The organism is Micromonospora echinaurantiaca, assembly GCF_900090235.1.
In the GTDB taxonomy this organism is placed as follows: Bacteria; Actinomycetota; Actinomycetes; order Mycobacteriales; family Micromonosporaceae; genus Micromonospora; species Micromonospora echinaurantiaca.
In genome coordinates, this window is record NZ_LT607750.1 from 2,502,200 (window position 1) to 2,612,643 (window position 110,444).

117 protein-coding genes, 1 tRNA gene and 1 riboswitch (2 of these 119 running past the window's edge) are annotated in these 110,444 nt (G+C 74.3%); of the genes, 49 read left to right on the forward strand and 69 right to left on the reverse strand.

Annotated features, from left to right (window positions below):
• From GA0070609_RS11460 to GA0070609_RS11475, 4 genes are all read right to left on the reverse strand, one after another.
• Nucleotides 1–4,087 carry the 5' portion of a non-ribosomal peptide synthetase/MFS transporter gene (locus tag GA0070609_RS11460; protein ID WP_088993798.1) on the reverse strand. 1,544 nt of this gene lie to the left of the window's left edge, so the window shows 4,087 of its 5,631 coding nt (coding positions 1–4,087); the start codon lies at nt 4,085–4,087; its stop codon lies beyond the left edge, outside the window.
• 6 nt (nt 4,088–4,093) lie between these two features.
• Entirely contained in the window at nt 4,094–7,246 is a 3,153-nt protein-coding gene (locus tag GA0070609_RS11465) for a non-ribosomal peptide synthetase (RefSeq protein WP_172899322.1), read from the reverse strand.
• Between the two features lie 191 nt (nt 7,247–7,437).
• Nucleotides 7,438–8,613: a coiled-coil domain-containing protein gene (locus tag GA0070609_RS11470; RefSeq protein WP_088993800.1), complete on the reverse strand. Its 1,176-nt coding sequence runs from the start codon at nt 8,611–8,613 to the stop codon at nt 7,438–7,440.
• Nucleotides 8,614–8,715: 102 nt separating this feature from the next.
• On the reverse strand, nt 8,716–10,065 hold the full coding sequence (locus GA0070609_RS11475; RefSeq protein WP_088993801.1) for an MFS transporter: 1,350 nt from the start codon (nt 10,063–10,065) through the stop codon (nt 8,716–8,718).
• Nucleotides 10,066–10,143: 78 nt separating this feature from the next.
• Between GA0070609_RS11475 and GA0070609_RS11480 the strand changes: the two genes are divergently transcribed.
• From GA0070609_RS11480 to GA0070609_RS11490, 3 genes are read left to right on the forward strand one after another with little or no spacing between them, the layout of a single operon-like run.
• Nucleotides 10,144–10,785 carry a TetR/AcrR family transcriptional regulator gene (locus GA0070609_RS11480; RefSeq protein ID WP_088997662.1) on the forward strand — a complete coding sequence of 214 codons (642 nt, stop codon included), beginning with the start codon at nt 10,144–10,146 and terminating at the stop codon, nt 10,783–10,785.
• Between the two features lie 60 nt (nt 10,786–10,845).
• Complete coding sequence (locus tag GA0070609_RS11485) at nt 10,846–12,189, forward strand: flavin-containing monooxygenase (protein WP_088993802.1); 1,344 nt, start codon at nt 10,846–10,848, stop codon at nt 12,187–12,189.
• Nucleotides 12,186–13,010: an SDR family NAD(P)-dependent oxidoreductase gene (locus tag GA0070609_RS11490; RefSeq protein WP_088993803.1), complete on the forward strand. Its 825-nt coding sequence runs from the start codon at nt 12,186–12,188 to the stop codon at nt 13,008–13,010. Before GA0070609_RS11485 ends, GA0070609_RS11490 begins: the two co-directional genes overlap by 4 nt.
• A 65-nt stretch (nt 13,011–13,075) precedes the next feature.
• Here GA0070609_RS11490 and GA0070609_RS11495 read toward each other — a convergent pair whose 3' ends face one another.
• A complete protein-coding gene (locus tag GA0070609_RS11495; RefSeq protein ID WP_088997663.1) occupies nt 13,076–13,726 on the reverse strand; it encodes a LysE family translocator in 651 nt (216 codons plus the stop codon).
• Nucleotides 13,727–13,890: 164 nt separating this feature from the next.
• Here GA0070609_RS11495 and GA0070609_RS11500 point away from each other — a divergent pair, with 164 nt between their 5' ends.
• Together GA0070609_RS11500 and GA0070609_RS11505 are read left to right on the forward strand one after the other, a co-directional pair.
• Nucleotides 13,891–14,448, forward strand: a complete 558-nt coding sequence (locus GA0070609_RS11500; protein ID WP_088997664.1) for a GNAT family N-acetyltransferase — start codon at nt 13,891–13,893, stop codon at nt 14,446–14,448.
• A gap of 79 nt (nt 14,449–14,527) precedes the next feature.
• Nucleotides 14,528–15,007, forward strand: a complete 480-nt coding sequence (locus GA0070609_RS11505) for a DnaJ family domain-containing protein (protein WP_088993804.1) — start codon at nt 14,528–14,530, stop codon at nt 15,005–15,007.
• 21 nt (nt 15,008–15,028) lie between these two features.
• On the opposite strand, the gene GA0070609_RS11510 is transcribed toward GA0070609_RS11505, so the two are convergent.
• The 3 genes from GA0070609_RS11510 to GA0070609_RS11520 form a co-directional block, all read right to left on the reverse strand.
• Complete coding sequence (locus GA0070609_RS11510; RefSeq protein ID WP_088993805.1) at nt 15,029–15,595, reverse strand: maleylpyruvate isomerase N-terminal domain-containing protein; 567 nt, start codon at nt 15,593–15,595, stop codon at nt 15,029–15,031.
• Between the two features lie 76 nt (nt 15,596–15,671).
• Entirely contained in the window at nt 15,672–16,343 is a 672-nt protein-coding gene (locus GA0070609_RS11515; protein ID WP_231928625.1) for a response regulator, read from the reverse strand.
• Nucleotides 16,340–17,605 carry a sensor histidine kinase gene (locus tag GA0070609_RS11520; protein ID WP_088993806.1) on the reverse strand — a complete coding sequence of 422 codons (1,266 nt, stop codon included), beginning with the start codon at nt 17,603–17,605 and terminating at the stop codon, nt 16,340–16,342. Before GA0070609_RS11520 ends, GA0070609_RS11515 begins: the two co-directional genes overlap by 4 nt.
• Nucleotides 17,606–17,730: 125 nt before the next feature.
• Here GA0070609_RS11520 and GA0070609_RS11525 point away from each other — a divergent pair, with 125 nt between their 5' ends.
• The 6 genes from GA0070609_RS11525 (at nt 17,731) to GA0070609_RS11550 (ending at nt 23,958) form a co-directional block, all read left to right on the forward strand.
• Nucleotides 17,731–18,228, forward strand: coding sequence for a PH domain-containing protein (locus GA0070609_RS11525; RefSeq protein WP_088993807.1), 498 nt, complete (start codon nt 17,731–17,733; stop codon nt 18,226–18,228).
• Nucleotides 18,225–19,808, forward strand: a complete 1,584-nt coding sequence (locus GA0070609_RS34850) for a PH domain-containing protein (protein WP_088993808.1) — start codon at nt 18,225–18,227, stop codon at nt 19,806–19,808. Before GA0070609_RS11525 ends, GA0070609_RS34850 begins: the two co-directional genes overlap by 4 nt.
• Before the next feature lie 90 nt (nt 19,809–19,898).
• A complete protein-coding gene (locus GA0070609_RS11535; RefSeq protein ID WP_088993809.1) occupies nt 19,899–21,107 on the forward strand; it encodes an erythromycin esterase family protein in 1,209 nt (402 codons plus the stop codon).
• A gap of 77 nt (nt 21,108–21,184) precedes the next feature.
• Nucleotides 21,185–21,550 (forward strand): nuclear transport factor 2 family protein, encoded by a 366-nt coding sequence (locus GA0070609_RS11540; RefSeq protein ID WP_088993810.1) that lies wholly within the window; start codon nt 21,185–21,187, stop codon nt 21,548–21,550.
• Nucleotides 21,551–21,734: 184 nt separating this feature from the next.
• Entirely contained in the window at nt 21,735–22,991 is a 1,257-nt protein-coding gene (locus GA0070609_RS11545; protein WP_088993811.1) for an NAD(P)/FAD-dependent oxidoreductase, read from the forward strand.
• 10 nt (nt 22,992–23,001) lie between these two features.
• Complete coding sequence (locus tag GA0070609_RS11550) at nt 23,002–23,958, forward strand: sigma-70 family RNA polymerase sigma factor (protein WP_172899325.1); 957 nt, start codon at nt 23,002–23,004, stop codon at nt 23,956–23,958.
• Nucleotides 23,959–24,314: 356 nt separating this feature from the next.
• Here the strand turns inward: GA0070609_RS11550 and GA0070609_RS33130 are convergent, their stop codons facing one another.
• Nucleotides 24,315–24,476, reverse strand: coding sequence for a hypothetical protein (locus GA0070609_RS33130; RefSeq protein WP_157748117.1), 162 nt, complete (start codon nt 24,474–24,476; stop codon nt 24,315–24,317).
• Nucleotides 24,477–24,714: 238 nt separating this feature from the next.
• Here GA0070609_RS33130 and GA0070609_RS11555 point away from each other — a divergent pair, with 238 nt between their 5' ends.
• Nucleotides 24,715–24,834 (forward strand): cellulose binding domain-containing protein, encoded by a 120-nt coding sequence (locus GA0070609_RS11555; RefSeq protein WP_231928626.1) that lies wholly within the window; start codon nt 24,715–24,717, stop codon nt 24,832–24,834.
• A gap of 57 nt (nt 24,835–24,891) precedes the next feature.
• On the opposite strand, the gene GA0070609_RS11560 is transcribed toward GA0070609_RS11555, so the two are convergent.
• From GA0070609_RS11560 to GA0070609_RS11590, 7 genes are all read right to left on the reverse strand, one after another.
• Nucleotides 24,892–25,515 (reverse strand): hypothetical protein, encoded by a 624-nt coding sequence (locus GA0070609_RS11560; RefSeq protein WP_231928627.1) that lies wholly within the window; start codon nt 25,513–25,515, stop codon nt 24,892–24,894.
• A 628-nt stretch (nt 25,516–26,143) separates the two neighbouring features.
• Nucleotides 26,144–26,824: a 2-phosphosulfolactate phosphatase gene (locus tag GA0070609_RS11565; RefSeq protein ID WP_157748118.1), complete on the reverse strand. Its 681-nt coding sequence runs from the start codon at nt 26,822–26,824 to the stop codon at nt 26,144–26,146.
• Between the two features lie 13 nt (nt 26,825–26,837).
• Complete coding sequence (locus GA0070609_RS11570; RefSeq protein ID WP_331716936.1) at nt 26,838–27,227, reverse strand: tyrosine-type recombinase/integrase; 390 nt, start codon at nt 27,225–27,227, stop codon at nt 26,838–26,840.
• A 72-nt stretch (nt 27,228–27,299) separates the two neighbouring features.
• Nucleotides 27,300–28,679 (reverse strand): hypothetical protein, encoded by a 1,380-nt coding sequence (locus GA0070609_RS11575; protein WP_157748119.1) that lies wholly within the window; start codon nt 28,677–28,679, stop codon nt 27,300–27,302.
• Between the two features lie 118 nt (nt 28,680–28,797).
• Nucleotides 28,798–29,379 carry a dihydrofolate reductase family protein gene (locus tag GA0070609_RS11580; RefSeq protein WP_088993817.1) on the reverse strand — a complete coding sequence of 194 codons (582 nt, stop codon included), beginning with the start codon at nt 29,377–29,379 and terminating at the stop codon, nt 28,798–28,800.
• Nucleotides 29,380–29,445: 66 nt separating this feature from the next.
• Nucleotides 29,446–30,276 (reverse strand): helix-turn-helix domain-containing protein, encoded by an 831-nt coding sequence (locus GA0070609_RS11585; protein ID WP_231928628.1) that lies wholly within the window; start codon nt 30,274–30,276, stop codon nt 29,446–29,448.
• A 194-nt stretch (nt 30,277–30,470) separates the two neighbouring features.
• Nucleotides 30,471–31,079: a class I SAM-dependent methyltransferase gene (locus tag GA0070609_RS11590; RefSeq protein ID WP_088997666.1), complete on the reverse strand. Its 609-nt coding sequence runs from the start codon at nt 31,077–31,079 to the stop codon at nt 30,471–30,473.
• 384 nt (nt 31,080–31,463) lie between these two features.
• On the opposite strand from GA0070609_RS11590, the gene GA0070609_RS11595 reads away from it, so the two are divergent.
• On the forward strand, nt 31,464–31,949 hold the full coding sequence (locus GA0070609_RS11595) for a DUF1062 domain-containing protein (RefSeq protein ID WP_231928629.1): 486 nt from the start codon (nt 31,464–31,466) through the stop codon (nt 31,947–31,949).
• 147 nt (nt 31,950–32,096) lie between these two features.
• Here GA0070609_RS11595 and GA0070609_RS11600 read toward each other — a convergent pair whose 3' ends face one another.
• A complete protein-coding gene (locus GA0070609_RS11600) occupies nt 32,097–32,573 on the reverse strand; it encodes an HNH endonuclease (RefSeq protein ID WP_088993820.1) in 477 nt (158 codons plus the stop codon).
• An 82-nt stretch (nt 32,574–32,655) separates the two neighbouring features.
• Nucleotides 32,656–34,110 carry a hypothetical protein gene (locus GA0070609_RS11605; protein ID WP_088997667.1) on the reverse strand — a complete coding sequence of 485 codons (1,455 nt, stop codon included), beginning with the start codon at nt 34,108–34,110 and terminating at the stop codon, nt 32,656–32,658.
• 197 nt (nt 34,111–34,307) lie between these two features.
• On the opposite strand from GA0070609_RS11605, the gene GA0070609_RS11610 reads away from it, so the two are divergent.
• Both GA0070609_RS11610 and GA0070609_RS11615 read left to right on the forward strand, forming a co-directional pair.
• Nucleotides 34,308–34,811: a DinB family protein gene (locus tag GA0070609_RS11610; RefSeq protein ID WP_231928867.1), complete on the forward strand. Its 504-nt coding sequence runs from the start codon at nt 34,308–34,310 to the stop codon at nt 34,809–34,811.
• A gap of 61 nt (nt 34,812–34,872) precedes the next feature.
• Nucleotides 34,873–35,268: a cupin domain-containing protein gene (locus tag GA0070609_RS11615; protein ID WP_088993822.1), complete on the forward strand. Its 396-nt coding sequence runs from the start codon at nt 34,873–34,875 to the stop codon at nt 35,266–35,268.
• A gap of 10 nt (nt 35,269–35,278) precedes the next feature.
• On the opposite strand, the gene GA0070609_RS11620 is transcribed toward GA0070609_RS11615, so the two are convergent.
• Nucleotides 35,279–36,496 (reverse strand): MFS transporter, encoded by a 1,218-nt coding sequence (locus tag GA0070609_RS11620; RefSeq protein ID WP_088993823.1) that lies wholly within the window; start codon nt 36,494–36,496, stop codon nt 35,279–35,281.
• A gap of 69 nt (nt 36,497–36,565) precedes the next feature.
• On the opposite strand from GA0070609_RS11620, the gene GA0070609_RS11625 reads away from it, so the two are divergent.
• From GA0070609_RS11625 to GA0070609_RS11640, 4 genes are all read left to right on the forward strand, one after another.
• Nucleotides 36,566–37,063 (forward strand): MarR family winged helix-turn-helix transcriptional regulator, encoded by a 498-nt coding sequence (locus GA0070609_RS11625; RefSeq protein WP_088993824.1) that lies wholly within the window; start codon nt 36,566–36,568, stop codon nt 37,061–37,063.
• A gap of 53 nt (nt 37,064–37,116) precedes the next feature.
• Complete coding sequence (locus GA0070609_RS11630; protein WP_088993825.1) at nt 37,117–37,635, forward strand: DUF2087 domain-containing protein; 519 nt, start codon at nt 37,117–37,119, stop codon at nt 37,633–37,635.
• Between the two features lie 62 nt (nt 37,636–37,697).
• Complete coding sequence (locus tag GA0070609_RS11635) at nt 37,698–38,297, forward strand: GNAT family N-acetyltransferase (RefSeq protein ID WP_231928630.1); 600 nt, start codon at nt 37,698–37,700, stop codon at nt 38,295–38,297.
• Nucleotides 38,291–38,716: an Hsp20/alpha crystallin family protein gene (locus GA0070609_RS11640; RefSeq protein ID WP_088993826.1), complete on the forward strand. Its 426-nt coding sequence runs from the start codon at nt 38,291–38,293 to the stop codon at nt 38,714–38,716. Before GA0070609_RS11635 ends, GA0070609_RS11640 begins: the two co-directional genes overlap by 7 nt.
• Here GA0070609_RS11640 and GA0070609_RS11645 read toward each other — a convergent pair.
• The gene (locus GA0070609_RS11645) at nt 38,706–39,764 is read right to left on the reverse strand and encodes a helix-turn-helix transcriptional regulator (RefSeq protein ID WP_088993827.1); all 1,059 of its coding nucleotides are present in this window, start codon (nt 39,762–39,764) and stop codon (nt 38,706–38,708) included. The two genes, GA0070609_RS11640 and GA0070609_RS11645, sit on opposite strands and share 11 nt — an antisense overlap.
• A gap of 116 nt (nt 39,765–39,880) precedes the next feature.
• Between GA0070609_RS11645 and GA0070609_RS11650 the strand changes: the two genes are divergently transcribed.
• Nucleotides 39,881–40,879, forward strand: a complete 999-nt coding sequence (locus tag GA0070609_RS11650; RefSeq protein WP_088993828.1) for a tyrosine-type recombinase/integrase — start codon at nt 39,881–39,883, stop codon at nt 40,877–40,879.
• A 78-nt stretch (nt 40,880–40,957) separates the two neighbouring features.
• Here GA0070609_RS11650 and GA0070609_RS11655 read toward each other — a convergent pair whose 3' ends face one another.
• The 4 genes from GA0070609_RS11655 to GA0070609_RS11670 are packed head-to-tail and all read right to left on the reverse strand — an operon-like array spanning nt 40,958 to nt 44,717.
• On the reverse strand, nt 40,958–41,329 hold the full coding sequence (locus GA0070609_RS11655) for a VOC family protein (protein ID WP_088993829.1): 372 nt from the start codon (nt 41,327–41,329) through the stop codon (nt 40,958–40,960).
• A gap of 55 nt (nt 41,330–41,384) precedes the next feature.
• Nucleotides 41,385–41,870, reverse strand: coding sequence for a cation:proton antiporter regulatory subunit (locus tag GA0070609_RS11660; RefSeq protein ID WP_088993830.1), 486 nt, complete (start codon nt 41,868–41,870; stop codon nt 41,385–41,387).
• A 2-nt stretch (nt 41,871–41,872) separates the two neighbouring features.
• Nucleotides 41,873–43,396 carry a potassium/proton antiporter gene (locus GA0070609_RS11665; RefSeq protein WP_088993831.1) on the reverse strand — a complete coding sequence of 508 codons (1,524 nt, stop codon included), beginning with the start codon at nt 43,394–43,396 and terminating at the stop codon, nt 41,873–41,875.
• A gap of 28 nt (nt 43,397–43,424) precedes the next feature.
• Nucleotides 43,425–44,717: an ArsB/NhaD family transporter gene (locus GA0070609_RS11670; protein ID WP_231928631.1), complete on the reverse strand. Its 1,293-nt coding sequence runs from the start codon at nt 44,715–44,717 to the stop codon at nt 43,425–43,427.
• Nucleotides 44,718–45,326: 609 nt separating this feature from the next.
• On the opposite strand from GA0070609_RS11670, the gene GA0070609_RS11675 reads away from it, so the two are divergent.
• The 3 genes from GA0070609_RS11675 to GA0070609_RS11685 all read left to right on the forward strand — a co-directional run bounded on the left by GA0070609_RS11675 (nt 45,327) and on the right by GA0070609_RS11685 (nt 47,477).
• Nucleotides 45,327–46,283 (forward strand): HAMP domain-containing sensor histidine kinase, encoded by a 957-nt coding sequence (locus GA0070609_RS11675; protein ID WP_088993832.1) that lies wholly within the window; start codon nt 45,327–45,329, stop codon nt 46,281–46,283.
• Nucleotides 46,280–46,927, forward strand: a complete 648-nt coding sequence (locus tag GA0070609_RS11680) for a response regulator (protein WP_088993833.1) — start codon at nt 46,280–46,282, stop codon at nt 46,925–46,927. The genes GA0070609_RS11675 and GA0070609_RS11680 overlap by 4 nt, the downstream gene beginning before the upstream one ends.
• A gap of 91 nt (nt 46,928–47,018) precedes the next feature.
• Nucleotides 47,019–47,477 carry an Rv0361 family membrane protein gene (locus tag GA0070609_RS11685; protein WP_088993834.1) on the forward strand — a complete coding sequence of 153 codons (459 nt, stop codon included), beginning with the start codon at nt 47,019–47,021 and terminating at the stop codon, nt 47,475–47,477.
• 58 nt (nt 47,478–47,535) lie between these two features.
• On the opposite strand, the gene GA0070609_RS11690 is transcribed toward GA0070609_RS11685, so the two are convergent.
• The 4 genes from GA0070609_RS11690 to GA0070609_RS11705 form a co-directional block, all read right to left on the reverse strand.
• The gene (locus tag GA0070609_RS11690) at nt 47,536–48,249 is read right to left on the reverse strand and encodes a thymidine kinase (RefSeq protein WP_088993835.1); all 714 of its coding nucleotides are present in this window, start codon (nt 48,247–48,249) and stop codon (nt 47,536–47,538) included.
• A gap of 48 nt (nt 48,250–48,297) precedes the next feature.
• Nucleotides 48,298–49,692, reverse strand: a complete 1,395-nt coding sequence (locus GA0070609_RS11695) for an MFS transporter (protein ID WP_088993836.1) — start codon at nt 49,690–49,692, stop codon at nt 48,298–48,300.
• Between the two features lie 18 nt (nt 49,693–49,710).
• Nucleotides 49,711–50,478, reverse strand: coding sequence for a glycerophosphodiester phosphodiesterase (locus GA0070609_RS11700; protein ID WP_088993837.1), 768 nt, complete (start codon nt 50,476–50,478; stop codon nt 49,711–49,713).
• Nucleotides 50,479–50,580: 102 nt separating this feature from the next.
• Nucleotides 50,581–51,357: a lysophospholipid acyltransferase family protein gene (locus tag GA0070609_RS11705; protein ID WP_088993838.1), complete on the reverse strand. Its 777-nt coding sequence runs from the start codon at nt 51,355–51,357 to the stop codon at nt 50,581–50,583.
• Nucleotides 51,358–51,557: 200 nt separating this feature from the next.
• Between GA0070609_RS11705 and GA0070609_RS11710 the strand changes: the two genes are divergently transcribed.
• From GA0070609_RS11710 to GA0070609_RS11720, 3 genes are all read left to right on the forward strand, one after another.
• Nucleotides 51,558–52,973, forward strand: a complete 1,416-nt coding sequence (locus GA0070609_RS11710; RefSeq protein ID WP_197700344.1) for a cytochrome ubiquinol oxidase subunit I — start codon at nt 51,558–51,560, stop codon at nt 52,971–52,973.
• 15 nt (nt 52,974–52,988) lie between these two features.
• Nucleotides 52,989–53,987: a cytochrome d ubiquinol oxidase subunit II gene (gene cydB, locus GA0070609_RS11715; protein WP_088993840.1), complete on the forward strand. Its 999-nt coding sequence runs from the start codon at nt 52,989–52,991 to the stop codon at nt 53,985–53,987.
• Between the two features lie 69 nt (nt 53,988–54,056).
• Entirely contained in the window at nt 54,057–55,094 is a 1,038-nt protein-coding gene (locus GA0070609_RS11720; protein WP_231928632.1) for an NAD(P)H-dependent flavin oxidoreductase, read from the forward strand.
• A gap of 97 nt (nt 55,095–55,191) precedes the next feature.
• On the opposite strand, the gene GA0070609_RS11725 is transcribed toward GA0070609_RS11720, so the two are convergent.
• On the reverse strand, nt 55,192–55,650 hold the full coding sequence (locus tag GA0070609_RS11725) for a MarR family winged helix-turn-helix transcriptional regulator (RefSeq protein ID WP_088993841.1): 459 nt from the start codon (nt 55,648–55,650) through the stop codon (nt 55,192–55,194).
• A gap of 93 nt (nt 55,651–55,743) precedes the next feature.
• On the opposite strand from GA0070609_RS11725, the gene GA0070609_RS11730 reads away from it, so the two are divergent.
• The gene (locus GA0070609_RS11730) at nt 55,744–56,202 is read left to right on the forward strand and encodes a MarR family winged helix-turn-helix transcriptional regulator (protein ID WP_088993842.1); all 459 of its coding nucleotides are present in this window, start codon (nt 55,744–55,746) and stop codon (nt 56,200–56,202) included.
• 60 nt (nt 56,203–56,262) lie between these two features.
• Here the strand turns inward: GA0070609_RS11730 and GA0070609_RS11735 are convergent, their stop codons facing one another.
• The 3 genes from GA0070609_RS11735 to GA0070609_RS11745 form a co-directional block, all read right to left on the reverse strand.
• Nucleotides 56,263–56,955 (reverse strand): hypothetical protein, encoded by a 693-nt coding sequence (locus tag GA0070609_RS11735; RefSeq protein WP_088993843.1) that lies wholly within the window; start codon nt 56,953–56,955, stop codon nt 56,263–56,265.
• A gap of 74 nt (nt 56,956–57,029) precedes the next feature.
• Entirely contained in the window at nt 57,030–57,485 is a 456-nt protein-coding gene (locus GA0070609_RS11740; protein ID WP_088993844.1) for a peroxiredoxin, read from the reverse strand.
• A 42-nt stretch (nt 57,486–57,527) separates the two neighbouring features.
• Entirely contained in the window at nt 57,528–58,361 is an 834-nt protein-coding gene (locus GA0070609_RS11745) for a patatin-like phospholipase family protein (protein ID WP_088993845.1), read from the reverse strand.
• Nucleotides 58,362–58,437: 76 nt separating this feature from the next.
• On the opposite strand from GA0070609_RS11745, the gene GA0070609_RS11750 reads away from it, so the two are divergent.
• The 5 genes from GA0070609_RS11750 (at nt 58,438) to GA0070609_RS34860 (ending at nt 62,270) form a co-directional block, all read left to right on the forward strand.
• On the forward strand, nt 58,438–59,166 hold the full coding sequence (locus tag GA0070609_RS11750) for an SDR family oxidoreductase (RefSeq protein ID WP_088993846.1): 729 nt from the start codon (nt 58,438–58,440) through the stop codon (nt 59,164–59,166).
• Nucleotides 59,167–59,179: 13 nt separating this feature from the next.
• Nucleotides 59,180–59,914 carry a class I SAM-dependent methyltransferase gene (locus tag GA0070609_RS11755; protein WP_157748120.1) on the forward strand — a complete coding sequence of 245 codons (735 nt, stop codon included), beginning with the start codon at nt 59,180–59,182 and terminating at the stop codon, nt 59,912–59,914.
• Nucleotides 59,915–60,012: 98 nt separating this feature from the next.
• Nucleotides 60,013–60,591, forward strand: a complete 579-nt coding sequence (locus GA0070609_RS11760; protein WP_088997671.1) for a GNAT family N-acetyltransferase — start codon at nt 60,013–60,015, stop codon at nt 60,589–60,591.
• 84 nt (nt 60,592–60,675) lie between these two features.
• Nucleotides 60,676–61,623 (forward strand): family 20 glycosylhydrolase, encoded by a 948-nt coding sequence (locus GA0070609_RS34855; RefSeq protein ID WP_269459278.1) that lies wholly within the window; start codon nt 60,676–60,678, stop codon nt 61,621–61,623.
• Nucleotides 61,581–62,270 (forward strand): family 20 glycosylhydrolase, encoded by a 690-nt coding sequence (locus GA0070609_RS34860; protein ID WP_269459279.1) that lies wholly within the window; start codon nt 61,581–61,583, stop codon nt 62,268–62,270. Before GA0070609_RS34855 ends, GA0070609_RS34860 begins: the two co-directional genes overlap by 43 nt.
• A 40-nt stretch (nt 62,271–62,310) precedes the next feature.
• Here the strand turns inward: GA0070609_RS34860 and GA0070609_RS11770 are convergent, their stop codons facing one another.
• Nucleotides 62,311–62,772 (reverse strand): Lrp/AsnC family transcriptional regulator, encoded by a 462-nt coding sequence (locus tag GA0070609_RS11770; protein WP_088993848.1) that lies wholly within the window; start codon nt 62,770–62,772, stop codon nt 62,311–62,313.
• 93 nt (nt 62,773–62,865) lie between these two features.
• Here GA0070609_RS11770 and GA0070609_RS11775 point away from each other — a divergent pair, with 93 nt between their 5' ends.
• Both GA0070609_RS11775 and GA0070609_RS11780 read left to right on the forward strand, forming a co-directional pair.
• Nucleotides 62,866–63,720: an LLM class flavin-dependent oxidoreductase gene (locus tag GA0070609_RS11775; protein WP_088993849.1), complete on the forward strand. Its 855-nt coding sequence runs from the start codon at nt 62,866–62,868 to the stop codon at nt 63,718–63,720.
• Nucleotides 63,717–64,166: a nucleoside deaminase gene (locus GA0070609_RS11780; RefSeq protein ID WP_231928633.1), complete on the forward strand. Its 450-nt coding sequence runs from the start codon at nt 63,717–63,719 to the stop codon at nt 64,164–64,166. The genes GA0070609_RS11775 and GA0070609_RS11780 overlap by 4 nt, the downstream gene beginning before the upstream one ends.
• Before the next feature lie 175 nt (nt 64,167–64,341).
• On the opposite strand, the gene GA0070609_RS11785 is transcribed toward GA0070609_RS11780, so the two are convergent.
• Together GA0070609_RS11785 and GA0070609_RS11790 are read right to left on the reverse strand one after the other, a co-directional pair.
• Nucleotides 64,342–64,758 (reverse strand): DUF6223 family protein, encoded by a 417-nt coding sequence (locus GA0070609_RS11785; protein ID WP_088993850.1) that lies wholly within the window; start codon nt 64,756–64,758, stop codon nt 64,342–64,344.
• Between the two features lie 457 nt (nt 64,759–65,215).
• Nucleotides 65,216–65,785: an AAA family ATPase gene (locus GA0070609_RS11790; protein WP_088993851.1), complete on the reverse strand. Its 570-nt coding sequence runs from the start codon at nt 65,783–65,785 to the stop codon at nt 65,216–65,218.
• A gap of 54 nt (nt 65,786–65,839) precedes the next feature.
• On the opposite strand from GA0070609_RS11790, the gene GA0070609_RS11795 reads away from it, so the two are divergent.
• Both GA0070609_RS11795 and GA0070609_RS11800 read left to right on the forward strand, forming a co-directional pair.
• Nucleotides 65,840–66,844, forward strand: a complete 1,005-nt coding sequence (locus GA0070609_RS11795; RefSeq protein WP_088993852.1) for a tyrosine-type recombinase/integrase — start codon at nt 65,840–65,842, stop codon at nt 66,842–66,844.
• Nucleotides 66,841–67,857, forward strand: a complete 1,017-nt coding sequence (locus GA0070609_RS11800; protein ID WP_088993853.1) for a hypothetical protein — start codon at nt 66,841–66,843, stop codon at nt 67,855–67,857. The genes GA0070609_RS11795 and GA0070609_RS11800 overlap by 4 nt, the downstream gene beginning before the upstream one ends.
• Nucleotide 67,858: 1 nt before the next feature.
• Here the strand turns inward: GA0070609_RS11800 and GA0070609_RS11805 are convergent, their stop codons facing one another.
• The 3 genes from GA0070609_RS11805 to GA0070609_RS11815 form a co-directional block, all read right to left on the reverse strand.
• The gene (locus GA0070609_RS11805) at nt 67,859–68,494 is read right to left on the reverse strand and encodes a fasciclin domain-containing protein (protein ID WP_088993854.1); all 636 of its coding nucleotides are present in this window, start codon (nt 68,492–68,494) and stop codon (nt 67,859–67,861) included.
• Between the two features lie 74 nt (nt 68,495–68,568).
• Nucleotides 68,569–70,674 carry a M14 family zinc carboxypeptidase gene (locus tag GA0070609_RS34865; RefSeq protein WP_269459280.1) on the reverse strand — a complete coding sequence of 702 codons (2,106 nt, stop codon included), beginning with the start codon at nt 70,672–70,674 and terminating at the stop codon, nt 68,569–68,571.
• A 130-nt stretch (nt 70,675–70,804) separates the two neighbouring features.
• Nucleotides 70,805–71,584, reverse strand: coding sequence for an endonuclease/exonuclease/phosphatase family protein (locus GA0070609_RS11815; protein WP_088993855.1), 780 nt, complete (start codon nt 71,582–71,584; stop codon nt 70,805–70,807).
• Nucleotides 71,585–72,014: 430 nt separating this feature from the next.
• Here GA0070609_RS11815 and GA0070609_RS11820 point away from each other — a divergent pair, with 430 nt between their 5' ends.
• Both GA0070609_RS11820 and GA0070609_RS11825 read left to right on the forward strand, forming a co-directional pair.
• Nucleotides 72,015–72,788 (forward strand): sulfite exporter TauE/SafE family protein, encoded by a 774-nt coding sequence (locus GA0070609_RS11820; RefSeq protein WP_269459281.1) that lies wholly within the window; start codon nt 72,015–72,017, stop codon nt 72,786–72,788.
• Nucleotides 72,789–72,829: 41 nt separating this feature from the next.
• A complete protein-coding gene (locus GA0070609_RS11825) occupies nt 72,830–73,606 on the forward strand; it encodes a GNAT family N-acetyltransferase (RefSeq protein WP_231928634.1) in 777 nt (258 codons plus the stop codon).
• 36 nt (nt 73,607–73,642) lie between these two features.
• Here GA0070609_RS11825 and def read toward each other — a convergent pair whose 3' ends face one another.
• Together def and GA0070609_RS11835 are read right to left on the reverse strand one after the other, a co-directional pair.
• The gene (def, locus tag GA0070609_RS11830) at nt 73,643–74,152 is read right to left on the reverse strand and encodes a peptide deformylase (RefSeq protein WP_088993856.1); all 510 of its coding nucleotides are present in this window, start codon (nt 74,150–74,152) and stop codon (nt 73,643–73,645) included.
• A 10-nt stretch (nt 74,153–74,162) separates the two neighbouring features.
• Nucleotides 74,163–74,951, reverse strand: a complete 789-nt coding sequence (locus GA0070609_RS11835; RefSeq protein ID WP_088997676.1) for a TetR/AcrR family transcriptional regulator — start codon at nt 74,949–74,951, stop codon at nt 74,163–74,165.
• A 78-nt stretch (nt 74,952–75,029) separates the two neighbouring features.
• Between GA0070609_RS11835 and GA0070609_RS11840 the strand changes: the two genes are divergently transcribed.
• Both GA0070609_RS11840 and GA0070609_RS11845 read left to right on the forward strand, forming a co-directional pair.
• Entirely contained in the window at nt 75,030–75,995 is a 966-nt protein-coding gene (locus GA0070609_RS11840) for an ATP-binding cassette domain-containing protein (RefSeq protein WP_088993857.1), read from the forward strand.
• Nucleotides 75,992–76,804 (forward strand): ABC transporter permease, encoded by an 813-nt coding sequence (locus GA0070609_RS11845; protein ID WP_088993858.1) that lies wholly within the window; start codon nt 75,992–75,994, stop codon nt 76,802–76,804. Before GA0070609_RS11840 ends, GA0070609_RS11845 begins: the two co-directional genes overlap by 4 nt.
• 126 nt (nt 76,805–76,930) lie before the next feature.
• On the opposite strand, the gene GA0070609_RS11850 is transcribed toward GA0070609_RS11845, so the two are convergent.
• Nucleotides 76,931–77,416: a MarR family winged helix-turn-helix transcriptional regulator gene (locus tag GA0070609_RS11850; RefSeq protein WP_088993859.1), complete on the reverse strand. Its 486-nt coding sequence runs from the start codon at nt 77,414–77,416 to the stop codon at nt 76,931–76,933.
• Between the two features lie 42 nt (nt 77,417–77,458).
• Between GA0070609_RS11850 and pip the strand changes: the two genes are divergently transcribed.
• Entirely contained in the window at nt 77,459–78,409 is a 951-nt protein-coding gene (gene pip / locus GA0070609_RS11855; protein WP_088993860.1) for a prolyl aminopeptidase, read from the forward strand.
• 204 nt (nt 78,410–78,613) lie between these two features.
• On the opposite strand, the gene GA0070609_RS11860 is transcribed toward pip, so the two are convergent.
• On the reverse strand, nt 78,614–79,219 hold the full coding sequence (locus GA0070609_RS11860) for a YdeI/OmpD-associated family protein (protein ID WP_197700258.1): 606 nt from the start codon (nt 79,217–79,219) through the stop codon (nt 78,614–78,616).
• Between the two features lie 178 nt (nt 79,220–79,397).
• Complete coding sequence (locus GA0070609_RS11865) at nt 79,398–80,591, reverse strand: chorismate-binding protein (protein ID WP_088993862.1); 1,194 nt, start codon at nt 80,589–80,591, stop codon at nt 79,398–79,400.
• Between the two features lie 123 nt (nt 80,592–80,714).
• Here GA0070609_RS11865 and GA0070609_RS11870 point away from each other — a divergent pair, with 123 nt between their 5' ends.
• Nucleotides 80,715–80,915 (forward strand): DUF5999 family protein, encoded by a 201-nt coding sequence (locus GA0070609_RS11870; protein ID WP_088993863.1) that lies wholly within the window; start codon nt 80,715–80,717, stop codon nt 80,913–80,915.
• Nucleotides 80,916–81,039: 124 nt separating this feature from the next.
• On the opposite strand, the gene gcvP is transcribed toward GA0070609_RS11870, so the two are convergent.
• Nucleotides 81,040–83,859, reverse strand: a complete 2,820-nt coding sequence (gene gcvP / locus GA0070609_RS11875) for an aminomethyl-transferring glycine dehydrogenase (protein WP_088993864.1) — start codon at nt 83,857–83,859, stop codon at nt 81,040–81,042.
• A gap of 74 nt (nt 83,860–83,933) precedes the next feature.
• Nucleotides 83,934–84,031, reverse strand: a riboswitch (glycine riboswitch).
• A 99-nt stretch (nt 84,032–84,130) separates the two neighbouring features.
• On the opposite strand from gcvP, the gene GA0070609_RS11880 reads away from it, so the two are divergent.
• Nucleotides 84,131–84,487: a YybH family protein gene (locus GA0070609_RS11880; protein ID WP_088993865.1), complete on the forward strand. Its 357-nt coding sequence runs from the start codon at nt 84,131–84,133 to the stop codon at nt 84,485–84,487.
• Nucleotides 84,488–84,648: 161 nt separating this feature from the next.
• Here GA0070609_RS11880 and GA0070609_RS11885 read toward each other — a convergent pair whose 3' ends face one another.
• The gene (locus GA0070609_RS11885; RefSeq protein ID WP_088993866.1) at nt 84,649–85,560 is read right to left on the reverse strand and encodes an NAD-dependent protein deacetylase; all 912 of its coding nucleotides are present in this window, start codon (nt 85,558–85,560) and stop codon (nt 84,649–84,651) included.
• 320 nt (nt 85,561–85,880) lie between these two features.
• On the opposite strand from GA0070609_RS11885, the gene GA0070609_RS11890 reads away from it, so the two are divergent.
• Nucleotides 85,881–86,540, forward strand: coding sequence for an NAD(P)-binding oxidoreductase (locus GA0070609_RS11890; RefSeq protein ID WP_088993867.1), 660 nt, complete (start codon nt 85,881–85,883; stop codon nt 86,538–86,540).
• Between the two features lie 88 nt (nt 86,541–86,628).
• Nucleotides 86,629–87,339: an SDR family NAD(P)-dependent oxidoreductase gene (locus tag GA0070609_RS11895; RefSeq protein ID WP_088997677.1), complete on the forward strand. Its 711-nt coding sequence runs from the start codon at nt 86,629–86,631 to the stop codon at nt 87,337–87,339.
• A gap of 41 nt (nt 87,340–87,380) precedes the next feature.
• On the opposite strand, the gene GA0070609_RS11900 is transcribed toward GA0070609_RS11895, so the two are convergent.
• From GA0070609_RS11900 to GA0070609_RS11970, 15 genes are all read right to left on the reverse strand, one after another.
• Complete coding sequence (locus GA0070609_RS11900) at nt 87,381–88,067, reverse strand: cell division protein DivIVA (protein ID WP_088993868.1); 687 nt, start codon at nt 88,065–88,067, stop codon at nt 87,381–87,383.
• Nucleotides 88,064–89,242, reverse strand: a complete 1,179-nt coding sequence (locus GA0070609_RS11905; protein ID WP_088993869.1) for a globin domain-containing protein — start codon at nt 89,240–89,242, stop codon at nt 88,064–88,066. Before GA0070609_RS11905 ends, GA0070609_RS11900 begins: the two co-directional genes overlap by 4 nt.
• A 2-nt stretch (nt 89,243–89,244) precedes the next feature.
• A complete protein-coding gene (locus tag GA0070609_RS11910) occupies nt 89,245–89,643 on the reverse strand; it encodes a group I truncated hemoglobin (protein WP_088993870.1) in 399 nt (132 codons plus the stop codon).
• Between the two features lie 645 nt (nt 89,644–90,288).
• The gene (locus GA0070609_RS11915) at nt 90,289–90,885 is read right to left on the reverse strand and encodes a MerR family transcriptional regulator (protein WP_088993871.1); all 597 of its coding nucleotides are present in this window, start codon (nt 90,883–90,885) and stop codon (nt 90,289–90,291) included.
• Nucleotides 90,886–91,090: 205 nt separating this feature from the next.
• Complete coding sequence (locus GA0070609_RS11920) at nt 91,091–91,555, reverse strand: bifunctional nuclease family protein (RefSeq protein WP_088962140.1); 465 nt, start codon at nt 91,553–91,555, stop codon at nt 91,091–91,093.
• Nucleotides 91,556–91,728: 173 nt separating this feature from the next.
• On the reverse strand, nt 91,729–92,430 hold the full coding sequence (ftsR, locus tag GA0070609_RS11925) for a transcriptional regulator FtsR (protein ID WP_172899327.1): 702 nt from the start codon (nt 92,428–92,430) through the stop codon (nt 91,729–91,731).
• A gap of 50 nt (nt 92,431–92,480) precedes the next feature.
• A complete protein-coding gene (gene odhI, locus GA0070609_RS11930) occupies nt 92,481–92,933 on the reverse strand; it encodes an oxoglutarate dehydrogenase inhibitor Odhl (RefSeq protein ID WP_088993873.1) in 453 nt (150 codons plus the stop codon).
• A gap of 214 nt (nt 92,934–93,147) precedes the next feature.
• Nucleotides 93,148–93,528 carry a glycine cleavage system protein GcvH gene (gene gcvH, locus GA0070609_RS11935; RefSeq protein WP_088993874.1) on the reverse strand — a complete coding sequence of 127 codons (381 nt, stop codon included), beginning with the start codon at nt 93,526–93,528 and terminating at the stop codon, nt 93,148–93,150.
• A 56-nt stretch (nt 93,529–93,584) separates the two neighbouring features.
• A complete protein-coding gene (locus GA0070609_RS11940; protein ID WP_088993875.1) occupies nt 93,585–94,592 on the reverse strand; it encodes a DUF881 domain-containing protein in 1,008 nt (335 codons plus the stop codon).
• A gap of 11 nt (nt 94,593–94,603) precedes the next feature.
• On the reverse strand, nt 94,604–94,936 hold the full coding sequence (locus tag GA0070609_RS11945; RefSeq protein WP_007460356.1) for a small basic family protein: 333 nt from the start codon (nt 94,934–94,936) through the stop codon (nt 94,604–94,606).
• On the reverse strand, nt 94,933–95,862 hold the full coding sequence (locus GA0070609_RS11950) for a DUF881 domain-containing protein (protein ID WP_088993876.1): 930 nt from the start codon (nt 95,860–95,862) through the stop codon (nt 94,933–94,935). The genes GA0070609_RS11945 and GA0070609_RS11950 overlap by 4 nt, the downstream gene beginning before the upstream one ends.
• Nucleotides 95,859–96,497, reverse strand: a complete 639-nt coding sequence (locus tag GA0070609_RS11955; RefSeq protein WP_088993877.1) for a CDP-alcohol phosphatidyltransferase family protein — start codon at nt 96,495–96,497, stop codon at nt 95,859–95,861. The genes GA0070609_RS11950 and GA0070609_RS11955 overlap by 4 nt, the downstream gene beginning before the upstream one ends.
• 293 nt (nt 96,498–96,790) lie before the next feature.
• Entirely contained in the window at nt 96,791–97,258 is a 468-nt protein-coding gene (locus tag GA0070609_RS11960; protein ID WP_088993878.1) for a MarR family transcriptional regulator, read from the reverse strand.
• 55 nt (nt 97,259–97,313) lie between these two features.
• Nucleotides 97,314–98,492 (reverse strand): PP2C family protein-serine/threonine phosphatase, encoded by a 1,179-nt coding sequence (locus GA0070609_RS11965; RefSeq protein ID WP_088993879.1) that lies wholly within the window; start codon nt 98,490–98,492, stop codon nt 97,314–97,316.
• Nucleotides 98,493–98,612: 120 nt separating this feature from the next.
• Nucleotides 98,613–99,359 carry an SAM-dependent methyltransferase gene (locus GA0070609_RS11970; RefSeq protein WP_088993880.1) on the reverse strand — a complete coding sequence of 249 codons (747 nt, stop codon included), beginning with the start codon at nt 99,357–99,359 and terminating at the stop codon, nt 98,613–98,615.
• A 119-nt stretch (nt 99,360–99,478) separates the two neighbouring features.
• On the opposite strand from GA0070609_RS11970, the gene GA0070609_RS11975 reads away from it, so the two are divergent.
• The 3 genes from GA0070609_RS11975 to GA0070609_RS11985 all read left to right on the forward strand — a co-directional run bounded on the left by GA0070609_RS11975 (nt 99,479) and on the right by GA0070609_RS11985 (nt 101,119).
• The gene (locus GA0070609_RS11975) at nt 99,479–100,360 is read left to right on the forward strand and encodes a universal stress protein (RefSeq protein ID WP_088993881.1); all 882 of its coding nucleotides are present in this window, start codon (nt 99,479–99,481) and stop codon (nt 100,358–100,360) included.
• Between the two features lie 76 nt (nt 100,361–100,436).
• Nucleotides 100,437–100,649 carry a phosphatidylethanolamine-binding protein gene (locus GA0070609_RS11980; protein WP_088993882.1) on the forward strand — a complete coding sequence of 71 codons (213 nt, stop codon included), beginning with the start codon at nt 100,437–100,439 and terminating at the stop codon, nt 100,647–100,649.
• The gene (locus GA0070609_RS11985) at nt 100,646–101,119 is read left to right on the forward strand and encodes a hypothetical protein (RefSeq protein ID WP_088993883.1); all 474 of its coding nucleotides are present in this window, start codon (nt 100,646–100,648) and stop codon (nt 101,117–101,119) included. The genes GA0070609_RS11980 and GA0070609_RS11985 overlap by 4 nt, the downstream gene beginning before the upstream one ends.
• Nucleotide 101,120: 1 nt before the next feature.
• Here the strand turns inward: GA0070609_RS11985 and GA0070609_RS11990 are convergent, their stop codons facing one another.
• Nucleotides 101,121–101,327, reverse strand: a complete 207-nt coding sequence (locus tag GA0070609_RS11990; RefSeq protein ID WP_088993884.1) for a hypothetical protein — start codon at nt 101,325–101,327, stop codon at nt 101,121–101,123.
• Between the two features lie 133 nt (nt 101,328–101,460).
• Here GA0070609_RS11990 and GA0070609_RS11995 point away from each other — a divergent pair, with 133 nt between their 5' ends.
• Nucleotides 101,461–102,117, forward strand: a complete 657-nt coding sequence (locus tag GA0070609_RS11995) for a hypothetical protein (protein WP_088997678.1) — start codon at nt 101,461–101,463, stop codon at nt 102,115–102,117.
• A 6-nt stretch (nt 102,118–102,123) separates the two neighbouring features.
• Here the strand turns inward: GA0070609_RS11995 and GA0070609_RS33595 are convergent, their stop codons facing one another.
• The 8 genes from GA0070609_RS33595 to fdh form a co-directional block, all read right to left on the reverse strand.
• Nucleotides 102,124–102,294, reverse strand: coding sequence for a hypothetical protein (locus GA0070609_RS33595; RefSeq protein ID WP_172899328.1), 171 nt, complete (start codon nt 102,292–102,294; stop codon nt 102,124–102,126).
• An 83-nt stretch (nt 102,295–102,377) separates the two neighbouring features.
• Nucleotides 102,378–102,575, reverse strand: coding sequence for a hypothetical protein (locus tag GA0070609_RS12000; protein ID WP_088993885.1), 198 nt, complete (start codon nt 102,573–102,575; stop codon nt 102,378–102,380).
• Between the two features lie 87 nt (nt 102,576–102,662).
• Nucleotides 102,663–104,426: a selenocysteine-specific translation elongation factor gene (gene selB, locus GA0070609_RS12005; protein ID WP_088993886.1), complete on the reverse strand. Its 1,764-nt coding sequence runs from the start codon at nt 104,424–104,426 to the stop codon at nt 102,663–102,665.
• 3 nt (nt 104,427–104,429) lie between these two features.
• Complete coding sequence (selA, locus tag GA0070609_RS12010; RefSeq protein WP_088993887.1) at nt 104,430–105,737, reverse strand: L-seryl-tRNA(Sec) selenium transferase; 1,308 nt, start codon at nt 105,735–105,737, stop codon at nt 104,430–104,432.
• Between the two features lie 17 nt (nt 105,738–105,754).
• Nucleotides 105,755–105,850, reverse strand: a tRNA-Sec gene (locus tag GA0070609_RS33135).
• 45 nt (nt 105,851–105,895) lie between these two features.
• The gene (nrfD, locus tag GA0070609_RS12015) at nt 105,896–107,092 is read right to left on the reverse strand and encodes an NrfD/PsrC family molybdoenzyme membrane anchor subunit (RefSeq protein ID WP_231928635.1); all 1,197 of its coding nucleotides are present in this window, start codon (nt 107,090–107,092) and stop codon (nt 105,896–105,898) included.
• Entirely contained in the window at nt 107,089–108,168 is a 1,080-nt protein-coding gene (locus tag GA0070609_RS12020) for a 4Fe-4S dicluster domain-containing protein (protein WP_088993888.1), read from the reverse strand. The genes nrfD and GA0070609_RS12020 overlap by 4 nt, the downstream gene beginning before the upstream one ends.
• On the reverse strand, nt 108,165–110,444 hold the 3' portion of the coding sequence (fdh, locus tag GA0070609_RS12025; protein ID WP_197700345.1) for a formate dehydrogenase. Its footprint extends 1,029 nt past the window's final position; only the last 2,280 of its 3,309 coding nucleotides appear in the window; the start codon falls outside the window, past its right edge; it ends in the stop codon at nt 108,165–108,167. Before fdh ends, GA0070609_RS12020 begins: the two co-directional genes overlap by 4 nt.

Sequence of the window (110,444 nt, forward strand, 5' to 3'; positions counted from 1 at the left end):
GGGTACGGGTGACGATCTCGGCCAGTTCGGTGGCCCGGTAGCGGTTGAAGTAGTGCCCGCCCTCGTCGAGGACGACCAGCGCGCAGGTGTCGGAGAGGAAGTCCCATTCGCGGAACCGTTCGGCGTAGTAGTCGGTGGCCGGGTCCTGCTCGCCGACCACCGAGATGACCGGCGCGTCGATCCGGTCGATCCGGCTGTCCAGCAGGCCGCTGTAGTAGTCCTCGGCGCTGCGGGTGTCGTGGCGCATGTTGCGGATCACCCGGTCGGCCTCGTCCAGGCCCAGCTCCTCGATGTCCACGCCGCGGCCGACCAGCCGGTTGATGAAGGTGCGGTTGCTGCGGAAGCGTTCCAGCTCGGCCAGCCGGGACAGCCGGCTCAGCAGGCCCCGGGGGCGGGCGAACGGGAAGATGCCGCCCACGTACACCGCCTCGACCGGCCGGTCGGCGGCCTGCAGGCGGCGGGCCACCTCGACCACCAGCGCGCTGCCGATGCCGCAGTGGCCGTAGAGCACCAGCGGCCCGCCGACGTCGCGCAGGATCTCCGTGACGGCCCGGTCGACCAGCTCGCCGAAGGGCAGGGTGTCCTGCTCGCCGCCGGCTTCCTGGCCGTGGATGGCCGCCGAGTAGAGCCGGTGCCCGGGCGGCATCGCGTCGGCCAGCGCCTGGTACACCGCGGCGCTGCCACCGCCGTAGGGGACGCAGACCAGCGACCGGACGTGCGCGGCGTCCGGCACCGGCCGGGTCAGTTCGTGCAGCAGCCGGGCCGGCCGGTCCGCGGTGGCCGGTTCGTCGATCAGCCGGGCCAGTTCCCGCACGGTGCGGCAGCGGAACAGGTCCATCAGCGAGATGGTGCCGGTGGCGCCGGCGGCCTCCAGGCCGCGGCGGATCCGGGTGACCGCCTGCGCGGCCAGCAGCGAGTGCCCGCCGACGAGGAAGAAGTCGTCGTCGATGCTGACCCGGTCGACCGGCAGCAGGTCGGTCCAGACCTCGGCGATCAGCCGCTCGGTCGGGGTGCCCGGGGCGGTGAACTCCTGCTCGGCCTGCCCGGCCAGGTCGGGGTCGGGCAGCGCGCGGTGGTCCAGCTTGCCGTTCGGGGTCAGCGGCAACGCGTCGAGCACCACGAACGCCGCCGGCACCAGGTAGTCGGCGAGGCTGCGGGCCAGGTGCTCGCGCAGCTGCCCGGCGGTCGGCCGGCGGCCGGCGTCGGCCGGCACCACGTACGCGACCAGCCGCCGGTCGCCGGTGCCGTCGGGCTGCGCGAGCACCGCGCAGCCGCCCAGGTCGGGGTGGCGTTGCAGGGTGGCCTCGATCTCGCCCAGCTCGATGCGGTAGCCGCGGACCTTCACCTGCCGGTCGACCCGGCCCAGGTACTCCAGGGTGCCGTCCGGGCACCAGCGCACCCGGTCGCCGGTGCGGTACATCCGGGCGCCCGGCTCGCCACTGAACGGCTCCGGCAGGAACCGTTGCGCGGTCAGCGCGGCCCGGTTCAGGTAGCCGCGGGCCAGCCCCTCACCGGCGACGAACAGCTCGCCGGGCACCCCCACCGGCACCGGGTTGAGGTGCCGGTCCAGCACGTAGGCGCGCAGGTCGGCCAGGGGCCGGCCGATCGGCGAGGCGACCGGGCGGCGAACGTCGGCGCGGCGCAGCCGCTGCGCGGTGACGTGCACCGTGGTCTCGGTGATGCCGTACATGTTGACCAGCGCCGGGGTGTCCTCGCCGTAGCGGCTGAGCCAGTGCCGCAGCTCGCGGACGTAGAGCGCGTCGCCGCCGAAGATGATGGTGCGTACGGACAGGTCGGCGAAGGACCGGTCGGTCTCGGTGAGGGTGGCCCGCAGGCCGCGGAACGCCGCCGGGGTCTGGTTGAGCACGGTCACCCGCTGCTCGGCCAGCACGTCCAGCAGCCGTTCGGTGTCCCGGATCACCTCCGGCGGCACCACGACCAGCCGGCCGCCGTAGGCCAGCGCCCCCCACATCTCCCAGACGGAGAAGTCGAACGCGTACGAGTGCAGCAGCGCCCACACGTCGTCCGGGCCGAAGTCGAAGTGCGCCTCGGTGGCGGTGAGCAGCCGGACCACCTGCCGGTGCTCCACCAGCACGCCCTTGGGCTGCCCGGTCGAGCCGGAGGTGTAGATGACGTAGGCCAGGTCGCCGGGGCCGGGGGGGTTGGCGGCCACCGGGGCGGCGGGCGCGGGCGGGTCGTCGTCCGGGGCGGCCAGCCGCAGTACCCGCCCGGCGTGGGCGGGCAGGTCATCGCCGGGGGCCGCGTCGGTGACCAGCACCGGCGCGCCGGTGTCGGCGAGGATGAACTCCAGCCGCTCCCGCGGGTAGGCCAGGTTCAGCGGCACGTACGCGCCGCCGGCCTTGAGCACGCCGAGGATCGCCGTGACGGTGCCTGGGCCGGGCCGCAGGTGCAGCGCCACCAGGGTGTCCGGGCCGACCCCGAGGCGACGCAGCCGCTCGGCGAGGCGGTCCGCGCGGCGGTCCAACTCGGCGTAGCTGACCTGCTGGCCGTCGTACACCAGGGCGACGGCGTCGGGCTGGCGGGCCGCCTGCTCCTCGAACAGCGAGTGCAGGGTCCGCTGGACCGGGAAGCGGGCGGCCCGGGCGCCCCAGCCGGCCAGCACCTCGGCGCGCTCGGCGTCGGTGAGCAGGTCCACGGTGCGCAGCGGGTCGTCCGCCCGGTCGACCACGGTACGCAGCAGCCGGGTGAACCGGTCGCCGAACCGGGCCACCGTCACCGCGTCGAACAGCGCGGTGTTGTAGGTGAACTCGCACCACAGCTCGCCGGTGCGGGTCTGCACCACCAGCAGTTCCAGGTCGAACCGGGTGGTCGACAGGTCGAGCACCTCCCAGCTGACCGCCGGCCCGGCGCCGGCCGCGCCGTGGTCGCGGAACTGGTAGTTCTGCAGCGCGAAGGTGACCTGGAACAGCGGGGACCGGCTGACGTCGCGGGGCACGTCCAGTTCGGACACCAGGTGCTCGAACTGGACGTCCTGGTGGGTGAGGCCGTCGAGGACCAGCTGCCGGGTGCGGGTCAGCAGCGCGCTGAACGACTCGTCCGGGTCCAGCCGGGCCCGCAACGCCAGCATGTTGACGAACATGCCGACCAGCGGCTCCAGCTCCGGGCGGCCCCGCCCGGCGACCGGTGAGCCGACGGCGAAGTCGCGCTGGTCGCTGTGCCCGGCGAGGAGGACCTGGTAGGCGGCGAGCAGGGTCATGTAGACGGTGGCGTCGTGCCGGCGGGCCAGCGCGGTGACGGCGGCGGCGAGCGGGGCGTCCACCTCGAAGCGGTGGGTGGCGCCGTCGAAGCGCTGCGTCGGCGGGCGTGGCCGGTCGGTGGGCAGGTCCAGGGCGGGCACCCCGGCCAGCTGCCCGGTCCAGTACGCCAGGCCCCGGTCGGTGCCGGGCCGGTGCCGCTGCCAGTGGGCGTAGTCGCCGTAGCCGACCGGCAGCGCCGGCCAGTCGGGTGCCGCCCCGGCGCGCCGCGCCCGGTAGGCGGTGAGGACGTCACCGACCAGCACGTCGATGGACCAGCCGTCGCTGACGATGTGGTGCGCCTGCACCGACAGCAGCCAGCGGCGCGGACCGTACTCGACGAGCAGGGCCCGGAACAGCGGGCCGGTGCCGAGGTCGAAGGGGTCGGCGGCGTGCTCGCGGGCCAGTTGGCCGGCCTGCCGGCGGGCGTCGTCGGGGTCGTCGGCGGTGACCGTGGCCCGGGACAGCGGCACCGGGCCGGGCGGGTCGACGACCACCGTCGGCTGGCCGTCGTCGCCGGCGGGGAAGCGCATCCGCAGGCTCTCCTGCCGGGCCGCCACGTCGCCGAGGGCGTCGCCCAGCGCGGCCGGGTCCACCTCGCCGTCCAGCCAAACCGCCACCGGCACGTGGTAGGCGGTCGAGCCGGTGGCGAACTGGTCGGCGAACCAGAGCCGCTCCTGCGCGTACGACAGGCTGCGCGGCGCGTCCGCGGAAGCGCGGCCGACCCGGCCCGCGCCGGTGTCGGCGGGTTGGCGCAGGAGCCGCTCCAGCAGGGCCTGCTTGGTGGCGGACAGCGGTACCTCCCGGGCCGCCGACTCCGGGGCTGCGGACATGCGGGGCTACCTTTCGTAGGTGGCGAGGAGCGCGGCGGCCTCGTCCTCGGAGATCGCGTCGAGCCGGGCGACCAGCAGCCGTTCGACCTGGACGGCCAGTTCGGCGACGGTGGGGTGGGCGAAGAGCATGTAGACCGGGACGTCCACGTCCAGGACCGCGCCGATGCGGGCGACGGCCCGGCTGGCCAGCAGCGAGTGCCCGCCCCGGTCGAAGAAGTTGTCGTGCACGCCGAGCGAGGCGACGCCGAGCACCTCGGCCCAGGCCGCGGCGACCAGTTCCTCGGCGCCGGTGCGCGGGGCGGTGACGGCCGGCGGCGCGTCGTCGGCGTCGGCCGGGTCGGGCAGCGCGGCGACGTCGAGCTTGCCGCTGGGCATCAGCGGCAGGGCGTCGAGGGTGACGAAGGCGGTCGGCACCAGGTGACCGGGCAGGACGGCCCGCAGCCCGGCGCGCAGCCGCGCCGGGTCGGCGTCGCCGGTGAGGTAGCCGACCAGCCGGTGCCCGCCGTGGCCGTCGGGGCGTACGGCCACCGCGGCCTGGTCGACGCCGGGCTGGGCGCGCAGCGCGGTCTCGATCTCGCCGAGCTCCACCCGCGCGCCGTTGACCTTCACCTGCCGGTCGAGCCGCTCCAGGAACTCCAGCGTCCCGTCCGAGCGCCAGCGACAGCGGTCGCCGGTGCGGTACAGCCGGGCGCCGGGCGGACCGAACGGGTCGGGCACGAACGCGGCCGCGGTGTCGGCGGGGCGGCGCAGGTAGCCGCGGCCGACCGGGCCGCCGCCGATGTGCAGGTGCCCCGGCACGCCCACCGGGACCGGGTCGCCCCGCTCGTCGAGCACGTGCAGCCGCGCGCCGGGCATCGGCACGCCGATCGGCACCGCGCCGGCCGGGTCGGCGCCCGGGGGCACCGTGTGCGCGGAAACCGCGATGGTCGTCTCGGTCGGCCCGTAGAGGTTGTGCAGCGGCACGGCGCGCACCGCCCCGAGGTCGGCGGCCAGGTCGCCGTCGAGCTGCTCGCCGATGCAGACCACCTGCCGCAGGTCGGTCGCCTCGGTCAGGCCGGCGTGGCCGACCAGGTGCCGCAGCACCGTCGGTACGCAGGACAGCAGGGTGACCCGTTCGCGGCGGAGGGTGTCGAGCACCGCGTCGGGGTCGAGCGCGCCCTGCTCGGGCGCGATCACCAGGGTGGCGCCGGCCACCAGGGCCGGGTAGACCTCCTGGCCGAACAGGTCGAAGCTGGGGGAGGCGAGCACCAGCAGCCGGTCGGCGGGGGTGAGCGCGTGCTGCCGGGCGAACCAGGTGGCGTGCGCGGCGAGCGAATGGTGCTCGATCATCGCGCCCTTGGGCCGGCCGGTGGAGCCGGAGGTGTGGATCACGTAGGCGAGGCCGTGCGGGTGCACCGGCGCGGGCGCGGCGTCGTCCGGGTCCGGGCCGCCGTCGAGGTCGTCGGTCAGGATCGTGCGGTACGCCCCGGCCGGCAGCGCGTCGGCGACCGCGGCGGAGGTGACCACCACCGTGGCGGCCGTGTCGGTGACCAGGTGGGTGAGCCGCTGCGCCGGGTAGCCGGGGTCCAGGGGCACGTACGCCGCGCCGGCCCGCAGCACCGCCAGCATCGCCACCACCACGTCGGCGCCGCGGGGCAGCGCCACCCCGACCAGCCGCTCGGGGCCGACGCCGAGGGCCCGCAGCCGGGCGGCCAGCCGGCCGGCGCGGTCGTCGATCTGCCGGTAGGTCAGCGACCGGCCGGCGTCGCGGATGGCGACCGCGTCGGGGGTGCGGGTGGCGTGCGCGCGGATCAGCTCGACCACCCCGGGGCCGGCCGGTGGCGGCGGCGGGCCGGCGGCCCAGCCGGTGACGAGCAGGGCGCGTTCGGCGGCGGGCAGCAGCGGCAGGGCGGACAGCGGCCGGTCGGGCCGGGCCAGGCCGCCGCGCAGCAGGGTCAGCCAGCGCGCGACGATCCGCCGCGCGGTGTCGGCGTCGAACAGGTCGCTGCGGTACTCCAGCCGCCCGGCGGTGTCGCTGACCTCCAGCAGCAGTTCCTCGCGGGCCACCCCGTTGCTGGTGCTCAGCCCCACCTGGCCGAGATGGTTGAAGCCGAGCTGGTAAAGCGGCTGCACGCCGGGCAGTCGGGGCGGGTTGAGCGCCTCGACGAGCCGGGGCAGCGGCAGGTCCTGGTGTTCCCAGGCCGACAGCATCGTCTCCCGGACCCGGCCAATCAGCTCGCCGAAGCTCGGGTCGCCGGTCAGGTCGACGCGCAGCACCAGCGTGTTGACGAACATGCCGATCAGCGGCGCCAGCTCGGGCCGGTTCCGCCCGGCGACCGGCAGCCCGACGCACACCTGCGGGTCGCCGCTGAGCCGGTGCAGCAGCGCGGCGTAGCCGGCGAGCAGCACCATGGCGCTGCTGGCCGAGTGCCGGCGGCCGACCTCGGCGACGGTGTCGCGCAGCGGCCCGGGCAGGTCGAAGGTGACCTCCGCGCCCGGGCGTTCGGTGGCCGCCGTGCGGGGCCGGTCCGGCAGCAGCCCGTGCACCGGTGGGGCGTCGGCGAGCCGGTCGCGCCAGTACGCCAGGTCGGCCTCGGCGACGGCGCTGCTGGCCTGGTCGCGCTGCCACACCGCGTAGTCCGCGTACTGGATCTCCAGGGTGGGCAGGCGGGGCGCCCGCCGGTGCAGCGCGGCCTGGCACAGCTCCTCGACCTCCGCCTCGAGGATCGGCTGGGAGCTGCCGTCGAAGACTGTGTGGTGCGCGGTGAACAGCAGGGCGGGGCGCTGCGGCAGGTGCACCAGGCGGGCCCGCCACAGCGGCGCCTGGTGCAGCACGAACGGGGCGGCCAGGTCGGCGGCGACGAGGTCGGCGAAGCGGGCCGAGCGTTCCGGCTCGGCCAGCCCGGACAGGTCGGTCTCGGCCAGTTCGATCGGCACGTCGGCGTGCACGACCTGGGTCAGCGTGCCGTCGGCGGTGCGCAGCGCGGTGCGCAGCGGCTCGTGCCGGCGGGTCAGCTCGGTGAGCGCGGCGCGCAGCACGCCGGCGTCGGTGCCGGATGGCAGCAGGATCGGCGACCGCAGGTTGTACGCCGACGCCTCGGCGCCGAGCTGGCTGGCCAGCCAGATCCACTCCTGGGCGAAGGACGCGGCGAAGACGTACTCGTCGGACGTGGCCTGCACCTGCGTTCCCCCCGCGGAATCCCCCCGACACGCCGGATCCCGCATCGGTCAGCGCCGATGCTATGGGCGGGCCGCGCCGGGATGCCTCCAGAGAATCGCCAGGAGTGCATGGAGGATCGCTCAGGGTAAATACCTGAATGGACGGTTGATGAACGGGGAGTGTCCTGGGCCTGACAGCGGGTGCTGGCGCGTCAGCGGGTGGCGGCGTCGGCGGCCGGTTCGGCGGGGACGGCCGGGCCGGAGAGCCGGGCCAGCGCGGCCGCCAGGTCGGTGACCTGGCCGGCGAGTTGGGCGACCCGCTGCTGGCCGGCGTCGCGGTCGGCCTCGGCGGCGCGCAGCCGTACCGCCAGCTCGGCGAGCCGGTGTTCGGCAGCGGCGCTGGCCTGGCGGGCGGCGGCCAGTTCGGTGGTGAGGGCGTCCCGCTGGGCGGCGGCGGCCGCCAGCTCCGCGCGCAGCCGCCCGGCGGTGTCGACCGCCTCCTGCCGCGCGGCGTCGGCCTCGCGGGCGGCTGCCTCGGCGCGTTCCCGGGCGCGGTCGGCCCGTTCGTGGGCCCGTACCGCGTCGGCGGCGCCGGCCCGCGCCCGCGCGGTGTCGGTACGGGCCTGTTCGATCTGGCGGCGCACGTCGGTGACCTCGGCCTGCCACCGCTCGGCGCGTTCGGCGGCCTCGGTGGCGGCCCGGGTGGCCCGGTCGGCGTCGGCGCGGGCGGTGTCGCGTTCGGCGGTCAGGTCGGTGACCCGGCGCCGCTCGGCGTCCCGTTCCGCGCGCACGGTACGCAGCTCGGTGCGGGCCGCGTCGCGGTCCCGCTCGGCCTGCACCCGCAGCGCCTCGGCCGCGCTGGCCACCCGGCGGGCCTCGTCCCGGGCCGCCTCGGCCTGCTCCGCCCGGTCGGCGTCCCGGCCGGCCCGGGCGACGGCCTGCTCGGCGCGCTGGCGAGCGGCGTCCCGGTCGGCCAGGGCCGCCCGCGCCTCCTCGCGGGCCTGCCCGGCCGCGGCGGTGGACTGGTCGGCCTCGCGGCGGGCCTCGTCGCGTTCGGCGTGCGCGGCGGCGACCTGGGCGGCTGCCTCGGCGCGCGCCTCGGCCAGTTGGCGTTCCACCCCGACCGGGGACAGCTCGGCGTGCAGCGCCTCGCTGAGCGTCTGCACGATCTGGTCGAGCCGGTCCACCGCCTCCCAGGTGCGGGCCACCTGCCCGGGCAGGCCGGGGGCGTTGCGGTGCCGCATCCGGTTGTTGCGGGAGGCCCGCTGGCAGGCGCCGTCGTTGTCCCGGCAGTAGCGGAACGGCCGGCCCGCGCCGGCGCGCTGGGGCACCGGGCGTCCACAGTGCGCGCAGGGACGGGTCTCGACGGGGGTGGGCTGGGCGTCCATCGAGGGCGAAGTCTAGTGCCGCGCCGACCGGCGGCCCCGCGCCGGCCGTGCCGTCGGCCGCTCGGCTCCCGGCGTCGCCGCTTGGATCTCGCCGTGGGCGGCTCAGTTTCCGGCGCGGGCGGTGCGGTCCAGGGTGTAGCGGCGCTGCAGCAGCATGGCGGCGAGCATCGCCGCGGCGGGCAGCAGGCCGAAGCCGTAGCGGACGGCGGCCAGCGCGGAGTCCGGCTGGACGACCGTCTCGCCGGCCACGGACGCGACGAAGCCGCCGCCGGCCAGGCACAGGGCGTAGAGGTACGGGCCGAGCGCCGCGCCGGTGGCCTCGGTGGCCGTCCAGACACCCGTGTAGGTGCCCGCGCCCACCCCGGTGCCGGCCCGGATCACGTCCGGGACCATGGAGAACGGCAGCAACTGCATGCCGGCGAACGCGATCCCCAGCACCGCCACCGCGCCGACCAGCAGCGGCAGCCCGGCCGGGCGACCCACCGCGAGCACCAGCGAGCCGGCGGCGAACGCGCCCTGCGCGGCCAGCAGCGCCCGCTGCTTGCCGACCCGGCGGGCCACCGCCAGCCAGGCCGGGGTGACCAGCAGCGCCGGCGCCACGAACGCGGCCACCAGCACGGTGGTCAGCCCGGCCCGCCCCAGCTCGTACTCGGCGTAGTAGGGCACGCCGGCGAGGACCAGGTGGGTGGTGGTGGACATGGCCAGGTACGCGGCGACCAGCCAGCGGAACTGCCGGTCCCGCAGCGCCGCGCCCAGCGCCCGCCAGCCGCCCTCGTGCGCCGGTGCCGACGCCGCGGCGACCCGGCGCAGCCGGCCGATGCCGGCCACCCCGACCAGCATGGCGGCGAGCATGCCGACCGCGAGCAGCAGACCCATCCGCTGGTAGCCGTCGCGGGTGGCCGCGTCGCCGCCGGCCAGCAGGGGCGCCAGCAGCCCGGACACCAGGATGCCGAGGGTGAGCACGACCATCCGGAAGGCCATCAGCCGGGTGCGCTCGTGGTAGCCGATCCGCAGGTCGGCGGGGGTGGCCAGGTAGGGCACCTGGTACGCGGCGAAGAGCAGGTTGCCGGCGACGAAGGCGACCGCCACCCAGGCGGCGGCCGGTGCGCCGGTCAGCCCGCCGGGCACCGCGAAGAGCGCGGCGAACGCGGCCGGCAGCGCGCAGCCGATCAGCAGCAGCCGGCGCCGGTCACCGCGGCGGGCCTGTTCGACGTCGCAGCGGTGCCCGATCCACGGATGCAGCAGGACGTCGGCGACCTTCGGCAGCAGCAGCGCCAGGCCGGCCAGCCAGGGCGCCACGGCCAGCACGTCGGTCAGGAAGTAGAGCAGCAGCAGGCCGGGGACGGTCACCCAGACGCCCATGCCGAGCGAGCCGGTGGCGAAGCCGGCCAGCGGCCCGCGCGGCAGCGTGGTCCCCTCGCCGGTGGCCGGCTGGTGGTCGAGCCCGGTCATCGCCGCCTCCTGTCCGGGCCCACGCCCGCGCCAATCCAACGGATGCTGGATTGTAGGGGCAGAATGGCGGCCATGACCATGCCCCGACGCCGCCCGGGCCGGCCCCGGCGGGAGGAGACCCGACCGACCCGCGAGCTGGTGCTCACCGTGGCCACCCGGCTCTTCGCCGAGCGGGGGTTCGACGCCGTCGGGCTGCGCGACGTGGCGGCGGCCGCCGGCGTCGACGTGGCCACCGTCTCCCACCACACGGGCACCAAGGCGCAGCTCTACGACGCCTGTTTCGCCCGGGTCTTCGCCGCCGAGCGTCAGGTGCTGGAGGCGGCGGCCGAGCGGGCCCGTAGCGCGTTGCCGGCCGGCCCGGAGGCGGCCCGGCGGGCCCTGCACGACCTGGTCGACGTCTTCGTCGACTTCCTCGAGGACCGGCCGGAGACCACCGCGCTGTGGCTGCGCCGCTGGCTGGAGCCGCACCGGCACGCCGAGCTCGACGAGCGGTACGCCGCGCCGCTGTACCGGCTGGTGGCCGAGCTGCTCACCGCCGCCGCGGCGGCCGGCACGCTGGTCGAGCCGACCCCCCACATCACCGTGCGCAGCCTGGTCTGGGCGGTGCACGGGCACGTGGTGGCCCTGGCGGCGGCCTCGTCCGGGGCCCGGGAGCGGCGGGAGTTCCGGATGTTCGTGCACCGGTTCCTGGACGGCCTGTACGGCCCGGCCGGCTCTTGACGGGGGAACCCCGACCCGGCCATTATCCATCAGTCGTTGGATTAACGTCGGGAGGCGGGAATGGGCGGGCAGCCGAGGGTGGCGGTGATCGGCGCCGGGGCGGCCGGACTGGCGAGCCTCAAGGCCCTCGCCGACGTCGGCGTGCCGGCGGTCTGCTTCGAGGCCGCCGACCAGGTCGGCGGCCTCTGGGTGTACGGTGCGCCCGGGTCGCCCGCGTACCGCACCCTGCACCTGAACACCAGCCGGCGGCGCACCGAGTTCGCCGACCACCCGATGCCCGAGGACTGGCCGGACTACCCCGACCACACCCGCATCGCCGGATACCTCGCCGACTACGCGCACCGGTTCGGGCTGCTCGACTCCGTCCGGCTGCGGCACACCGTCGAGCGCGTCGTGCCGGACCCGGGCGGCACCTGGACGGTGCACGCCACCGGGCCGGACGGGCCGGTCGCCGTCACCGTCGAGGCGGTGGTGGTCGCCAACGGCCACAACCGGGTGCCCAAGCCGCCCAGCCCCGGCTACCCCGGCACCTGCACCGCCGAGCAGTGGCACAGCCACGACTACCGGGGGCCGGAGCAGCTCGCCGGCCGCCGCGTGCTGGTCGTCGGGGGCGGCAACTCGGCGATGGACATCGCCGTCGACGCCTCGTACGCGGCCGCCCGCACCCTGCTGTCGCTGCGCCGGGGCGTCTGGGTGGTGCCGAAGTACCTGCTCGGCCGCCCGTCGGACACCCTCAACGGGGCGCTGGCCCGGCGGCTGCCGTGGCGGCTGCGGCAACGGATCAGCCAGCTGACCCTCACCGCCACCGTCGGCCCGCCCACCCGGTACGGCCTGCCCGCCCCGACCCACGGCTTCCTGCAGGACCACCCCACCCTCTCCGACGGGCTGCTGTCCCGGCTGACCCACGGCGACATCGAGGCCCGCCCCGGCATCGCCCGCTTCGACGGCGACCGGGTGGAGTTCACCGACGGCCGCAGCGACGAGATCGACCTCGTCGTCTGGTGCACCGGCTACCGGGTGGAGATCCCGTTCCTCGACCCGGCGCTGCTCGGCGACGGCGCGGAGACCCTGCCGCTGTACCGGCACGTGTTCCACCCCGACGCGCCCGGTCTGCTCTTCGTCGGCCTGATGCAGTCCACCGGGGCGGCGTTCCCGCTGGTCGAGGCGCAGGCCCGACTCGTCGCCGGGCACCTCGCCGGCCGGTACGCGCTGCCCGACCCGCAGACCCAACGGGCCGCCAGCCGGGCCGAGTTGCGGGCGGCGACCGCCCGGTGGGGCCAGCGCCGGCCGGCGATGCGGGTGGACTTCGACGCGTACCTTGCCGAGCTGGGCCGGGAACTGGCCGCTGGCGCACGCCGAGCCCGCTCGACCGCCGCGGCGGCGCGCCCGGGAGCCCGGCCGTGAGCCGGCTGGCCGGCCGGCGGGTGCTGGTCACCGGGGCGGACGGCACCTTCGGGCGGCACCTCGGCGCCGCGCTGACCGCCGCCGGCGCCCGGGTCGTCGGGCTCGACCTGCACGGCTCGCCGGACGGCGACGTCCCGGTGCTGCGCTGCGACCTGACCGACCCGGCGGCCGTGCCGCCGGCGGTACGCGCCGCCGTCGACCGGCTCGGCGGGCTGGACCTGCTGGTCAACAACGCCGGCGTCGGCGGGCCGGCCCCGGCCGAGCTGCCACCCGACGCGGTGGTGCGCCAGCAGCTCGAGGTGAACCTGCTGGCCGCCTGGCGGACCACCGCGGCGGCGCTGCCCGACCTGGTCGCCGCGCGCGGCCGGGTGATCTTCGTGGCCAGCCGGATGGCCGTGCTGCCGCTGCCGCTGGCCGCCGCCTACGGGGTCAGCAAACGCGCCCTGGTCGCGTACGCCGACGCGCTGCGCCACGAGGTCGGCACCCACGTCGGGGTCAGCGTCGTCTACCCGAGCATGGTGGCCTCGCCGATCCACGACAGCACCGCCGAGGCCGGGCTGTCGCTGCGGGGCGTGTCCCGCCCGGAGCCGGTGCAGGGGGTGGTCCGGGCCATCCAGCGCGCCGCCACCGCCCGCCGGGCCCCCCGGGACGTGGCCACCACCCGCCGGGGACGGCTGGAACTGGCGCTCGCCCGGCACGCGCCCGGCCTGGCCGACCGGCTCGTACGCCGAACCGTGGCCGCCCGGATCGCGGCCGGCGACCTGGACGCCGCGCCGCTGGCCGCCGGCATGGTCCGCCGGCACCACGACACCGCCCGCTGACCCCACCGGCCGGTCGGCTCGGGACGTGGCGACCGTGGCCCGGGACCGGTCGGCGGCGACCCGGGTCAGGGCGTGGCTACGGCGGCCCGGGACCGGTCGGCGGCGATGCGTACCGCCAGGCCGCCCAGCACGGTGCCCATCACCCAGCGCTGGATTCGCAGCCACAGCGGCCGGCGGGCGAAGAACCCGGCGAGCGTGCCGGCGCCGAGCACGATCAGCGCGTTGACGGTCAGCGCGACGGTGATCTGGGTCAGGCCGAGCAGCAGGCTCTGTGCCGCGACGTGCCCCCGCTGCGGGTCGACGAACTGCGGCAGCAGCGACACGTAGAGGATCGCGATCTTCGGGTTGAGCAGGTTGGTGACCAGCCCCATGGTGAACAGCCGCCGGGGCCGGTCCGGCGGCAGCGGCGCCGGGTTGAACGGCGACCGCCCACCGGGGCGCAGCGTGCGCCAGGCCAGCCAGAACAGGTACGCCGCGCCGGCCAGCTTCACCGCCGTGTACAGCGCCGGCACCAGGACGAAGATGGTGGCCAGGCCGGCCACCGCGGCGGCGAGGTAGACCGCGAAGCCGGCGGCGACGCCGAGCAGCGAGATCAACCCGGCCCGGCGGCCCTGGGTCACCGAACGGGACACCAGGTACACCATGTTCGGCCCGGGCGTGAGGACCAGCCCCAGCGCGACCAGCCCGATACCCACCACCGCGCCCGTACCGACCATCACCACACCCCCCGTTCGCCCGGATCGACCCTATGTCCGAGGGACCGGTCGGCCGAGTGCCACCTGGGATCCGGTGGCTTGAACCGGGTCACCGGGTGCGGAACCGGGCGACCGGCGGGTGCCCCGGGCCGGCCGGCACGGGTGCCGGTGGGCAGACTGGGCCGGTGACGATCACGCTCCACGCGCCGGCGTCTCCGGCCGCACCCGAACTCGTCCTGCGCCCCTGGCGGGCCGAGGACGCCGACGCGCTGGTCGACGTCTACCGGGACCCGGTGCTGCGCCAATGGACGACGGTCCCGGTGTCCAGCCACGCCGAGGCGCGCCGGTGGCTCGCCGACGTCCGGGAGGGCTGGGACAGCGGCCACCGGTGCACCTTCGCGGTGCTGGAGCCGCTGCCCGACGGCGACCGGCTGGTGGCCAACGTGGTGGTCAAGCGGCTCGCGCCGGGGCGGGAGCACGCCGAGGTCGGCTACTGGACGGCCGCCGCGGCCCGGGGGCGGGGGATCGCCCCGCGCGCCCTGGAGGCGGTGACCCGGTGGGCGTTCGACCGGTTCGCCGCCGCCGGTCTGACCCGGCTGGACCTGCTGCACCAGGTGGACAACCCGGCGTCGTGCCGGGTGGCGGAGAAGACCGGCTACCGGTTCCAGGAGGTGCTGCCGGCCCGGCCGCCGTTCCCGCGCGACGGGCACCGGCACGCCCGGTGGGCCGGGTCACCGGCCTGACAGTGCCGGGAATGCCGGCTCCGCCCGATACGCTGCGCCCTCCGACGACCGCGATACGGTGGGCTGCGGGAGGTGGCGGGTGAACGGCTGGGAAGCGAGCGTCGAGGCACAGATCCGATCCGCCCAGGAGCGGGGCGAGTTCGACAACCTGCCCGGCATGGGCAAACCGATCCCCGGCCGCAACCTGCCCTACGACGAGTCCTGGTGGATCAAGAGCTTCCTGGAGCGGGAGGCGCTCCCCAGCGACCTGCTGCTGCCCACCCCGCTGCAACTGCGCCGCAAGGTCGAACAGGTGCCCGACGAGGTGCGGGACCTGCCGACCGAGGAGGCGGTGCGGGCGTACGTGGCCGACCTGAACGCCGAAATCATCGCCTGGCTGCGCTACCCGGAGGGGCCGCGGGTGGTGATCCGCCCGGTGAACGCCGACGACGTGGTCCGCCGCTGGCGTGCGGAGCACCGACCGGCCGCCACCACGCCCGCCGCGCCGGCCTCCGAACCGGCCACCGCCCGGCGCACCCGCCGCGGTTGGTGGCTGCCCTGGCGCCGCCGGGCCGCGTAGCCCCGCCCGGGTGGGTGGAGATCAGTCCAGCGCGGCCCGCCAGGTCCAGGACGTCCGCCGGGGCCGTCCCGGCAGTTCACCCCGGCCGGTGAGCCAGAGCAGCACCGCCGCCGGGGGCCCGTCCGGGGCGTCCGGGAACAGCCGACCGACCACCGCGGCGCTGAGGTCGTCCGGCGGCTGCCACGGCACCCCCAGCCCGCCGGTGATGTCGTAGGTGTGCAGCAGCGTCTCGGCCACGCCCATGGCCGCGAACCCCGGCGGGTCGCACGGCCCGTAGTGCCAGGCCCGGCTCTGCGGCGCGGCGGCGTCGACCGCGGCGCGCAGCAGGCCCCCGCACGCGGTGACCACCCGCAGCACCTCCCGGGGCGGGGCGGTGGGCGCCACGACGAGGTCGAACGGCAGGTAGCCGGTCTCCGGCCGGCCCGCCACCTGGCCAGCGTAGGCCAGCAGGTCGTGCGCCACGTGCGCGGCCGTGGTCCAGCAACTCCACGTCAGGTCGCCGGCCGGCACCCGCCAGTCCCGCTCGTCGTACGGAGCCAGGACGGCGGTCATCACGGCCACCGCGCGCTGCACGTCGGCCCCGGTCATCGGCATCCCCCGACGGTGCCAGCGGTGACCGCCCGGCACAACCGGGAAAGCTCCTCAGCCGTACGGCTGGAGCCCCTCAGTCGTCGCCCGCGTCGTGGGCCAGCAGCGCCAACTGGATCCGGTTGGTCATGTCCAGCCGGGTCAACGCGCTGGAGAGGTGTGCCTTCACGCTGCCCACCGACAGGAACAGCCGGCCGGCGATGTCGGCGTTGGACAGACCCTCCGCCACCGCCCGCGCCACCTGCCGCTCGCGTTCGGTGAGCAGGGCGAACCGGTCCCGGGCGCGGCGCCGCCGTTCGTCGACCGGGTCGGCACCGCCGGCGACCCGGTCGATCAGCGCGCGCGCCACCGTGGGCGAGAGCACCGGCTCCCCGGCGGCGGCCCGGTGCACGGCGTCGACGATCCGCTCCGGCGGCGTGTGCTTGACCAGGAACCCGGCCGCGCCGGCCCGCAGCGCCTCCAGCACGGTGGCGTCGGCGTCGAAGGTGGTCAGCACGATGACCGCGGGCCGGTGCCCGCCGCGGGCACCGAGGTTCCGGGTCGCCGCGATCCCGTCCAGCACCGGCATGCGGACGTCCATCAGCACCACGTCCGGCCGCAGCCGGGCCACCGCGTCGGCGACGTCCGCGCCGTCCGCGGCCTCACCGACCACGTCCAGGTCCGGTGCGCCGCCGAGCATCAGGCGCAGCCCGGTACGCACCAGCGCGTCGTCGTCGACGAGCAGGACACGGATCCGGTCCGCTGTCACGTCGGCCAGGATAGCCGGGTGGTCAGCCGGAACGACCCGTCGGCGACGCCGTGCTCGATGGTGCCCCCGTCGAGGGCCACCCGCTCGGCGAGGCCGGTCAGCCCCGCACCCGCGCCGGGCAGGTCGCCGGTGGGCGTGACCGGCAGGGGATTGCTGACCGACGCGACCACGCCGGTGACCGGGCCGGCGTCCACCCGGACCGCTACCTGGGCGCCCGGCGCGTGTTTGCGGGCGTTGGTCAGTCCCTCCTGGACGGTGCGGTAGACGGTGCGCTGGGTGGCCGGGCGCAACGCCTCGGCGGCGCCCGGGGCGCACTCCATCTCGAAGCTCACCCGCTGCCCGGCGGCCCGTGCCTCGGCCACCAGCCGGGGGATGTCGGCCAGCCGCGGCTGCGGCGCCACCCGTTCCCGGCCGTCGCCGCCGTCGGTGCGCAGCACCGCGAGCACCTCGCCCAGCTCGTCCAACGCCCGCACGGCCGCGTCCCGGATCACCTCGACCGCCTGGCCGATCTCGGCGGCGTCCAGTGGCCGCCCGACGCCGGCCTCGGCCTGCGCCGTGCGGTACGCCAGACCGCCCGCGTGCACCGACAGCAGCGAGATCCGGTGCGCCAGCACGTCGTGCATCTCCCGGGCGATGCGTTCGCGCTCGCCACGCCGGGCGTCGGCGAGCCGGCGGCGGTGCTCCTGCCGCTCCCGCTCGGCGTCGCGGCGCAGGCTGGCGATGAGCTGCCGGCGGGCCCGGGTGGCCATGCCCCAACCGAGCGGCACCAGGTACATCATGCCGACGATCGCCACGGAGGCGAACACGCCGGTGCCGGGGGCGGGGTGCGCCGCCCCGAAGATCACCGCCGGCACCAGGTAGCCGGCGGTGGCCAGGGTGGCGGGCAGCCAGTCCCGGCGCACCGCCACGGTCAGCACCGCCACCATCGTGGCGCCCACCGCGGTGCCGGCCACGTACAGCGCCGGCACCAGCGCTACGGCCAGCGCGATCGGGAAGCGGCGCCGCCACCACAGGGCCAGGCAGGCGGCCGCGCCGACCCACGGGTCGGCGGCGAGCATCCAGGCCGGGACCGCCTCGGCGTAGTAGGGCGGGTCCTCGCTCCACACCGACAGCCCGACCAGCGCCGCCGCCGCGAACAGCGACGCGTCCACCACCCAGTCCCGGACCGTACGCCGCTGCGGCGCCCCGGCGGCGTCGAGGGCGGCCAGCTCACCGGGAAGCAGCCAGCGCGGCGAGGTACGGCCGGTGCGGGGCGCGCTCATGAGGTGAGCGTAGAAAGACGGCGCCGGCCGGGCGGCTGTCCATCGGCCACCATTTCTGGCCGACCGGCCACCGATCTGGCCCGTCGGCAGGTGCTGGGGCCGGCGCCGGCCCGCACGATGGGCCGATGACGGGATCGACGGTACGGCTGCGCCCGCCCCGCCACCGGGTCGAGCGGCGGGCGGTCGGGTGGTGGACGGTGCGCGCGGTGCTCGGCGCGGCGCCGGTGCTGGCCGCGCTGACGGCGACGTACACGCTGGCCGGCTCGACCCGGCCGTGGTCGGGTGCGGCGCTGGTCGTGGCGGTGGTGGCGGCGGCCGGGTACGCGGCGGTGGTGCCCTCCTGGCGGTACGCGGTGCACCGGTGGGAGACCACCACCCAGGCGGTGTACGCGTCCTCCGGGTGGTTCGTGCGGGAGTGGCGGGTCGCCCCGATGTCCCGGATCCAGACCGTCGACCGGGTACGCGGGCCGTTGCAGCAGCTGTTCGGGCTGGCCACGGTGACCGTGACGACTGCCTCCGCGCACGGCCCGGTACGGCTGGTGGGGCTGGACGCCGAGGTGGCCGCGCGGACCGCTGAACAGCTCACCGAGTTGGTGCGGCAGACGCCGGGGGACGCGACATGAGCGGGTGGCACCGGCTGGACGTGCGGATGGTGTGGGTGGACGTGGTCCGCAGCCTGCTCTCGCTCGCACCGACCGGCCTGGCGGTGGGGGTGTTCCGGGTCGAGGCTCGGCTGTCCACGCTCTGGCCGGTGCTCGCGGTCGCCGTGGTCGGCCTCGCCCGGGCCGGGCACGACCTGCTCCGCTGGGCGAAGACCCGGTACCGGGTGACCGGGGAGCGGGTCGAGCTGCGTACCGGCCTGCTGGTGCGGGCCCACCGGTCGGTGCGTCGGGACCGGATCCGCAGCGTGACCGCGACGGCGTTGCTGCGGCACCGGCTGGCCGGGTTGCGGGTGGTGACGGTCGGCGCCGGGCTGCCCGGCAGCGAAGGGGAGGCGGCGCTGCGGCTGGACGCGGTCTCCGTCCGCACCGCCGAACGGCTGCGCCGGGACCTGCTCGGCGGCCACCCGAACACGCCGGCTGGCGACCCCGCGCCGGCGGAAGCCGTTGGCGCGAAGGGCCGCGGCGGGGCCGGGTCGGTTCGGAGCGGGGGAGCGGTCACCGGCGACGCCCGGCTCCTCGCCCGCATCCGCTGGTCCTGGCTGGTGCACAACGTGGTCAACGTCTGGGCGTTCGTGATGGCGGCCGGCCTGCTCTGGGGCGCGTACTGGACGGCCGAGTCGTTCGGGTTCGACGCTGCCGCCGCGGTCGCCGGGCTGCTGGACTGGCGCGCGCTCGGGGTCGGCCGGTCCGTCCTGGTCGCCGTCGCCGCCGCGGGTGTGCTCGGGGTGGCCGGCATGGCGGTGGCGTTCGTCGCCGAGTTCTGGGACTTCCGGCTGACCCGGGTGACCACGGCGGCCGGCAGCGTGCTGCGTACCACCCAGGGGTTGTTCAAGACCCGCGAGGTCGACCGGGACGACGACCGGCTGCGCGGCGTGGAGATCTCCGAGCCGGTGCTGTGGCGCTGGATGGGCACGGCGGACACCAACGTCATCTCCACCGGCCTGACGATGTGGAGCATGACTCCGGCCACCACCGTCCTGCCCCGCGGCCCGGTCCGGGTGGCCCGCTCGGTGGCCGCCGCGGTGCTGGCCGCGGACCCGAATCCGTTCGCGGCGCCGCTGGCCCGGCACCCGCGGGCCGCCCTGCGCCGCCGGCTGGGCTGGGCGGTGCTGGTCGGGGCGGTGCTCACCGGGGCGCTCGCCGGGCTGGGCGCCGTCCTCGATCTGCCCCGGTCGTGGCTGGCCGGGCCGGCGTCGGCGCCGTTGCTGGCGGGGGCCGCGCTGGTGGCGTACCGGGCGCTCGGGCACGCCACGGTCGGCGGCTACCTGGTGCTCCGGTCGGGGCTGGTCAGCCGGTCCACGGCGGCGGTGCGCGGCGGCGCGGTGATCGGCTGGCGGGTGCGGCAGAGCCTGCTGCAGCGCCGGCTCGGCCTGGCCACGCTGATCGCCACCACGGCCGCCGGGCATGGCCGGTACGCGGCGGTCGACCTCGCCGCCGGCGACGCGGTCGACCTGGCCGAGCGGACGCTGCCCGGCCTGCTCGCCCCGTTCGGCACCGCACCGCCGGATCACCACCCGTCGTCGCCCCGGCAGCTCGCCTGAGCTGCCCCCGGCTTTGAAGGTTTCGGGCGCTCCCCTCGGCTGACAGCGACGGAAAGTCTCTAACGAAGGTTCAACGATACGGTTCAGGATATGAGTGTTGGTATCAAGGACACCGTCCATGTCGTCGACGCCGCAACCGTCATGCGGCTTCTCCCGGCCCGGCCGCGGCTGCTCGCCCTGGGCGAGCCCACCCACGGCGAGGACGCGCTGCTCGACCTGCGCAACGATCTCTTCCGGCAACTCGTCGAGCAGGAGGGCTACCGGACCATCGCGATGGAGATCGACTGCCTGATGGCCCTGCTCGTGGACGACTACGTCACCTCGGGCAGCGGCACCCTCGACGACGTCATGGAGCGCGGCTTCAGCCACGAGTGGGGCACCTTCCCGGCCAACCGCGAGCTGGTGCGCTGGATGCGCGCGTACAACGAGGGGCGGCCCGCGTCCGAGCGGCTGCGCTTCGCCGGGTTCGACGGTCCGCTGGAGATCACCGCCGCGGCGAGCCCTCGGCAGGCCCTCACCGCGCTGCACGCCTACCTCGCCGCCCGGGTGGACGCCGACCTGCTTCCCTGCACCGACGAGACACTCGACCACCTGCTCGGCGCCGACGACCGGTGGACCGAGCCCGCCGCGATGATGGACCCGTCCCGGTCGGTGGGGCAGACGCCCGAGGCCAGGCAGTTGCGGTTGCTCGCCGACGACCTGGTGGCCCTGCTCGAGGCACAGACGCCACACCTGATCACGGCGTCCACCCCGGACGAGTGGGACCGGGCCCGCCTCTACGGCCGGACCGCCACCGGGCTGCTGCGCTACCACTTCTGGATGGCCGACCCGTCACCAAGCCGCCTGGCGCGGCTGCTGTACGTGCGGGACTCGATGATGGCCGCCAACCTGCTCGCCCTCGCCGAGCGGGGCCCGGCGCTGGTGAACGCCCACAACGGGCATCTCCAGCGGGACAAGAGCAGCATGCGGATGGGCGGCCGGCCGCAGGAATGGTGGAGCGCCGGCGCGATCGTCGACGCCCACCTGGGCGGGGAGTACGCCTTCCTGGCCACGGCCCTCGGCACGATCCGTCACCACGACGTGCAGACCCCACCGCCGGACACCGTCGAAGGGCTGCTCTACGCGCTACCGGAGGACCGGTACCTCGTCGACGCCCGCAGGCTGGCCGCCACCGTCGCCGACGCGATGCCCGCTGCCCGCGTTTCCCCCTGGTTCGGCTACGCCCCGCTGAACCCGGCCCACCTGGCGAGCATCGACGGGATCGTGTTCGTCAAGGACGCCCCACCGAGCCGGGTGTGACCTCCCCGCCTCCGTCACACCCGGCGGATAGCGTCGCTGGGTCTGCCGTCCCGGGCAGACCCAGCGAGGGGAGACACATGTCGCGCAACACCGAGACCGTCGAGACCTACCTGGACGGCTTCCGGAAGAACGACCACGCGCAGATCCTGTCCTGCCTGACCGACGACATCGAGTGGACGGTCTTCGGCGCCTTCCACCTGAAGGGCAAGGAGGCGTACGACGCCGCGATCGAGGGGCCGGGGTTCGTGCCGCCGCCCCGACTGGAGGTGGTCCGCATGGTCGAGCAGGGCGACACGGTCATGGCGGAGCTCGTCGGTTCGGTGCGGCGCGACACCGGCGAGGAGATGCGGATGTCGATGGCCGAGGTGTTCGTGATGCGCGACGGAAAGATCGCCGAGCGGCGCGCGTGGGTGATCGAACTGAAGGAGAACGATCACCGCTGACCACCCCGGGCTCCTCCCCGTGACCGGCCCTGCTCGGTAGGTCACCGGGCCCGTGCCGCGCTGTGGCCCGTGCCGCGCTGTGGCCCGTGCCGCGCTGTGGCCCGTGCCACAGATGCTTCCTGTCAGCAATCGGGGCGCTGCTCCGCTCAACTCGCGGGAGCAAGCGAACAGACAGGAGCGACATATGAAGCACCGCATCGTCGTCCTCGGCGCCGGCTACGCCGGGGCCTTCGTGGCCGGGAACCTGGCCCGCCGGCTGTCCCCGGCGGACGCCGAGGTCACCGTGGTCAACGCCGAGCCGGACTTCGTCCAGCGGCTGCGGCTGCACCAGCTCGCGGCCGGCCAGGAAGTCGAGGCTCCACAGCTCGCCGACGTCTTCGCCGGCACGGGGATCCGGCTGCGCCTGGCCCGGGTCACCGCCGTCGACCCGGAGCGCCGGGTCGTCGCCGTTGCCGACGCCGACGGTGGTGGCGAGCTGGGCTACGACACGCTTCTCTACGCGCTCGGCAGCCACGGCGACCACCGCGGCGTCCCCGGCGTGGCCGAGCACGCCTTCGACATCGCCGCCCGGCCTTCGGCGCTGCGCCTGCGCGAGCGCCTGGACAGCCTGGGCAGGCGGGGCGAAGGCGAAGGGGGGAGGGTGCTGGTCGTCGGCGACGGGTTGACCGGCATCGAGACCGCCGCGGAGATCGCCGAATCCCGGCCCGGCCTGTCGGTGGCGCTGATCGCCCACGGCGAGCTGGGCGCCCGGCTCTCCGCCGGCGCCCGCGGCCACCTGCGCCGGGCCTGCGACCGGCTGGGCATCACCGTCCTGGAGCACACCAGCGTCGAAGCGGTCGAAGCAGCGCGGGTGCGGTGCGCCGACGGCACCGCCCTGGCGTCCGACGCCACTGTGTGGGCGGCCGGGTTCGCGGTCAACCCCATCGCGGCGGCGAGCGGGCTGGAGGTCACCGGGAACGGCCGGATCGTCGTCGATCGCACCATGCGATCCGTCTCGCACCCGAACGTCTACGCCGTCGGCGACAGCGCCCACGCCATCGGCGACAACGGTCTGCCGCTGCCGATGTCCTGTGCGTCGGCCGGCTACACCGGCAAGCAGGCCATCGAGGCGATCGTGGGACGCCTGACCGGCCGTACGATCGCGACCACCAAGCTGGTCTACCCGGGTAACCACATCAGCCTCGGGCGGCGGGACGGGATCCTGCAGCTGGTCGACGACGAAGCGCGAGCGAAGCCGACGTACCTGGGCGGCCGGAGGGCGGCGCGGATCAAGGCGGGCATCCTCAGGCTCTCGCTGTGGGCCACCTCGCACCCGACCTTCGGCATGCCCAAGCGCCGGCGCCGCCTGGTCGCCGCGCCGGGTGCGTTCGCCGGGGAGGGGGCACGAGCCGCTGGGCCGGGCGCGGGAGCATCCGTTCGGGGCGGTCGCGTGGCCGCCTAGGGTGGGCCGCGTGGACAGCACCGCCGCCGATCGGTTCGACACCGATCGGTTCGAGGCCAGCCGGAACCGGCTGGCCTCGCTGGCGTACCGGCTGCTGGGCTCCGCCGCGGACGCCGAGGACGCCGTGCAGGATGCGTTCCTGCACTGGCAGGCCGCCGACCGGCGGCGGATCAGGGTGCCGGAAGCATGGCTGACCAAGGTCGTCACCAACCTGTGCCTCGACCGGCTCCGCTCGGCACAGGCCCGCCGCGAACGCAGCGTCGGCTCCTGGCTGCCCGAACCGCTCCTCGACGGCGATCCGATGCTCGGCCCGGCCGACACTGTCGAGCAGCGCGAATCGGTCTCCCTGGCCGTGCTGACTCTCCTGGAGCGTCTGGCGCCCGTCGAGCGGGCCGTCTACCTCCTGCGCGAGGCGTTCTCCTACAGCCACGCCGAGATCGCCGAGATCCTCGACATCACCGAGTCCGCAAGCCAGCAGCACCTGCACCGGGCCCGGCACCGCATCACCGCCGCGCGCCGCCGCGGCAGCGGCGACGTCGATCCGGCGTCCGCCCGCAGGATCGTCGAGGAGTTCCTCGCCGCCGCCTACTCGGGTCGCACCGAACGGCTGGTGGAGCTGCTCACCGACGACGCGACCGCGATCTCGGACGGCGCCGGCCTGACCGGGACGCTGCTGCGGTACGACACTGCCCAGCGCATCGCCGCCGTCGCCCGGGCCGGCTTCAAACCCACGCCCGCGAAACGGCGGCTCGCCGGCGGCACGCCCGCCATCCACTACGCGCTCCTCAACGGCGCTCCCGCCATCGTCTTCGTACTCGACGACCGGGTCGTCGGCGCCGTGGCGTTCGACGTCACCGACGGCAGGATCGCAACCGTGCGCGGCATCGCCGCCCCCACCCGCCTCGTCCGCCTCTCCGAAGCCTGGCGGCGGCACGAACCGGCCCCGCCGCTCATCCCTCAGTGGTGACCGGACGCCGGCCGCGGCCAAGCGCGGTACCAGCGCTGCAGTGACTAGGAGCCGTCCGCGAGGGTGACCCGGTCGCGGGCCGATCACCCGCCCTCCGGCGCATGCTCGTGACCTGTATCGGGCCATTGTCGGATTACCGGTAACAGCAATCCGACAATCCGAGCGGGCAATCAGGACAAATTGACTGCACACCATAATGACTGTTCTTGTGCGTAATGACTCGGGCTGGTGTAACGAGCCCCCGTCGGCCGCCGGCTGACGAGTACGTGTTGAGTGACCTCTCGATGCCACTGGTTCTGCTACCGAAATGCCAGCGGAAGTGACACGAAGTGTCAGCGAGCATTTGGCGTGGAGCGTCAGTCGGGCAGGTCGTCAATCAACCGGAGGCTGAGGGCCACGTCCGGTTCGAGATGGAAGGGACAATTCCGCTCCCGATCGTCGTCCTCGCTGTTGCGTGACGCGTCGAGGTCTTCCTGACCAACGGCAGCGGCGTTGCGGTCAGCGCCGTCCCGATCCATCAGGAACTGATCGAGAAGTTCACCCCCGAGCAGGCGTCACTGGCGCTGAGGTCGTTCACGAACCCCGACGTCGTCGCCAAGCTGCACCGGCCGCTGTCCCAACAGAAGTGGGCCAGCTCCTTCAGATCATCGGGCACAAGCTCACCGGCCGCAACGAGCGCGAGCTGTTCGACGCCATTCAGGCCTTCGGCAGATCACCCAGTCCTGGAACGCCACGCTGACCGTCGCTGGCTCGGCGGTGACGGCGCGCAACGTGTCGTACAACGGCAACCTGGGTGCCGGTGCGAGCACCACCTTCGGCTTCATCGGCACCGGCAGCCCCGGCGGCGCGCCGACCATGAGCTGTACGGCCGGCTGAGCGGCGGGTGAGGCGCGCGGTCGAGCATTCCGCCGGATGCCCGACCACCGGCCGGCGTCACGCGTTGCGTGCCCGTCGCCTGGCCGCCCGGAACGCCACCGCGGCGTCCTGGTGCACATCCCAGATCCAGGGGATCTCCTCCGCGTACGGTCCGATCGCCTCGAACACCGCCCGTGCCTGTGCGTGCCGGTTGGCGCGGTACAGGCCGTACGCCAGGAAATTCAGATCGTGATACCACATGGCATGCTGGCGATCGGCCGCGGCGAACCAACGCCCCAGGGCGTTGTCCAACTCGGCGTGGTAGATCGGGTTCTGCAGCCAGGTGCGGTAGACATGCTGCCCTGCACGGACGCCTTCGCGGTCGAGCACCCACAGCCCCCACTCGGCGTTCGCCTGTACGGGCAGGATGTGCAACGGCGACCCCGGGGGCGCCGCGGCCGCCACGGACCGGGCGAACGCGAACATCTCCCGGTGCGAGCCGCGCCACTTCTGGCACAGGTACATCAGGCGGAAGTTGTGCGCCTCCCGGTGGAACGGATCCCGGGCGATCACCTCCGCCCAGCACCGGTCGAAATCCGACCGGCTGCCGCCGAGGGCCGTGATCAGCAGGAGCAGCACCGCCCAGGGCGTCGGGTCCTGCGGGGCGAGCCGGGCGGCCCGGTGGCAGAGCGGCACCGCCATCAGGAGAGTCTGGTGGAACTCCTCGAATCTCCCGGCACCCACGGACTTCGCCCAGCCGCTGCCCCGCACCTCCCAGGCACGGGCGATCAGCGATCGAGCGCGCATCAGCACCGCGTCCGGGTTCTCCGGCTCATCCAGACACCATCGGTCGGGCCAGGCGTCGGACACGTCCAACCGCTGTCGCCGCGGCCGACGTCCGGCGGCGCCGGTCGCCCACCGGACGTTCGTGACGGATTCCGCCAGGACCCAGAGATGGCGTGCTCGACGGTCGAAGTCGGTGCGGTGTGCCGCCAACAGGTCGCGGGCGGCGGTCCAGTCGCCCCCGGCGACCGCGTCGCAGGTCGCCCGCAGTGCCGCATCGTCCTGCGCCGGATGGAGATCCAACTTTGAGTTCGGATCCTGGTGGAAGAGTCGCACCGCACGACCGTACTGGTCTCAGGTCGGCTGCCCGGTCCGGGGCCGGCTCGATCAGCCGCCGCCGCGTCTTTCGGATGAGCGGACGGCGTATCCGCGGTTCAAGCGGCCGTTGTCTGCGCGGGGTCACTTCCACTGACACTTCCGTGTCATTCAACAGGATGCGATGCCGGCGCCGACGAGTGGTTGACTGACTGTCCGGTGGTGCTTGACTTCAGCACGGCACCCTGGCGAGGACAACGTGATCTTTGCGGACGTCGCCGACCATGGCGAATTCGGCCCGGTCGACATCGCAGCAGAAGCGGAGGTCGTTGGAAAGATCAACACGTTCGGACGCGGGTAGCTGTGCATAGCCACGAGCATGCTCGGCGGCGCCGTCCATGATGCCAGCGACCAGATCTGCCCGTCGCGGCGCTGACCCGTTGAGAAGGCCGCTCAGGTAGGTCGCACAGGCCCAGTCCTCGGCGGTCCTCCCGGTGCAGATGAGTGTGCACGGAGTCGCGGCGTGGTTGCTCGCGATCCAGCGGGCGGTGGCACCGACATTCCTCGCTGACACCGCGAGCAGCGCCGTCGGTTTTGGACACCGGGCTAGCCCGAGCGTGCCGTTCGATGTCGTCTGAATCAGACGCTGGCCGTCAAGCCGCGCCACCGACATCTCGAACGGCGAGTTCCCGAAGTTGAAATCCACGGGCTTGAGGCCGTTGGCCTCCCCGACCAGAAGGCGGTCGGGGAGTAGCCGCCGGAGAGCTCGGCCGACCTCGAGTGACGGGGCGCAGGCTATCTCGGTCACGCCACGCTCGAAGGCAACCGCAGCCGTGGTGAAAGCCCGAATCACATCGATGACGACTACGACCCCGCCGGTCGGAATTTCGGCATCCATACCTACGATCGACACAGCACCGGATCATTCATCGTAGAAAGCCGGCCTGCAAGAAAGTTCTCGCAGCGAGATCCGGCGCACTGTCGCCGGCCGAGCCGCGAGTGCCGGCTATGGTCCGGGAGGCCATGTAGGCGGCGAGGATGTGGTTGTGGTGGCGGTCGACGTTCTTGCGGGCTCGGTCGCAGCGCATGGTGGTTGACGGATCGGCGTGGCGGGCGGCGGTCTGGACGTCACGGAGGCTGACGCCGGCGTCGAGCATGGTGGTGACGAAGGTGTGGCGCAGCATGTGGGGGTGCATCCGCGGCATTCGGATCCCTGCGGCGTGGCCGAGGTGCTTGAGCCGGCGGCTGGCGGTGTGCGGGTCCATCCGCCTGCCGTGGGTGTTGCGCAGGATCGGTCCGGCACGCCCGTCGACGATCCGGTCGTTCGGGTTCGAGGACTCTGCTGGCGGTGATGATCAGCGCTTCGGACTGCAGGTGACCCAGTCCAGTTAGGATGAGGCGCGCCCAAGGCGTCGGGCCAGCACGCGGTTACGGCGCTGTTCCGTGGTCTCGCCCGGTTGGGCTTCCTCAAACAAGAGAGCGTGCTGGGTCCGCGCCTTGAGCGCGCCGCGCTTCGCCCGCTCGGAGAAAATGGTGCTGGTGGCCTGGGCCGCGTTCGAGACGGCTGCGGCTGCCGTTCCCACCAACAATCCTCGGAGTCCGTCGAAAGCTGCTCCGGTAGCTCCGCCCATTACGCCGAATGTCATGGACCGAGCCGCGCCAGAGAACGGAGCGGAGCGAGCCTTCCTCAGTTCCGATGTAGTCTGGCTCGCTACCCCTGCCATATGATTGCGCAGCTGGCGCTGAGTGGCCGTATCGGTCATACCGCCTTCAGTCATCACCTTTAGCTCTGCCAGCGCCTCACGCAGTGACTGGCGCCATGCCTCCAGCACTTCGGAATCGCGTCGGAGACTTACCACCTCGCGTACTGGGAGATCGTTCAAGGCTGGCAGATGTACCGTTGCCAAGCTCTGCAGAAGCATGAATTCAAGATCCGCGTCGACGTGCCCCAGCCCATGCTGCGCCAACAGCAGGTAGTACCCTAGATGCTGCGCGGACGGCAGCCAGACGTCGGTTGCGGGCATCAGCTGACTGAATAGAAACCGCGGAAGGTCAAGACTCACCGCATGGAACATGTCGTGAGTGCTGAGCTCTACATAGTGGAGATGCTCCCGAAACCGCTGGGCACGTTTGCGGTTGGCGCGCTCGGGCTGATTCGGCCTGCCAACCCAATCGACCGGTCGCCCCAAGAAGCTCTCCTGGAGTTCGTCAAACAGCTCTAGGAGCGCCCTGCGCCCGTCCGGGCTCTGACAGATGATGTCGAGACACTTCTCTTCCGCGTCGTGCACGCTGGGAAACTCGCGATAGTTCGGCGGTTCCAGTCTGACCACATCTGCTTCTACCAGCGCGCCGAACTGATGCCAGAATTCGAGGGCGCCGCGCAACACAACGGAGCGCTGATTCGGCGCTCCGCCGTCTGAGATGCCGATGATCGGATCGTAAAGTGCAACGCCGTGCCCGTAGAGTAGGGCCTGTCGGAGATCTTCGCTGACAACTGCAGTCCGTGGCGGCCGACGGGGGCCAAACATTGTCAGACCGCCAAAATTGTAATACATCTCCGACTCGAAGAGAGCCGGATGAAGCTCGTTCGGCGGGGCGGTCGGACTCTCCTTGCCGGCATAGTAGACAGCCAATCTGCCATCTAGCCAGGTAAGCCGGTCCGGATTCAGTGCTTCACGCCAGAGCGCCTTGTTGCGCTCGCCATCGCCGAGTAAATCGGCGATCGTGGCACCGAGCGCCTCTTCTATAATTAGTTCGCGTTCGTCCACTGACTTGACGCCCCGGTCTCGAACAGTCGAAATGCCACCTTGGTGCAGTACAGCACACAAGAGGCCCCGAGCGTGTCACCGTTCGCGGTGGACTTCTTCGCGTACCCGCTCCGAAAGGTCAACGGCGCACCCGATAGCGCAGGTGAAGCACCCGGTTGCCCTGAATCACCACGTCAGGATCCTCCAACAGGTGCTGCGCGTGGACCGACCCGAAGTAGCGCTTGCCGGACCCGAACACGACGGGTACGACGTCCATGCGCACCTCGTCGACCAGGCCCGCGGCAAGCACCTGGCCACCGACGTCGCCAGCGGCGACCTCGACCACGCGGTCACCCGCAAGCTCCTGCGCCTTGGCCACGGCTGCCTCGACACCGTCGATGAAGTGGAACGGCGCCGCCGGGTCCCAGCCCTCGGGCTCCGGCCGGTGCGTCACGACGACCACGTGGTCGACCCCGCCTGGAGGCTTCCCGTCCCAGCCGTCCGTCAGGTCGAAGACGTGGCGGCCGACGACTGTCGCCCCGATCTGGTCCCAGTACGCCCGGGTGTAGTCGTAGGACGTCTGCGACACCGTCAGCTCGCCGCTGGAGTCCAACGGGACGTCGCCGCTGGACAACCAGTCGAACAGCGGTCCGGGCTGGTCATTCTCGTCCGCGATGAAGCCGTCCACCGACACCGAGCTGTACATGACTACCTTGCCCATGGGGCGCTCCTCTGCTGTGGGATGCCCCCATATTGGCGTGTCATGAGCCGTCGCTCTTGTAAGAAATCAATCGGCCGGCAGCGGCCAGCCGTCCAGCACATGGCCGGGATGTTCGCGCAGGAACCGCCGCCGGACCTCGATGTACCGGGTCGGCGTGAGCCCGGTGAACGCCCGGAAATCGTGGCCGAAGTGGGCCTGGTCGAAGTAGCCGGCGCCACCGGCGAGGTCGCCCCAGTCGATCGGTCCGGCGGGGTTGATCGCGAACACGGTGGCGGTGAAGCGGTAGGTGCGGGCCAGCCGCTTCGGCGTGACGCCGATGAGCTCCTTGAACCGCTGCGCCAGATGAGTGCTGCTGACACCGGCTGCCGCCCTCAGGTCGCCAATCGCCACCGCCCCGCTGGTCGCCGCGATGACGCTGCTCGTATGGCGGACCAGCCCCAGGCCGGCGGTCTCGCACAGCCGTCGAATCAGCTCCTCCTCAAGCAGCGTCAGCATCTCGTGCGGTTCGTCCGCCGTGGCCAGCCGGTCTCGCAGCTCAGCAATGGCGGGCCGGCCCCAAACCTGCTCTACCGTCACCGGCCGGTCACACAGCTCGGTCGCGGGCATCGGCAGGAACGGCGCCAGCCCCCACGGCTTGAAGTGCACGCCGACTGACCGGGTCTCCGGCGGATAGCCGAACTCGAAGGCGCGGGTGGGCATGGTGACCACGCAGCCGTCGGCGTACTCGGCCGTCTCGATGTCGGTGCCGGCGCGGATGCGGAACGGCGCCCCGAGGTTGACGATGAGCAACGCCGCCGGCATCGGCGGCAGCATCAGCCGGGCGTACGGCGGCGCACCCTCCAGGTAGTAGAGGTCGTCGATCAGCCCGTCCAGCGGCGGTCGCGGCACTCTGGACACGTACTCCACGTTCCCAGCATCGCCGACGCCCCACCGGCATCGCGCGCCGGGATGGTCCAGCCGCGCTGCCGCCAGAATCGGGCCGGCGATCTCGGACGAGCGCCCGGCGCGATAGAACCGGCCGCGAGGATGACACGCGGTGAGAAACGACTGACACGGCACTGCTCGGCCGTGGGCGGGCTCGTCGACTCAGCTCACCGCTGACCCAATGCCGCCGCGATCGCGGCGTACGGCCGGTGGGTGCCATCGCTGGGCCGATGCTGGCGCTCGACCTCCGTGAAGCCGGCGCGCGCCAACCGCTCGGAGATTTCGTCAGCGGGCCAGCGGTAGGCCGTCACGACTTTATGGTCGAAGGCGCCGACCTCGTCGCCGTCGAAGAAGCCGACCACGAGGGTGCCGGCTGGAGTCATCACCCGCCGGAACTCGGCGAGTACCCCGTCGAGGTCCTGGGGCGGTAGGTGGATCAACGAGAACCAGGCCAGGATGCCGGCGATGGAATCGTCTTCGACGTCCAGGCTCGTCATCGACCCGAGCTGGTATCTACCGTGCGGATGGGCGGCCCGCGCGTGGGCGATGAACTCGGGAACCATGTCGATCCCCGTCGCATCGGCGCCCAGCGACCGGAGGTACCCGGTGATGTGGCCCGGTCCGCAGCCCACATCGAGCACCTTCCCGGGCTGGATCGACAGATGTCGCCCGATGAAGGCGAGGTCATCGGCGTGTACCTGCTGGCTCGTGCCGAACAGCTCGATGTAGAGGTCTGCGACGGAGGCATACGCGTCCCGAACCCGCTCCACGTTCACCGCGTGACTATATGAGAGCCTTGTCGGCCCGATGAGGGCGAGCACGTTGGCACTGACGAAGCTCCGGTCGGAAACCGGTTGAGCCTTGCGTCCGGGTTCCCGTAGGTTGCCTGCGGCCCGTCGTCGTGAGGACAGAGGACGAAACCGCGTGACCCCGCCTGCTCTCTAGACCTGACACCTTCTTCCGCGCCCTGTAGCCGACGCTTCCGTCGGTGCTGCCGGGCTGCCCTTGTGCGCCCGGCAAACAGCGTCTGAGGTCGCGCGTAATCGGCCTCGTGTCAGGTCTAGCGAGTCAGGTCTAGAGAAATCGTGTCTTCACAACCTCATATCGTGCTGCCCTGGGTCGTTCGTCGCACCAGGCTGCCTCTGCTGTCGTTGCGGTGCGTGGACTGCCGATCGGAGTCGGCCACCACCGGCGAGGGCAGGTTCCGCGTCAACGCCAACGGCAAGCTGCTGGACGTGTGGCTGCTGGTCCGGTGCGTGTCCTGCGATCGGACGAGCAAGCTCACCGTGCACGAGCGAACGCCGGCCAGATCCTTCAGCCCGGCCGAGTTGCACGGCTACCACGTCAACGATCCGGAACTGGTGGCGACCAGGCTGTTGGATCCGTCGCTCGCCCGGCGCAACCGCTTCGCCCTGGACTGGACGGGGGCCTGGCGGCTGGACACCCCGTCGACCTGGCTCGACGAGGCGTGGCCGGTCCAGGTGCGGGTCGTCTTCGAAGAACCGGTACCGGTGCGCCCGGAACGGCTCATCGCGCAAGGTCTCGGGTTCAGCAGGAACGAGGTGCTGCGCCGGATCAAGTGCGACATTCCGCTGCGCCGTACGACGAGCACCGGATTCACCTTCACCGTGATGGCCGCGGACTAGTGGCCGGTGGTCGGGCGGCCACCCGGCCCGCCCGACCACCGGCTCGGCAACTGTCCGCAGACGCTGAATCACGCCGCGCTCGTCCAGCCGCACTCGACACCGTGCCGACACCGAACGTGCACACCACAGCCCGTCCCGAGACAAGCGTCAGGGATTCGTCGGCGTGGACCGGCCGTGGCCGGCACGTGCCTCGGCGACCTGCGCCGCCTGGCGTTCGCGCCACCGCTTCTGGGCGTCGCGGTTGCAGACCCGGCACACCTTCCGGTAGCGGCCGGTCGCCGGATCGACCTCCCGGTCGTGGCCGTTACGGCACCGGGGGTGCTGCCGCCGGCCGCGGCAACTCTCGGCGTGGGTGACCTGGCGCAGGTGGGTCGGCTCGATGCAGTCCGGCACCCCGCACAGGTGGTGCACGCCGAGCGCCGGGTCGTAGCCGCCGACGAGGACGGCGAAGGCGGCGACGTGCGCCCACGCCCGACCGGCGAGCTTCTGGTACCCGCCGCGCCGGCTGCCGTAGCCGCGGACGATCAGGCAGCCGTCGTCCCGGCGCACCGCGCGGCTCAGCAGGTAGGCCCGGAGGGTCTCCTCGGTGAAATGCCGGGACAGCCCGGTCACCTGCGACAGCACCCGGCCAGGATAGGGCGGCGCTCGGACGGTCCGCGCCGTGGGCGACGAACGGACCGGGACGAACTGGCCGCGGGCCGGCGGGTCAGGTCCGCGCGCCACCGAGGCCGAGCAGCACGGCCAGGCCCAGGGCGCTGCGCGGGGCGTACGGCACCCGCCACAGCCCGCCGTGCGCGGCGCCGTACGCCTCGTCCTGCCACGGGTGCGGCTGGGCCGGCGCGCCGGTGCGCAGGTCGTGCACCAGCAGCGCGGCCATCAGGGTGTTGCTGGTGGCCGGCTCGAACACCTCGATGCCGAACCGGTGCGCGCCCGCGTACGCGGCGGCGAGCGCCCGGTTGCGCAGCACCGAGCGGGTGCGGGTGGGCGGCGCCACCTTGAACGACACGGTTGCCCCGGCGTCCCGGGCCACCGTCGCCCGCCACCGCTGCAACCGCTTGGCCAGCGCGTAGTTGGGACCCTGCTGCGGGACGAGGCTGTCGTTGACGCCGGGGTCGGCGTCCGGCGGGTAGTTGCGGTGCAGCAGCCGGCCGCCGGAGGCCGCCCGCAGCGACCGGCGGAGCACGCCGCGGGCCGCGTAGCCGCGCTCGGCGTGGCGTACCGCGTCGCCGGGGACGGCGAAGACGTCGGTGGGGGTGGCCAGGAAGGCCAGCGCCACGTCGTCGCGGCGCTCCTGCAGGTGGCGGGTGAGCGCGTCGACCGCCGTGGCGACCCGGACGTTGGTGGCGCCGTCGGCGTAGACGTAGTTGCCGAGCACGAGCCGGCCGTCGACCCCGAGCAGCCAGTCGGCGACCTGCGGCAGGCGGTGCAGCAGGTCGGCGCCGGCGTGCTCGGCGAGCGCGGCGTCGTCGGTGCCGGCGGGCACCGGCACGTGCAGCCGCCCGCCGTAGCGGTGGGCGGTCTGCAGCAGCCGCCGCCAGATCTCCGGCCGGGGCAGGTCCACCGCGACCACGTCGCCGCCCCAGCGCAGCACGGACGGCAGCGGACCCATCTCGGCGCCCGCGCCGAGCACGACGACGCGCTGGTCGCGCAGGTCGAGCCAGTCCGGGTTGGCCGCGACGGCGCGTACCGCCTCGGCGCAGGACGGCTCGACGACGCCGGCGGTGACCCACGCGTCGAGCCGGCGCAGCAGCTCGTCGCCGCGCAGCCGACGGCCCCGGTAGGGCAGCGTCAGCTCGCGGTCGGGGTCGCCGGTGCCGGTGACCGTCGCGGTGTCCAGCGGCGCGTCGCCGGCCTCGGTGGTGAAGAGCTGGTCCAGGCCGATCTCGGTGCCGTCGTCGCGGACCACTGTCATCCGGCGGTGCAGCGAGGCGAGCCCGTCCCGGGCGATCGCCACCGCGGCGTCCCGGGAGAGCAGGCCGGCCTCGACGAGCCGCCGGAAGTGCCCGAGATAGCCGTGCCGCCAGTTCGTCTCGTGCTCGGCCGAGCGGGCCCCGACCGGGTCGGCGGCGCGCAGGGCGTCGGCGACGACCGCCCGGCCGAGCGCGGAGGTGCTGCGCCCGGCGTCGGTCTTCGGGAACACCACCCCGGTCGGACCCTCCACGGCCACCGCCCTCTCGCCGGCCCGGTGGGCCGCCCTCGGTTCGTCGGGTGCCACTCTGCCGCACCCGGCGGCGCCGCGCAGCTCCGGGATCCGCGCCCGGCGCGGGAACGCCGGCGGCCGGTCACCGCCCGCGCCGCCGCCGTTCGCGTACCCCGACCGACGTCGCCGTGCGCGCGACGGACAATGGCCCGGTGACGATGCCGTTTCCCGAGCCCACCGCCCCGGCGGCCAGCCGTGCCGAGGTGTTCCTGCGCTACCTCGACTACTTCCGGGAGAGCCTGCTGGCCAAGGTCTGCGCACTGCCCGAGGAGGAACTGCGGCGCAGCCGGGTGGCGTCCGGCTGGACCCCGCTGGAGCTGCTGAAGCACCTGCGGTTCGTGGAGCTGCGCTGGATCGAGTGGGGGTTCCAGGGCCGCGACGTCGCCGAGCCGTGGGGCGACCGGCGCGGCGACCGCTGGCACGTCGCCGCCGAGGAGACCCGCGACGAACTGGTGGCCGCGCTGCGCGCCCAGGGCGCGCACACCACCGCCGTGGTCAGCGGCAACGACCTGGCGGCGGTCGGCGCGCCGGGCCCGCGGTGGGCCGGCGCCGACCCGGCGACCCTGGAGCGGGTGCTGTTCCACCTGGTCCAGGAGTACGCCCGCCACCTCGGGCACCTGGACATCGTCGCCGAACTGGCCGGCGGCCCGACGGGGGAGTGAACCGCCGGCCGGACCGGGACGCGGGCTGACGGGGCCGGCCCGACGCGGGCAGGATGGACGGATGAGAGCCGAGCCGATCGACCTGGCCGCCGCGCTGGCCGGGTTCACCCAGCTGTGGAGCCCCCGGATCGTCACCCGGGTCAACGACTACGACGTGCGGATCGCCAAGGTGGCCGGTGAGCACGTCTGGCACACCCACGACGACACCGACGAGTTCTTCCTGGTGCTGGAGGGCGAGTTGCGCATCGCGTCGCGTGACGGGGAGGGCGGCGCGGAGCGGGAGGTGGTGCTGCCGCGCGGGTCCGTCCACGTGGTACCGCGCGGGGTGGCGCACCGCCCGTCGTCGCCGGGCGGCGCGTCGATCCTGATGTTCGAGCCGTCCGGCACGTCCAGCGTCGGTGACCGGCACGACCCGGTGCCCGAGCACGTGGACGCCACCACCGGGCACCCGCTCTGAGCCACCCGGGTCACCGCGCGGTGGCCGCGAGGTCGTCGCGCGGGGCCAGGGCCAGTCGGCGTACGCCGGGCACGGCCGCGGTGCCGGCGCAGGCCACCAGCACCAGCAGGCCGGCCGTGAGCAACGGCGCGGCGTCGCCGAACGCCCGCGCCGCGACCGGAGCGAGGGCATAGCCGAGCGGCGTCGCGGCCAGCGAGACCAGCCAGTCGTACGAGGTGACCCGGGCGAGCACCTGCGGCGGGAACTCGTGCTGCACGACGGTCTCCCAGACCGGGTTGAGGTAGCCGAGGGCGGTGAGCGCCAGCCCGTACGCGGCGATCACCAGCGGGGCGGGGGCGGCGACGGCCAGCAGCGCCAGCGGCGCCGCGTACCCGGCCAGGGCGAGGTTGGCCAGCAGCACCGGACGGCGCGGCCGTACCCGCGCGGCCAGCAGCGACCCGGCGAGCATGCCGACCGCCCCGGCCTGCAGCAGCAGCACCCAGACGCCCTCGCCGCCGAGGCGGTGCACGGCCACCGCGGGCCCGAGGGTCATCAGCACGGCGGCGGCGCCGTTCCACACGCCGTGGGCGACCAGGCTGGTCCAGTACCAGTCGCGGGCGCGCACCTCCCGCCAACCGTGCGCCAGGTCGGTGCGCAGGGACGGGGCGGGCAGCGGCACGTGCCGGATCCGGACGGCGGCGAGCAGAGCGGCGCTGACCGCGAACGTGGCGGCGTCGAACAGGAAGGCCCAGCCCGGCCCGGCGGCCCAGATCAGCGCGCCGGCCAGCGCCGGGCCGGCGAGCCGGCTGGCGTTGGCGGTGACGCCGACGAGCGCGTTGGCCGGTTGCCGCTGGGCCGGGGTGACCGTGGCGGCGACCAGGGGTGCGGCGGTGGGCAGGGCGAACGCGCCCGCGGCGCCGCCGATCGCGGTGGCCACCGCGATCGGGGTCAGGCCCGGATCGCCGAGGAGCTCGACGCCGACGACGAGTTGCGCGGCGCACCGGACCAGGTCGGCAGCGATCGCGACCCGGCGGGCGTCGAACCGGTCGGCGAGCACGCCGCCGAGCGGCAGCAGAAGCAGACGGGGGACGGTGGCGCAGGCCAGCACCAGGGCCAGCGCGCCGGGGGAGCCGGTCGCGCGGAGCACGGCCAGGGCGAGGGCGGCGGGCACCACGGCGTCGCCGACGGCCGAGACGGTACGGCTGAGGAAGAGCAGCCGGAAGGAACGCACGCGCAGGGGATGGGTCACGCGGGAAAGTTACTTCGACGTCGAATCTTTCGTCAACGAATATTTCGTTGTTGACGTACGCTGTCGGCCATGAGCGCCCGCGATCAGGTCGACCGGCACGTGGAACGGTGGCTGCCGGTCCTGCCCGACCTCGACCCCGACATCGAGGGCGCGGTCACCCGGATGCAGTTCCTCACCCGGCACCTGCGCACCGTCAAGCAGCGGGTGCTCGCGACGCTCGACCTGCAGGGCCACGAGTACGACACGCTGCACGCCCTGGCCGGGCGCGGCGGCCGGGCCGCCCCGTCCGACCTGGCCCGCGACCTGGCCATGGCGCCCGCCTCGGTCACCGCCCGGGTGGACACGCTGGCGCGGCGGGGGTTCGTCCGGCGCATCCCGTCGGCCGTCGACCGGCGCCGGGTCGACGTCGAGCTCACCGACGCCGGCCGGGCCGCCTGGCGGGGCGCCATGGACGTGCGGGGCGCGGAGGAGCGCCGGCTGTTGGCCGCCCTCGACCCCGAGCAGCGGCGGCTGCTGGCCGACCTGCTGCGTCGGGTGGTGCTGGTCGCCGAGCGGCCGGCCGACTGACGACCGGGAAATCGCCTCGCGCCGCCGTACCCCTCGCTGGCAGGGTGGCCGGCATGACGACGCAGGCTCTGGCGGGGGCGCTCGCCGACGACGTACGGCGGCAGGTCTTCGCGGCGATCGTGCTCGGCGCCGTGGACGCCCCGGCGGTGGCCGACCGGACCGGGCTGGCGGCGCGGCCGGTCGTCACGGCGATCCGCCGGCTGCGCGAAGCCGGCCTGGTCACCGGCGACGACAGCGACCTGCGGGTGGACGCCGACCGGCTGCGCGAGGCGGCCCGCACCGACCAGCCGGCCCGGCCGGCGCAGGAGCCGGAGCAGCGGATCCTGCGCACGTTCCTGCGCGACGGGGCGCTGGTCGCCCTGCCGGCGCAGCGCGGCCGGCGGCGGGTGCTGCTGGCGCACATCGCCGACAGCTTCGAGCCGGGCGTGCGCTACCCGGAGCGGGCGGTGGACGACGCGCTGCGCGCCTGGTGCGCCGGCGGCGGCTCCGACCACGTGACCCTGCGGCGGTACCTGGTCGACGAGTGCCTGCTCGCCCGGGAACAGGGCGTCTACTGGCGCACCGGCGCCTGATCGTTCGTCGGCGAAACGATGCCGCGGCCGAAATCCGTTGACCGCCGGGTGAGGATCGACGCGTGACGACGCCTACCCGGGTGGCCTGGACGATCGGCCCGGCCCGGCCCGACCGGTCCGACGCCGCGGTCCTGCTCGAGGAGTACTTCGAGGAGATGGTCCGCCGCTACCATCGCCGACCCGTCCGCCCGGGCGAGGTCGCCGCCGCGATGGCCGAATCGCCGAGCGGTGACCTGGTGCCACCGGCCGGGGTCTTTCTGGTCGCGACGTACCACGACCGTCCGGCCGGGTGCGCCGGGCTGCGGCTGCTGCCCGGCTGGGCGGAGCTGACCCGGCTCTACGTCCGCTCGGCGTACCGGGGGCGGGGTGGTGGGGCGGCGCTGCTCGCCGACGTCGAGCAGCGGGCCCGCGCCGCCGGGGCCGACCGGATCCGGCTGGACACCCGCAACGACCTGGTCGAGGCCCGCGCCCTGTACGCCCGGCACGGCTACGTCGAGATCCCCCCGTACTCAGCCGGCCAGTACGCCGAGCACTGGTTCGAAAAGCTCCTGCCCGAGTTGACGACGGTCGCTTCCCGCGCTATCACAGAGGAGGAAGTTGAGTCGTCCAGACTCAACCTGACACCTTCGGCCAGGAGAACCGAGGAGGCACGACCATGCTGATGCGCACCGACCCGTTCCGTGAGATCGACCGGCTCGCCGAGCAATTCTTCGGCACCACCGCCCGTCCGGCCGTGATGCACGTGGACGCCTACCGCGACGGCGACTACTTCTACGCCGCGTTCGACCTGCCCGGCGTCGACCCGGACAGCATCGACTGCACTGTGGAGCGCAACGTGCTGACCGTCCGCGCCGAGCGCCGCCGGCCCACCGGCGACAAGGTCGAACTCGTCGCCGCCGAGCGCCCGATGGGCACCTTCAGCCGGCAGCTGTTCCTCGGCGACACCCTCGACACCGACAAGCTCGAGGCCGGCTACGACAACGGGGTGCTGACGCTGCGCATCCCGATCGCCGAGCGGGCCAAGCCGCGGCGGATCAGCATCACCGCCAACGGCAACGGCCGCAGGCAGATCAACGCCTGACCGCTTCCCCGGGGGCGGGTTCCGGACCGCCGGACCCGCCCCCGCGGCCGGCCCGGGCGCCGGCGGCTCCGGGCTCCGGCGGGTAGAGCGCGGCCAGCGCGCGGGCGGTGCCGACGAACCGCTCCCGCAGCTCCGCCGGAGCCAGCACCTCCGCCTCCGCGCCGAGCTTCAGCAGCTCGATGTGGCCGTGCCGGACCGACTCGATCGGCACCGTGGTGCGCAGCCAGCCGTGCTCGTCGGGCGGGCCAGCCGCCGCCCGCGCCGCCCGGGCCATCGCCGGCGGGAAGACGTACCCGGTCAGCTCCAGCGCCGCCGCGGTCATCCGTACCGTCGCCTCGGCCCGGTAGACCCCGCGCTCGTAGCGGTCGGCGTGCTCCTGCCAGCAACGGCCCAGGTCGAAGTCCTCCGGCCGGTCGAAGTGCTCGTCGAGGACGGCCAGCTCGAGGATCGCGCCGACCCGGTAGGTGCGCACGTCGCCGCCGGCGTCGGCGACCAGGTACCAGCGGCCGGCCTTGAGCACCACGCCGAGCGGCGCGAGCAGCCGGGTCACCTCCCGGGGCGCCTTCCACCGCCGGTAGCGCACCTCGACCCGGCGGTCCTCCCACACCGCCCGGGCCAGCGCGGCCAGGTGCGGGGTCGGCTCCGGCTCCCGGAACCAGGTCGGCGCATCGAGGTGGAACCGCTGCCGGATCCGCTCGCCCCGATCGGCCAGCTCGGCCGGCAACGCGGCGCGCAGCTTCAGCTCGGCGGTGGCCAGCACCGAGCCGAGCCCCAGCTCGGCCGCTGGGCCCGGCATGCCGGTCAGGAACAGCGCCTGCGCCTCGTCGGCGGTGAGCCCGGTCAGCCGGGTCCGGTAGCCGTCCAGCAGGCGGTATCCGCCGGCCGGCCCACGGTCGGCGTAGACCGGGACGCCGGCGGCGCCGAGCGACTCGACGTCCCGGTAGACGGTGCGCACCGACACCTCCAGGGCGTCGGCCAGCTCCTGCGCGGTCATCCGGCCCCGGGTCTGCAGGAGCAGCAGTAGAGACACCAGCCGACTCGCGCGCACCGCCCGACCGTACCCCCGGCCCGGTGGCGGTGGCGGTGCCGGGCGACGGGGTGTGTCGGGAACCGGTCGGGCGCGCCTCGTCGCGAATCCCACCCAGAGCTGAGAACCTTTTTCACATGATCTCCCCGGGCGCCCCGGCGCTGCCCCGCCCGTCGGCCCCGCCCGCCCTACCGGGGGGTTCCACCGACTTCACCGAGGCGTGGCTGCGCAACCGGCGGCTCAGCGAGCACACCCGGCAGGCGTACCGGCGGGACATCGCCGGCTGGCTGGCCTGGTGCGCCGCCTGCGAGCTGGACCCGCTGCGGGCGAACTTCCTGCACGTCAACGAGTACGGCCGGACGCTGGAGTCGACGCTGGCGGTGCGCACCGGCCGCCCGCTGACCCCGGCCACCGTGGCCCGCAAGCTCTCCGCGCTGTCCAGCTGGTACGACTTCCTGGTCAAGCTCGGGGCGGTGGCGGCCAACCCGGTGGCCGGCGCGGACCGGCCGCGCATCGACCGGGACCACTCGGCCACGGTCGGGCTCACCCCGGAGGAGGTCGACGCGCTGCTCGCCGCCGCCGAGGCCGACGCCGGGCCCACCGCGCCGCGCAACCGCGCCGCGATCGCGCTCCTGGCCGACCTCGGGCTGCGGGTCGGCGAACTGGTCTCGCTGGACCTGGCCGACCTGGGCGCCGAGCGGGGACACCGCAGCGTCCGGTTCGTCGGCAAGGGCGGCAAGGCCCGCCGCCGGGCGCTCACCCCCGGCACCGCGTACGCCGTGGACGCCTACCTGGCCCAGCGGGCCGCCGCCCAGGGCGTGCCGGTGACCCAGCTGGCCGGGCCGCTGCTGGTCACCGCCAGCGGCGCCCGGCTCGACCGGCACTCGGTGTTCCGGCTGGTGCGCCGGCTGGCCCGGGCCGCCGGCATCCCGGCCTGGGCGCAGCTGTCGCCGCACTCGCTGCGGCACGCCTTCGCCACCACCGCCCGCGCCGAGGGCGTCCCGCTGGAGGACGTCCAGGACGCGATGGGGCACGCCGACCCGCGTACCACCCGCCGCTACGACCGGGACCGGCACAACCTCGACCGCGACCCGGCCTACGTGATCTGGGCGGCCCGGTCCCGCCGCCGCGGCTGACGGACCGGTCCCGCCGGCGGGGCTGGCGGACCGGTCCCGCCGGCGCGGCTGGCGGCCCGGTCCCGCCGGTGCGCCGGGTCAGCCCTGCGGGCGGGGGCAGATGCAGAACGGCTGCCCGATCGGGTCCACCAGCACCACCCACCGCCCGTCGCCGGGCTGGAACTCCGGCTTCGACGCCCCCGCGGCCAGGAACTCCTTCTCGGCCACCGCCAGGTCGTCGACGTACAGGTCGAGGTGGTAGCGCTTGCCACCGGAGGGGTCCGGCCAGGACGGCGGGCGGTAGCCCTCGACCAGCCCGAAGCCGATGGCCACACCACCGCTGCTGATCATGGCGTACTCGGGCTGGCTGTGGGTCACCTCCCAGCCGAGTACCCGGTGGTAGAACGCCGCGTGCGCGGCGGGGTCGGAGCTGTCGAGGTTGACCATGGCGAGATCGGCTGTCGCTGTCATGCCCGCCAGCCTGCCGCAGGTACCTGACATCCTCTGGCAGGTACCCGCGGCCGAGTCATGGCTCGGCGGGGGTGAGCCGGCGGCTCAGCGCGCCGACGCCCTCCGGGGTGCCGGCCACCAGCAGCGCGTCACCGTGCGCGAGTCGGTGGTCCGGTCCGGGCGCGGTGATCGTCCGCCCGTCCCGGAGCAGGGCGACCACGGTGACACCGGGAACGTCCGCGACCACGTCGCGCAGCACCCGGCCGCCGTGCGGGGAGACGGCGGTGACCGGCACGGCCGCCACGGTCAGCTTCCCGGCCCGCTGTTCCAGGTCGGGGACGTGGTCGATGGTGGCGACCGGGTGCAGCAGCTCGGCGAGCTCCCGCGCCTCGGCGGGGGTGAGGCGCACCGACCGCTCGACGGTGTCCGGGTCGCCGGGCGCGTAGAGGAGCAGATCGCGCCGTCCGCCGTGGTGGTGCAGCACGCCGAGCGAGCGTCCCTCGACGGTGTGCAGGGTGTAGCCGATCCCGATGCCGGGCAACGCGGTGCGTTCGATCTGCATGGTCATCTCCTGTTCGCTGTCGGGGCGGGATCCGGGTGCCCGGTCTCGCCGAACCAGCCGGCCAGCCGACCGGCCCGGGCGACGGCCCGCAGCCGCCGCTCGGTGGCCTCCCGCACCCGTGGGGTGGTGAGCACGACGAGTTGGTCCCCGACGCGCAGCCGGGTGTGCTGATCGGGCACGAAGGTGTCCGGCCCGCGTACCACCAGGGTGGTCGCGGCCGGCGGCGGCAGCCGCAGTTCGGGCAGGTAGACCCCCTGCAACCGGGAGCCGGGCTCGACGGTGACGTGGATCAGGTCGGCGTCCATGGCGTCCAGCGGCGCCAGTTCGACCTGCAGGTCGGGCCCGAGGCGGTGCGGCGCGAGCCGCAGCCGCCGGGCCAGCCAGGGCAGGGCCGGCGCCTGGATCACGGTGAAGACGACGACCAGCAGGAACACGACGTTGAACACCTGGTCGCTGCCGGGTGCGCCGGTGACCACCGGGATGGTGGCCAGCACGATCGGCACCGCCCCGCGCAGCCCGGCCCAGGACAGGAAGACCTGTTCGCGCAGCGGGACCCGGAAGGCGGCCAGCGCCACCAGCACCGACGCGGGCCGGGCGACCAGCAGCAGGGCGGCGCCGACCACCAGCGCGGGCACCACGCTCCCGGGCAGTTCGCTCGGCGTGACCAGCAGGCCGAGCATGACGAACAGGCCGATCTGAGCGATCCAGCCCAGCCCTTCGGCGACCGAGCGGGTGGCCCGCCGGTGCGGCAGCCCGGCGTTGCCGAGCACCAGGCCGGCCAGGTACGCGGCGAGGAAGCCGCTGGTCTGGGTCAGCCCGGCCACGGCGTAGGCGAGCACACCGCAGCCCACGATCGCGATCGGGTACAGCCCGGAGGTGGGCAGCGTGAGCCGGCGCAGCAGCCAGACCCCGACCGTGCCGATGAGCAGGCCGATCACGCCACCGGCGGCGAGCTGGAAGAGCATCGCGACCAGCAGCGGCAGCGGCTGCACCGCCTCCAGGGTGGCGGCGCTGAAGGTGAGCACCAGGATGAACGTGGGCGCGTCGTTGAGGCCGGACTCGGCCTCCACCAGGCTGGTGAGCCGCTTCGGCAGCGGCACCGCCCGCAGCACGGCGAAGACCGCCGCGGCGTCGGTGGAGGAGACGATAGCGCCGAGCAGCAGCGCCATCTGCCAGCCGACGTCCAGCAGCAGGTACGTCGCCGCCGCGGTGACCCCGACGCTGATCAGCACCCCGAGCGTGGCGAGCACGGTCGCCGGCGCCAGCACCGGCCGGACGTCCTTCACGTCGGTGGTCAGGCCGCCCTCCACCAGGATCACCGCGAGCGCGGCCATGCCCAGCGCCTGGGCCAGGGCGGCGTCGTCGAACGGCAGGCCGAGCCCGTCCTGGCCGAGCAGCAGACCCACCCCGAGGTACGCCAGCAGCACGGGCATGCCCAGCCGGGCGGCGAGCCGGGCCGCGGCGACGCTGACCAGGAGAACGCCGGTGCCGATGGCCAGCGTCACGTACAGCTGTGTCAGCGTCACCGTGGCCCCCTCTCCGCCTCCCGTTCGGTCAAGCGAAGTAGCGCAGCCACACGTACCCCCAGGCGATCAGCGTGGTGAGCACCGTGGTGGCGATGCCGTACCGGGTGAACTGCCAGAAGCTGATCGGTTCGCCGGCGCGGGCCGCGATGCCCAGCACGACGATGTTGGCGCTGGCCGCGACGGCGGTGCCGTTGCCGCCGAGATCGGCGCCGAGGGCGAACGACCACCACAGCGCCTGCCCGGTCTGCGGGTCGGCCTGGCTGGCGATGTCCGCCACGATGGGCGCCATCGTCGCCGTGTACGGGATGTTGTCGAAGAACGCCCCGAGCACCGCCGAGCCGAAGACGAGGCTGGTCGCGCCGGCGAACCAGCTGTCCCCGATGGCGCCGGTCGCCCACTGCCCGACCTGCTCGATGACCCCGGTCTCGGTCAGCCCGGCGACCATCACGAACAGGCCCAGGAAGAACGTCAGCGTCGGCCACTCGACCTCGGCCAGGTACCGCGCACTGTCGGCCCGGGTGACCAGCACCATCACCCCGGCGCCGAGCAGGGCGACGACCGCGACGTCCACCCCGGTCACGGTGTGCAGCCCGAAGCCGACCATGACCAGCACCAGCACGACCAGGCAGCGAGTCAGCATGGCCGCGTCGGTGATCGCGGCGCGGGCGTCCATGTCGCGGACCGCCGCGAACCGCTCCGGGTGGTACTCGAACGATTTGCGGAACATGAACCGCGCCAGCACCAGGAAGGCCAGGAACATCACCAGGGTGATCGGGGCCATGTGCACCAGGAAGTCGTTGAAGCTCAGCCCGGCGCGGCTGCCGATGATGATGTTCGGTGGGTCGCCGATGAGCGTCGCGGCGCCGGCGATGTTGGACGCCAGCACCTCGGCGATCAGGTATGGGACGGCGGAGATGCCCAGCCGGCGGCAGACCGAGATGGTGATCGGGGCGACCAGCATGACGGTGGTGACGTTGTCCAGGAACGGGGAGGCGAGGCCGGTGATCCCGACCAGCAGCGCCATCAGCCGGTACGGCCGCCCCTGGGAGCGTTGCGCCGCCCAGATCGCCAGGAACTCGAAGACGCCGGTCTGCTTGACCACCCCAACGATGATCATCATGCCGAAGAGCAGGAAGATGACGTCCCAGTCGATCCCCGCGTGGTGCGAGTAGAACACGTCCGAGCCTGGCACCAGGCCGAGCAGGGCCATCAGGCCGGCGGCCCCCAGCACCACCGCCACCCGGTTGATCTTCTCGGTCGCGATGAACATGAACGCCACCGCGAAGATCACGGTGGCGGCGATCGCGGGCCAGGCGCTCACGGGCGCCGGCCCGGCGGGCCGTGCCGGCCGCGGTGCGTGCCTTCGGGTGGCGCGGCGGGCGGGGTCGTCGGTGCGGGCGGCACCAGCACTGCGGTCACGAGTACCTCCGGTGGGGTCGGCGACCACGGCCCCTCCCGGCGACGGGAGGCCGCCGGAAGGGGCCGCCGGGGAGGGTGGCGGGGTCGCGGGCCGGGCGTCTGCCGGCCTCGTGCTGCAAGTTCAGCCGGCCGGGGTGCCGATCGACCATCGGGTCTGACACCCATTTGGCACCGGTACCGGCCTGTAATCCGACGTCCCGGCCGGGGCTGTCGGGCAGTGCGCGGGCCGCCGCCGTCCGGCGGCGGTCACCCGCGCGGGCGGGGCGTGGCATGCTGGCCCTGGCCTGCTTGGACGCCGCGCAGGCGACGGGGCGGGCGGGACCGCCGGGCGACGCGCCCGGGGGCGATCCGTGGGGCGCCTCGGCGGGTGTGGGTGATCCAACGCGGGCATATGGGTGTGGCCACGCATTTACACCGGCCGCCGACGCCGGACAGGCTGGCAAGACGGCCCCCGGATCGCGGACGCGGTCCGGGCGGCGACGGCGGCGGGTCGGGGAAAGGGGGCGTACGCGTGTCGTTGTTCTGGCGGATCTTCCTGCTCAACGCCGCCGTGCTGGTCACCGCCACGCTGCTGCTGCTCGGCCCGGTCACCGTCTCCACCCCGGTGCTGCTCACCGAGGCCGTGGTGCTGAGCGTGGGGCTCATCGCGATGCTGGTCGCCAACGCCGCGCTGCTGCGGGTGGGCCTGGCGCCGCTGCGGCGGCTGGCCCGGGCGATGGCCACCATCGACCTGCTGCAGCCCGAGCCGCGCCTGGCGCCCGGCGGCCCCGGTGGCACCGCCGAGCTGATCCACGCCTTCAACGCCATGATCGACCGGCTGGAGGCGGAGCGGGCGGCCAGCGCCGCCGCCGCGCTCTCCGCCCAGGAGGCCGAACGGCGCCGGGTCGCCCAGGAACTGCACGACGAGGTCGGCCAGACGCTGACCGCTGTGCTGCTCGAACTCAAGCAGGTGGCCCGGCGCGCCCCCGATCCGCTGCGCGGGCAGTTGACCCAGGTGCAGGAGACCACCCGCGACAGCCTCGACGAGATCCGCCGCATCGCCCGCCGGCTGCGCCCGGGCGTGCTGGAGGAGCTGGGGCTGGTCAGCGCGCTGAAGGCGCTGGTCACCGAGATCACCGGGCACACCGACCTGACCGTGGAGCAGCACCTCGCCGTGGACCTGCCGGCCCTCGGCAGCGAGGCGGAGCTGGTGCTCTACCGGGTCGCCCAGGAGGCGCTGACCAACACCGTCCGGCATGGCAAGGCCACCACGGTGGAGCTGTCGCTGCGGCGCCGTACTGGGGCCGTGCGGTTGCGGGTCCGCGACGACGGGCGGGGCATCGGCGCCGCCCCGGAGGGCACCGGCATCCGGGGCATGCGCGAGCGGGCCCTGCTGATCGGCGCCCAGCTGAGCGTGGGCCCGGCGGCGGGCGGCGGCACCGAGGTACGGTTGACCGTCCCGGTGGCCGAGCGGGACGGTGGCTCGTGACCACCCGGATCCTGCTCGCCGACGACCACGCGCTGGTCCGCCGGGGCGTGCGGCTGATACTCGACAGCGAGCCGGACCTGACCGTGGTGGCGGAGGCCGGTGACGGGGCGGAGGCGTTGAGCCTGGCCGCCACCGAGCGCCCCGACCTGGTCATCCTGGACATCGCCATGCCCCGGATGACCGGCCTGCAGGCCGCCCGGGAACTGGCCCGCCAGCAGCCCGACCTGCGCATCCTCATCCTGACCATGTACGACAACGAGCAGTACTTCTTCGAGGCGCTGAAGGCCGGCGCGAACGGCTACGTGCTCAAGTCCGTCGCCGACCGGGACCTGGTGGAGGCGTGCCGGGCCGCCATGCGCGATGAGCCGTTCCTCTACCCGGGCGCGGTCAACGCGCTGATCCGCAACTTCCTGGAGCGCAGCGCGCAGGGCGCCGACCCGCCGGCCCGGGCCATCACCGAGCGCGAGGAGGAGATCCTCAAACTGGTCGCCGAGGGCCACTCCTCGAAGGAGATCGCCCGGCTGCTGTTCATCAGCGTCAAGACCGTGGAACGGCACCGGGCGAACCTGTTGCAGAAGCTCGGCCTGCGCGACCGGCTGGAGCTGACCCGCTACGCCATCCGGGCCGGCCTGATCGAACCGTGAGGCGCCGGCCCGGTCGAACCGTGAGGCGCGGCGGCGCCGACGGGCGACTTTCCCGCCCGCGGCCGGCGATGATTCTCTACCGTCGACAGATGTGGGCGCTGAGCAGCGGTGGAGCCGGCCGGCGCGGCGGCGCCGCCCGCTGCGCGCCGGGCTGGTCTTCGCCGGGATGGGTGTGGCCCTGTGCTGCGTCGGGGTGGCCGGGCTGGGCGCCTGGAACGTGCAGGTGGTGACCCGGGCCAGCGGGCCGGTACGGGAGACCGCCGACGGGTTCCTGCGGCAGGTGACCGCGGGCGACACCGACGGGGCGTACGAGCGGTTGTGCGCCGATGCGCGTACCCGGTGGAGCGAGATCGGCTTCACCAGCTGGGTGCGTACGCCGCCGGTGGTCAGCGACTACGAGATCGTCGACGTGTCGGTGGCCACCCGGCGGGGTCGCCCGCACGGCACGGTGTCGGTGCGGCTGACCCGCGACAGCGGCGCCACCGAGGAGCGGACGCTGTCGGTGGTGAACGAGGACGGTGGCTGGCGGGTCTGCGGCGACCCGTACTGAGCCGCACCGCGCCCGCTCCCCACAGCACTCAGCCGCGCGGTCGGCCGCCCGACAACCGTCAGCGGCCCGGGCCCAGGTCGCCGGCGCGGTAGTGCCGCCGGCAGAGCACCTGGTAGCGCACCTCGGCGGTGTCCACGGTGTCACCGATGACGACCTGCGCGCCCTCGCGCACGACCCGACCGCCGACCACCCGGGCGTTGAGCAGCCCTTCCCGGCCGCACCAGCAGAGCACCTCGACCTGGATGCGGGCCACCTCGTCGGCCAGTTCGAACAGCCGCTGCGCGGCGGGGAACAGGCAGGAGCGGAAGTCGGTGGCGAGGCCGAAGGCGTACACGTCGACGTCGTAGCTGTCGACGAGTTCGGCCATCTGCTCGACGTGCTCGACGCTGTAGAAGCTGGCCTCGTCACAGATGAGGTAGTCGACGCGGACCCCCTCGGCCCAGGTGTCGCGCACCAATGCGCGCAGGTCGAGGTCGTCGGTGACCTCGATCGCGTCGTGGGTCAGGCCGATGCGGGTGGTGACCCGCGGGCCCAGCGAGCGGTCGATGCGGGTGGTGACCAGGCCGCGGCGGCCCTGCCGGGAGTGGTTGTAGTTCATCTGCAGGGCCATCGTGGACTTTCCGCAGTCCATCGGCCCCCAGAAGAACTTCAACGCCGCCGCGTGCAGCGGTCGTCCGTCCACCCCGCGCGCCGCCGCGCAGCCCGCGGGCGTGTCGTGCGGGCCGGGCAGCGGGCGGGCCAGGCAGGTCAGGGCGGCGGCGTCGTCGGTCACGGTCGGGCAGCCTAACCGATCGACCCGACCGGATCCGCCGGGTGCCGGTCAGAGCACCCGGGGCGGGGTGTTCCCGGCGGCCACGATGGCCCGGCGGATCGGCACGGCCAGCAGCAGCAGGAACCCGACGACGAAGAAGATCAGCAGGGAGACCAGGCCGACCCGGTAGGAGGAGGTGAGCTGGAAGACCAGGCCGAACGCGAGCGGACCGAGCCAGCTGGTGCCCTTGTCGCTGATCTCGTAGAAGCCGTAGTACTCGCCTTCCTTGCCGGCGGGGATGAGCTGGCTGAACAGCGACCGGCTCAGCGCCTGGCTGCCGCCGAGCACCAGGCCGATGGCGGCGCCGAGGACCATGAACGGCAGCGGCGCCTCGGCCGGCAGCCGGAACGCGGCGACGATCACACCGGTCCACAGCACCAGGCTCAGCAGCACGGTCTTCCAGGCGCCGATGCGGCGGGCCAGGGCGCCCAGGCTGAGCGCGCCGCCGAAGGCGAGGAACTGCACCAGCAGGATGGTGGTGATCAGGGTGCTCTGCCCCAGCCGCAGCTCCTCGGTGCCGTACTGGCTGGCCAGGGTGATGACCGTCTGGATGCCGTCGTTGTAGACCAGGAAGGCGAGCAGGAAGAACAGCGTCAGCGGGTACGCCTTGATCTCGCGCAGGGTGCGGCCGAGCTGGCGGAAGCCGTCGGTGAACACGTTGCCGCCGGCGCCGGCCAGCGCCGCGGCGGTGGGCCGCTCGCGCAGCCAGCGCAGCGGCACCAGGGTGAACAGCGCCCACCACACGCCGGCCGACACGATGGACCAGCGGGCCACGTCCAGCGTGCGCTGCGGGTTGCCGTCCTCGCTGAGCAGGGTGACCGCGACCAGGTTGCCGGCCAGCAGCAGCCCGCCGCCGAGGTAGCCCAGCGCCCAGCCGCGGCTGGAGATCCCGTCGCGTTCGTCCGGGCCGCCGAGCTGCGGCAGGAACGAGTTGTAGACCACGATGGCGGCGCCGAAGCTGATGTTGGCGATCAGGAACAGCGCCCCGCCGAGCAGGTAGCGGTCGCCGGTGACGAAGGCCATCGCCACGGTCGCCCCGGCGCCGGTGAACGCGGCCCCGCCGAGCAGCCGCTTCTTGTGCAGGGACCGGTCGGCGATCGCCCCCATCACCGGCAGCACGAAGACGGTGAGGAACACCGACAGCGAGATCAGGTACGGGTAGTACGAGCCGGCGGCGACCTTGATGCCCAGCGGGTAGACGAACCCGTCGCAGCTGTCCGCCCCGAGTTCGCAGCCGGCGGCCAGTTCGGTGACGGTGGTCAGGAACGGGCCGAGGAACACCGTGATGACGGTGGTCTGGAAGGCGGAGTTGGCCCAGTCGTAGACGTACCAGCCGGTGCGTTCACGACGGGTGCTCGCCGGGGCGGGGGCGTCGCCCACGGTGGGGGTGGCGGTCTCGGCCATCGGTTCCTCGTCGGGGGGTTAGGCGGCCCAGTGGCCGCGGCTGCGGTAGACGTCGCGCAGCACGCCGACGTGATCGGTCATGATGCCATCCACTCCAAGATCAAGTAACTCGTGCATCTCGGTGGGTTCGTCGATCGTCCAGACGTGCACCTGCAGGCCGAGGCGGTGGGCGAAGCGCAGGAACCGCCGGTCCACCACCGGCACCCGGCCGTAGCGCACCGGCACCTGCGCGGCGACCACGGACGGCGGCAGCCGCAGCGGCCGGCCGGTCAGCGAGGCCATCCGCAGCCGGGCCACCCCGCGCATGCCGAGGCCGGTGGCGACCCGGCCCTCGGTGAGCGCGCGCAGCCGGGCCAGCCGGGCGTCGCTGAACGAGGCGAGCAGCACCCGGTCGCCGGCGCCGGCCCGCGCCACGGTGGCCACGGTCGGGTCGACGCCGCCGTCGGCCTTGACGTCGATGTTGAACCGGACCTGCGGCCAGGCGTCGAGCACCTCGTCGAGGCGGGGCACCACGGCGGCGCCGCCGACCCGTACCGAGGCGAGATCGGCCCAGCGCAGCGCGGCGATGCGCCCGTGCTCGCCGGTGACCCGTTCCAGCGTCGGGTCGTGAAAGATCACCGCCACGCCGTCGGCGGTGGCGTGCACGTCGGTCTCCACGTACCGGTAGCCGAGGCCGATCGCGCGGGCGAACGCCCCGGTGGTGTTCTCGTCGCCCTCGGCGGCCCCGCCGCGGTGGGCGAACGCCAGCGGCGCGGGCGCGTCCAGGTAGGGGTGGGCGGTCAGCACGCAGCGCAGTATGCCGGCACCGGGTGGCCCGCGGGTGACCGGGCGGCGGCAGGTCCTCGTCGCCGCGCCGCGACCCGCCACCGGACAGCGGGCGCGGCCAGGTCAGGCCGGGGGGCGGCGGCGGTGGGAGCGGCTGGTGTCGGCCGGGCGGCCGGGATCGACGTACCGGGGTCGGTCGGGTTCGTCGGGGCGCAGCGGGACCAGCTCGTCGGTGAGCGCGTCGATGATCCGGTCGGTGGCCCGCCGGGCCGCGCCGGGAACGCCGTGGGCGAGGTCGGTCAGCTCGACCGGCCGGCCGAAGTGCACCCGGATCACCGGGCGGCGCAGCACGGACCGGGCGATTCCACGCAGCAGCCCCTTCGGGGCGCGGTAGGGCAGCACCTCGTGCGCACCCCACTGGGCCACCGGGATCACCGGGGCGCCGCAGGCCAGCGCGAGCCGGGCGGTGCCGGTCTTGCCGCGTTCGGGCCACATGCCGGGGTCCAGGCCGATCCGCCCCTCCGGGTAGACCAGGATCACCGAGCCGCCGGCCACCGCCGCCGCCGCGTCGTCCAGGGCCTGGTGCACGGCGTTGGTGCCCCGCTCGACGCGGATGTGCCCGGCGCGGCGCATCGCGGCCCCGACGACCGGCGCGCGGAACAGCCCGCCGGTGGCCATGATCCGGGGGGCGACGCCGGCCGCCCGGCAGGCGGCGGCCATCACCACCGGGTCGAACGGGCTGATGTGGTTGGCGGCCAGGATCAGCGGCCCGCGCCGCAGCTGCGCCGGCACGCTCCCGGTGACCTCCAGTCGGGCCAGCAGGGCGACGACGACGCGGGCGAGCAGCTGGGCGGCGCGCCAGATCAACGGCGGCTGCCAGGGGGAGCGGGCGGTGTCCATCAGCGCGCAATGGTCGCACGGTCGGCCCGGTCGCCGGGGGGCAGGGCGGGCCGGGCGGGGGACGCCGACGGGGGCCGGCCGGCCAGGGTGATCAAGGTCATTGGTCCCGGTCCGGTTCGGGACCCCCGACCCTGCCAATTCGTCTACGACCGGCAGTAGTATTTACTACGTCTCGTAGTATGAATGGCTGGGGGTTGCAGGTGGACGCGTTGGACGTCGCCCGCTGGCAGTTCGGTGTCACCACCGTCTACCACTTTCTCTTCGTACCGCTGACCATCGGCCTGTCCGTGCTGGTCGCCATCCTGCAGACGCTGTGGCACCGCACGGGCAACGAGAAGTACCTGAAGCTGACCAAGTTCTACGGCAAGCTCTTCCTGATCAACTTCGCGATGGGCGTGGTCACCGGCATCGTGCAGGAGTTCCAGTTCGGCATGAACTGGAGCGACTACTCGCGCTTCGTCGGCGACATCTTCGGCGCCCCGCTGGCCATCGAGGCGCTGGTCGCCTTCTTCCTGGAGTCCACCTTCATCGGCCTGTGGATCTTCGGCTGGGACCGGCTGCCCAAGCGGCTGCACCTGGCGGCCATCTGGGCCGCCGCGATCGGCACCAACCTCTCGGCGTACTTCATCCTGGCCGCGAACTCGTTCATGCAGAACCCGGTCGGCTACCGGATCAACCCGGAGACCGGCCGCGCCGAACTCACCGACTTCCTCGCGGTGCTGACCAACAAGGTCGCCCTGGTCACCTTCCCGCACACCATCGCCGGGGCGTTCCTGGTCGCCGGTTCGCTGCTGGTCGCCGTCGCGCTGTGGCACCTGATCCGCAACCGCGACTCGGCCGACACCCCGGCCTACCGGTTCGCCGCCACGTTCGGCTCCTGGGTCACCCTGGTCGCCACCGCCGGCGTGGTCATCACCGGCGACATCCAGGGCAAGATCATGACCGAGGTGCAGCCGATGAAGATGGCCGCCGCCGAGGGCCTCTACACCACCGAGAGCCCCGCCTCCTTCTCCGTGCTCACCGTGGGCAGCCTCGACGGCAGCCGGGAACTGTTCGCCATCAAGATCCCGTACCTGCTGTCCTGGCTCGGCACCGGCGACCCGAACGGCACCGTGCACGGCATCAACGACCTGCAGGCCCAGTACGCCGCCCAGTACGGCGCCGGCAGCTACACCCCGATCATCCCCGTCACCTACTGGAGCTTCCGCTTCATGATCGCCTTCGGCCTGGCCGCCGCCGCGATCGCGCTGCTGGTGCTCTGGAGCCAGCGCAAGGGCCGCACCCCGAACAGCAAGTGGCTGCTGCGCGCCGGCCTGGCCATGCCGCTGCTGCCCCTGGTCGCCAACTCGTTCGGCTGGATCTTCACGGAGATGGGCCGCCAGCCGTGGATCGTCTTCGGCGAGATGCTCACCCGCGACGGCGTCTCCCGCAGCGTCTCGCTGACCGAGGTGCTCACCTCGTTCACCGCGTTCACCCTGATCTACGCCACCCTCGCGGTGATCGAGGTCAAGCTGCTGCTGCGCTACGCCAAGGCCGGCGTACCGGACCTCACCCCGGCACCCGAGATCGACGACAGCCACGACGACGCCGAGCGTCCGCTCGCCTTCGCCTACTGACCACCGGAGACCACCGTGGAACTCACGACCATCTGGTTCCTGCTCGTCGCCGTCCTGTTCACCGGCTACTTCATCCTGGAGGGCTTTGACTTCGGCGTCGGCATGCTGCTGCCTGTGCTCGGCCGCGACGACCGGGAACGCCGCGTGCTGATCAACACCATCGGGCCGGTGTGGGACGGCAACGAGGTGTGGCTGATCACCGCCGGCGGCGCCATGTTCGCCGCCTTCCCCGAGTGGTACGCCACCCTCTTCTCCGGCTTCTACCTGCCGCTGCTGCTGATCCTGCTGGCGCTGATCGCCCGCGGCGTCGCCTTCGAGTACCGGCACAAGCGCCCCGAGCCGTCCTGGAAGCGGCGCTGGGACGCGGCGATCTTCTTCGGCTCGCTGGTGCCGGCGGTGCTGTGGGGGGTGGCCTTCGCCAACATCCTGCGCGGCGTGCCGCTGGACGCCGACCACGAGTACGTCGGCGGCCTGCTCGACCTGCTCAACCCGTACGCCCTGCTCGGCGGCGCGACCACCGCGGCGCTGTTCCTCACCCACGGCGCGGTGTTCATCGCGCTGAAGACCGTCGGCGAGGTGCGCGAGCGGGCCGGCGCCCTCGCGGTGCGCCTGGGCGTCGGCGCCGCGCTGCTGGCGGTGGCGTTCCTGACCTGGACGCTGAGCATCCGCTCCAGCGCGGCCGCCGTCGTGCTCGCCGTCGCCGCGGCACTCGCCCTGCTCGGTGGTCTCGCCGCCGCCCGGGTACGCCGGGAGGGCTGGGCGTTCACCGGCACCGCGGTGGCCATCGGCCTGGCGGTGGCGACCCTGTTCGCGGCGCTGTTCCCGAACGTGCTGCCGTCCACCCTGGACGCGGCCGGGACGCTGACCGCCAGCAACGCCGCCTCCACCCCCTACACCCTGAAGATCATGACCTGGGTGGCGGTGGTGTTCACCCCGATCGTGCTGGCCTACCAGGGCTGGACGTACTGGGTGTTCCGCAAGCGGATCGGCGTCGCCCACATCCCGCAGCACTGACACCCTCCCGGCCGGCCGGTCCGCCCACTCCCCGGGGCGGGCCGGCCGACGCGCGCCTAGGGTGAATCGGTGACCGGTGAACCCTGGCGCGACCTGTTCGGCAGCACGACGCCGCTGGTCGGCGCCCCGATGGCCGGTGGCGCCACCACTGTCGCGCTGGTGCGGGCGGTCACCGCGGCCGGCGGTTTCGGGTTCCTCGCCGCCGGCTACCGCACCGCCGAGGCGGTCGCCGCCGACCTGGCCGACCTGCGCGCCACCGGCACGCCGTGCGGGGTGAACCTGTTCGTGCCCGGCCCCCGCGAGATCGACGAGGCCGCCTTCCACGCCTACGCCCACCGGATCGCCGCCGAGGGCGAGCCGTACGGCCTCGACCTGGCCGCCGCGACGCCGGTGCACGACGACGACCACTGGGCCGACAAGATCGACCTGCTGCTCGCCGACCCGGTGCCGGTGGTCAGCTTCACCTTCGGGCTGCCCGACCCGGCGGCGGTGGCCGCGCTGCGCCGCGCCGGCACCCGGGTGCTGGTCACGGTGACCTCGGCCGACGAGGCGCGCGCCGCCGCCGACCTGGGCGTCGACGGTCTCGTCGCCCAGGGCACCGAGGCCGGCGGGCACAGCGGCACCCACACACCGCGCCGGCCCGCCCCGCCGGTCTCCACCGGCCCGCTGGTACGCGCCGCGGCCGCGGCGACCGACCTGCCCGTGCTGGCCACCGGCGGCGTGGCCGGCCCCGACGACGTACGCGACCTGCTCGCCGCCGGCGCGGCCGCGGTGGCGGTCGGCACCCTGCTGCTGCGCACCGACGAGAGCGGCGCCAGCCGCACCCACCGCGACGCGCTGGCCGACCCGGCCCGAACCGGCACCGTCCTCACCCGGGCGTTCACCGGGCGGCCGGCGCGCGGGCTGCGCAACGCCTTCATCGACCGGTACGAGCCGCACGCGCCGCTCGGCTACCCGGAGCTGCACCACCTGACCCGGGGCATGCGGGCGGCGGCCGCCGGCGCCGGGCACCCGGAGCGGGTGCACCTGTGGGCCGGCACCGGCTACCGGAACGCCACCACCGGCCCGGCCGCCGCCGTGGTCGAACGGCTGACCGCGACCCTCTGACCACGCCGGGCCCCGGGGTGGGCCGACCCCGGCCGTCCTGCGGGCCAGCGCGCCGCTGCCGGCGGCGTCCCGGCGTCGCAGCGGTGACCGGCCGGGGTCACGCCGCCGCCGGCGCGCCGTTGCCGGTGGCCGCCAGCTCGGCGTCGGCCCGCTGCTTGAGCAGGATGAGCACGCGTCCGGCCACGGCCAGGTCCGCGGCTGGGATGTCCGCGTACAGCCGGGCGGCGATGCCGACGACCACGTCCGCGACGCGGCGCTGCACCTGCCGGCCGGCGTCGGTGAGCGCCAGCCCGGACCCGCCGTCGGGCAGTGCGCGCAGCAGCCCGCCGGCGACGAGTTCGTCCACCGCGGCCAGCACCACCGAGCGGTCGACCTTCAACGCGTCGGTCAACCGCTCGACGAGGTCCGCCCGGACGACGGCCCCGCCCTCGGTGGCGGCGGCGTTCAGGGCGAGGGACTGGTGGAAGGTGATGCCGAACCCGACCAGCTCGCGTTCGAGCACGGCACGGGTCGCGTAGTGGGCCTGGCCGATGATCTGGCCGTTCAGCGCGGTCATGACGATCCTCCTGATGTTGGCTCAACCAACGTTGGTTTCGCCAACGATAGCCGAATTCGTGGGCCACGCCAACAACCGGGTTAGGCTCTGCCCATGGACCCCATCGGCGAGTCGGAGACGCCCACCCGGCTGCGTACCACCCCGAGCTGGCTGCTGACCCAGACCGCCGCACACGCCGGCCGGCTGGTCAGCGAGGGCTTCGGCGGCATCGGCGCACGCGGCTACCACTACCGGATCCTCGCCGCCCTCGACGAGTTCGGCCCGGCCAGCCAGGCCGACCTGGGCCGGCGCGGCGGCATCGACCGCAGCGACGTCGTCGCCACCATCAACGAACTCGCCGCCTCCGACCTCGTCGTGCGCGCGCCCGACCCCGCCGACCGGCGCCGCAACGTCATCACCATCACCCCGGCCGGGCAGCGGGAGCTGCACCGGATGGGGGAGACCCTCGCCGCCGTCCAGGACACCCTGCTGGCCCCGCTCACCGCCACCGAACGCGGCCAGCTCACCCGGCTGCTCGGCAAGCTGCTCAGCCACCACCGGCAGCGCCCCTGACCCGCGACCCGGCGGCAGGTGGGCGGCGCCACGGCCACCCGCCCCGCCGCCGTTGTCGCCTCAGTGCGCCTCGCGCAGCTCCGCCAGCCGGGCCTCGATCTCGGCCAGCTCGGCGCGCAGCTTCTCGGCCTGCTGCTCGGCCTCGGCCCGCTCGGCGGCCAGGATCTGCTCCACCGCCTCGTGCACCCCCGGCACGTCCACCAGCGCCACCATCCGCAGCGCCTCCGCCGGCTTCACCACATACGGCTTCGCGAGGGCCTTGCTGCCCTGCTGCGCCGCCACCGTCCACTCGCCGTCGGCGTACGCCAGGGTCACCGTCAACCCGGCCGGGCCCTTCGGCTTCGCCGCCTTACCCGCCCGGCGCGCCGGCTTGGCCGCCTCCACCGTCTGCACGCTCGACTCCTCCCGCCGCGCCGGTCTCGGCGCCGGCACCCGGTCCAACACGAACTCCGGCTCCGCCCGCGCGGCCGGCGGCTCCGGCTCGGGCTGCGGCTCCGCCGCCGCCTTGCGCCCGGCGCCGCGCGGCGCCACCGCCACGTCCGCCGGGGAGAACGGCAACTCGTCGCGGCCGAACCGCACCACCACGAACTCCTCCGAGGCCGCCGGGTCGGTCAGCTCCACCACCTGACCGACCTGCCCGGCGATCTGCCCCGCCGCGGCGGTGAACACCACCTTCGGCTTACGGCCGGCCGCCAGCGCCTCCCGGAAGCTGCGCACATCGTCGTCGGACAACCCCTGGCCAGCGGCACCCATCAGCAACCTCTTCCGTACACCTGTTTGATGCCTGCCTTGATACCAGCCGGCTGCGACAGCGCCACGGCGGGGGATCACCCACCCAGCGCCCGCAACGCCCGGTCCGCGTGCCCGGTCATGCTCAGCTCACTGTGGACCACCTCGATCAGCCGGCGGTCGGTGCCGATCACGAACGTCACCCGCCGGGTGCTCAACGGGCCCAGCGGCAGCCGCCGCCGCACCCCGAACCGCTCGGCCACCGCACCGTCGGGATCCGACAGCAGCGGATAGTCGAACCCGTGCAGCCGGGCGAACTCCGCCTGCTTCGCCACCGGGTCGCGGCTGATCCCCACCCGCTGCGCGCCGAGCGCCGCGAACTCCGCCGCCAGGTCCCGGAAGTGGCAACTCTCGGCGGTGCAGCCGCGGGTCATCGCCGCCGGGTAGAAGAACAACACCACCGGACCCGCCACCAGCAGCTCCGACAACCGCCGCTGCGTGCCCGTCTGGTCGGGCAGCGCGAAGTCCTCCACCACGTCCCCGACACCCAGCACCGCGCACCTCCACCCTCGACACCGACGCGGCGAGCGTAGAGGTCAACCCCACACCGCGGCCACCTCGTCGCGCACCGCCGCCGCCTGCGCCCGACCGGCGCGGGCCGCCGCCGCCCGCCGCGCCGGGTCCAGCACGTTGCGCCCGATGGCCGCCCGCGCCGCCGCGTCCGGCGCCACCACCGCCACCTGAGCCCCCGCCGCCCGCAACGCCGCCACCTGCGCCGACAACCGGGGCATCGGCCCGAACGCCGCCGCCGTCGGCGCCAGCACCACCACCCGCTCCGCGCCCCGGGCCAGGTCCGCGTTCACCGCCGAGCGCATCCCGCCGTCGATGAACCGCCGGTCACCGATGGTCACCGGCGGCCACACCCCGGGCACGGCGCAGCTGGCCCCCACCGCGTCCACCAGCGACACCCCGCTGTCGGCGTCGAACACCACGAACTCACCCGACGCCGCGTCCACCGCGGTCACCAGCAACCGCCGGGCCGGCCAGTCCCGCCGCGGCAGCCGCGCCTCGATCACCGCCCGCCGCGACGCCTCCGACGGCGTACGCGCGGCCACCGCCATCGCCCCGATCCGGGCCCGCGACCGCACCGCGTCCCGGGTCCGCCCACCGGCCCACACCAGCCGCGCCACCGCCGCGAACCCGAACCGCGCCGCCACCTCACCGCCCGGCGGCGCCAACTGCGCCTCGTACAACTGCTCGACCGGGCGGCCCGAGCACACCTGCGCACCCACCACCGAACCCGCCGACGTGCCCACCACCAGGTCCGCCTCGGCCAGCGCGACATCCCGCTCGGCCAGCCCGGCGACGATCCCCAGCTCCCAGGCCACCCCGGTCACTCCGCCGCCGCCCAGCACCAACGCCCGCGTCATGTGACGTTCCCCTCCCCGCCGGCCCGTGCCGGTCACGGTAGCGTCGGCGCAGCGGCAACGGCAGGGGAGAGGTGCGTTGAATCCGGTCACCGTCATCACCGGCGGCAGCCGCGGCATCGGCGCCGCGACCGCCCGCCGGCTCGCCCGCGCCGGGCAGCACATCGCGCTGTCCTACCGCCGCGACCGCGACGCCGCGGCCGCCGTCCTGGCCGACCTGCACGCCACCGGCGTACGGGCCGTCGCGGTGCCCGCCGACACCCGCGACCCCGACCAGGTCGCCGCCCTCTTCGACGCCGCCGCCGAACTCGGCGACCTGACCGGCCTGGTCAACAACGCCGGCGTCACCAGCCCGATCGGGCCGTTCACCGACCTCGACCCGGCCGACCTGCGCGAGGTCGTCGACGTCAACCTCATCGGCTACGTCCTCTGCGCTCAGCAGGCCGCCCGCCGGATGGGCGGTGGCGCCGCCATCGTCAATATCTCCTCCGCGGCGGCCACCCTCGGCAGCCCCGGCGAGTACGTCCACTACGCCGCCGTGAAGGCCGCCACCGACACCCTCACCACCGGCCTGGCCAAGGAACTCGCCCCCCGCGGCATCCGGGTCAACGGCGTCGCACCCGGCATCATCCGCACCGACATCCACGCCCTCTCCGGCATGCCCGACCGCCCCGACCGGGCCGCCGGGCGGATCCCCCTCGGCCGCGCCGGCGAACCCGACGAGGTCGCCGCCGCGGTCGCCTGGCTGCTCAGCCCGGACGCCTCCTACACCACCGGCGCGGTCCTGCGCGTCGCCGGTGGCCTCTGACATCATCGGGGCCATGACCGGAGTCTTCGGAGACGTCGCCGACCTGTACGACGACGCCCGCCCCGGATATCCCACCACCATCGCCGACACCATCCGCGCCTACCACGGCGGCACCCCGATCCACGTGGTCGAGATCGGCGCCGGCACCGGCAAGGCCACCGACGTGCTGCTGCGCCTCGACGCCCCGCTCACCTGCCTCGAACCCGACCCGCGGATGGCCGCCGTGCTGGCCGCCCGACACCCGCGGGTCACCGTGGTCGGCCAGACCTTCGAACAGTGGCAGCCACCCGCCGGCGGCGTACCGGTGATCGCCTGCGCCCTGGCCTGGCACTGGCTCGACCCGGCCACTCGCAACCAGCGCGCCCACGCCGCCCTCACCCCCGGCGGCACCCTCGCCGTCTTCGGCCACAAGTACGGCTACGCCGACCCGGACCAGGGCGCCGCCGTCGACGCCGAGCTGCGCGCCATCGACCCCACCGTCCAGGAACGACCCGCCGGCTGGTTCGAACACGACATCACCGCCAGCGGCGTGTTCACCGACGTGCGGGCCGACACCGCGCACCGCGACGTTCCGCTGGACACCGACGGCTACCTGCGCCTGCTGCAGACCTTCGGTCCGTACCGGCAACACCCGCCCGACCAGCAGACCCGCGCGCTGACCGCGCTGCGGTCCGTGGTGGACGGCTTCGGCGGCACCGTCACCCTGCGCCTGCGCACCACGCTGGTCCTCGCCCGCCGCCCGCACTGAGCCCGCCGACCCGCCCGCCCACCGCCGGCGAGCCGGCGACCGGCGGCGGCAGACCGCCCGTGCCCGCCGACCCGGCGCCGATCGGTGACAATCGCGGCATGCCCCTGCTCGTCCCGCCGCTGCTGATGCCCGGCACGATGGCACGACTGCCGCAACCCGAGATCGACGCCGACGGCGTCCGACTGCGACCCTGGTGCCCCGCCGACCGGGCCGCCGTGGTCGCCGGCTACGCCGACCCGGCGATCCGACGCTGGCACTGCCGGTCGATGACCGACGACGAGGCCCGCGCCTGGATCGACGGCTGGCCGCAACGGTGGCGGCAGGAGACCGGCGCCGGCTGGGCAGTCGCCGACGACACCGGGGTGCTCGGCCAGATCAGCCTGCGCCGGCTCGACCTCGCCGAAGGGCTGGCCGAGGTGTCGTACTGGGTGCTGCCGGCCGCCCGGGGCCGGGGCGTCGCACCGCGCGCGCTGGCCGCGCTGACCGGCTGGGCGTTCACCGGGCTCGGGCTGCACCGGGCGGAGCTGTCCCACTCCACCGCCAACCCGGCGTCCTGCCGGGTGGCGCTACGCGCCGGCTTCCCCGCCGAGGGCACCAAACGCGGCGAGGGCCGGCACGCCGACGGCTGGCACGACATGCACCTGCACGCCCGCCTACGCGGCGACCCGCCACGATAAGGAAGGTTTACAGTTCGGGTGCCGCCCGGGTAGCGTCCAGATCGATCGACAAACACCGATCACGACGAGCGCCTGGAGGTCTCCGTGCGTCGCCGCCCCACCCTCACCCGCCTGCTGGCCACCGCCGCCCTCGCCCTACCGATCGCCCTGCCCGCCACCCCGGCCGTCGCCGCACCACCCGCCCCTACCCGGCAGCTCAGCGACGTCATCCCCGCACCCGTCGAGACCCGCCCCGACGCCCGCGGCACCTTCACCCTCGGCCCGCGCACCGTCATCCGCACCGCACCCGGCTCCACCGACGCCTGGCGGGTGGGCCACCAGCTCGCCGACACCCTGCGCCCCGCCACCGGCTACCCGCTGCCCGTGCTCCCCGTCCACGCCACCCCACTACCCGAGATCGCCCTGCTCCTCGGCGGCGCCGACGCCCGCGTCGGCCAGCAGGGATACCAGCTCGACGTCACCCACCGCGGCGTCACCATCCGCGCGAACACCGCCGCCGGCCTGTTCGCCGGCACCCAGACCCTGCGCCAACTGCTGCCCGCCACCATCGAAGCGGCACACCGGCAGCGCACCACCTGGACCGTCCCCGGCGGCCGGATCATCGACCACCCGCGGTTCGCCTACCGCGGCGCCATGCTCGACCTGGCCCGACACTTCCACACCGTCGACGAGATCACCGCCTACATCGACCTGCTCAGCCAGTACAAAATCAACTACCTGCACCTGCACCTCACCGACGACCAGGGCTGGCGCATCCAGATCGACTCCTGGCCGAAGCTCACCACCGTCGGCGGCGGCCCCGGCACCGGCGTCGACGGCGCCGGACCCGGCTACCTCACCAAGGCCGACTACCGGGCCGTCGTCGCCCACGCCGCCGCCCGGCACATCACCGTCATCCCCGAGATCGACATGCCCGGACACACCAACGCCGCCCAGTCCACCTACGCCAACTCAACTGCGACGGCGTCGCGCCCCCGCCCCGCACCGACATGGCCGTCGGCTACAGCTCCCTGTGCATCGACGACGAACTGACCTACCGGTTCGTCGAGGACGTCATCCGCGAGATCGCCGCCATCACCCCCGGCCCGTTCCTGCACATCGGCGGCGACGAAGCCCACGCCACCACCGACGAGGACTACCGCACCTTCATGCAACGGGTCCTGCCCCTGGTCGCCAAGTACGGCAAGCGCGCCTCCGGCTGGAACGAGATCATGCAGGTCGACCCGCCGACCGACGTCGTGGCGCAGTACTGGGGGACCGGCACCACCAACGCCGACCTCGCCGAAGCCGCCGCCCGCGGCAACAAGGTCGTCATGTCCCCAGCCAACAAGGCCTACCTCGACATGAAGTACGACCCCACCACCCGCCTCGGACTGTCCTGGGCCGCCTACATCGAGGTGCGCGACGCCTACGACTGGAACCCGGCGCAGCGGGTCACCGGCGTGGGGGAGCAGGCCATCCTCGGCGTCGAGGCCCCACTCTGGTCCGAAACCCTGCGCACCCTCGACGACATCGAGTACATGGCCTTCCCACGGCTGCCCGCGATCGCCGAACTCGGCTGGTCGACGACGACCAGCCACGACTGGGAATCGTTCCGCACCCGACTCGGCGCGCAGGCGCCACGGTGGCGCCTGCAGCAGGTCGACTTCTACCCGTCCCCGCAGGTGAGGTGGACCTGACCGGCCGACCCGCGGGTCCGGGCCCCGCCCGGACCCGCGGTCACGAACACGTGGCCGGCCGGCCCACCGGACCACGGTAGGGCAACGTCTGGCTGTAGACGATGTTGGTGGTGGTGCTGCCGAACCGGGCCAGTTCGTTGACCAGTTCCTCGAGGTGGACCATCGAGGTGGCGGCCACCTTCAGCGAATAACAGTCCTCGCCGGTGGTACGCAGGCACTCCAGGATCTCGACGCGCTCCCCGAGCAGCCGGTGCAGTGGCTCGTGCCGGCTGCCGGGGTACTTCAGCCGCACGACGGCGAGCACCGGATAGCCGACCTTCACCAGGTCGACATCGGCGCGGTAACCCGCGATCACCCCCGCCGCCTCCAACCGCTTCACCCGTTCCGTCGTCGCGGAAGCGCTCAGGTTCACCCGACGCCCCAACTCGGTCAGCGGAACCCGCCCGTCCCGCTGGAGCTCGCCCAGGATCGCCCAGTCGGTCGCGTCGAGACTCTCGGCCATCCCGGCAAACTACCGGCAGATCCACTGCGGAAACGCCCACCCCCCGGCCGAACTCCCTTCAACCCGGCAGCACCGCCGAATAGCCTGGACGGCGTGAAGATCGGCGTCAACGTCCCCAACTTCGGCCCCGGCACCAACCCCGACGTGCTGCGCCGCTGGGCACAGACCGTGGAAGGCCTGGGCTTCGACCTGCTGATGGTGTCCGACCACATCGCCGTGACAGCCGACGTCGCCGAGCAGTACCCGGCACCGTTCTACGAACCCTTCACCACCCTCGCCTGGCTGGCCGGCATCACCGACCGGGTCCGGCTCGGCACCACCATCCTCGTCGCCCCCTACCGGCACCCGCTGCTCACCGCGCGGATGGCCGCCAACCTCCACCAGCTCAGCGGCGGCCGGCTCGTCCTCGGCGTCGGCGTCGGCTGGGCCCGACAGGAGTTCGCCGCGCTCGGCGTCCCGTTCCAACACCGCGGCCGCCTCACCGACGAACACCTCGCGGCGATCCGCGACGCCTGGGCGAACGACACCGACTACCGCGCCGGGCAGATACCGATCTGGATCGGCGGCAACAGCGACGCCGGCCTGACCCGGGCCGTACGCCTCGACGCCGCCTGGCACCCGCTGCGGTTCACCCTGCCCTGGCTGCGCGCGGCCCTGCACCGCCTGAAAGCCGCCGCCGACGAGCAGCGCCGACCCGTCCCCGCCCTGGCGCCCCGCATCGCACTACGGCTGACCACGACACCCGTCACCGGCCCCGCCCGCCTCGCCGGCGAGGGCACCATCGAGCAGATCGTCGACGACCTTGACCAGTTGCGCCTCCTCGGCTCCGAGACGGTCGTGCTCGACCCCTTCAACGGCGACCCGCACGAGACCCACCGGCCACAGGCCGCATGGCACGCGCTCGCCACCGTCGCCGCCCACTGGAACCTCAACGACCACCACCGATGAACGGAGCACAGGTGCACCTCGACGACGAACGCCACCTCCGCAAGGCCATCGCGCTCGCCGACGCCGCCCGGCAGGCCGGCAATCCGCCGTTCGGATCCCTGCTGGTGGGCCCGGACGGCACGGTGATCGCCGAAGAACGGAACACCACGATCACCGACAACGACATCACCGCCCACCCCGAACTGAAGCTGGCCCGGTGGGCGGCCGCGAACCTGGCCCCGGACGCGGCAGCGGCCACCACCATGTACACCAGCTGCCAGCCCTGCGGAATGTGCACCGGCGCGCTCGAACGCTCCGGCCTCGGCCGCGTCGTGTTCGCGCTGGCCACCGCGCAGCTCGACAGCCTCAAGTCGGCCAGCTTCACCGCCGGCCCACGGCCCGTACCGCAGGACGGGCCCGCGCTGTTCGACGAGGCGCGCAAGCCGCTCGAGGGCTACTACCGCTGACCCGAACCCCGGGAGAGAATCCACCGTTCACACCGGGCCTTCCCGGCCCGGCGCGACGGTCCAGGCTTCGGCGCCTCCAGGTCCGCGCCCGCCTCCCACCACGGCCCGGCCCGACACCCGCCGGAAAGACGACCGCTGACCCGCCGCGCCGGCCGGGTCAACGGTCGTCGGCGAATCAGCCGGCGCGGCGGGAGCGGGCCAGCGCCAGCCCACCCAGGACGACAGCGACCAGCCCCACCAGCAGGGCCACGTACGCCCCACCCCGCCCGTTGCCCGTGCCGATGCCACTGTCCGACGTCACCACCACCAGCCCACCGAGGCCGATGCCGACCACACCCGCCGTCAGGCTCACGACGGCCCCGAGCCGTCCGCTGCCGATCCGGCTGGTCGGGCGGGCCAACGCCAGCCCACCGACGATCGCGCCGGCCAGCCCCAGCACGGCGGCCACGCTCGCACCGAGACGACCGGCGCTCATGGTGTAGGCATCGGCCGCGGCCGGCTGGGACGAGACGTGCGCCGCCGCTGGCGCGGCGAACCACAACGCGCCGAACAGGGCGGCAGCGGCGGCGGTGAGCAGGTGACGGACGGACATCGCGGATCCCCTTCGCTGGCATGACCGGTACAGCCGGCAGCGTATGGACCAGCCTGGTCCCGAGTCGTCGTGCCAGTGTTGTGCACGCCTACCATCCTGGGCGTACGCGCGCGGCCCGGCCCACCACCACGGTCGTACCCGGGCACCCGCGGAACGTGGCCGCCCGCACATCGACGGTCATCGTTCCTGGGGTCGTGATCCGCGGCTGGGCCAGGGGAGACCTGCCAGCCCGACGGGCAGGCACCCAGAGCGGCGCCCGGCCCGACCACCCGCGGCGAGGAGGCGTTCGTGGCCGCCCGGACGACTCTGGCGCGATCTGGTTCGAGGTGCGCGCCGAGACCGCGCGACGGGGGTCTCCGTGGCGGCGTCCACCAGGGACAGCGGCCGAGGATTCGGCGGCCAGCGGCCGGCACATGACGCGCGCCCACGTGCCACGACGCCGATTCGATAATGCACATTATGTCAAGTAGACCGGATCGGGGCCTCCCTCACCGGAGGTGACCCCCAGGTACGCCGCCACCGCGGTGGCGCGTCGCCCGACCGGGCCGGGCGGGACGTCGACCAGTTCGTAGCCGTGCTCCGCGTACACCCGCTCGTGCACGCGGGCAAACTCCAGCGCGTCGGCGTAGCTGATCCGGCGGGCCGCCGTCGGCGTCACGAACCCCAACGGCCGGACCAGGAACACCTGCCGCTGGTAGATCCCCGCTGCCGTCACCCGCTCGACCTCGGCGGCCAGCACGGCGCCGACCGGCCGGCCCAGGAACCGTGCCAGCGCGAGCGTGCACAGTGGCGACCGGTCGTACACCTGCACCGGCCCGCACGCCCCGGCCTGACGGGCGCGTTGGAGCCGGACGACGGCCTCGACGAAATCGGGCTCGCTCCAGGGCTCGGCCACGCCCCGGGCCTGCCCCGCCGTGATCACGTCGGTGGCCGCCTCGGCGAAGACCTGGTATCCCCGCCGGCGCAGTTCGTCGGCGATGCTGGTCTTGCCCGCTCCCGGCGCGCCGGTCAGCACGTACCGCCGCATCGGCGCCCTCCCCTGACCTGTCCACCAACGCGAAAAACATGCATAATATCCCTTATGCATGACAAACAGGACGAATCGGTACAGCACCTGATCGAGGAGTTCCTGACCGCCCGGGCCACCCGCAAGCCGTCCCCGCACACGCTCGAGGCGTACCGGCGGGACCTGCGTACCGTCGCCGCCCTGGCCGGCGAGCTGGTCACCCCTCCCCTCCCCCTGGACGCCCTGCCTGTCGCCGCCCTCACTCCCCGGCTGATGCGCGCGGCGTTCGCCCGGTACGCCGCCCCGCGCGCCGCGGCGTCGGTGCATCGGGCCTGGTCCACCTGGAACAGTTTCTTCTCCTTCCTGGTCGCCGACGGGGTGGTCGGTGGCAACCCGATGCCGGCGGTCGACCGGCCCCGGGCGCCGCTCCCCCGGCCCAAGCCGCTGCGTGGCCCGGACACCCCGGAGCAGTTGCTGACGGCGGTGGCCCGTGCGGATGCCCGGCAGCGCGATCCGTGGCCGGAGCGGGACGTGGCGGTGCTGGCGTTGGCGCTCTGCGCGGGGCTGCGGCTGTCGGAGCTGTTGGCGCTGCGGGTGGGTTCGCTGGCGGGCCGGCCCGGTGAGCGGCGCGTCGACGTGGCGGGCAAGGGTGGGCGGCCGCGGGTGGTGCCGATCGAACCGGAGCTGGACGGGGTGCTGGTGGACTATCTGGACAGCCGGGCCAGGCGGTTCGGGGCGCGGACGGTGCGGCCCGACGCGCCGCTGCTGGTGGACCGGCGGGGTGAGCCGCTGCGCCGGGGTGGGCTGCAGTACCTGGTGGAGTCATGTTACCGGCGGGCGGGCATCGGCGACCGGGTGCCGCCGGGCGCGCGGCTGCACGCGTTGCGGCACACGTTCGCCACCCGGTTGGCCGAGGACGGGGCGAGCGCGGCGGAGATCATGCGGTTGCTGGGGCACGCGTCGTTGGCGTCGTCGCAGGCGTACATCGAGGTGACGGCCGGTCAGCAGCGGGACGCGGTGCGGGCGAACCGGACCAACCGGGTGTTGGCGGGGTTGGTGCGCGGGGTGGCGGCGCGGTGAGGGTGGGTGAGGCGCGCGCGGTGGCGGAGCGGTGGGTGCGGCAGTACGCGGCGCGGGAGCCGGGTGTGCGGGGCGCGTTGGTCAGTGGTTCGACGCTCAGCATGCCGGACGATGCGGTGCTGCCGCCGTGGTCGGACGTGGACGTGCTGGTGGTGCGGGATGCGCCGGCCGGGAAGGTGGGCAAGGTCCGCTGGGGTGGGGTGTTGCTGGAGGTGACGTTCCTGACCTGGGCGGAGCTGGGTGAGCCGGAGGAGGTGCTGGGGTCGTTCGTGTTCGCGGGTTGTCTGCGGGCGGGTGCGGTGCTGGCGGATCCGACGGGGCGGTTGGCGGCGACGCACCGGCGGGTGGCGGCGGAGTTCGCCGAGCCGCGGTGGGTGCGGCGGCGGTGTGCCGGGGTGCGGGAGCGCATCGAGCGGGGGTTGCGGGAGCTGGACGCGTCGGCGTCGTTGCCCGAGCAGGTGATGGCGTGGCTGTTTCCGACGTCGTTGACGGCGGTGGTGCCGTTGGTGGCGGGGTTGGTGGAGCCGACGGTGCGGCGGCGGTACGTGCGGGCGGGTGAGGTGCTGGCCGGGTGTGGTCTGGCGGAGCGCTATCCGGGTCTGCTCGATTTGTTGGATGGTGGTGGGGTGGGTGCGGCTGGGGTGCGGGAGCACCTGGCCGGGTTGGCGCGCACCTTCGACGTGGCGGCCGAGGTGGCGCGGACGCCGTTCTTCTTCAGCGCCGACATCACGCCGGCGGCGCGGGTGGTGGCGGTGGACGGCAGCGCGGCGTTGGTGGCGGCGGGGTTCCACCGGGAGGCGATGTTCTGGATCGTGGCGACGTACGCCCGGTGTCACCTGATCCTGGCGGCGGACGCTGCGGAGCGGGGTGCGGAGCTGCTGCCGTTGTTCGAGGCGGCGGTGGCGGATCTGGGGGTGGCGTCGGCGGCGGACCGGCGGCGGCGGGCGGACGCGGTGTTGGCGTACCTGCCGGGGTTGTGGGAGACGGCGGAGCTGGTGCTGGCGCGGCGGTGACTCAGTGGGCGCGGTGGCCGGTGCCGTCGGCGGTGGCGGGCAGTGGGCCGAGGACGGCGTCGATGATGTGGATGCGGGCGCCGGTGGCCTGGTAGTCGGCGCAGACGGTGTCGGCGTTGTCGCCGAGGCGGATGCTCGGGCCGGTGCGGGCGACGGTGAGGGTGGTGCCGTCGAGGGTGCGGGTGGTGCCGGCGGTGGCGAGGTCGTCGGCGGTGTGGGCGCCGGCGATGAGGTGGGCGTCGACCAGGGTGCGCAGTTTCTGGTGGTCGCGGGTCATCAGGGTGTCCCAGGTGTCGTCGGAGAACATGGCGGCGAAGGCGTCGTCGGTGGGCGCGAGGATGGTGATCCCGCCGGTGGTGTCGAGGTCGGTGAGGGCGCCGCTGGTACGTAGCGCCGCCTCGAAGGTGGTGAGGGTCGGCATCCAGGTGAGGGCCGCCTCGGCGGGTTGGCCGGCGAGGAAGGTGGGGTTGCCGGGTTCGCTGCCGGTGGGCAGGGCGGCGCAGAGTGGGCCGGTGACGGCGACGGCGGCGGCCGGGGTCGGTGCGTCGCGGGTGGCGGTGCCGTGGGTGGTGCAGGCGGTGGCGGTGAGCAGCAGGACCGCGGCGGCGAGGGCGGGTGCGGTGCGGGGGTGGGACACGGCGGCCTCCACGGGGTGCGGTGGTGCCGGCAGGGCGGTGTGCGCCCTGCCGGCACCGGGTTACCGGGTGGGTGTCACAGGGCCGCGCACTGGTCGGTGCGGGGTCCGTGGACGGTGTTGGTGAGGCCGAGGTTGGTCGGCGCGGGGGTGTTGCCGGCGCAGGCGAGCGGGCCGCGGACGGTGGTGCCGGCCAGCAGCGGCGTGTCGGTGCCGGTGGTGTTGCGGGCCAGGTCGACCGGGCCGGTGACGGTGACGTCGATCAGGGAGATCGCGTCGGTGGTGCCGGTGATCCGGACGGGGCCGGTGACGGTGCTGTCGGCGAGCAGGACGCCGGCGGCGCCGGTGGCGGTGACCGGGCCGGTGATGGTGCTGCCGGTGGCGACGAGGGTGGCGCCGGCGCGGACGGTGACCGGGCCGGTGACGGTGGCGCCGGCGAGGCAGGTGAAGCCGGTGACGGTCAGTGGGCCGTCGCGCCGGCCGGTGAGGGTCGGGTAGACGCGTTCGCCGTCGGTGAGGTTCTCCACGCCCTGGGCGTCGAGCAGCAGCGGGATGAGGCCGCGTTCGGGTTGGTTGAGGGGTACGTAGTAGCTGTCGCCGGTCTTGACGACCTTCCAGCCGTGCGCGGCGAGGCGTTGGGCGACGGTGGTGCCGGCGCCGCCGGGTCCGTCGGTGCGCTCGCCGTGGTACTGCTGCTCGGTGAGCCGGTAGGCGCAGGGCGGGTTGTCGAGGATGAGGTCGGGCCGGGGGGCGTCCAGCGGCGGTGGGTTGTCGCCGGGGTGCGGGGCGGGGTGGGCGGGGATGGGTCGGGAGCCGCGGAAGACCAGCCGGCCGGTGTTGGCGGCCTGGCCGGTGATGGCCTCGGCGCGGGCGGTGGTGATGTCGGCCAGTTGGGCGCGGTGGTAGTCGAGGAACTGGTGGAACGTCCACAGCGCCGAGTAGGTCTTGCGGCGGCGGTTGTTGGTGGTGTTGCCCTCGTCGGGTCGGGTCTGGCCGCCGGAGCTGCGCAGTTCGAGCAGGCTGTTGACGACGTTCTTCAGGCCGAGGGTGTTGCGCAGGATGGTTTCCTCGCTGAGGCCGACGTTGCCGCCGCCTTCGCAGCCGTAGGGGCAGGCCCACCAGCCGGCCTGGGCGCCCTGGCGGTACATGTGGCCTTCGATCATGTCCTGGGACTCGTCGAAGATGGCCTGGGCGACGTTCTGGTGGCGGGGCGGCAGCATGGGCAGGTCGCCGGCGCGGGAGTTGCCGTACTCGTGGCCGTCGTAGCCGGCGACGGGCCGGTAGTCGCGGATCATCGTGACGTACGCGGCGGTTTCGGGTTGGCGGATGAGTGAGTAGTCGCGGTTGAGGTCCTGGCCGGTGGAGTTGCCGCGGGTGTTGGCGGCGCGGCCGTCGCCGTTGATGGTGGGGACGATCAGGACGGTGGTGTGGCTGAGCAGGTCGATGACGCGTTGGTCGGTGCTGAAGGCGAGTTGCCGGGCCAGGATGAGGCAGGCTTCGCGGTCGCCGGGTTCGTTGCCGTGCACGTTGCAGTTGATGGCGAGCGGTGCGGTGGCGGCGACGGCGGCCGGGGTGGCCGGTGGGGTCGGGTGGCCGATGACGAACATGTTGATCGGCCGGTCGCGGACGGTGCGGCCGATCTCGACGACGCGGACCCGGTCGCTGAGGTCGTCGATGGCGGCGGTGTAGGCGTACTCGTCGGTGTCGCTGGTGTACTGGGCGGCGCGGGTGGTCTCCCACTGGGTGCGTAGCTGTTCGCCGGGGGTGTCGGGGTTGCCCCAGGGTGCGGTGGTGGTGCCGGCGACCGGGTCGGACCAGGGCTGTTCGGTGGTGCCGACGCGGGCGCGCACGCGCCAGCGGAACCGGTCGCCGGGGTGGTAGCCGGCGTCGGCGAAGGTGGGTGATTCCTGGTTGATCTGCCGGTTGGGGCGCCAGATGCCGACGATGGTGGGCGCGCCGGTGGGGGTGTCGGTGTGGTCGACGGCGGTGCGTTCGATCTGGTAGTCGGTGGCGTCGGGTACCGGTTGCCAGGCGAGGGTGGTGTGTCCGTCGGCCTGCTGGGCGGTGAGGTCGGTGACCTGGTTGGGGGCGGCGGTCTGCTGCTGTCGGGCGCTGGCCGGGGTGGCGACGAGGCTGACGGCCAGGAGTGTGGACAGTGCGATGAGGATGTTTCGGCGTCTCACGTGGCCTCCATGGCGAGGACTGGTTGACCGTGACGCGGTTTGGACCAGCATGATCGGCATGGATGAGTGACGCAACGACCTTGAGCAATTCTTGCGGTAAGGGGTCCTCTCCCCCGTCGCCGCTGACCGTTCAGCCGAGGTCGACCAGCAGGGGCCGGTGGTCGGAGATGGTGGACAGCGGGGTGTGCACGCCGGTGACGGGTGGCAGTTGGTCGATGCCCTGCCGGTCGGCGAGGACGTGGTCGAGTTGCACCCGGGGTTGCCCGGCGGGGTAGGTGGGGCGGCGGCCCAGGGGTCGCCAGCCGGAGACGAGGCGGGCGGCCCAGGCGGGCAGGTTCAGGTCGCCGAGCAGGATGCGGGGGGCGGGCAGGGTGCGCAGGGCGCGGACGACCCGGCGCAGTTGGTGGGCGTTCCAGCCGGGGACGAAGGACAGGTGGGTGGCGGCGACGGTGAGCGGGCCGTGCGGGGTGTCGAGGATGGCGGCGAGCAGCACGCGGGGTTCGTCGTGCAGCAGGACGAGCCCGCCGCCGGGGCCGGGGACGTAGACCGGTGAGCGGACCGGCGCGGGGCGCAGCCGGGTGACCCGCCAGCTGCGGACCGGGTGGCGGCTGACCAGGCCGACGCCGTAGCAGGGTTCGCCGTGCCCGTCGTCGTCGTGGGTGAGGGGGCGGAACCGTTCGCCGGGGGTGCCGACGACGGCGGCGGCGAAGCGGTGTTCGGGGGCGCCGAGCGCGCGGGCGGCGATGGCGGTGAGGTCGAGTTTGCCGCTGCGGCTCTGGTCGCGGTCGACCTCCTGCAGGGCGAGGATGTCGGCGTCGAGGGCGGTGACGGCGGCGGTGAGGCGGTCGGGGTCGACCAGGCCGTCGGTGAGGGAACGGCCGTGCAGCAGGTTGAACGTGGCCAGGCGCACGTTTGCACCCTACGACGCCGTGGCACAGTTGCCCGGTGCTCAGGGTGTTGCTGTGTTCGGCGCTGGTGTTCGTGGCGGTCGGCGCGGTGGGTGTCTGGTTGCGGCGCCGCCGCGGCCGCTGATCCACTCCCCCCGCCCACGGCTTGTCAGCCCGGTCGGGTTCCGGGTGCTCGTCGAGCTGTGCGTGCCGCGCGATGTGCGGCGCTGCGTGGTGCAGTTCGGTCGGGTCAGCGCGGCGTCCGGGCGGCCCGTGGGCGGTGAGCGCGTGGGCCGTACCGGCCGGGGTGGTGCCGGGTCAGGCCCGGACCGCCGGGCCGCCGGGGCAGGGCGGCTGACCTGCCCGGATTTGGCACCGGCCGGGTGTCGGTGCTGGTGAGGCTGGCCACAGACGGTCTCGTCGCCGGGGCGGCGGTGGGAAGAATGGCGGCCCGTGGACCCCGTATCGCTGACCACCCTGCTCGCCGCGGCCGCCATGGCCGGCTGGGTCGACGCGGTGGTGGGCGGCGGCGGTCTGCTGCTGTTGCCGGCGCTGCTGGTGGGGGCGCCCGGGATGCCGGTGGCCACCGCATTGGGCACGAACAAGCTGGCGGCGATCGCCGGGACCAGCACGGCGGCGGTGACGTACGCGCGGCGCACCAAGCTCGACTGGGCGGTGGCCGGGCCGGCGGCCGGGCTGGCGGTGCTCTGCGCCGGGCTGGGCGCGGCGCTGGCCGGCAGCGTCCCGGGGTCGGCGTACCGGCCGGTGGTGCTGGTGGTGCTGGTGTCGGTGGCGGTGTTCGTGTTGCTGCGGCCCCGGCTCGGCGTGGTGGCGGCGCCGCAGCGGCGCACCCCGAAGCGGGTGGTGGCGGCGGTGGCGGTGGCCGGCGTGGGCATCGCCCTGTACGACGGGCTGATCGGCCCGGGCACCGGCACGTTCCTGGTGCTGGCGTTCACCGCGCTGATCGGCGCGGACTTCGTGCACGGCTCGGCGATGGCGAAGGTGGTCAACGCCGGCACCAACCTGGGCGCGCTGGTGGTGTTCGCCGCGACCGGGCACGTGTGGTGGCTGCTGGGCGCGGGCATGGCGGTGTGCAACATCGCCGGGGCGGTGCTGGGGGCGCGGATGGCGTTGCGCCGCGGCGCCGGGTTCGTGCGGCTGGTGCTGCTGGTGGTGGTGGTGGCGCTGGTCGGCAAGCTCGGCTACGACCAGTGGCTGGCCGGCTGACCGGCCGCGGGGCGGCGCGGCCGATGTGTGATCATCGGCGGGTGCCGGTACGCGCGGAACACGACCGGGCCGTCCTGGCGCGACTGCTGGGCCGGGATCCGGTGCTGCACGCCTACCAGTTGGGCGACCTGGACGACTTCTTCTGGCCGTACACCTCGTGGTTCCGCCGCGGCGACGAGGTGGCGTTGCTGTACCACGGCGCCGACCCGCCCACCCTGCTGGCGTTCGCCGCCCCGGCGCGGGTGCCGGCGCTGGCGGGGCTGCTGCGCGAGCTGGCGCCGGTGCTGCCGGCCCGGCTGTACGCGCACCTGTCCCCCGGCCTGGAGCCGGCGCTGGCCGACGGGTTCACCCTCGACGCGGCCGGCGCTCACCACAAGATGGCGCTGACCGACCCGGCGCGGCTGGCCGCGGCGATCCCGGCGGGGGTGGTGCTGCACGCCGGTGACCTGCCGGCGCTGCGCCGGCTCTACGCGGCCGCCTACGCGGGCAACTGGTTCGACCCGCGGATGCTGGACACCGGCCAGTACGTGGGGGTGCGCGACGGCGACGAGCTGGTGGCGGTGGCCGGGGTGCACGTGTACTCCCCCGCCTACCGGGTCGCGGCGCTGGGCAACGTCACCACCCATCCCCGGGTACGCGGCCGGGGGCTGGCCGGGGCGGCGGTGGCCGCGCTGTGCGGGCGGCTGCGCGACCGGGTCGAGCACGTGACGTTGAACGTCAAGGCCGACAACACGGCGGCGCTGCGGCTGTACGACCGGCTCGGCTTCACCCGCGTCGCCGAGTACGGCGAGTACACGCTGACCGCCCGCCGCGCCTGACGCCCGCGCCCCGCTCCGGTGGTCGGTGGGTGGCCGTCAGCCGCGCTGGCGGGACGAGTCGAACTGGCCGGCGCGGATCTCCCGCAGCGCCCGGCGGCGGACGTCGCCGCGCAGGGTGTCGACGTAGAGCCGGCCGGCCAGGTGGTCGGTCTCGTGCTGCAGCGCGCGGGCCAGGAACCCGCTGCCGGAAATGGTCAGCGGCTCGCCGTGCTGGTCGAAGCCGTGCGCGGTGGCGTGCATGGCCCGCCGGGTCGGGAAGTAGAGCCCGGGGATGGACAGGCAGCCCTCGTCGTCGTCCTGGGTCTCCTCGGACAGTTCCAGGGTCGGGTTGACCAGGTGTCCGCGGTGGCCGTCGGCGTCGTAGACGAACACCTGGGCGCTGACCCCGATCTGGTTGGCGGCCACGCCGGCCCGCCCGGGCGCGCCGAGCAGGGTGTCCATCAGGTCGGTGACCAGGGCGCGCAGTTCGGCGTCGAAGCTGGTCACCGGCTCGCACGGGGTGCGCAGCACCGGGTCGCCGATGATCCGGATGGGCCGCATCGTCATGTCGGCAAGATTATCCGGCGGCTGGCGGGGCGCCACCGGCCGGGCGGTCGCGGATCAGCACCTCGATGCCGTCGAGGATGCGGTCCAGCCCGAACTCGAAGGCGCGCGCCGGGTCGCCGGCGGCTTGGTACTCCTCGCCGGCGGCGGCGCCGACCCGCGCGGCGAGCGGGAAGCGGCGCGGGTCCATCGCCTTCTCCAGGTACGGGGCGTGCGCCTGCCACCACTGCTCCTCGGTCATCCCGGTGCGCTCGGCGGCCTGGGCGGCCTCCACCGCGCCGCGTACCGCGCCGTGCACGAACCCGGAGATCAGTGTGACCACGGCGTCCATCTCCAGGTCGGTCAGGCCGATGCCGTCGACGGCGCCGAGTTCGTACTCGTAGCGGGCGATCACGTTGGGGCCCAGCGGCGGGCGGGTGGTGGCGACCTGCAGCAGCCACGGGTGGCGCAGGTAGAGCGCCCGGGTCTCGCGGGCGATCTGCGTGAGCCGGCCCCGCCACCCGCCGGGCACGTCGGTGGGGCGGGCGGCCTCGCCGTAGACGGTGTCGAGCATGACGTCGAGCAGTTCGCCCTTGCCCGGCACGTACGTGTAGAGGCTCATGGTGCCCACCCCGAGCCGCTCGGCGACCCGGCGCATGGACAGCGCGGCGAGTCCTTCGGTGTCGGCGACCTCGATCGCGGCCCGGACGATCCGGTCGACGCTCAGGTCGGGGCGCCCCTTGCGGCTGACGCGTTCCCGGGTGCGCCACAGCAGGGCGAGGCTGCGGGCGGGGTCGCCGGTGCCGCTGTACTCCGTCGTCACGCCCCGCACTGTACCGTCGCCTGTACCGTACTTTGTACGGTACGGTGTACGCCGCCACTGCGGGAGACGGGAGCACGGATGCACGACGACACACCGGCCATCGAGGCCGAAGGGCTGCGCAAGCGGTACGGCGACGCCGAGGCCCTGGCCGGGCTCGACCTCGCGGTGCCGGCCGGGCGGGTCTGCGCCCTGCTCGGCCCGAACGGGGCGGGCAAGACCACCGCGGTGCGGATCCTCACCACCCTGCTGCGACCCGACGCCGGCCGGGCCCGGGTGGCCGGGCACGACGTGCTGCGCCACCCCGACCGGGTACGGGCCGCGATCGGCCTGGTCGGGCAGCACGCCGCCGTCGACGAGGTGCTCAGCGGCCGGCAGAACCTGGTCCTCTTCGGCCGGCTGCACCACCTGTCGACGCCTGCCGCGCGGGCCCGCGCCGACGAACTGCTCGACCGGTTCGGCCTGGCCGACACCGGCACCCGGCCGGTCTCCGGCTACTCCGGCGGCATGCGTCGCCGGCTCGACCTGGCCGCCAGCCTGGTCCGCGCTCCGGGCGTGCTCTTCCTCGACGAGCCCACCACCGGGCTCGACCCGCGCGGGCGCAGCGAGGTGTGGGACGCCGTACGCGGCCTCGTCGCCGACGGCACCACCGTGCTGCTGACCACCCAGTACCTGGAGGAGGCCGACCAGCTCGCCGACACCGTCCGGGTGATCGACGCCGGCCGGGTGGTCGCCGCCGGCACCCCCGACCAGCTCAAGAACGACCTCGGTGGCGACCGGCTCGACGTGGTGTGCGACCGCGTCGACGACCTCGACCGGGCCGCCGCCCTGGTCGCCGCCGCAACCGCCGCCACCCCGGCCGTCGACCCGGCCGCGCTGCGGATCAGCGTCCCGGTCGCCGACCGGGTCACCGCCCTGGCAGCCGTGCTGCGCGCGCTGGACGGCACCGGCGTCGCCGTCGCCGACGTGGCGGTGCGCCGCCCCACCCTCGACGAGGTGTTCCTGCGTCTCACCGACACCCCGACCGAGCGGACGGTGACCGCATGAGCAACCTCACCCTGGCCCCGGCCCGGTTGCGCTGGGCCGTCACCGACAGCGCCGTGCTCACCGGCCGGGCGTTGCGGCACTGGGCCCGCCAGCCCGGGCAGCTGATCGTCGGGCTGCTCTTCCCGGTGCTGCTGGTGCTGATGTTCGGCTACCTGTTCGGCGGGGCGATGTCGGTGCCCGGCGGCGGCGACTACCGCGAGTTCCTGCTGCCCGGCCTGTTCGCCATGACCATGGCCTTCGGCATCGAGGCGACGTACGCCGCGGTGGCCACCGACACCGCCCGCGGGGTCACCGACCGGTTCCGGTCGCTGCCGATGGCCCCGTCGGCGGTGGTGACCGGCCGCGCCGCCGCCGACGTGCTGCACTCCGCCGCCGGCCTGGCGGTGATGCTCGGCTGCGGCTGGCTGGTCGGCTGGCAGTGGCGCAACGGCCTCCTCCCCGCGCTGGCCGCGATCGGGCTGCTCCTGCTGCTGCGGGTCGCGCTGATCTGGGCCGGCATCTACCTGGCGCTGCTGCTGCGCCGGCCGGAGTCGGTGGTGGCGCTGCAGATCCTGGTCTGGCCGGTCGGGTTCACCTCCAACGCGTACGTGCCGCCGGAGACCATGCCGGGCTGGCTGGCCGCGCTGGCCGAGTGGAACCCGCTGTCGGCGACGGTGGCCGCCTGCCGGGAACTGTTCGGCAATCCCGGCTGGGGCGGCGACTCGTTCGCCGCGCAGCACGCCGTGGTGCTCGCCGTGGCCTGGCCGGTGCTGCTGATCGCGGTGTTCCTGCCGCTGTCGGTGCGCCGCTACCGGCGGCTGAGCCGCTGACGGGCACCAGCACGCCGAGGGGCGCCGCCGACGCCGGTGGCGCCCCTCGGCCGTGACCTTCGGCCGGCGGTCGCCGCCAGCCCGGTCGGGCGGCGAGCGGCCGATGCCGGCGGCCCGGTCGACGGGTCAGGTGGGCGGTGGGGGCAGGCCGGCGTCGGCGATGCGCTGGCGCAGCGGCCGGCGACCCACCGCGGCGAGCACCGCGTGCAGCAGGTCGGCCAGTGGCACCGGCAGTTCCGCGTCCAGTTCCCGCATCGCCGCGGTGGTGGCCGTCCACTCCGCCTCGATGACCGGCAGCAGCTCGCGGGCCCGGTCGGTCAGGTGCACGATGCGCTGCCGGGCGTCCGCGCCACGGGTCAGCTCGACCAGCCCGGCCCGGGCCATCTGCGCCACGGTCTGGCTGGCCGCGGAATGGGTCACCCCGACCCGGCGGGCCAGGTCCCGGATGGGCAGCGGCCCGTCGGCGACCAGCACCCGCAGCGGCGGCGAGAACCGGGGCCGGTAGTCGGCCAGGCCCCGCTCGGCGTAGACGGTGGCCACGTCGCCGTCGAGCACCTCCAGGACGTGCCGCAGCAGCGTCCCCACCGCCTCCCGGTCCGGCACCTCGGTCACCCCGCTAATGTAACAGCGCTGTTGTATCTGAGGGAGGACGGGATGTACGAAGCGGTGCAGCCGTACGCGCACGGCATGCTCGACGTCGGCGACGGCCAGCTCGTGTACTGGGAGACCTGCGGCAACCCGGCCGGCAAGCCGGCGGTGGTGCTGCACGGCGGCCCCGGCTCCGGCGCCGCGCCGAGCTGGCGGCGCTACTTCGACCCGGCCCGCTACCGGGTGGTCCTGTTCGACCAGCGCGGCTGCGGCCGCAGCCGCCCGCACGCCGCCGACCCGGCCGTCGACCTGTCCGTCAACACCACCGACCACCTGGTCGCCGACATCGAGCGGCTGCGCGAGCACCTGGGCGTGGACCGCTGGCTGGTGCTCGGCGCGTCCTGGGGGTCCACCCTCGGCCTGGCCTACGCCCAGCGGCACCCGGCGCGGGTCAGCGAGCTGGTGCTGTTCAGCGTGGTCACCACCAGCCGCCGCGAGGTCGAGTGGATCACCCGGGACATGGGGCGGATCTTCCCCGCCGAGTGGGCCCGCTTCCGCGACGGCGTGCCTGCCGCCGACCGCGACGGTGACCTCGCCGACGCGTACGCCCGGCTGCTGGCCGACCCGGACCCGGCGGTGCGCGAGCGGGCCGCCCGGGACTGGTGTGCCTGGGAGGACACCCACGTCGGCACCGTCCCCGGCCACCGTCCCGACCCCCGCTACACCGACCCGGAGTTCCGGATGGCCTTCGCGCGGCTGGTCACCCACTACTGGCGGCACGCCGCCTTCCTGCCCGACGGCCAGCTGCTGCGCGAGGCGGGCCGGCTCGCCGGCATCCCGGGGGTGCTGCTGCACGGCCGGCTCGACATCAGCAGCCCACCGGAGATCCCGTGGCGGCTGGCGCAGGCCTGGCCGGCCGCCCGCCTGGAACTGCTGGACGCCGCCGGGCACGGATCCGGCCACGGCATCGGCGAGCGGGTGCTGGCCGCGCTGGACGAGTTCGCCGGCCGCCGCTGACACACCGACGCCGCCCGCCCGCCTCCATCGGCCACCGGGACGCGCCACCCATCGCCCGCCCGGGTCGCCGGCCTGCGCCGTCGGCCGCCAGGACACGCGGGTGCCCACCGCCGAGGTGCGGGACAGGTCGATGCACCCACGGCCCGCCCGCCCGGGTCGCCGGCCTGGGCGGGCGGTGGCGCCGTGGCGTCGAGGACGGGGGCATCAGTCGCCGAGGGCGCGCCGCTGCGGATAGACCGTCTCGCCGCGGGCGAGCATGTCGACGAACTGGGCGATCCGCCGGGCCCGGGTGTCGGCGCGCTTGGCGCCGGCGACCCGGTACAGGACGGCGTACCGGTTCTGCGCGGTGAGGATGTCGAACATCGCCCGCGCCCGGGGCTGCGCCGCCAGCGCGGCGGCCAGGTCGTCGGGCACCTCGGCGGTGGCCTGCCCCGGGTAGGCCGCGTCCCACCGGCCGTCCGCCCGGGCGCGCTCGACCTCGGCCATTCCGGCCGGTCGCATCCGCCCTTCGCTGATCAGCCGGGTGACGAGGTCGACGTTGCGCGCCGACCACGGGCTGCGGGGGCGCCGCGGGGTGAACCGCCGCCGGTAGGTGCTCTCGTCGCGGCGGCCGGCCTGGCCGTCGATCCAGCCGTGGCAGAGCGCCTCGTCGAGCGCCTGGTCGTAGGTGAGGCTGGTCGGGTGCGTGGTGCCCTGCCGGGCGAGCACCAGCCACACCCCGGTCGCGCTGTCATGGTGCGCGCCGAGCCACTCCCGCCACGCGTCCGCGTCGGCGACCACCAACTCCACCACCGCACCCGCTCCACCCACTGCCCCCACCCCGACCTCCCCACCCACAACCACACCCCCGGACCCCGCCGGTTGATCATGAGGTTGGCGGTGTGGAAACGGACATCCCGCCCCGCCAACCTCATGATCAACGCTCGCCGGGCGACCGGGGGTCACCGTAGCGGGATCCACCGACAAGTCGCGGGCGGGTCGAGCGGGGTCAGCGGTTGGCGAGGGCGGCGCGCACCGGTGCGGTCTTCGCGGCCGCCTCGGCGACCTCGGCGTCCGGGTCGCTGTCCCAGGTGATGCCGCCGCCGGCCCAGACGTGCATCCGGTCGCCGTCGGCGGCGGCGGTGCGGATGGTCAGCCCCAGGTCGATCCGGCCCGGCGCGACCCAGCCGAGCGCGCCCATGCTGGCGCCCCGGCCGACCGGCTCCAGGGCGGTGATCCGGTCCAGGGCGGCGAGCTTCGGCGCGCCGGTGACCGACCCGCCGGGGCAGACCGCGCGCAGCAGGTCGGCCAGGCCGAGCCCGTCGGCCACGGTCGCGGAGACGGTGGACTCGGCCTGCCACAGGTCGCACCAGCGGCGCACGGCGAACAGCTCATCCACCCGGACCGTGCCGGTGCGGGCGACCCGGGCCAGGTCGTTGCGTTCCAGGTCGACGATCATGACGTGCTCGGCGCGTTCCTTGGCCGAGGCGAGCAGTTCGGCACGGCCGGCGGCGGTGGCCGGGCGGGTGCCCTTGATCGGGCGGGTGATCAGCCGACCGCCGGCCAGCTCCACCAGGGTCTCCGGGGAGGCGCAGCCGATCGCCCAGCCGGCGCCGGTGAGGGTGCCGCCGTAGCGGGCGCCGGGCAGCGCGCCGAGGCGGGCCAGCGCTGGCAGCGGGTCGCCGGCGTACCGGGCGGCCGCGTGGCCGACCATGTTGACCTGGTAGACGTCGCCGCGGCCGATGGCCGCCCGCACCGCCCGCACCGCGTCGGCGTGCTGCCGGGGCGTCCAGCTCTCCGCCCAGTCGCCGAGCCACCAGCCGGCCGCCGGCGGCGCGGCGGGCGGGGGCGTCGGGGTGTGGCCGTAGACGACCACGGCGACCTCCGGCAGGTCGGCCGGGTTGGCGGCGCCGGCCGCCGCGCCGGCCAGCAGCGCGCCGGCGGCGGCGGAGACGTAGAGCGCGGCCCCGCACAACCCGTCGGGGTCGTGCCGGGCGCCCGGGCGGGCCAGGTCGTGCAGCGCCACGCCGTGGGCGGCCAGGAAGTCCTCGGCGAGGGCGGCCGGGTCGCCGCCGTCGGCGGGCCGCCACTCCCACCGGGCGCGTTCGACCAGCGTACGGCGGCAGCCCGCGGGTGCCGCCGGCACATCGATCAGCCTCGCGCTTGGGAGCGTTTCCACGCCGTCCGGCCCAATCTTCCTCATCCGTTCAGTGGATTTCCTGTCGACCACGCGCACTTGTGCTCGATGCTGGCCACTTTCGCTTGGTACTGTGCGTCACTGGTCATGTGAACCATGACACAGTGCCCCCACAGTCCGGAGAACCCGATGTGCCAGCACCAACCCACCTGCCCCTCCGCCGAGGCGACCGACCGGGAGGCCGCCCGAGTCATCGCCTGCTTCCCTGAGCAGGGCTGGAGCCTGCTCTGCAACGGTGTCATCGTCTTCGAGGACACCGGCGAGCTGCTCCCCGACGGCCGCACCATCGCCCCGCACCGCGGGCCCGCCCGCCACGCTCTCGTCGCCTGACCTGTCACTCTCCGTCACGCCAATTCGTCGCGTCGACCCGGGCGGGTCCCCCGGTCGGGACCTCCACCGCAGGTCGGCGTACCCGCCGGGGCGGCACCCATGACCGCCCCGGCGTCCCGCGACATCAGCTCTCGAACGCCTCCGGCGACGGGCACGAGCAGACCAGGTTCCGGTCACCGTACGCGCCGTCGATCCGCCGCACCGGCGGCCAGTACTTCCCGGCCCGGTCCACCCCGGCCGGGTACGCGCCCACCGACCGCGGGTACGGGTGCTCCCAGGCGTCGCCGCTGACCATCGCCGCGGTGTGCGGCGCGTTCGCCAGCGGGTTGTCGCCCGCCGGCCACTCCCCGGCACCCACCTTGTCGATCTCCGCCCGGATGGCGATCATCGCGTCGCAGAACCGGTCCAACTCGGCCAGGTCCTCGCTCTCGGTCGGCTCCACCATCAGCGTCCCCGCCACCGGGAACGACATCGTCGGGGCGTGGAAGCCGTAGTCGATCAGCCGCTTCGCCACGTCGTCCACGCTCACCCCGGTCGCCTTCGTCAACGGCCGCAGGTCGAGGATGCACTCGTGCGCCACCAGGCCCTTGTTGCCGGCGTACAGCACCGGGTAGTGGGCGCGCAGCCGCGCCGCCACGTAGTTCGCCGCGAGCACCGCCACCCCGGTGGCCCGGGTCAGCCCGGCCGCGCCCATCATCCGCAGGTACGCCCACGGGATCGGCAGGATCCCCGCCGAGCCGTACCGCGCCGCCGAGATGGCCGGCCGGCCGTCGACGTGCCGGCCCAGCGGGTCGCCCGGCAGGAACGGCGCCAGGTGCGCCCGCACCGCCACCGGACCGACCCCCGGCCCGCCGCCGCCGTGCGGGATGCAGAACGTCTTGTGCAGGTTCAGGTGCGACACGTCCGCCCCGAACTTGCCCGGCTTGGCGAACCCGACCAGCGCGTTGAGGTTCGCCCCGTCGACGTACACCTGACCGCCGGCCTCGTGCACCTTCGCGCACAACTGCGCGATGCCGGTCTCGTACACGCCGTGCGTGGACGGGTACGTCACCATGATCGCGGCGAGCGCGTCCCGGTGCTTGTCGATCTTCGCGTCGAGGTCGACCAGGTCGACGTTGCCGTCGGCGTCGCAGCCGACCACCACCACCCGCATCCCGGCCATCACGGCGCTGGCGGCGTTGGTGCCGTGCGCCGACGACGGGATCAGGCACACGTCCCGGTGCCCCTCACCGCGGGAGGCGTGGTAGGACCGGATGGCCAGCAGCCCCGCCAGCTCACCCTGGGAGCCGGCGTTGGGTTGCACGCTGACCGCGTCGTAGCCGGTCACCTCGGCCAGCCACGCCTCCAGCTGGGCGATCATCTCCCGGTAGCCGGCGGTCTGCGCCTCCGGCGCGAACGGGTGGATGTGGGCGAACTCCGCCCAGCTCACCGGCTCCATCTCGGTGGTCGCGTTGAGCTTCATCGTGCACGACCCGAGCGGGATCATGCCCCGGTCCAGGGCGTAGTCGAAGTCCGACAGCCGCCGCAGGTAGCGCAGCATCGCCGTCTCGGAGTGGTGGCTGCGGAACACCGGGTGGGTGAGGAAGTCCGAGGTGCGGGCCAGCGCCGCCGGCAGCGCCGGGTCGCCGGCGCCGTCGAACGCGGGCACGCCGAACGCCGCCCACACCGACGCCAGGTGCGCGTCGGTGGTGGTCTCGTCGCAGGCGATGCCCACCCGGTCGGCGTCGACCAGCCGCAGGTTCACCCCGCGCCGCGCCGCGGCGGCGACCACGTCCGCCGCCCGGCCGGGCACCGTCGCGGTGACGGTGTCGAAGAACGCGACGTCCGCGACGTCCACCCCACCGGCGCGCAGCCCGGCCGCGAGCCGCGCCGCCATCTCGTGGGTACGCCGGGCGATCGCCCGCAGCCCGTCCGGGCCGTGGTAGACGGCGTACATGCCGGCCATCACGGCGAGCAGCACCTGCGCGGTGCAGATGTTGCTGGTCGCCCTCTCCCGCCGGATGTGCTGCTCGCGGGTCTGCAACGCCAGCCGGTAGGCCGGGTTGCCGTCGGCGTCCCGGGACACCCCGACCAGCCGGCCGGGCAGCATCCGCTCCAGCCCCGAGCGCACCGCCAGGTAGCCGGCGTGCGGGCCGCCGAAGCCCATCGGCACGCCGAAGCGCTGGGTGGTGCCGGCGGCGATGTCGACGCCGATCTCCCCCGGCGGGCGCAGCAGGGTCAACGCCAGCAGGTCCGCCGCGACGGTCACCAGCGCCCCGACCGCGTGCGCCGCCTCGACCAGGCCGACCTGGTCCCGGACCGCCCCGGACGCGCCCGGGTACTGCAGGTGCAGGCCGAAGAACTCGCCGGGCAGCTCGTCGGCGTCCAGGTCGAGCACCCGCACCTCGATGCCGAGCGGCTCGGCCCGGCTGGCGATCACCGCGATGGTCTGCGGCAGGGTGTCGGCGTCGACCACGTACACCGGGCTCTTGCTCTTCGACGCCCGGCGGGCCAGGGTCATCGCCTCGGCCGCCGCGGTGCCCTCGTCGAGCATCGAGGCGTTGGCGGTGGCCAGCCCGGTCAGGTCGGTCACCATGGTCTGGAAGTTCAGCAGCGCCTCCAGCCGGCCCTGGCTGATCTCCGGCTGGTACGGCGTGTACGCCGTGTACCAGGCCGGGTCCTCCAGCACGTTGCGGCGGATCACCGCCGGGGTGTGCGTACCGTGGTAGCCCAGGCCGATCATGGACACGGCGACGGTGTTGCGGGCCGCCAGGGCCCGCAGCTCGGCGATCGCCTGCTGCTCGGTGGCCGGCGCCGGCAGGTCGAGGGTGCCGTGCCAGCGGATCACCTCGGGGATCGCGGCGTCCATCAGCTCGTCGATCGAGCCGTATCCGACCGTTTCCAGCATCCGGCGCTCGTCGTCCGGATCGGGGCCGATGTGGCGGGCGGCGAACTGCTCTGTCATGGGCTGCGCTCCCGGGGGACGAGGTCGACGGGTCGGCCTCCCCCTGAGTCGCGCCCGCGCAGCGCTCCACAGTGCCTGCCCCCGCGGTCCTTTTGCCTGAGAGGTTCCGGGGAGGATATGCCCCTTCGGCGCCGCCCGTGCTGCTGTGGGCGGTCTCTCCCGCGTGGGTGGTACCGGCGAAGGTCAACGCTACCAGCGTCGGTGTTTCGGGCCGATGTCGTACCCCCGTCCCCGATCATGGGGGTAGTCGCGCACACCGCAGGAGGTGCCCATGACCGAGCCGGCGACCAGCCCGGACGACCTGGGGCGGTTCTTCGTCGCCCGCGCCAACGCCCGCGACGTCGAGGGTCTCGTCGCCCTCTACGAGCCCGACGGGGTGTTCGCCACCCCGGCCGGACCCGCCGCCGGCGCCGACCAGCTGCGGGCCGCGTTCGAGCAGATGCTCGCCGACGGGCCCACCTTCACCCCCGGCCAGCCGCAGCCCACCCTGTACGCCGGGGAGCTGGCGTTGACCTCCACCCGCCTCGACGACGGCTCGGTCACCGCGGAGGTGGCCCGCCGCCAGCCCGACGGCACCTGGCGCTGGGTGCTCGACCAGCCCCGCTTCGTCGCCCCGCCGGCCAGCTGAGCGCCCGCCGGCCCTGGCGCGCCCCCGAGGCGACATGGCGTTGTCCGGTCGATCCGCTGCCCCGCTCATCCGGCCTGCCGCGACGCGGCCCGGGCGGCCGGGGAGACCCCCGGCCGGCCTCGCCCCTCCGGGCGCTAACCGGCCGGCCCGGTGCCGGGCGCCTACCCGGCGGCCGCCGCGGCGACCGTCCCGGGACTGTCGGGAGCGCCGACGGTCCAGTCGGCCAGCGCGGGACTGTCGGCGCCGCCACCGCCGGTCCGGTCGACCAGCGCGGGCAGCAGCCGGCCCAGCGGCGCGTCCACCGTGAGCGCCGCATACCCGTCCCCGCGGGTCGGCCCCTGGTTGACGATCGCCACCGGGATGCCCAGCTTCGCGGCGCGCAGCACGAACCGCCGCCCCGACATCACCGTCAACGACGAGCCCAGCACCAGCAGCAGCCGCGCCCGGTGCACCAGGTCGAAGCAGTGCGCCACCCGTGGCGCCGGCACCGTCTCGCCGAAGAACACCACGTCGGGTTTGAGCGTGCCGGTGCCGCAGAACGTGCAGTCCACCACCCGGAACCGGGCCACCTCGGCGTCGGGGAGCTCCACGTCACCGTCCGGGTTGACCGCGTCGACCCGGGCGTCGAAGCCCGGGTTCGCCTCCCGCAGCCGCCGGTCCAGCTCCTCCCGCGAGGTCTGGTTGCCGCAGTCCAGGCAGACCACCTCGTCCAGGCGGCCGTGCAGCTCCACCACCGGCGCGCTGCCGGCCGCGGTGTGCAGCCCGTCGACGTTCTGGGTGATGACCGCGTCGACCAGGCCGGCGCGCTGCAACCGGGCCACCGCCCGGTGCCCGTCGTTCGGGGCCGCCCGGGCGATGGTCCGCCACCCCAGGTGGCTGCGCGCCCAGTAGCGCCGCCGCGCCTGGGCGTCGCCGGTGAACGTCTGGTAGGTCATCGGGGTGTGCCGGCGGGCCGCGCCGCTGGGCCCCCGGTAGTCCGGGATGCCCGACTCGGTGGACAGCCCCGCCCCGCTGAGCACCACGACACCACCGGCGGCCACCAGGTCGGTCAGCGCGTCGATCGTCTCGGTCACCCGTCCATGCTGCCTCACGCGCCCGCACCCCGGCGACCACGCCGCAGGCCACCGACCTGCCCGCCGGGCCCGCGAACCGCCTCCGCCGGCGTGCCCGCCGGCCCGCTACCGCCTCCACTGGCCCTGCCCGTCGGGTCCGCGACCGCCTCCGCCGGCGCCCGGCGCCGGCCGATCCCGACGTGACGCCCGCCGCCCACGGGCGGCGCGAGGGTCAGGCGGTCCGCGGAGGCCCGCCCCCACCACCACTCGACGGCGTGGATCCACCACACCCACCGGACTCCCCGGTGAACGGCAGTGGGGGGTCGCACTAGGTTGCAGGTATGCGCGTCGTCATCGCCGGAGGACACGGCAAGATCGCCCGGCTGCTGCTGCGGGACCTCACCGGCCGCGGCGACACCGCCGTCGGCCTGATCCGCAACCCCGATCATGCCGCCGCGCTGAGAGCCGCCGGCGCCCACCCGGTCCTCGCCGACCTGGAACACCTCGGCGTCGACGACCTCGCCGGTCACCTCGGCGGCGCGGACGCGGTGGTCTTCGCCGCCGGCGCCGGCCCGGGCAGCGGCGCGGCCCGCAAGGACACCGTCGACCGGGCCGCCGCCGTGCTGCTCGCCGACGCCGCGCAGCGCGCCGGCGTACGCCGCTACCTGCTGGTCTCCTCGATGGGCGTGGAGGGCGAACCGCGCCCCGGCACCGACGAGGTGTTCGCCGCGTACCTGCGGGCGAAGAAGGCCGCCGAGGACGACGTGACCGGCCGGGACCTCGACTGGACGGTGCTGCGGCCCGGCCGGCTCACCGACGACCCGCCCACCGGGCGGATCACCCTGGCCCGGCGGGTGCCCCGCGGCGCGGTCACCCGCACCGACGTCGCCCGGGTGCTGGTCGCCCTGCTCCACACCCCGGCCAGCGCCGACATGATCCTGGAACTCGTCGGCGGGGACACCCCGATCGGCGAGGCGGTCGCCGCCGTCACCGCACGCTGACGCCGCCACCGCCGGCGGACCCGCCGGTGTCACCGGCCTGAGCACGGTCCTCGACAGAGCCGACACCCGAGCTGCCAGACTCGTGATCATGCAGGAGTCACCGAAGACGGCGCCGGTGGCGGTGGTCACCGGCGCCAACCGGGGCATCGGCCGGGCGGTCGCCGCCCGGCTCGCCCGCGACGGCTACCACACCGTCCTCGCCGTCCGCGACCCCGACCGGGGCCGGCACGCGGCCCGGGACCTGCCCGGCAGCGTCACCGTGGAGCGGCTCGACGTCGCCGACGCCGACAGCGTCACCGACTTCGCCCGGCGGCTGCGCGACCGGCACGGCCGCCTCGACGTGCTGGTCAACAACGCGGCGATCAACTACGACACCTGGCAGGACCCGCTCGGCGCCGACCTGACCGTCGTCCGGGACACCCTGGAGGTCAACGCCCTCGGCGCCTGGCGGGTCAGCCAGGCCCTCGTCCCGCTGATGCGCCACCGCAGCCCCGGCCGGCGGATCGTCAACGTCTCCAGCGAGAGCGGCTCCCTGACCGGCATGGGCGCCGCCGCCCCCGGCTACGCCATGTCCAAGGCCGCGCTGAACGCGCTGACCCGGCTGCTGGCCGCGCAACTCGCCGCCGACGGGATCCTGGTCAACTCGGTCTGCCCCGGCTGGGTGGCCACCGACATGGGCGGGCCCGCCGCACCCCGCACCGCCGCCGAGGGCGCGGCCAGCGTGTTGTGGGCGGTGCGGATCCCCGACGACGGCCCCACCGGCGGCTTCTTCCGCGACGGCGAACCGCTGCCCTGGTGAGCCGCCGCGGCCGGCCCGCCGGTCGCGGGCCGGCCGTCGGCTCAGCGCTGCTGGTGGCGGGGCAGCGCGCCCTGCCCGGCGCCGGCGCGCACCGCCGTGCCGGCCTGCCCGACCAGCCGGTCCATGGTGCGGGCCAGGTGCTCGCTGCCGTCGTCGAGGTGCCGCGCCGCGGCCTGCATGTGGGAGATCATCATCTCGCCGTAGATCCGCAGCGCCTCCCGGGTGGCGACCCCGTCGTCGAAGCTCGACCCGGCCGCCGAGCGATAGTCCTGCACCGCCCGCTCGGCCTCCTGCTTCGCCTCCTCCGCCGCCGCCTGCACGTAGCTCTCGTACTGCACCCGGGCGTACTCGGCCACCCGGCGCGCGTAGTCGTGCGCCTGCGCGATGATCTGCTCGGCCTCCCGCTGGGCCGCCGAGAGCAGGTTCACCTCCTTCGCCGCCGGCAGCTTCGCCTCCGCCCCGGCGCTCGGGATCACCCCGTGCCGGTGCAGCTCCACCCGGTCGTTGAGCCGCTCGTTCTCCGCCCGCAGGGTGGCGAGCTGCGCGGACAGCAGATCCAGCTCGTCGGCCACCTGCATCCGGAACCGGTCCACGTCGGCGTGGTCGTAGCCGCGGCGGGTGAACGACGCGGAACCGAACTCCCACCGACGCACCCGGTCGGCCGTCATCCGCACCGGCACACCGCCGGAGATCTGCACACCGTCATACCGGCTGATCGGAGTCGTCAACGGGAACCTCCGGAGTTGTCAGGGGCGGACGCCTGGTCCACCGCGGTGCGCCACGCCGGGCCGTACCAGTGCTTGCCCAGCCCTTCGTGGTGCAGCTGACCGGCGTGGTAGCCGGCCCGGGCCAGCGCCCCCGCCGAGTACGACACCATCTCGTCGGAGCCGCACACGTACACGTGCCGGGACCGCCAGTCACCGTCGGCCAGCGCCCGGTCCACCGCGTGCACGAACTCCCCCGGCCGCTGCAGGTCCGTGCCCACCACGTAGGTCACCGTCAGCCACGGGTACGACGACGCCAGCTTGTCGATCGCGTCGTTGTCGTAGAACTCGGTGCGCGAGCGGGCCCCCACGTACAGGTCGACCTTGCGCCGGGAACCCTCGGCCGCCACCTGCTCCACCAGCGCCTTCACCGGCGCCCAGCCGGTGCCGCTGGCCAACAGCAGCAGATCCGCCGACCCGGCCGACCACAACGACAACCGGTCACCCACCGGCGCGGCCAGGTGGAGCTGGTCACCCACCGCGCACCCGTACACCAGCCGCGACGACACCGCCCCGCCGGGCGCGGCGCGGACGTGCAACTCCAGGGTGCCGTCCGCGCGCGGCGCGTTCGCCGGCGAGTAGTACCGCCAGGACCGCACCGACGGGTGGGACACCCCGATCGACTGGCCCGGCGTGAACGGCAGCAGGTACTGCGGACGCAGCGTCAGCACCGCCACGTCGAACGCTCGCCGCTCGTGCCCGATGACCTCCGCCACCCACCACGGTGGGTTGACCGCCTCGGCGGCCTGCGCGGCCTCGATCATCACCTGCGACACCAGCCCGTACGCGCCGGCCCAGTCCTGGGCCAGCTCGTCGGTCCACTGCTCGCCGAGGAAGTGCTGCAGCGTCGCCAGCAGCGCCTCCCCGACCGCCGGGTAGTGCTCCGCGCGCACCGCGAACTTGCGGTGATCGGCGCCGAGATCCTGGAGGAACCCGACCAGCCGGTCCACCTGGTCCACGTTGGACACGATGTGCCCCAGCGCGGTGACCAGCCGGTCACGCTGCCCCGCCATGTTCGTCGGAAACATCTGCCGGGTCTCGGGGTGAGCCAGGAACAGTGTGGAATAGAAGTAGAGCGGAACCTGATCGCCGTGCGCGGCGACCAGGGACCAGCTCTGCTTGAGCCGGGCGGCGTCCACGCTCAGGCGCTCGCCGGGTTCCCGCTGGCCACCACCTGGTCCTGCACCTGCCCCAGCACCACCTGCACGTCGGCGATGATGTCGCCGGGCACACCGAGCTCGGTCAGCGTCACGGTCAGGTGCTCCCCCACCTTGACGTAGTGCTCCACCGGGATCCGCAGCGGCTGGTGCGCCTCGGCCAGGCTCCGCCCGGCGTACTCGTTCGGGCCACCCAGCACCACGGTCAGCATCAACGCCAGATGCCGGCGCTGCCCCGGCATGTCCACATCGGTGAAGTAGCCGGCCAGTTCCGGGTCGGCCAGCACCCGGTCGTAGAACAGGTCGACGGCGGCCTTGACCGAGGTGGCGCCACCGATGCGCTCGTAGTGGGAGGCGGGCGCGGTTTCTTCCGTAACCGTCACGGTCGTTCCTTCCGATCTGGAGGGGTTCGCGCGGGGCTGGCGCGCTGGGGCAGCGGTCGGCCGGCGCGCATCAGCGCCGCCGCAGGCGACACCGCACCGGGGCGACCGCGTGACGGACGATAGCGCGTCACGCCGTCGCGGTCATCGCCCCCCTATCGGATTCCCGACACTCTCCACTACCCACCGTGACAATCAGATCAGGTCGCCACCTCCACACTGGGCAATCGACAATATACACAGAGTCATCGTCGACGTGTCCGCGGCACCCACCGCATTCCACCGCGGACCGGCCCCAACGCGCCCACACCCGCCGCTGACCACCACAGACACCCGGACGGCCGATCGTCCGAGCTGCCTCATCCGACCCGGCAACCCGACCTCAACCGCAGCGACGCCCCCGCACACCGAACGGCCAGCCGCCCACCGACCCCGCCGCCAGGGACACGCAGCGTCACCACGAAATATGCAACACTTTCGGCGCGTCGCTCGTGCCGCACGTCACAACCGCGCCCGACCAGCGCAGCTCGACCGTCGGGAAGCACCCACCGCACGGCCACCAGAAACACCCGACCAGCCCAGACGACCCCGCGCCTCGGACGGCCACCAGGGCGGCGTGTCAGCGCCACCCCACCGCGAGGGACCCGCTCAGCCGGCCCGCCGCCGCGCCCGCCGCGCCGCCAACTCGTCCCCCACCGCGTCCGACGCCGCCACCGCCGACTCCGGACCCGGTGTTACCGCCGCCGGCTCCGCCGGCAGATGCGACAGCGAACCCTGGATCTCCTTGAACGCCCCACCGATCGCGATGCCGAACACGCCCTGGCCGCCCTGCAACAGGTCGACCACCTCCTCCGGCGACCGGCACTCGTACACCGTCGTCCCATCGGAGATCAACGTGATGCCCGCCAGATCCCCCACCCCACGCGAGCGCAACGCCTCGATCGCCTTCCGGATGTTCTGCAACGACACCCCGGCGTCCAACAGCCGCTTCACGACCTTCAGGACCACCAGGTCCCGGAACGAGTACAACCGCTGCGTGCCCGAACCCGAGGCGTCCCGCACACTCGGCACCACCAGCCCGGTACGCGCCCAGTAGTCCAACTGGCGGTAGCTGATCCCCACCGCGTGGCAGGCCGTCACCCCCCGGTAGCCCACCGAACCGTCACCGTCCGTCGCCACCCCCGGCGGCGCCGCACCCGGCTCGTCCAGTTCCCTACCCGGATCGGGATCTCGCGGCTCGTGCATCCGGACAACCTCCCCGCCAGTGCGGTGACACGTCGTTTCCGGGACGTGCACCCCTCGACACGGCAACCCTATAGCCGCCCTCGGGGGTTACCGCGCAGGAACCGTCGCGACACGCCGCGCAGCCACGGGAAAGATCACCCACACCGCCGGGACATCACCCACAGTGACCCCGGCCGCCCACACACAGCCGCCCACCGGCAGCCGGTCAACCCGCGAAATCCTCCGGACGCACCTGCTCCAGGAACTCGCGGAACTTCTCCACCTCGTCCTCCTGCTCGTCCGGGATCACGATCCCCGCCTCACTGAGGACCTGCTCGGCACAACGAATGGGCGCACCCACCCGCAACGCCAACGCGATGGAATCGCTCGGCCGCGCCGACACCCGCACCCCGTCACCGATCAACAGATCGGCGTAGAAGACGTTCTCCTTCAACTCGGTGATCTCCACCGCCCGCAACGGCGCCTTCAACGCCGCCAACACGTCCCGCAGAAGGTCATGAGTCAACGGCCGGGCCGGCTTGACCCCCTGCTGCTCGTAGGCGATCGCCGTCGCCTCGACCGCGCCGATCCAGATCGGCAAGTAGCGGTCCCCCTCGACCTCCCTGAGCAGGACGATCGGCTGGTTGCTGGGCAGCTCCACCCGAACCCCGACCACGCTCAGCTCGCGCACCGCCGCCTCCGTGTCGTTGTCACCTACGCCGCACCGCGCCCTTCCCTGCACGGTACACGGACCGCGACACGGCCGTCCCACGCGCAATCCGCACCACGCCCGCGCCAGAAAGGGGTTACCCCGGCAAGCCTACGACACGCTTCCCGGGACAGATCTTTCCGCACACCCGCCGGTCACCGGCCCAACGTCGACCGCAACCCCACCCGCACCAACGCCGCGTGCAACTGCTGAGACAACGCCACCAACTCCCGCGCCGTCTCCGCCGCCCGCGCCCGCGCCGCCGGATCACTCTGCCGCGCCAACGGCGCCACCAACTGCGCGAACAGACCGACCTCCCGATCCGCCGCCGTCCGGTAACCCCGCAGATGCCGCGGCTGGAACCCGTACGCCGCCAGCCCCGCCACCGCCCGCGCGATGATCAACGCATCACCGTCGTACCAGCCCGGCGGATCCGACACCACCAACCCGAGCCGCTCCAACTCCGCCAACGTCGACTCGTCGATCCCGCTGCGCGCCACCAGATCGGCCCGACCGAGCCGCACCTCCGACGACTCGGCCGGCGCCGGCGACTCCCGCCCCGGCACCTCGCCACCAGGACCCACCGCCACCAACGTCGGCCGCTGCCGACCCGGCGCCTCCCCGGTCGCGTCCCACTGCGCCAACTGCTCACGGATGACCCGCAACGGCAGGTACTGGTCCCGCTGCGCGGTCAGCACGAACCGCAACCGCGCCACATCGTCCCAGCTGAACTTCCGGTAACCCGACGCCGTACGCTGCGGCTCCACCAGACCCTCGGCCTCGAGAAACCGCAACTTCGAAATCGTGACGTCCGGAAAATCCACCCGCAACTGCGCCAGCACCTCACCGATGCTCATCAACGGTTGCGCGCGCGCCGCCCCCGGCGACGTCGAGGCCGCAGGCTCGTTCACCCCCGGCCGGCCTCCCCCTCCGGGCGCGGACCGGCGATGAACACCACCCGGAACTTGCCGATCTGCACCTCGTCACCATTGCTCAACGTGGCCGCCTCGACCCGCTCCCGGTTCACGTACGTGCCGTTCAGGCTGCCCACGTCCCGCACCGTGAACGTGCCACCGTCCCGGTGGAACTCCGCGTGCCGCCGCGACACCGTCACGTCGTCCAGGAAGATGTCACTGTCCGGATGCCGGCCACTGGTCGTCACATCGTGATCCAACAGGAACCGGGCACCAGCGTTCGGACCCCGCCGGACCACCAGCAGCGCCATCCCCGGCGGCAACGAACCGGACATCCGGCTCGGCACCACATCGGTGTCCGGCCCCTCCAGCACTTCGTCGAGCGAGCCGAGATTGAGCGTCGAAGTGACGTCGAGTGGGGGGAACTCGTCGCCTGGGCGCGTCATGGGACCACCTCACGGATCTGTTCGGTCGGCGTCGGGTGATGGCGGGTCTGGCCGCCGGGCCAATGAACACCCGGCGGCTGGCTCCCCGTGCCCGGAAAGGCGCTTCCGCGACGCTCAACTATTGGGTTCTCGGTCGACTGGGCGAGCCTAGCCAGCGCCGAAATGCAGGGCAACCGGACGCGCGGACTCGACAGGCGCGCCGGCTCGGGCACACTCAGCTCTCGGTGAGCTCGCGATACGCGCCCGCGGACAGCAGCGCGTCGACCGCCGCCGGATCGTCCGGGGTGATCTCCACCAACCAACCCGCACCGTACGGGTCAGTGTTGATCACCTCAGGGGTGTCGCCGAGCGCCTCGTTGCGCGCCGCCACCGTACCGCTGACCGGGGCGTAGATCTCCGACACACTCTTGGTCGACTCGATCTCACCCATCGACTCACCAGCAGCCACCGCCGTACCCGCCTCGGGCAGCTGGACGTACACGATGTCACCCAGCGCGTCCTGCGCGAAATGGGTGATGCCGACCCGGACAGGGCCGCCGTCGCCACCGGACACCCACTCGTGCTCAGCGGTGTAACGCAGATCCTCAGGAATCACCAGACGCGTCCCTCATCCATCGGTGCACCGGGCGAACCCGGTGCCGGCCGCGCCGGTCAGGAGACCGGACGGGCGTGTTCCAGCTTGATCGGCGCGTGCAGCGCCGAAACCTCGGCAGCCTCACGATCCTCAACGATCACGTTACCGCCGTCGCTCGCCACCGACGCCACCACCCCACCGGGAATGTTCAACGCCGTACGCATCGTCGCCGGATCACCGATCACCGTGATCGTGTACGGACCCGTCAACCGCCGCCCGTCCACGATCAACGACCCGTTCTCCCCATCCAGGAAGAACGTCGACGCGATGATCCGCACCGTCGCCCGATCCCCACCGGAGATCTGCATCGCCTCCGCGCCGGCACCCCGCAACTCCTGCACCGCGTCCAGCACCCGCGACGCCGAGATCGGCTTGCCACCCGGGACGAACCGCACCGACAACCCCGGCCCCGTCGCCGGCAACGTCCCCGCCAGGATCCCCAGCTCGTCCGCCCGCCGGGTCGCCTCCTCCAACGCCGCCTGGCGCCCCTGCTCACCCGACTGCAACTGCCGCTGGCTCTCCTCCAGCGACTCGATGTCCTGCCGCAACCGGTTCGTCCGCGAATCCAGGTCGTACAGGATCCGGACCAGGTCCTCCTGCCGGGTCGCCGCCAACGTCGGATCCGTCGACGTCGTCTTCAACTGCACCACCAGGGTGAAGCCCAGCAACGCCAACAGCACCGCGATCATCACCCCGGCCGAGCTCAGCCGCGCCCGCACCGACCGCACCGACCCGGCGCCCGCCACCGGCGCACCGACGTCCCCGCCCGGCTCACCGGCGCTGGCCGCCGACCCGTCGACGGCCGCGGCGCTCGCCCGGCTCAGATCCACCGTCGCCGCCTCACCGGCGGCATCCTCCGCCGGCGGCCCGTCCTCCCGCTCCGCCGGCCGCGGCGCCAACGGACTCAGCTCGTCCGGATCCGGCGCCTCCGGCCGCGGATCCGGCTCCCCCGCCGGCCCCGACGGACGCGGCGGACCCGCCGGCTGCGGCCAGCCGGTCCCCGTCTCGGTGTGCTCGTCGCTCATCGCCTGTAAACCTACGCCCGGAACAGGTGCCGGCGGATCGCCGCGACGTTTCCGAAGATCCGCACCCCCAGCACGACCACCACACCGGTGGACAACTGACCACCCACGCCCAACTGGTCACCCAGGTACACGATCAGACCCGCCACCAGCACGTTCGAAATGAACGACACCACGAACTGCTTGTCGTCGAAGATCCGGTCGAGCTTCGCCCGCACGCCGCCGAACACCGCGTCGAGCGCCGCTACCACCGCGATCGGCAGGTACGGCTGCAACGCCGCGGGCACCGTGGGGTCGAGCCACACCCCGAGCACCACCCCGGCGAGCAACGCCAGCACCGCGATCATCGACCACCTCCGGAGGGGCTGAGGGGCGTCCGGGAACCGGACGGCTGGACACCGGTGGCCGACCCGGACGGCGTCGGACTCACCGAAGGCTCCGCGTAGCGTAGCTGCGGCTCCGGCGCCGCCGGCAGGGTGAGGTCGTCGACCTTGCGCACCCCGAACGACAACCCGGTCGTCTTGGCAACCTCACGCATCAGCAACGCCGACCGGCTCTCGTCGAACCGGCGCTTCATCGACCCCGGGCCGATCGCCGACACCTCGTACGGCCCGGTAACCGGCCGGAAGTCCACCAGGATCGCCTCACCGGCCGAGCGGATCGTCGACGTCGCCGTCAACCGCTGACCGTTGATCGCGATCGCCTCCGCACCTGCGCTCCACAGGTCGTTCGCCACCGCCTGCAGGTCGCTGTAGAGCACCCGCGGCGGCCCGGCGCCGGCCCCGGTCACCGCGTCCTGCTTCCCCGGCGCATCCGCCAGCCGCACCACCACGCCGTCGCCGCGCACCCGCCCCATCCCGGTGCCCGCCTCCAGGTCCCGCAGCCGGGCCGCCTGCGACCCGCTCAGCGCCAGCTCGCGCTGCCGGGCGACCTCCTCGCGCAGCTGGTCCGCCCGGACCGCCAGCCGGTCCGCCTCGGCCTGCCGCTCCTTGATCTGGGCCACCAGCCCGGAGCGGGCCTGGCTGCGCCCCGGCTCGTCGGCCAGCGTCTGCTTGTACGCCACCGCGAACAGGAACCCGAGCAGCACCAGGACGACCAGGCTCACCGACCGGGCCGACCAGCCGCGCCACCCCGACGGCGGCCCGCTCTCGCGGCGATGCGCCGCCGCGTCCAGGTAGCCGGGATCGAGCGGGTTGCGGAACAGCTCGGTGAGGAAGTCCGGGGCGTACACCCGGTCGGCGCGGCCCTGGCCCTCCCGCGGCGTGCCGGTCACGCGCCCGCTCCCCCGGCCCGCACCGCGGTGACCAACTGGCGCGCCTGCACCACGTAGAGCGCGCCGGCCACCCAGTAGAGCACCAGCCCCCACCACGCCAGACCCCAGCCGACCGGGCCGGCGACCGCAGCCGCCCCCGGCACCGCCGACGCCAGCAGCAGCACCGGGAACGCGGCCAGCAGCAGGAACGTAGCGGTCTTGCCGACGTAGTGCACCGGAGGCGGCCCGTACCCGTAGCGGCGCAGCACCGCCAGCGAGCCGACCAGCAGCAGCTCCCGGGCCAGCAGCGCGGCGGTGAACTGCCAGGGCACCACCTCACGCGCGGTGAACCCGAGCAGCGTGGCGAGGATGTAGAGCCGGTCGGCGAACGGATCGAGCAGCTCACCGAGCCGGCTCACCTGGCCCAGCCGGCGGGCGATCCAGCCGTCCACCCAGTCGGTGGTGCCGCCCACGGCCAGCACCACGATCGCCGCCACGTCGGCGCGGGCGACCAGCAGCAGGTAGAGGAAGAGCGGCACGCCGAGCAGCCGCACGAAGCTGATCAGGTTGGGCAGGGTGAGGACCCGGTCGCCGGGAGCCGGATCGGTGCCGCCCGAGGCCCCCGGATGCGCTGCCCCAGCCGGCCGACGCGACACCGAACCTCCTCCGCGACGCGTCGCGGCCGCCCGACCGAGGCCGGGCGCTGCGGGACGCGTGCTGTCGGGCCGGCATCCGCCGGCACCCGCTGCGGTCCCGGGACGGGACCTCCCCTGATTCGGCCCGCGATCGTCGTGATCACGGGCCGGCTGAGTTGCGCTGCCACTATATCGGGCGCTCGCCGTCTGCCCGGGTGCCGCCGAGCCCGGCTCGGCGACCTCGTCGCCCGGTGTGACCGGGCTCACGTCGCGTAGGGCGTCCTAGGACGATGGTGCCGGGCGCGAGCGGGTGATCAGGCGGTGCGGGCCGACGGGTCCGCCGCCGGCTCGGCGGCCGTCGCGGCGGCCTGGCCGAAGGCGAGCAGGCCGAGCAGCAGCTCGTGCTGCACCCGGCCGGGCATCCGGTCCAGCACCGTCTGCACGGCCTGGTGGCGGCGTTCCGCGAGCTCGCGCAGCAGGTCGTCGGCCGCCGCGGTCGGCACCAGCCGCACCTCCCGCCGGTCCCGGGGGTCGGCCACCCGCCGCAGCAGGCCGATCGCCTCCAGCCGGTCGCAGAGCCGACTCGCCGACGACGGCACGACGTCCAGCAGCTCGGCCAGCCGGTTGACGTTGGTCCGTGGCCGGCTGGCGATCAACGAGAGCACCCGCAGCTGCGTCGGCGAGACCACCATCCGGTGCCGGGAGACCGCCGAGTCGAGCACACCGACCAGCGCCTCCGCGGCCGCGTCGATCGCGGCGGCGAGATTCGGAGGTCGCTCCACCCGGTGTCCCCTGCGATCGTCCCGCTCGTGCTCGGCCGCGGCGTGGCGACGGTACTCAGTCGCCGGCGCGGCCGCCGGAACCGCGCCAGTCCAGACAGACCACGACCGCGTCGTCGCGCAGGTCGGTGTCCGCATGCCAGGCGTGCAGTTCGCGCATCACCGTACCAACTGCCTCGGCCGGCGGCTGCAGCCGCGTGGACCGCATCGCCCGCGCCATCGCCTTCTCCCCGTACGCCTCCCGGTCGGCCGGCGCGGCGGCCCACACGCCGTCACTGACCACGAAGAGCCGGTCCCCCGGCGCCAGGTCGAACTCCTGCAGGTCGTACCGGGCCTCGGCGAACATCCCCAGCGGCAGCTGCTGCTCCAGGGCGATGGTGTCGACTGCGCCGCCGCGCAGCCGCAGCAGGCGCGGCGAACCGGCGTCCACCGCCCGCACCCGGCCGGTGATGGTGTCCAGCTCCAGCAGCACCGTCGCCACGTACCGCCGGCCCCGATGCTGGTAGAAGACCGTGTCGGAGGCGAGTTCGGCCTGCTCGGTCAGGCTGCCGCCGGAGCGGCGGGCGTTGCGCAGCGCGTTCACGGTCACCGCCGTGAGCAGCGAGGCGGACAGCCCGATGCCGGATCCGTTGAGCACGGTGAGGGTCAGCCGGTCGCCGTCGAGCGACCAGTCGAAGTGGTCGCCGCCCACCGTGTACGCCGGCTCCAGCTGGCCGGCGAGCTGGAACGCGTCGTGGCTGACGCCGCGCCCCGGCAACAGCTCCCACTGCATCTCCGCCGCCATGCTGAGCCGCTCCCGGCGGCGGGCCCGGCGGTAGCGGTCGGTCTCCCGGTCCGCCGCGCGCAGCACCACCGCCAGCTCACCGGCGACGTCACCGGCCTGCTCCACAGTGGCCGGGCCGGGCGCGGTGGGAAACTCGACCAGCAGCACCCCGAGCCGCTCCCCCCACACCGACAGCGGCAGGTAGAGCCGGCACCGGCCGTCCCCGGCGCCGTCGAGCACCGGCTGCTGACTGCTGAAGCACCGCTGCGCCATACCCTGGCAGGACAGGAAACCGGCCTCGGGCAACTCCGGGTCCAGCACCGGCCAGAGCCCGCTGATCCGGTAGTCGGCGAGGAACACGTCCGTCCGCGTCGCGCCCAACGTGGACCGGATGGCCCGGTCGGCGGCCTCGGCCACCTGGTCGGGCGGGGACTCGCGCAGCGCACGCGACAACCCGCCGGGCGCGTCCAACATGGTTCTCCTCCGGCAACACTTGCTGTAAGGCAAGCATCATACGGAGGTCGCCGGGACCGCGCCGCGCGGGCGGCCCATCGTGATCAACCTGTCCCCGGCGGACCGTCGCCCGCCGCGCGGTCAGTCCGCCGCGCGGACCGCCACCGCGCCGTGGAAGGCGTCCGGCACGTCGGCCGGCGAGCCGTCGGGGCGCCATCGGGCGATCGGCGCGATGCCGTCGGCCGTGGGCCGCCACCGGCCCAGCAGCGGCGCGAACGCCTCCGGCCGGCGCATCCGGAACGCCGGGCCCATCATCGCCAGGGCCGCCGGATGACCGGCCAGCTCCTCGGTGTCGAAGTCGATCGCGAGCTGGCTGCCCGGGGCGACCGCGCCGTGCAGCTCGTCGAGGGTACGGGCGAGCGTCTCGTCGTCGAGGAACGCGGCCAACCCCAGGAAGACCACGCCGACCGGCCGCCTCCCCCACCCCGGGACGAACCGGTGCAGCTGCGCCGGGTCGATGGTGCCGATGTCGGTGGCGTCGCCGTAGCCGTAGCCGGCCCGGTCGCTGCCGGCCAGGATCCGCTGGCCCAACCGGATGGTGACCGGGTCCACATCGGTGTAGAGCACGGTCGCCTCCGGAGCGACCTCGTGCACGTTGCCCATGGTGGGCACCCCGGCGCCGAAGACCAGGAAGCTGTCCACGCCGTCGGCGACGATCGCCCGCACCGCCCGACCGAGGAAGGCACGCAACTCGCGGAAGACCGGCGCGCACGGCCCGTACGCCTGCTCGAAGGCGCGCGCCGCGGCCACGTCCACCGGGAAGTGGTGCTCCCCGCCGAGCCAGAAATCGATCATCCGTGCGGTGCTCGGCTGGTCGGGTTCAACCATCGACGACGCTCCCTCCCCGGCGGTCGTCGCCAGCGTACCGACCGGACGTCCTGGGCGGTATCGCCCCGCCGGCCCGCCACCGGCCGCGATACTGACCCGGAACCGGTGGGAGGTGGACGGTGAACTCGGCGAACGGCGCTGCCGTGGTGGTCGGCGTGGACGGCTCGCAGTCGGCGCTGCGGGCCGTACGCCTGGCGGCGGCCGAGGCCGACCGGCGCAACCGGCCGTTGCGAATCGTGCACGGCTTCATCTGGCCGCTGCTGCACGTCCCCCTGCAGCCCCCGGCGGGCGGACCACCGGGCAGCGGACTGCGGGAGCAGGCCGAACGGCTGGTCGCCGAGGCGGTGGCCGAGGCCGAGGCGGCGGTGCCCGGGCTGCGGATCTCCGGCGAGATCATCGACGGGGAGGCGGCGGCGGTGCTGCTCGGCGAGTCGCCGGCCGCCGCGATGATCGTGCTCGGCGACCGGGGCCTCGGCGGCTTCTCCGCGCTGCTGGTCGGCTCGGTGGCGGTCCAGGTCGCCTCCTACGCCGACTGCCCGGTGCTGGTCGCCCGCGGCACCGACCGCGCCGACGGGCCGATCGTGGTCGGGGTGGACGGCTCCGAGATGTCCCGGCTCGCCGCGGAGTTCGCCGTCGAGGAGGCGTCGGTACGCGGCGCCGAGGTGCTCGCCCTGCACGCCTACCGGCACCCGGTCTCCACCGGCCCCGGCGACATGCAGCCGCTGGTCTACGACGACAGCGAGCTGCGCACCGAGGAGGAACGGCTGGTCGCCGAGGTGACGGCCGGGCTCGCCGACCGCTGGCCCGACGTGCCGATCACCCGGCGCACCGTCCGCGGCCGCCCGGCGCCGGTGCTCACCGACGCCTCCCGGCAGGCCCAGCTGGTGGTCGTCGGCCGGCAGGGACGCGGCGAGTTCACCGGGTTGCTGCTGGGCTCGGTGAGCCAGGCGGTGCTGCACCACGCCGACTGCCCGGTCGCGGTGGTCCGCGCGCCCCGCTGAGCCGGGGTTGGCCCGCCCGCAGACGGGTAGACGCACCCGGTACGCCGACGGGCGACAGCGACCGGAGGAGGCAGCGATGCCAGGACCACGGCCGGGCAGCAACGCGTACGACAAGCAGCGCGCGCGGATTCGCGACGCGATCGACGATTCCGGACGCCGGGTGCCGGACCGCAAGGCCAACCAGGTGGCCAACCGGATCCTGCAGGAGGATCGGGGACAGCGGGGCGTCGTACGCGGCGAGCGGACGTACGGACCCAAGGGTGAGCGCGAGCCCGGAGACCCGAAGTGAGCCGGACCAGCCTGGCCGACGGAGTGATCGTCGGGGCGGTCGGCAGCACCGCGCTGAACATCGTGAGCTACCTGGACATGGTGGTCCGCGGGCGCCCGGCGAGCAGCACGCCGGAGGCGAGCGCCGGCCGGCTGGCCGGGGTGGCGCACGTCGACCTCGGGTCCGGGGACCGGGCGGCCAACCGCCGCTCGGGCCTCGGGCCACTGCTCGGCTACGGCGCGGGGATCGCCGCCGCGGTCGGCTTCGCGCTGCTCACCCGCGGCCGCCGGCAACCCCTGCCGCTGGCCACCGGCGTGCTCGGCGGGGGCGTGATGACCCTCTCCGACGGCGGGATGACCATGCTCGGCGTGACCGACCCGCGCACCTGGCGCCGCTCGGACTGGATCGCCGACCTGGTGCCGCACCTGGCGTACGGCTTGACGGCCGCAGCCACCTGGAACCGGCTGCGGCCGCCCGACGGGCGGGGCTGAGTCAGCCCCGCCCGCCGCTCTCGTCGTCGGCCACCGGCTCCCCGGCCGGGCCGTACGGCGAGACCTGTCCCTTCGGCACCGGACGCCCGGCGTCCCCCTTCGACGTGCCCCGGTTGCGGGGATGACCGGTCGGTTGTGGGCCCTTGCTGTACTGGCTCGTGGCGCCCTTGTCGTTGCGCCGGAGCTCCTCCTGCTGCGGGTTGACCACAACTGTCTCCTTCCGCCGGACGGCACCCGGCCGGCGCCGCCTCCCCCGCGGCTTACCCGCCGCCGCAGGTGCCATGCCGCAGCCGCAACGCTCGGCCGGGGGTGACCGGCCGCAGACCGGGTACCCCCGGCAGATGGGCGACGACCGGACCGTGGCGCGGGTCCTGCTGGACCGGCGGGGACGCACGTACGCCGAGGAGGCCGGTATCCGGCTGGCCGACCGGCCGGCCCCGCTCTACCAGCTGCTGGTGCTCGCCACGCTGCTGAGCACCCGGATCCGGGCCCAGGTCGCGGTGGCCGCGGCCCGGGAGCTGTTCGCCGCCGGCTACCGCACGCCGCAGGCGATGGAGGCGGCCAGCTGGCAGGACCGGGTGGACGCGCTGGGCCGCGGCCACTACCGCCGCTACGACGAGCGGACCTCGACGATGCTCGGCACCGGGGCCCGGCTCTGCCTGGACCGCTGGCGCGGCGACCTGCGCCGGCTGCACCGGGAGGCCGACGGCGACCCGGCCGGGCTGCGCCGGCGGCTCACCGAGTTCCCCGGCATCGGCCCCACCGGGGCGGACATCTTCCTGCGCGAGGCGCAGACGGTTTGGCCCGACGTGCGCCCGTACGCCGACCGGCGGGCGCTGGCCGGGGCGAAGCGGCTCGGCCTGCCCGCCTCTCCGGACCGGCTGGCCGGGCTGGTCGGCGCGGCCGAGTTCGGCCGGCTCGCCTCGGCGCTGGTCCGGGTCGCGCTCGGTGAGGAATCCGCCGGCGAGGTCAGCCGCACCGCCGCCGGCGCCCGCTGACCGCGCTCACTTCGTCGGCGTGTTCCCCGGCTTGGTGAGGTGCCAGACCAGCAGGGCCGCCAGCAGGGCCAGCACCACGAGGCCGCCGGTGACCCCGCCGCCCTCCTCCGGGCTGCGGCCGGTGGTGCCGAAGTAGATCACCGCGAGCCCGGCGAGCACCGTGAGAAAGGTACGCATTCCTCGGTCCTTCACGTACCGCACGGTACCGGCGGGAACGGGACCGTATCGGGCTTTTCCGGTCCATTCCCCCGATCGGGCGCTCAGTCGACCTCCAGGTCGTCCAGCGAGATCTTGTGCGACATCAGCCAGCGGGCCAGCGCCGACATCCCGAACAGCCACAGCGGCGCCGACTCGGTGGTGCCGTTGGTGGCGAAGACGGCGAACCGCAGGTCGGGCGCCCGGTACGCCTCGATCCGCCACTTGTGTTGCCGGTCCCGCCAGACCGCGGAAGGGTCCATGCCGACACGCTAAGTGACCGGCCCGCCCCGATGGGCCACCTTGCGCCCCGACCGGACGGTCGGCCCCGGCACCCGCGCCAGGCGGCCTCAGCCGCTGGCGGCGACCACGATCCGGGCGTCGTCGGGCAGCCGGCGGGTGGCGCCGCGCCGGTCCAGCAGCTCCAGCAGTGGCACGGCGACCCGCCGGGTGGTGTCCAGCGCGCGCCGGGCGGCGCTGAGCGTGAACGGCTGCGGCAGCCCGGCCAGCACCCGCACCGCCTCGTCGGCGGCGCCGGGCAGCAGCACCACGTTCTCGGCCAGCCGCAGCAGCGCCCCGGCGCGCACCGCGGCGCCGATCTCGCGCGGGCCGAGACCGAGGTCGGCCAGGTCGGCGGCCTCCGGGGCGCGGAACGGGCGGTCGGCGTACTCGGCGCGGATCCGGGCCACGGCGCGGGCCACCGGCTCGGGCAGCGCGTCGGCGGCGGACGCGGTGACCCGCCCGGCGCGCAGCCGCAGCGGCGGCCGGACCAGGGCCTCGACCAGCGCCCGGTCAGGCAGTTCCAGGCGCCGCCGGAGCAGCTCCACCGGCGCGCCCGGCTCCAGCGGATGTTCCCGGCCGTACCGGGTGACCTCCTCGCCGAGGCGGACCGCGAGCTGCCGCCAGTGCTCCGGGTCGGCCAGCCAGTCCCCGGCGACCGGCCGGGCGGTGACCTCGACCCCGGTGCGGACCAGGTCGGTGACCCGGGCCAGCCGGCGGCGGCGCAGTTCACCGGCCAGGTCGGGTCGGCCGTCCAGCCCGGCCAGCACCGCGGCGCGGGCGGCCGCCGCGCCGCGACGGGCCAGCGGCGGGGGCGCCACGTCCAGCACGGTCACCCCGCCCGCGACGTGGTGGCGACCCGGGTCGCGCAGCAGTGCCCGGTCGCCGATCAGCAGCGGCAGCGGGCGGGCCAGCCGCAGCCGGACGGTGTCCGGACCGAGCGGGCGCACCCGGGCCGGCACCGCGGCGGAGCCGACGTGCAGGGTGAGGGCGGCCGGCAGGTCGGCGGCCGGGTCACCGGCGAGCCGCACGTCCAGCAGGTCGGTCAGCCGGAACCGGCCGGGGGTGAGCAGCGCGTCGCCGCGGGCCAGCCGGTCGCGCGGAACGCCGCGCAGGTTCACCGCCACCCGGGCAACCGCGTCGACCCGCGCCGCGGCGACGCCGAGGCGGTGCAGGCCGCGCACCCGCACCGGCTCCCCGGTGGCGGCGAGTTCCAGTTCGTCGTCGACCCGCAGCCGGCCGGCGCCGAGGGTGCCGGTGACCACGGTGCCGCTGCCCCGCACGGTGAAGCAGCGGTCCACCCAGAGCCGCACCGGCGCGTCCGCCGCCGGCGCCGGCAGCCTGGCCGCCAGCCGGTCCAGCGCCGCCCGCAGCTCGGGCAGGCCCGCGCCGGTGACCGCGCTGACCCCCACCGCCTCCACCGCGCCGAGCGAGGTCACGGCGAGCTCCGCCCGGGCCCGGGCCAGCGCCGGCCCCGGATCGGCCAGGTCCACGCGGGTCACCACCAGCAGGCCGTACGACACCCCGAGCGCGTCCAGCGCCGCCAGGTGCTCGGCGGACTGCGGCATCCAGCCCTCGTCGGCGGCCACCACGACCAGCGCGGCGGGCACCGGACCGACCCCGGCGAGCATGTTCGGCACGAACCGTTCGTGCCCGGGCACGTCGACGAACGCGACCGTTCCGCCGGACGGCAGCGTGGTCCAGGCGAACCCGAGGTCGATGGTCATGCCCCGGCGGCGCTCCTCGGCCCACCGGTCTGGTTCCATCCCGGTCAGCGCCCGCACCAGCGTCGACTTGCCGTGGTCCACGTGCCCGGCGGTGGCCACCACCCACATGGCTCAGCCGTCCCCCGGCACCCGCAGCACGGCGGCCCGCACCGCGTCGTCGGCGTCGGCGGGCACGCAGCGCAGGTCCAGCAGCAGCCGGCCGCGCACCACCCGGCCGAGCACCGGCGGGTCGCCGGTGCGCAGCGGCTCGGCGTACCGCTCGGGCAGGCTCAACGCCCACGAGTCCAGCTCCACGCCGGGGGCGCCGCCGCCACCGACCACCGCGGCGGCCGGCACCACCTCGGCCTTGCAGCCGTCGGCGGCGAGCCGGTCGCGCAACCGTTCGGTCCGCTCCCGCAGGGCACCGGCGTCCGCGTGCAGCGCCGCCCGGGTCGGGGTGTCCGGGTCACCCACGGTGGCGGCCAGCGCGGCCAGGGTCAGCTTGTCCACCCGCAGCGCCCGGGCGAGCGGGTGCCGGCGCAGCCGCTCGACCAGGTCGGCGGCGCCGAGCAGCAGCCCGGCCTGCGGGCCGCCGAGCAGCTTGTCGCCGCTGGCGGTGACCAGCGCCGCGCCGGCGCGCAGGGTGCTCGCCGCGTCCGGCTCGTCGGGCAGCAGCGGATCCGGGGCGAGCAGCCCGGAGCCGATGTCGGCCACCACCGGCACGCCCAGGGTGGCCAGGGCGCGCACCGGCACCGCCGAGGTGAAGCCGGTGACCTGGAAGTTCGACGGATGCACCTTCAGCACGAAACCGGTCCGCGGGCCGATCGCGGCGGCGTAGTCGGCCAGCGTGGTGCGGTTGGTGGTGCCCACCTCGCGCAGCCGGGCGCCGGTGCTCTCCAGCAGGTCCGGCAGCCGGAACCCGTCGCCGATCTCCACCAGCTCGCCCCGGCTGACCACGATCTCGCCGCCGGCGGCCAGCGCGGTGGCGGCCAGCACCAGCGCCGCCGCGCCGTTGTTCACCACGTGCACCGCACCGGCGTCCGGCACCGCGGCCGCGAGGGCGTCCAGAGCGTCCCGGCCGCGCCGCGCCCGCCGGCCGGTGCGCAGGTCGAGTTCCACATCGGTGTGTCCGGCGGCGGCGATCACCGCGGCGAGCGCGGCCGGCGACAGCGCGGCCCGGCCCAGGTTGGTGTGCAGCACCACCCCGGTGGCGTTCAGCACCGCCCGGGGTGCCGCCGCGGGCAGCGCGGCGAGCGCGGCGTCGCGTACCTCGTCGGGGCTGAGCTCGCCGCGCCGGGCCCGCTCCTGGGCGCGGCGGACGGCGGCCATGACCCGGTCCCGGCCGAACGTGCCGGTGGCGGCGGCCAGCGCGGGGTCGGCGAGCAGCGCGTCGGTGCGCGGCACCCGCCGCCGCGGATCGGCGCCGCCGTCCCCTGTCACGTCATCTCCCCGCTGCTTGGCGGAGACGGACGGGAATCGAACCCGCCTGGCCCGGGTCCCGGACCACACCGGTTTTGAAGACCGGGAGGGGCACCAGCCGCCTGAACGCCTCCACGGAGCATTTGACCACAGCGGCGGCGGGGCCGCGCGGAGAAGGGTCAGCCCTCCCCCGCGGCCCGGGCCAACCGTTCGCGTTGCGGCACCACCGTGTACTTCGGATCCCTCGCCGAGGCGACGCCGCCGTAGAAGATGCCGAACCGGGTCGCCACCGACGCGGCCAGCAGCGCCGCGCCGGAGAGCGCGGCGACCGTCCGGCTGCGCCCGCCGAGGACCGCGCCGGCCACCCCGGCCGCGGTCAGCGCCCGCCCGGCCCGCAGCAGCCGGCCCGCCCGGCCGATCCGGTACGGCTCGCTGAGCAGCCCGAGCCGGGTCTCCACCCGGTGCGAGCCGTACAGTTCCAGCGCCGCCCCGGCGACCGCCATCCGCCGCGCCGGCCCGGCCTGCTCGGGCGGCGCGGCGAGCAGACCCACCCCGGCGCCGCTGGCCAGGGCGCTGCCCGCGAAGACCACCGGCAGCTCCGGGTACGCCTCGTGCCAGGACGGCACGGCCGTGTCGGCCAGCAGCACCCCGGTGTACGTGGCCAGCGCCGGTGCGGTCGCCGCGGCGGCCAGGCCGGCGGCGTGCCCCACCGGTGGCAGCACCCGCCGGACCAGCCCGGGCAGACCGTTCCCGGGCAGCCAGGGCGCGGCCTCGGCGACCGCCGCCACGCCGGCGGCCGGCCCGAACGCGGCGAGGATCCAGGTGCCCACCGACATCGGCGAGGTCGGCTTGGCCACCCGCAGCATGTGGTGGAACCGGGCCGGCCGGCCCAGGTCATGGATCAGGAAGCCGGTGCTGGCGCCGACCGCAGCCAGCGCGGCGACCCGCCCGGCCCGACGCAGCGCCGGCCGGCCGGTCAGCTGACCGCCCGCGGCCAGCAGCGACGAACCGGCCGCCAGACCGCCGGTGAACAGGTACGCCGCGATGTCCCACTTCCACACCGGGGGCTTCAGCACCGGCCGGCCGTAGTAGGAGGTGAACTCGGCCTCCGGGACGGTGAGGTCCTCGCCGCCGCGCCGGCGCCGCCCGCCCCGGCGCCGCTCGGTCGGGGCGGCCGGGGTCGCCGGGGACGGCGCCAGGCCCGCCGCGGCAGCCTCCGCGTCGCTGCGCGCCGCACCGGCCCCGGTGCCGGTGGACCGCCCACCCGCCCCCGCCGGATCACCCGACCCGCCGGGACCGGTTGCCGCCGGCCCGGCGTCAGCGGCCAGGCGGTCACGGAAACGGCGGAACCGGTCACCGACCGGGCGGTCACTCACGACGAACCTCCGACGAACGCGGCGACGGCGGCCGCCGCCATGGCCAACGCGGCCAGGCCGGCCCGCTTCCACATCTTCGGCAGGTCCCGGGTGGTCACCACCGGGTCCGGCGGCAGCCCGTACACCTCGGGCTCGTCCAGCAGCAGGAAGAAGGCACCGTCGCCGCCGACCCCGTCGGTCGGGTCGTGCCCGTACAGCCGCGCCTCCGGCACGCCCCGCGCGTGCAGGGTGGCCACCCGGGCGGCGGCCCGCTCGCGCAGTTCCTCCAGCTCGCCGTACTGGATGGACTCGGTCGGGCAGGCCTGCGCGCAGGCCGGGGTCATCCCGGCGCCGATCCGGTCGTAGCAGAGCGTGCACTTCCACGCCCGGCCGTCACCCTTGCGCTGGTCGATGACCCCGTACGGGCAGGCCGAGATGCAGTAGCCGCAGCCGTTGCAGATGTCCTCCTGCACCACCACCGTGCCGAACTCGGTGCGGAACAGCGACCCGGTCGGGCAGACGTCCAGGCAGGCCGCGTGGGTGCAGTGCTTGCAGACGTCGGACATCATCAGCCAGCGGAAGTCGGTGCGCCCCTCGGCGCTGCCGGTCCGCCCCGGCGGCCCGTCCCCGGGCATGCCGAGGAACTGCGTCCCGGACGCCGTCGCCGCGACCCCCGCCGCCGGACCGCCGGCCATCCGGGCCGCGGCCTCCGGCGAGCCGGGCGGCACCCCCGGGTCGGTGCCGGTGGGGTTGCCGGTGCCCGCGGCCACCGCCGCCGACGAGGCGCTCACCGAACCGCCGGTCGGGTTGCCGGCGAACGGGGGCGTCCGGTGACCGGCCGGGCGGGCCTGCTCGACGAAGGCGACGTGCCGCCACGAGTTGGCGGTCAGCGCGCCGGTGTTGTCGTACGACATGCCCAGCAGGTCCAGCCCGGAGCCGGGCACGTCGTTCCACTCCTTGCAGGCCACCTCGCACGCCTTGCAGCCGATGCAGACGCTGGTGTCGGTGAAGAAGCCCATCCGCGGCGGCGCGCCGGACCAGCCCGCGTCCGGCGCCGGGTCCAGCGGGCCGTAGAAACTGTTCGGGCCGGGGCTCATCGCGGCCCGCCCCCGTCCGGGCGGGGCTGGGCGGCGGGGCGCGCGCCGGGGGTGACGACCGGCGGGTGCGGACCGGGGTCGGCGCCCGGTTCCAGGCCGGCCCGGCGCCGGTAGTCGGCCACCAGGTCCAGCAGCGCCGGCCCGGCGGGCCGCCGGCCCGGTCGTACGTCGCAGGTACCGATCTTGCTCTCCTGGATCAGCACGTTCGGGTCGAGGGTGATCCCGAACAAATCGTTGGCCGAGTCGCCGGTGACCAGCCCCTCACCGCCGAAGTGGTACGGCAGCCACACCTGGTGGATGGTCCGGCCGTCCACCCGCAGCGGGCTGAGCCGGTCGGTGACCAGCACCTTCGCCTCGATCACCGCCCGCCCGCTGACCAGGTGCGCCCAGCCCAGGTGGGCCAGCCCCACCTCGCCGGCCAACTCCGGGGACACCTCGACGAACATCTCCGGCTGCAACTCGGCCAGCGGCCGGACAGTGCGGCTCATCCCGCCCGCGGTGTGGTGCTCGGTGAGCCGGCTGACCGTGAACACGTACGGGAACACCTGACTGTGCTCGGCCGGCGGGCTGGGGTTCACCGAGTTCACCGGGTGCGCGTACACCTTGCGGGTCGGGTTGGCCTGCTGCCGGTAGAGCGGGTTGCGCACCGGCGACTCGGCCGGCTCGTAGTGCGTCGGCAGCGGGCCGTCGATCAGCCCGCGCGGCACGTACAGCCAGCCCTTGCCGTCGCTCTGCATGACGAACGCGTCGTCACCGGCGATCCCGGCCGGGCCGGACGTGCCCTCCGGCGGCCGGTACGTCGGCGGTTTGGTCTTCTCGAAGTCCGGCACGTCGTAGCCGGTCCACTCGCCGGCGTCGGCGTCCCACCAGACGTACTTCTTCCGCTCGCTCCACGGCCGCCCCTGTGGGTCGGCGGAGGCGCGGTTGTAGAGGGTGCGCCGGTTGGCCGGCCACGCCCAGCCCCACTCGCCGGCCACCCAGTTCTGCTCGTGCCCGGGCTTGCGGCGGGCCGCCTGGTTGACGCCGTCGGCGTACACGCCGGTGTAGATCCAGCAGCCCACGGCGGTGGAACCGTCGTCGCGCGCCTCGGTGAACGACGACAACGGGCGGCGGGTCGCCACCTCGTACCCGTTGATCTCGCGCAGCACCGCCTCGGCGCTCGGCTCGGCCAACGGACCGTCCGTGGGATAGTCCCAGGCCAGATCGAGCAGGGCCCGGTCGCGGGGGTGCGGGGAGCCGGCCAGCTTCTCCCGCAGCTTGCGCCCCAGGTGGTAGAAGAACCACAGCTCGGAACGGCAGTCGCCCGGCGGGTCGAGCGCCTTCTCCCGCCACTGCAGCAGCCGCTGGGTCTGGGTGAAGGTGCCCTCCTTCTCCACGTGCGACGCGGCGGGCAGGAAGAACACCTCGGTGCGGCACTCCTGCGGGACGATCTCGCCGGTGGCCACCTCGGGGCTGTTCCGCCAGAACGTGGCACTTTCGATCATGAACAGGTCGCGGACCACCAGCCAGTCCAGGTTCGCCATGCCGAGCCGCTGCGCCCGGCCGTGCGCCGAGCCGACCGCCGGGTTCTGGCCGAGCAGGAAGTAGCCCTTCACCTTGCCGTCGATCATGTTCAGTACCTGCTGGTAGGTGCCGTGGTCGCCGGTCATCCGGGGCAGGTAGCCGTAGCAGAAGTCGTTCTCCGGCGTCGCCGCGTCCCCCCAGTACGCCTTGAGCAGGCTGGCGCCGTAGGCCCGCGCGTTGCCCCAGAACCCCTTCTGGCCGGGGTGCCGGATGCTGTCCACCCACTGGTCGAAGGTCGGGTGGTCGGCGTGGTGCGGCATCGGCAGGTAGCCGGGCAGGAGGTTGAACAGCGTCGGGATGTCGGTGGAGCCCTGGATGCTGGCGTGCCCGCGCAGCGCCAGCACCCCACCACCGGGCCGGCCCACGTTGCCCAGCAGCAGCTGGATGATCGCGCCGGTGCGGATGTACTGCACGCCGACGCTGTGCTGGGTCCAACCGACCGAGTAGATCAGCACGCCGGTGCGCTCCCGGCCGGAGTTCTCCGTCCAGGCCCGCGCCAGCTCGAGGAACTTCTCCCGCGGTACGCCGCAAACCCGCTCCACCATCTCCGGGGTGTAGCGGGCGAAGTGCCGCTTGAGGATCTGGTAGACGCAGCGCGGGTGCTGCAACGTCTCGTCCCGCTGGTTGCGGCCCGAGATCGGCGCGCCGTGCGACTCGTGCCGCAACCCGGCCGCGCTGTCCCGCTCCCTGTCGGTCTCCTCCGCCGCCGTCCC

What these genes read in the sequence shown, in the direction of transcription:
- GA0070609_RS11890 (WP_088993867.1), top strand. Translation starts at nt 85,881, where the DNA reads ATGCGCGTCGTCATCGCCGGAGGACACGGCAAGATCGCCCGGCTGCTG.
- GA0070609_RS33595 (WP_172899328.1), bottom strand. Translation starts at nt 102,294, where the DNA reads ATGCGTACCTTTCTCACGGTGCTCGCCGGGCTCGCGGTGATCTACTTC.
- GA0070609_RS11760 (WP_088997671.1), top strand. Translation starts at nt 60,013, where the DNA reads ATGCCCCTGCTCGTCCCGCCGCTGCTGATGCCCGGCACGATGGCACGA.
- gcvP (WP_088993864.1), bottom strand. Translation starts at nt 83,859, where the DNA reads ATGACAGAGCAGTTCGCCGCCCGCCACATCGGCCCCGATCCGGACGAC.
- GA0070609_RS11695 (WP_088993836.1), bottom strand. Translation starts at nt 49,692, where the DNA reads ATGGCCGAGACCGCCACCCCCACCGTGGGCGACGCCCCCGCCCCGGCG.
- GA0070609_RS11895 (WP_088997677.1), top strand. Translation starts at nt 86,629, where the DNA reads ATGCAGGAGTCACCGAAGACGGCGCCGGTGGCGGTGGTCACCGGCGCC.
- GA0070609_RS11535 (WP_088993809.1), top strand. Translation starts at nt 19,899, where the DNA reads ATGAGTGTTGGTATCAAGGACACCGTCCATGTCGTCGACGCCGCAACC.
- GA0070609_RS12020 (WP_088993888.1), bottom strand. Translation starts at nt 108,168, where the DNA reads ATGAGCCCCGGCCCGAACAGTTTCTACGGCCCGCTGGACCCGGCGCCG.
- GA0070609_RS11870 (WP_088993863.1), top strand. Translation starts at nt 80,715, where the DNA reads ATGTGCCAGCACCAACCCACCTGCCCCTCCGCCGAGGCGACCGACCGG.
- GA0070609_RS11655 (WP_088993829.1), bottom strand. Translation starts at nt 41,329, where the DNA reads ATGACAGCGACAGCCGATCTCGCCATGGTCAACCTCGACAGCTCCGAC.
- selB (WP_088993886.1), bottom strand. Translation starts at nt 104,426, where the DNA reads ATGTGGGTGGTGGCCACCGCCGGGCACGTGGACCACGGCAAGTCGACG.
- GA0070609_RS11520 (WP_088993806.1), bottom strand. Translation starts at nt 17,605, where the DNA reads ATGAGCGCGCCCCGCACCGGCCGTACCTCGCCGCGCTGGCTGCTTCCC.
- pip (WP_088993860.1), top strand. Translation starts at nt 77,459, where the DNA reads ATGTACGAAGCGGTGCAGCCGTACGCGCACGGCATGCTCGACGTCGGC.
- GA0070609_RS11540 (WP_088993810.1), top strand. Translation starts at nt 21,185, where the DNA reads ATGTCGCGCAACACCGAGACCGTCGAGACCTACCTGGACGGCTTCCGG.
- GA0070609_RS11485 (WP_088993802.1), top strand. Translation starts at nt 10,846, where the DNA reads ATGGGCGGGCAGCCGAGGGTGGCGGTGATCGGCGCCGGGGCGGCCGGA.
- GA0070609_RS11615 (WP_088993822.1), top strand. Translation starts at nt 34,873, where the DNA reads ATGAGAGCCGAGCCGATCGACCTGGCCGCCGCGCTGGCCGGGTTCACC.
- GA0070609_RS11610 (WP_231928867.1), top strand. Translation starts at nt 34,308, where the DNA reads ATGCCGTTTCCCGAGCCCACCGCCCCGGCGGCCAGCCGTGCCGAGGTG.
- GA0070609_RS34860 (WP_269459279.1), top strand. Translation starts at nt 61,581, where the DNA reads ATGGCCGTCGGCTACAGCTCCCTGTGCATCGACGACGAACTGACCTAC.
- GA0070609_RS11915 (WP_088993871.1), bottom strand. Translation starts at nt 90,885, where the DNA reads ATGCACGAGCCGCGAGATCCCGATCCGGGTAGGGAACTGGACGAGCCG.
- GA0070609_RS11560 (WP_231928627.1), bottom strand. Translation starts at nt 25,515, where the DNA reads ATGGCGGTGCCGCTCTGCCACCGGGCCGCCCGGCTCGCCCCGCAGGAC.
- GA0070609_RS33130 (WP_157748117.1), bottom strand. Translation starts at nt 24,476, where the DNA reads ATGGATCGGGACGGCGCTGACCGCAACGCCGCTGCCGTTGGTCAGGAA.
- GA0070609_RS11865 (WP_088993862.1), bottom strand. Translation starts at nt 80,591, where the DNA reads ATGAGGAAGATTGGGCCGGACGGCGTGGAAACGCTCCCAAGCGCGAGG.
- GA0070609_RS11755 (WP_157748120.1), top strand. Translation starts at nt 59,180, where the DNA reads ATGACCGGAGTCTTCGGAGACGTCGCCGACCTGTACGACGACGCCCGC.
- GA0070609_RS11730 (WP_088993842.1), top strand. Translation starts at nt 55,744, where the DNA reads ATGGACCCCATCGGCGAGTCGGAGACGCCCACCCGGCTGCGTACCACC.
- GA0070609_RS11495 (WP_088997663.1), bottom strand. Translation starts at nt 13,726, where the DNA reads ATGGTCGGTACGGGCGCGGTGGTGGGTATCGGGCTGGTCGCGCTGGGG.
- GA0070609_RS11545 (WP_088993811.1), top strand. Translation starts at nt 21,735, where the DNA reads ATGAAGCACCGCATCGTCGTCCTCGGCGCCGGCTACGCCGGGGCCTTC.
- def (WP_088993856.1), bottom strand. Translation starts at nt 74,152, where the DNA reads ATGACGATGCGGCCCATCCGGATCATCGGCGACCCGGTGCTGCGCACC.
- GA0070609_RS11980 (WP_088993882.1), top strand. Translation starts at nt 100,437, where the DNA reads ATGCCAGGACCACGGCCGGGCAGCAACGCGTACGACAAGCAGCGCGCG.
- GA0070609_RS11650 (WP_088993828.1), top strand. Translation starts at nt 39,881, where the DNA reads ATGATCTCCCCGGGCGCCCCGGCGCTGCCCCGCCCGTCGGCCCCGCCC.
- GA0070609_RS11880 (WP_088993865.1), top strand. Translation starts at nt 84,131, where the DNA reads ATGACCGAGCCGGCGACCAGCCCGGACGACCTGGGGCGGTTCTTCGTC.
- GA0070609_RS11785 (WP_088993850.1), bottom strand. Translation starts at nt 64,758, where the DNA reads ATGTCCGTCCGTCACCTGCTCACCGCCGCCGCTGCCGCCCTGTTCGGC.
- GA0070609_RS11660 (WP_088993830.1), bottom strand. Translation starts at nt 41,870, where the DNA reads ATGCAGATCGAACGCACCGCGTTGCCCGGCATCGGGATCGGCTACACC.
- GA0070609_RS11525 (WP_088993807.1), top strand. Translation starts at nt 17,731, where the DNA reads ATGACGGGATCGACGGTACGGCTGCGCCCGCCCCGCCACCGGGTCGAG.
- GA0070609_RS11940 (WP_088993875.1), bottom strand. Translation starts at nt 94,592, where the DNA reads ATGAGCGACGAGCACACCGAGACGGGGACCGGCTGGCCGCAGCCGGCG.
- GA0070609_RS11625 (WP_088993824.1), top strand. Translation starts at nt 36,566, where the DNA reads ATGAGCGCCCGCGATCAGGTCGACCGGCACGTGGAACGGTGGCTGCCG.
- GA0070609_RS11780 (WP_231928633.1), top strand. Translation starts at nt 63,717, where the DNA reads ATGAACGGAGCACAGGTGCACCTCGACGACGAACGCCACCTCCGCAAG.
- GA0070609_RS11510 (WP_088993805.1), bottom strand. Translation starts at nt 15,595, where the DNA reads ATGACCGGGGCCGACGTGCAGCGCGCGGTGGCCGTGATGACCGCCGTC.
- GA0070609_RS11480 (WP_088997662.1), top strand. Translation starts at nt 10,144, where the DNA reads ATGCCCCGACGCCGCCCGGGCCGGCCCCGGCGGGAGGAGACCCGACCG.
- GA0070609_RS11640 (WP_088993826.1), top strand. Translation starts at nt 38,291, where the DNA reads ATGCTGATGCGCACCGACCCGTTCCGTGAGATCGACCGGCTCGCCGAG.
- GA0070609_RS11965 (WP_088993879.1), bottom strand. Translation starts at nt 98,492, where the DNA reads ATGTTGGACGCGCCCGGCGGGTTGTCGCGTGCGCTGCGCGAGTCCCCG.
- GA0070609_RS11705 (WP_088993838.1), bottom strand. Translation starts at nt 51,357, where the DNA reads ATGGACACCGCCCGCTCCCCCTGGCAGCCGCCGTTGATCTGGCGCGCC.
- GA0070609_RS11470 (WP_088993800.1), bottom strand. Translation starts at nt 8,613, where the DNA reads ATGGACGCCCAGCCCACCCCCGTCGAGACCCGTCCCTGCGCGCACTGT.
- GA0070609_RS11995 (WP_088997678.1), top strand. Translation starts at nt 101,461, where the DNA reads ATGGGCGACGACCGGACCGTGGCGCGGGTCCTGCTGGACCGGCGGGGA.
- GA0070609_RS12000 (WP_088993885.1), bottom strand. Translation starts at nt 102,575, where the DNA reads ATGGACCCTTCCGCGGTCTGGCGGGACCGGCAACACAAGTGGCGGATC.
- GA0070609_RS11790 (WP_088993851.1), bottom strand. Translation starts at nt 65,785, where the DNA reads ATGCGGCGGTACGTGCTGACCGGCGCGCCGGGAGCGGGCAAGACCAGC.
- odhI (WP_088993873.1), bottom strand. Translation starts at nt 92,933, where the DNA reads ATGACGCGCCCAGGCGACGAGTTCCCCCCACTCGACGTCACTTCGACG.
- GA0070609_RS11725 (WP_088993841.1), bottom strand. Translation starts at nt 55,650, where the DNA reads ATGACCGCGCTGAACGGCCAGATCATCGGCCAGGCCCACTACGCGACC.
- GA0070609_RS11770 (WP_088993848.1), bottom strand. Translation starts at nt 62,772, where the DNA reads ATGGCCGAGAGTCTCGACGCGACCGACTGGGCGATCCTGGGCGAGCTC.
- GA0070609_RS34850 (WP_088993808.1), top strand. Translation starts at nt 18,225, where the DNA reads ATGAGCGGGTGGCACCGGCTGGACGTGCGGATGGTGTGGGTGGACGTG.
- GA0070609_RS11970 (WP_088993880.1), bottom strand. Translation starts at nt 99,359, where the DNA reads ATGGTTGAACCCGACCAGCCGAGCACCGCACGGATGATCGATTTCTGG.
- GA0070609_RS11945 (WP_007460356.1), bottom strand. Translation starts at nt 94,936, where the DNA reads ATGATCGCGGTGCTGGCGTTGCTCGCCGGGGTGGTGCTCGGGGTGTGG.
- GA0070609_RS11845 (WP_088993858.1), top strand. Translation starts at nt 75,992, where the DNA reads ATGAGCAACCTCACCCTGGCCCCGGCCCGGTTGCGCTGGGCCGTCACC.
- GA0070609_RS11735 (WP_088993843.1), bottom strand. Translation starts at nt 56,955, where the DNA reads ATGGGTGCCGCTGGCCAGGGGTTGTCCGACGACGATGTGCGCAGCTTC.
- GA0070609_RS11840 (WP_088993857.1), top strand. Translation starts at nt 75,030, where the DNA reads ATGCACGACGACACACCGGCCATCGAGGCCGAAGGGCTGCGCAAGCGG.
- GA0070609_RS11630 (WP_088993825.1), top strand. Translation starts at nt 37,117, where the DNA reads ATGACGACGCAGGCTCTGGCGGGGGCGCTCGCCGACGACGTACGGCGG.
- GA0070609_RS11795 (WP_088993852.1), top strand. Translation starts at nt 65,840, where the DNA reads ATGCATGACAAACAGGACGAATCGGTACAGCACCTGATCGAGGAGTTC.
- GA0070609_RS11580 (WP_088993817.1), bottom strand. Translation starts at nt 29,379, where the DNA reads ATGGGCAAGGTAGTCATGTACAGCTCGGTGTCGGTGGACGGCTTCATC.
- GA0070609_RS11475 (WP_088993801.1), bottom strand. Translation starts at nt 10,065, where the DNA reads ATGACCGGGCTCGACCACCAGCCGGCCACCGGCGAGGGGACCACGCTG.
- ftsR (WP_172899327.1), bottom strand. Translation starts at nt 92,430, where the DNA reads ATGAGCATCGGTGAGGTGCTGGCGCAGTTGCGGGTGGATTTTCCGGAC.
- GA0070609_RS11745 (WP_088993845.1), bottom strand. Translation starts at nt 58,361, where the DNA reads ATGACGCGGGCGTTGGTGCTGGGCGGCGGCGGAGTGACCGGGGTGGCC.